Consider the following 113,764-nt stretch of genomic DNA (forward strand, 5'->3'; position numbering starts at 1 on the left):
CGCCGAGCGTTTCGATGACGAGAACGCCCGCCGTGGGTACTGCCTGTACCGCCTCGGCTGCAAGGGCCCCGCCACCTTCGCCCCCTGCGCCACGGTGGAGTGGAACCTGGGGCAGAGCTTCCCCATCAAGGCCGGGCATCCCTGCCTGGGCTGCACCGAGCGCGATTTCTACGACCGGATGACCCCTTTCTACCGCAGGCTCCCCGGCTTCGTGGTCCCGGGGCTCGGGGTCGAGGCGACCGCCAACACCGTCGGCGTCGCGGCCGTGGCCGCCTCGGTGGGTGGCGTGCTGGTGCACTCCGCCGCGACCGTGATCGCGAAGAAGAGAGCGAAAAAGGCGCAGCCGGAAACCCTGCCGCTGGCTGTTTTGGGGGACACGGAGAAGCCGGCGCGGGACGAGGACCAAAAGACCTAACGCAAAGACGCGGAGGCGCGAAGGCGCGAAGAGAGGCGTGTTTTAACGCAAAGACGCAAAGGCGCGGAGAAATCATCTTTTTCGGAAACGCTTCAAGTCGCTCTTCTTTGCGCCTTTGCGGCTTTGCGTTGGAATTCGGTTTACACCAATGCAAGAGCCAGAAGGGAGGGAGCAGTGGGGAGATGCCGCAGTCCGGTTTCTCCCGATGGGCTTTTCTTTGCGTCTCGGCGCCTTTGCGTCTTTGCGTTGAAGGTTTTACAAAAGGAGGTCGCGATGGCCAAGGAGCGAATCGTCATCGACCCGATCACCCGGATCGAGGGGCACCTGCGCATCGAGCTGGAGGCGGACGGGGGGAGAATCGGCAACGCCTGGGCCTGCGCCACCCAGTTCAGGGGGATCGAGAGGGTACTGCAGGGACGCGACCCGCGCGACGCCTGGGCCTTCGCGCAGCGCATCTGCGGGGTCTGCACCGGCGTGCACGCCATCGCCTCGGTGCGCACGGTCGAGGACGCCATCAAGTGCAAGATCCCCCCCTGCGCCGAGCTAATCCGCAGCCTGGTCTCCGGCATGGCCACCCTGCAGGACCACGTGATGCACTTCTACCACCTGCACGCCCTGGACTGGGTCGACGTGATGAGCGCGCTCAAGGCCGACCCCGCCGCCACCTCCCGCCTGGCCGCCTCGCTCTCCCCCTGGCCCAACAACTCCGCCACCTGGTACCGCGAGGTGCAAAAGCGGGTGGCCGATTCGGCGGGAGGGGGCTTGGGCATCTTCGCCGGCGGCTACTGGGGGCACCCCGCCTACCGGCTCCCCCCCGAGGCGAACCTGATGGCGCTCGCCCACTACCTGGAGGCACTTTCCTGGCAGCGCGAGGTCATCCGCCTGCACACCATCTTCGCCGGCAAGAACCCGCACCCGAACTACCTGGTGGGGGGGATGGCCTGCTCGATAAACCTCGACAACCAGATCGCCATCAACCAGGTGCGCCTGGACGAGATCGCCGGCATGATCGACCAGGCCAGGCGCTTCGTGCTGGAGGTCTACTACCCGGACATGCTCGCCATCGCCTCCTTCTACCCGGAGTACGCCGCCATCGGCGTCTCCTCCCCCACCCTGATCGCCACCGGGGAAAGCGCCTACTCCTGCTCGGGGGCCCCGGCGGGGGGCGTGTTCCCGGCCGGGGTGCTGCTGGACGGGAACTACGGCGCGGCGCACCCCTTCGAGCACAAGAGAATCGCCGAGTTCATCTCCTCGGCCTGGTACAGCCAACCCGAGGGAGACCGGCAGGGGCTCCATCCCTGGCAGGGGCGCACCGAGCCCCACTACACCGGCCCCACGCCCCCCTTCAAGGAGCTCTCCGACCACCCCAAGTACACCTGGTGCAAGGCGCCGCGCTACGACGGCCGCGCGGTGCAAGTGGGGCCCAACGCCCGCATCCTGCTCGCCCTGGCCCAGGGGCACGCCGAGACGGCCCAGCTCGCCGGTGAGGGGCTCGGCAAACTGAAGGCCGGGGTCGAGGCGCTCAACTCGACGCTTGGGCGCACCTACTGCCGGGCGCTCGAGTCGGTGCTCCTGGCCCGGCGCATGGACCAGTGGTTCGCCCAGTTGAACGACCGGATCCGCTCGGGAGACGTGGCCACCTTCAACCCGGAACTCTGGGAGCCGGCCAACTGGCCCCGCCAGGCCCAGGGGATGGGCTTCATGGAGGCGGCCCGGGGGACGCTGTCGCACTGGGTCGAGATCGAAAACGGGCGCATCTCGCGCTACCAGGCCGTGGTCCCCAGCACCTGGAACAGCTCCGGCCGGGACCCCGGCGGCCAGATGGGGCCCTTCGAGCAGGCCCTGGCCGGCGACGGCACGCATCCGCTCTCCGACCCAAAACGCCCCATCGAGGTGCTGCGCACCATCCACTCCTTCGACCCGTGCGAGTCCTGCGCCGTGCACATGGTGGTCCCCGGTGGCGGCGGGGTGGAGGTCAAGGTGCAATGAGCCTCTATCGGATACCGGAGTCGGAGATACGCATCGAGCTGGGGGACCCCGTTCCCTTCGCCAAAAGAAAGCGCCGCGACCTCCTCGTCGCCGCCGCCCTGGGCGCCCCCTTGGGCACCCGGGATCCCGTCGATCTCGCCCTTTTGAGCGCCGCCTCCGGGAAGGAGGACCTGCGCCACTACCAGCAGACGGGGTTCACCCCCCTGGAGCCGCGCCTGGCGCGCAGCGTGGCCCGGGTGCGGCGGCTCGATTCGGGGGAGGAGGCGCTTTTCGCCCGCGGCGAGGTCGATACCATCCTCTACCTCTGCCACCCCGACCAGGCGACCCGCTACCGCGCCGAGCTCCAGGCGGAGATGCAGATGACGCACGGGTTCCGGGCGCTGGGCATCGGCAGGGGCACGGTGTCCCCGGACGGGAGTGAATCGTGGGAATTCCTCGGTTACATCCCGGTGCGGGCCACCAGGCAAAAGAGCCGGCGCAGCGAGGAGCCGGGGGATTTCAACTACGTGCCGGTGTGGGACTGGCAGCTGCGCGCGCTGCACTGGCTGGCGGTGCTGTTGATCGTGGTGCTGTCGGTGACCGGGCTTTTGATGGGGAGCAGCCGCTTCATCTACGGGGTGACCGATGGCTACTCCAACTACCTGAGCTGGCTGCGACTCGCCCACTTCGTGGCGGGGTGGCTCCTGCTCTGCGCGGCCATCCTGCGTATCGCCGGGCTCTTCCTCGCTTCGAACCGGTTCCAGCGCTGGTACGCCCTGTTCCCGGTGCGGGTGCGCGACCTGAAGAACCTCATCCAGGTGGCGCAGAATTACCTGTTCTGCCGCTTCGACCGGCCGCCGCACTATATCGGCCACAACCCGCTGCAGCAGGTCGCCTATACCGCCATCTTCGCCGTCGGCCTGCTCGCCCTGGTCACCGGTTTCGCCCTGTACGCCCTCTACGATCCGCAAAACTGGTTTTTCGGTTACCTGGTCCGCTTCGACGAAGTGGTCGGGGTGCAGTACCTGCGCCTGGCCCACCAGTTGATCATGTGGATCTTCCTCGCCTTCATCCCGATCCACGTCTACCTCTCGGTCCGCGCCGACACCGTCGAGCGCGAGGGCGCCCTCTCGTCCATCGTGAGCGGCGGCCGCTGGTGCCGCAAGGGGACCAGGTTCGAGGACGGCGAGGCAATGGACCATTGACAGTAGCGCTGCACCTCCACCACGGTATCCATCTCCTCACCCAGAGCGAACACGGGGCGCCCGCCGCGCCCGGCAGCGAAGTAGCAGCTGAAGCACCCGCTCCCCCCCGGGAGAGGGGACTCAAAACGAAAAAGGCCGCGCCCGGGAGGGGTGCGGCCTTTTTTACGCGGTGCGTGCAGGGGTATCAGCGCCAGTGAATGCAGCTCACCGGGCAGACATCCACGGCGTTACGTTGGATCTCGTCCTCCGAAGCGCCGGCCGGATCATAGGCCTCCGCCTTGCCGTTGTCGGCGAAACGGAACACTTCCGGCACGTTGTCCGTGCAAAGACCGCAGCTGATGCAGACATCTTGATCGACCCAGGGTTCTTTTGCCATGGTAGTACCTCCAGTTTTTGATGGTGAAAGCGTCGAGCGCTACATGATGCTATCGGCAAGCCTTTTCCTTTGCTCTTCCAGTTTCTCCTGGGCCTTTTCCAGGGCGGCCAGCAACATCTTCTTGGACTCCTTGGTAAGCCCTTCCTTTTCCTTGAGGAAGTCGGAGGCGCGGTCGCTGGCGCGGTCCACGAAGTCGGACACGGTTTCCGCGAAGTCGCTCACGGCCTCGTTGGCCTTGCCGCTGACCTCATCAGCCAAGGACGCCAAGTACTTCCGTGTCTTTTTCCCGGCCTGGGGAGCCAGCAAAAGCGCAAGACCAGCTCCGATCAGTCCGCCCACTACCAGTTTCACCATGCACCCCCCTTCGCAGCACTCTTTATGTCCCATACCGTCTCCTCCGTCCCGCTGGTTTTGAACAACAGCGGTAATACTACCAATAAAATTAGGTTCGTCCAATTTTATGAAAAGCTCGTTTCTTGCCACTGACACAAAATGCAAAATCCCCCCTGTCACCCCTTCGCAAAGGGGGGGACCCTGGTTCATCTGCAACCCTTCGTGGGACGTAAAAGCCGTCTGGGAGCTCTTCAGAGGATGCCGAGGGAATTAAAGGCATGTTGGCCATCAAGTGCTGCATGTGACCTCGCGTTCCCCCGTTTGCGAAGGGGGACAGGGGGGATTTGCCTTGGCCAGACGAGACCAACAAAGCGCGGGCGTCCCCCTCCCCTTCTCGGGTCTCTCTCGGATTTTCTCCGTGGTCAATGATTTTAATTTTGTGTAAGATGGCGGATCGACACAGGTACACCGGCAAAGGAAGGACGCGACATGAACGTGGAACAGATGAAGATCGTGGTGAAGGAGATCCTCTCCAAGACTGACCTCACCCCCTGCGTGGTGGGACACCGCGGCGTGGGTAAGAGCGCCGGCATCCTGCAGGCCTGCCGCGAGCTGGACAGGCGCTACGTCTCGCTGCGTCTCGGGCAGATGGAGGTGGGCGACCTGGTCGGCATTCCGTTCAGAAACGGCGACGTTATGCAGTGGTCGCGCCCGTCGTGGCTCCCCGGCGACGAGGACGCCCCCACCGTGGTCCACTGCGACGAGCTGAACCGTGCCCAGCAGGAGGATACCCTGCAGGCGATCTTCCAGTTCGTGGAGCCCCCCGCCGAGGGGATGCTGCGCGCCATCCACACCCACACCCTGTCCCGCCGCCACAAGGTGGTGGTCAGCATCAACCCGCCCGACGGGAGCTACCAGGTGGCGACCCTTGACCGCGCCCTCGTCGACCGCATGGTGATGCTCTTCGTGGAGACCGATTACCAGTGCTGGGCCCGCTACGCGCAAAAGCGGGAGTTCGCCGGCGAGGTGCGCCAGTTCCTGGCCGGCAACCACGGCTTCCTCGCCAAGCAGGGGATGCCGATGGAGATGCAGGTGGAGCCGAGCGAGCGCGCCTGGGAGATGGTCAGCGTGCTCAAGAAGAACTGCCGCTTCCCGGCCGAACTAGAGATGGAGGTCTACTCCGGCATCGTCGGCAAGGAGGCCGCCATCGCCTTCATGCGCTGGCTCTCCGACCGCAAGGGAAGACCGGTGACGGCGGACGAGGTGCTGAACGACTGGTCGGCCGTGGCCGCCCGGGCCGAGGCGCAGCGCGACGACGTGCAGGCCGCCACCATCAACGACCTCTCCGCCCTGCTCCAGGTCTCCCCCGAACTCACCGGGGAGCAGGAGGACAACCTGGTCGCCTACATCGCCGTGCTGCCGCGCGATCTCCGTTTCGGCTTCGTGAAGTCGCTCCTCAAGATCCCCGCCGTGGCGCTGCTTCTCGTGAAGGACAAGCACGACGCGGTCATCTTCGACGCCATGCAGGCGATCAGCCAGCAGGCCGGGTAAGCCGTGTCGCCCGGCACGCTGCAAAACGCCGTGGTGCGGCTTTTAAAGGAGCGCCCCTTCTACGGCCACTTCCTGCTCAACCTGCGCCGCGAAGAGCGACCGCTCTCCGGAAAGCCTGCCGGCGTCACCATCCGTAACGGCACCCCGACCCTCGCCGTCGATCCCGCCTCGTTCTCGCTCCTCAGCTTGTCGGAACAGCAGGCGCTCCTCGAGCACCTGGTGAAGCACCTTTTGCACCTGCACATGCTGCGCGGCAAGGGGAAGAACAGCCACGACTGGGACCTCTGCTGCGATCTCGCCATCAATCCCGATACGCCGGGGCTCCCGGAAGGTGGCGTGTACCCGCCCCAGTTCGACCTCCCCGACGGCCTCGCCGCCGAGGAATACTACCGGCTGCTGGTACGCCCCTTCGACATCGGCAACCTGGCGGGAAGCGGCTTCGGCGACGAGGCGCAGGAGATCGAGGGCGCCTCGGGAGCGGGCCGGGATCCGGCCGGGGCCTCCACGCTGGACGATCACGCCATCTGGAGCGACGCGGACAGCACGCCCTTGCCGCTTGCCGAGGAGATGCTGCGCGCGGTGACCCGGGAGAGCCTGCGCGGCAGCGACGGCGAGGCGCCGGCCGAGGTACGCGCGGTGGTGGACGCCCTTTTACGCCCTTCCCCCATCCCGTGGCGCCAGGTGCTGCGCCAGTTCGTGGCCACCGCCGGCAGGATCGGCAGGAAGAGCACCTGGATGCGCGTGCACCGCCGCTTCGAACACGACACGCCGGGGTCGCGCAAGCGCCACCGCCTGACGCTGCTGGTAGGGATCGACGTGAGCGATTCCACCGACATCGTGGAGCTCAGGGAAGCCTTCGCGCGGGAACTCCTGCAGATCGCCCGGGGGCGCGACGCCGCCATCACCGTGCTCTACGCCAACAGCCGCATCCAGCACGTCGAGGCCTTCAAGGGAACCGCCTTCGTGCCGGAGCGCTACGACGGCGGCGGCTTCACCGACCTGCGCCCCGTTTTCGAGTACGCCAAGACCATGCATCCCCTCCCCGCCGCGGTCATCTATCTCACCGACGGCATCGGCCCGGTACCGGAGCAGATGGAGCTGCCGACCCTGTGGGTCCTGACCGCCGAAGGGGAAAAACCGGCCCCCTGGGGCATCGAACTGAGACTGGAGGTTTGAACGATATGGAAGAGACGACATCGGCGCCGATGACCGCCGAATCGGTGGGAGAGATATTGAGGGAGGCGGGCGCGCAGGTGATGGTGCGCTCCGGGCGCAGCGAGAACTACAGCGCCCCCAGGGAATTCTCCTTCGAGGTGAAGGCGATCTTCGACAACGGCATGGCCCTGCACGTGGTGGCGCGCCAGTTCAACTACCGCGACCCGTGGGAGGCCGAAGGTAGGATCAACGACCACGTGGACGTGATGCTGCTGCGCGACGGCGCGCTCACACCGCTCCCGAAGGGATACCCCTATTTCCAGGGGATCGACGAGGAGTGCGGCCTGGACGAGGCGATGCTGCGCGAGGTGATCGACTGCGTGCGCACGGTGAACCCGAAGTTGTACCTGTTGCAGGAGATGACCGGGGACCTGTAAGGCCTTGGGATTGAGTGGTAAAAACCAGCCACTCACATTGATTACTTAAGCTGTGCTGTTAAACTTCCGATAATGTGTATGAAGTTGCATACCTTCTGTCATAGCGGGAGCCGCATTCGCTATCGGAGCGACTCCGGATCTATCGCGGTAAGCTCCAGATTCAATAGAAGATCGCAGGAGGGACGTGATGAAAGGACTGGTAATCATTGCCGCCATGGTCTGCGCTCTTTTGGGTGCAGGTGTGACAGCGTCGGCAGCCGAGGAGTTGAAGTTCGGCGTCGCGGCCATGATCTCGCCGCAGGAAACGATCAAGTATTACCAGCAGATCATCGACTACGTCGGCAAGAAACTGGGGCGGCCGGTCGAAATGGTGCAAAAGCACAGCTACGACGAGACCGACAAGCTGCTGGAACGGGGTGAACTGAAAGTAGCCTTCGTCTGCTCCGGTCCTTACGTCGTCGACAAGGAGAAGTTCGGCGCCGAACTCCTGGTCGCCCCCCAGTCCTACGGCGAACCCTTTTACTACGCCTACATCATCGCCCACCGCGACAGCGGCATCACCGACCTCTCCCAACTCAAGGGGAAAAGCTTCGCCTTCACCGATCCCAAGTCCAACACCGGAAAGCTGGTGCCCGCGTACATGATCGGCAAAAGGTTCAACCTGACACCGGAGAAGTTCTTCGGCAAGATCATCTACACCAAGACCCACGACAAGGCCATCGAAGCGGTGGCCAAGAAGATCGTCGCCGGTGCCAGCGTCGACAGCCTGATCTACAACTACGCCGCCAGCAAGGATAACCGCTTCACCAGCCAGACCAAGATCATCGCCAAGTCCCCCCGTTACGGGATCCCCCCCATCGTCACCCGGAAGGACCTCGACCCGGCCTTGAAAGCGCGCCTGCGCGATATTTTCCTGAACATGCACAAGGACCCGCAGGGAAAGGCGATCCTTGCGGGGATCAAGGTGGATCGGTTCATCGTGCCCAAGGACTCCGACTACGACTCGGTGCGGGAGATGGAGAAGTGGCTCAGGATGAATATCAAGTAAGGAGCCGCCACTACGGGGAAGGCAGGTATCAATGGGCAGGTGGCAGATCCAAACGATGAGTCTGCAGCGAAGGTTTTTCCTCCTTTCCTTCAGCATCATCCTCATTTTTTCCGTCGCGGTGACGGCAACCCTGTTCGTCGCCCAGAAAAACAAACTGGAACGTTCCCTAGAGAACAAGGGCAAGGCCTTCGCCACGTACATAGCGTCGGTGTGCACGGATGCGTTGATCCTGCGGGACGCCCTGCAGTTGGACGCGCTGGTCGCGGAGGTGCATGACGACGAGGTGGTCTATACCGTCATCGAGGACGACAACGGAACCGCGCTCACGACGGCCACGGCCAGCCTGAAGGGTCATCACCCCCTGCTGGCAAGGCACCTGCAAAAGCTCCCCGCCGAAGCGCCCCTCGACACCATCCTCAAATCCCTGAGGCAGGACGAGAACATCATCGAGCTGTCCCAAGGGGTCAAGGTCGATTCGTCGCAGCTCGGCACCGTCCACATCGGGCTCAGCAAACACAATATCCATGCGCAACTGGTGCGCCAGGCATTCATCATCCTGATGGGGATGCTGTTCATGTCGGTCACGCTCGCCATAACCCTCAACGTTGCCGCGAACCGGTTGGTGCTGCGCCCGGTGAGCGAACTGGCCCAGGTAGCCAACCAGCTCTCCGCCGGCAACATGGCCGCCAGGGTCACCTCCACGTCGGTCGGCGAAATAGAGACCGTCTGCAAGAGTTTCAACGTCATGGCCGAGCGGCTGGAACGGGACATCGGTGAACTCCGGCAGGCCGAGGCCAGCGTGCGCCAGGCGCAGGAATCCCAGGAGGCCATCTTGAACTCGATGCCGGACCTCATGTTCCGGATCGACCGGGACGGGGTCATCATCGAATTTCACTCTTCGCAGATGGGCTTGCTTTACCTCCCGCCGGAGCAGTTCATGGGGAAGAGCATCCCCGACCTCCTGCCGGAAGAGCCGACCCGGATCATCATGGCGGCCCTGGAAGAAGCGGCAAGAACCGGCTCCCACCGGGGTGCGATTTACTCCCTCACCATGCCGCAAGGAGAGATGTGGTTCGAGCTTTCGGTGACCGCGATGGGCAACCCGTGCACGGGTTTCATCATGCTGGCCCGAGACGTCACAGAGCGCAAGCGGATGGAGGAAGAACAGCAGCAACTCGAAAAACAGCTGCTGCATGCCCAGAAACTGGAAAGCCTCGGCGTACTCGCCGGGGGCATCGCCCATGACTTCAACAACATCCTCATGGCCATCATGGGCAACGCAGAACTCGCGCTCATGCGCCTCGACAAGGAATCCCCCGCGATAGGGAACCTGCGCAGCATCGAACAGGCCTCCGCGCGCGCCGCGGACCTGGCGGCCCAGATGCTCGCCTATTCCGGCAAGGGGAAGTTCATCATCGAGCACCTGGACCTGAATCGCCTGCTGCAAGAGATGCTGCACATGCTCGAGGTCTCCATATCCAAGAAAGCACAGCTCAGCTTCGAACTCGCCGAGTCGCTCCCGCTCGTCGAGGCCGATGCGACCCAGATCCGCCAGGTCGTCATGAACCTCGTCATCAACGCCTCAGAAGCGATCGGGGACAACAACGGGACCATCTCGGTCAAAACCGGGAGCATAACGTGCGACCGCAACTACCTGAAAAACATGTGGCAGAACGAGGAACTGGCGGAGGGGAGCTATGTCTACCTGGAGATAGCGGATACCGGCTGCGGCATGGACAAGGACACCTTGGCGAGGATGTTCGATCCCTTTTTCACCACCAAGTTCACCGGGCGGGGCTTGGGGATGGCGGCGGTGCTGGGGATCATCAGGGGGCACAACGGGGCACTGGTCGTGGACAGCGAACCGGGCCGAGGGACCACCATCAGGATACTCATCCCGGCGGGCGAGCAGCAGACCGAGGTCCACCACCACCCCCCGCCAGAGGAGGAAGATTGGCAAGGCGCGGGATATGTTCTTCTTGTCGATGATGAGGAGACGGTGCGCAACATTGGCGCCGAGATGCTCAGGGAACTCGGCTTTTCCCCGATAAGCGCCAGCGAGGGTTGCGAAGCTATCGACCTCTACAAGGCGGTCGCGGGTATCCGGTTCGTGATCCTGGACCTGACCATGCCACACATGGACGGCGGACAGTGCCTGACCGAGCTGAAGAAGCTAGATCCCTCGGTACAGGTCATCATGTCCAGTGGCTACAGCGAGGTTGAGCTGCAGCGGAAATTTTACGGCCAGGAAGTCGCGGGGTTCATCCAGAAGCCTTATAGCCTTTCGGCGCTCAGGAAGGTTTTAAAAGCGATCAGTCCAGGCACCTGAACACCCCGGAGCTCCAAAGGCAGCTGCCGCAGGGCTCGGTGTTGACGTAGCAGTCCTGGTCGAAGCGCTCGGCCTGGACCAGGTCGCAGGGGGAGGTATTGCACTCGGCGCAGGAAGGGTAGTCGTGGCGCACCACGTTCTCCCGGTAGCCGCGGAACGCCGGGCTGTTCCAGATCTCCAGCACGCCGCGATCCTTCACGTTGCCGAACACCCAGGGAAGGACCGGGTGCTGCCAGCCGTTGGCGTAGGAACGGCAGCTGTGCCACAGGTGGTAGCAGGGATGCATGCCGCCGTCCCAGGAGACGAAGGCGCTCCCCTTCTCGACGAAGCTGCAGCCGCGCTTCTCGCGCCGGGCGATCTCCGGCAGCCTCAGGTCGATCCCGGTCCGGCGCGCCACCTGCGCCGCCTCCTCGAAGATCCCCTGGCTTTCATGGATCTGCACCATATCCATGGCGAAAAGCCGCTTCAGGTCCAGCGTGATGCCCCGCTGGTTCGCGTCCGCCTTCATCGCCGCCACGAAATCGATGACCCGCCTCTCCTGCTCGGACTTGCGGTAGCTCCACAGGATCTCGAAGTAACGGCTGATGTCGATCCCTTTAAGGTCGGCCTTGCTCTTCCAGCTCTGGTACAGGGTGATCGCCTCGTCGCTGCAGAGGTCGTAGCTGCACTGCTTGAGGTGCGGTTCGTCGAACGGGTGCAGGTGGGAGACCAGCGCGAAGCTGACCCCGAACTCGGCGGCCCAGGAGAGCGCCGCGGGGAGCTGCGCCAGGTTGTCGCGCATCACCACGAACTCGACGCCAATCTCCATATCCGGGCGGTGACAGGCTGCCTTGGCGGCGCCCAGGGCGTTCAGGGCGTGCTCGAGGTCCACCAGCTGGCTCCCTGAGCGGATGGAGCTGAAGGTGGTGGCGTCGACGCCATCCATGGAGAGGCAGACCCGGTCCACACCGGCATTGAGAAGCGACACGGCGCGCAGGTGCGAGAGGAGCAGGCCGTTACTCTGGAAACCGATCCAGCTACCCGCCGGCATCAGCTTCTTGGCCCGGCTGATGAAGTGCTCCAGGCGCGTGTTCAAGAGCGGTTCGCCGACGCCGTTCAGCACCAGCGCCTCCAGGTTGGGGAGCGCCGGTTCCAGCTCGCTGAAGGTGGCCAGATCGAGGTCTCCCTCCTTGGCCCGGCTGCCGTCACCGTTTTGCTTCATGCACATGACGCAGTTCAGGTTGCAGCGGCTGGTGGTTTCCACGAACAGTTTGGAAGGGTATTCCCGAAAGGCCGGCTCGTTGACCGGCATGAATTCAGACAGCGCCGCTGCGTTGCTTTGCATCCCGTTGATCCTCATTGCTGCTCCCCTCGCCCCCCGGGAAACGGCCGGACCGGGGAGGTGCCGCCCGCGTCAAGACGTCCCGTTCGGCCCTCCCGGGAGGCGAGAGTTCCGTGGAGCCGGTGATGGCTCCCTGTTCAGTATCCAGTAGTCCAGTAGTAGGGTTTGGCAGTTGCAGTTGCCAGCCCCTGCCCCTGCCTTACCTCAGCCCCTCGGCCACCAGTTCCGCGATGTCTTTCACGGTGGTGCCGCCGTTGGAGCGGTCCTTCAGCCCGTCTTCCATCATGGTCATGCAGTAAGGGCAGGTGGTGCAGATGGTGCCGGGATTCCCCTCCAGCGCCTCGCTGACCCGGTTCAGGTTGATCCTCTCGCCCAGGTGCTCCTCCATCCACATGCGCCCGCCGCCTGCGCCGCAGCAGAAGGAGTTCTCGCGGTTGCGCTCCATCTCGGCCGGCGCGCTGCCGGTCGCCTGCGCGATGACCGCGCGCGGCGCCTCGTAGACGCCGTTATGGCGCCCCAGGTAGCAGGAATCGTGGAAGACGATGTTGCCACCCTTCTTGGCGTGGTGATCGAGCTTCAGTTTCCCTTCCGCCAGGAGCGATTCGATGAACTCCGCGTGCGGGATCACCTCCAGTTCCAGGCCGTACTGGCGGTAGTCGTTCTTGAGCGTGGTGAAGCAGTGCGGGCACTGGGTGACCACCTTGGTCACGCCCTTCTCCTGGAACTGCGCCACGTTCTCCCGGGCCATCTTGTCGAAGAGGTACTCGTTGCCAAGCCGGCGCAGGCTGTCGCCGCAGCACTTCTCCTCCTTGCCGAGGATGCCGTAGGAGACGCCCGCCGCCTCCATGATCCGGGTCATGGCCAGGGTCACCTGTTTGCTGCGGGAGTCGAACGAGCCGGCGCAGCCAACGAAGTAGAGGTACTCGGTGGTGCCCGCCTCGAACTGCCGCACCTCGCGGCCGCCGGCCCACTTGCCGCGCTCGCCCGGCGCGATCCCCCACGGGTTGGAGCGCTGCTCCATGTTCTCGAAGAGGTTCAGGAGCTCTTCCGGGAAGTCGGCTTCCATCTGCACCAGGTGCCGGCGCATCTTGGTGATCTTGGGCATCTGCTCGATGAAGACCGGGCAGGCGGCGAGGCAGGCGCCGCAGCTGGTGCAGGACCAGAGGGCGTCGGGCTTGATGCTCCCTTCCGCGTCGCCGATTACCGGCACGGTCGGCTCGCCGCCGCGCTGCAGGAGACCACCGTTGGCCAAAAGGTTCACCTTGATGTCGTGCATCACCAGGCGCGGGTTGAGCGGCTTGCCGGTGCTGGCGGCCGGGCAGGATTTCTCGCAGCGGCCGCACTCGGTGCAGGAGAAGGAGTCGAAAAGATCCTTCCAGGTGAAGCGGTCAATGCTGCCGGCGCCGTACACGTTCCCCTCGACGAACTCCTCGCGCGGTTGCGTGTTGGGGGTATCGAGCCCCTTGAAGAAGCAGTTGGGGATCGCCGCCAGGATGTGCATGTGCTTGCTGTAGGGGAGGTAGTTCAGGAAGAACAGGAGCACGCCGGCATGCAGCCACCAGGAAACCTGGGCGACACTCTTCAGCGTCTCGGGCCCCTGCCCCGCCAGCAGCGAGGCGAGCGCCAGCGAGACCGGCATGGCCTGCGCCGCCTCCTCCGCGCCCAGGGCGATCTCCGCAGCGTGCAGGCCGAAGTAGGCCAGCATGAGGGTGCCGATCATGGAAAGGATGCCGAATGCTTCACCGGTGCGGGCTCCCTCGTAGGGAGGCGCCACCGCTCGACGCACCAGCGCGATCACCACCGCGGTGAGGGCACAGAGCGAAACGATGTCGAAGACGAAGACCAGCGGCTGGTAGAGCGCCGCCGGCAGTATGCGCGCCAGCTTCGCCGCCGGGAAGACGCCGGCGACCAGGAACTCGGTGTTGGCGACGGCCAGGATCAGGAACGACCAGAAGATGAAGAGGTGGTTGATGCCGAAGGGACGGCTGACCACGCGCTTTTGGAGGAAGGCGAACAGGAACATCCCCTGCAGCCGTTCCGCGAGACTGGAAAAACGGTCCTCGGAGGCTCCGACGCCGACCAGGCTGAAGCGGCGGTAGCAGCTCCAGGCGAAGATCAGACCGGCGGCCGCCAGAAGCGGTGTAAAGATGACAGGATCAGGTTGCATGAAAGAATCCCTCAATAAGTAATAAAAATTAGGCCGCCTTGACGTCCTTCACCTCGACGTTACCCTTGCTCGCCTTCATCTCGCGCAGGGCGGCGATGAGGGCGGGGACCACGTCGAACAGGTCACCCACGATACCGTAGTTGGCCACCTCGAAGATCGGGGCCTCCTTGTCGCGGTTGATGGCGACGATCAGGTCGGAGTCCTGCATCCCCACCAGGTGCTGGATCGCGCCGGAGATGCCGCAGGCGATATAGATCTTGGGACGCACCGTCTTGCCGGTCTGCCCCACCTGCCGGTCGCCCGGCATCCACCCCGCGTCGACCGCGCTGCGCGAGGCGCCCACCTCTCCGCCCAGTTCGTCGGCCAATTCCTGCAGTATGGCGAAGTTCTCCTTGGCCATCATGCCGCGCCCGCCCGAAACGATGAACTCGGCACCGGCGATGTCGACATCCCCCGCCTTCTTGTCGCGGATCACCTGGAGCACCTTGGTGAAGATATCCGCCTCGGAGATGGGGAGGCTGACCGGGACGATCTTGCCGGTCCGCCCCGGCATCTGCGCCGGCATCGGCATCACGTGGGAGCGTACCGTCGCCATCTGGGGGCGGAACCGGTCGCACATGATGGTCGCCATGATGTTGCCGCCGAAGGCCGGCCGGGTCTGCATCAGGTTACGCTTGCCGTCGATGTCGAGGCCGGTGCAGTCCGCGGTGAGGCCGGTCTTGACCCGGGTCGCCACGGCGCCGGCCAGGTCGCGTCCCATGCCGGTCGCACCCATGAGGACGATCTCCGGCTTGTACTTGTCGATCAGGTGGCACAGGGCGTCAAGGTACGGGTAGGTGCGGTAGTGCTTGAGTACCGGCTGGTCCATGAGGTAGGCCTTGTCCGCGCCGTAGCTGAAGGCCTCGTGGCACAGGTGCTCCACCTGGTCCCCCATGACCACCGCGCAGAGTTCAACGCCCAGCTTGGCGGCGAGTTCCTGCCCCTTGCCCATCAGTTCCCACGATACGCGGGCCGCCTCCCCTTCGGTCTGCTCCACGAAGACCCAGACGCCGCGGTAGGCCGCCACCAGTTCGCGGCGCGCCAGTTCCTCCGGGTCCGCATCCTCTTCGGAAAGGTCCTGCTGTCCGGCGAGCTGCGCCAGAATCTCCAGCTCCTCAGGCGTATAGAAGATCTCCAGGGCCGCCCCCGGGCAGGCCTTCACGCACTTGAGGCAGCCGATGCACTTGGAGAGTTCGATCTGCGGTTCGCCCGCGTCGCTCATCTGGATGCCGTCCACCGGGCAGCTGCTCTGGCAGCGCGCGCCGCAGGCGATGCACTTCCCCTCGATCAGCCTGACCTTCCCCCGCGGCTTTTTCGGTTTGTTTTTAAGCTCAGCCATCTTTATCCCACTCCTCGTCACGTCCATCAGGTCCACCGGCCACCGGTGTCCGCTCAGTCCACAAAGGTTTTGGTGACGCTACACCGCCAGCATGTCGCTGGCCACCAGCTTCTCCAGCAAAAGCCGGGCGGTGCCTGCCGGGTCGCCCATGCCGTCGCCGATGATCTCGCCCGCCGCGCGCTGCGGCGAGAAGATCCTGCTCACCCAGGTGGGCGAGCCCTTCAGGCCGACGCTGTTGGGGTCCAACTGAAGTTCCTTGTTGTCCCACACCTTGACCTCGGCCTTGGCCGCCTTGAGTCGCATGGGGACGGTCGGGTAGCGCGGGCGGTTCAGCTCGCGCACCACGGTGATCATGGCCGGCAGTTTCGCCTCCACGATCTCGTAGCGTCCTTCCAGCTTGCGCCGAACCCGGATCTTCTTGGCCAGGAAGTCGAGGTGTTCGATCCGGTCCACCAGGGTAAGTTGTGAGAAACCGAGGCGGATGGCGATGCCCGGGCCGACCTGGGCCGTGTCGCCGTCGATGGTCTGTTTGCCGCAGAACACGATGCCCACCTCGTCCTCCTGGGCCAGCTTCCTGATCGCCGCCGCCAGCACGTTGCTGGTGGAAAGCGTGTCCGCGCCGCCGAAGGCGCGGTCGGAGCAGAGGATCGCCTCGTCCACGCCGAGCGCCAGCGCCTTTCTCAGGGTCGCCTCCGTATTGGGCGGTCCCATCGAGAGCGCGGCCGCCTTGAAGCCGTAGCGGGCCTTCATGCGCAGGCTTTCCTCGAGCGCGTGGGTGTCGTAAGGGTTGACGATGAAGGGAATGCCATCGCGCACCAGCGTATTGGTCACCGGGTCGATCTGCACCTGTGTCGTATCCGGCACCTGTTTAATGCAAGCCACTACGTACATGCAAGTTCCTCTCTCACAAGCAAATTTCCAACTCTCAGCCAACTCTCCGTCAAGCCTTCACCCGCCTTCAGCCACAGTCCACTTATGTCCACCAGGTCCACCGTGTCCACCGGGTCCATCAGGGTTTTGGTGGCTTTGGTGACTAGTGGCTAACCCTGGTGAGTTCCCACTGCTCCCTGAACAGTGCGAACGCCTCGCGCATGATGAAGGAAGCCTTCTTCCCCCTCTTGTCCATCAGTTTCTGGATTGCGTCGCGCTCGTCGTCGCTCATACGGATCGAGATGATGTTCACTTTTTTCTGGCTTCTGTCCTTCATGACTTCTTCTCCCCTTCTATCTGACGTCCTGAAAATATGCTGCGCTTAGAGCAGCTCGATCTCATCGTCGGGGCGTACCACCCCGCCGCTAATCACCGTGGCAAAGACACCTTCCTTGGGCATGACGCAGTCGCCGGCCTGGTAGTAGATGGCGCAGCGGGTGTGGCAGACCTTCCCGATCTGGGAGATCTCCAACACGGCCGGGCCGATGCCGAGGCGCGTGCCGATGGGGAGGTGCATCAGGTCGATGCCCCGCGTGGTGATGTTCTCCGCGAAGTCCCCGGCGCCCACCGACAGTCCAAGTTGCACCATCTTGTCGATGCTCTCCTGGGCTAAGAGGCTCACCTGGCGATGCCAATCCCCCGCGTGCCCGTCACCGATGATGCCGAAGTTCTCCCGCAGGTGCACCTCCGGCGCCGCCTTCTTTCTCTCGCCCTTGTTGCGGCTTATGTTGACCGCCACTACCGATGCGCTCATAGCTTCCTCCATGTGGTCAAGGGGACTGGCACCTGCGGAGCCAGTCCCCTGTACCCCGTTTTTTCGCTAGCCCCTAGCCCCTAGCCCCTGCCTTTACCCACCGATCCTCGACATGTTGACCACCGCCTGCTCGGCGCCTTCCTCGGCGATATGGTGCCGTCCCGGCTTCTGGGTCACGATGCTCTTCAGGGTCTGCCGCAGCGCCTCCGGGTCATCCGATGCCAGTAGCGGCTTCAGGTCCGTCCCCTGTTCCGAGAAGAGGCAGCCGCGCACCCGGCCGGTCGCCGTGATCCTGATCCGGTTGCAGCTCTCGCAGAAGTGGCCGGAAACCGGGGTGATGATCCCGATGGCGCCCGCCGCCCCCTGTATCTTGTAGTTCCTGGCCGGTCCCGCCATCTCCGAGCTGACCAGCGGCAGCAGCGGGTAGCGCTCGCCGATTGCCGCCAGGATCTCGCTCCCCGGCATGCTCTGCGCGCCCCATTCCTCATCCTTGAGGGTCGGCATGTACTCTATGAAGCGGACCGTGAACGGCTTTTCCAGGGTCAAAGCGGCGAAGTCCAGGATCTCGTGATCGTTCACCCCGCGCATCACCACCATGTTGATCTTGAGGGGACCGAAGCCCGCTTTCTGCGCCGCCTCGATCCCGGCCAGCACCCGGCCCAGGTCCGCTCCGCGGGTGATCCTGGCGAAGGTTTCCGGCTGCAGGGAGTCGAGGCTTATGTTGAGCCTCGCCACCCCGGCATCCTTGAGCGGCTGGGCCAGCTCTTCCAGCAGCAGCCCGTTGGTGGTCAGCACCAGTTCCTTGAGCCCCGGCAGCGCCGAGAGGCGTCCCAGGAAATCGACCAGCCCCTTCCGCACCAGCGGCTCGCCGCCGGTGACCCGGATCTTCTCTATCCCCTGCTCCACGCAGGCGGCGGAGACCCGATAGAGCTCCTCGTAGCTCAGCATCTCTTTATGCTCGAGCTTCGCCACTCCCTGCGCCGGCATGCAGTAACAGCAGCGCATGTTGCAGCGGTCGGTGACCGAGAGTCTTAAGTAGTTGATCCGCCTGCCGTAGGTATCGATCAGTGCCATGTCTTACTCCCTTCGGAAACACGCCTCGCCGTATACAAAGGCAATATCGATACCAATTGTTCCGATTCGGAGCAAAAAGCCGGATCAGCCACTAATGAGGGAGGAACTAAGCTGGTGAATACATGGGAAACGAACCGATTTTTGCCTTTCTGAATTCAACAAACGCGCGGGGAGCGTGACGGCGGTTGGCGCAGCAAAACGGCCGTTCCACAAAAGAGCAAATGTTCCATTGTGGAACGTCGCAACTGTTCGATTTGAGGACGCAACTTTGCGAGGGACAGCACGGGCGGTAAACACAGCGCCGGTTAAGTATACGGTATCCTGTGAATATTATTCGATATCCCGAAAAATTGTGTTTACGGCAAATTCTGGTACGCACCTTGCGATAGCGTAGAAAACCGTTTTAGGAAAGTGTATGCAGCATGGCACCACTATCTTAAAAACAAAAAGAACCGGGTCCAGCCCGGAAAAACAACAGGGGGAAATGAAAATGGCATTAGGAGAGCAGACTTACGGTTTCTTCATTCCGACGGTATCGCTGATGGGCGTTGGTTCCGCTAAGGAAACCGGCGAGCAGGTCAAGGCACTGGGCGCATCCAAGGCGCTGATCGTCACCGACAAAGGCCTCTCGGCCATGGGCGTTGCCGACAAGATCAAGGAGCAGGTGGAAGCTGCCGGCGTTAAAGCTATCATCTTCGACGGCGCCGAGCCGAACCCGACCGACATCAACGTGCACGACGGCGTGAAGGTGTACCAGGAAAACGGTTGCGACGCGATCATCTCCCTGGGCGGCGGCTCCTCCCACGACTGTGGTAAGGGCATCGGCCTGGTCATCGGCAACGGCGGCCACATCCGCGACTTCGAAGGCGTGAACAAGTCCACCAAATCCATGCCGGCATTCGTCGCCATCAACACCACCGCCGGCACCGCTTCCGAAATGACCCGCTTCTGCATCATCACCAACACCGACACCCACGTGAAGATGGCCATCGTCGACTGGCGCTGCACTCCGAACATCGCCATCAACGACCCGCTGCTCATGGTCGGCAAGCCGGCAGCCCTGACCGCTGCCACCGGTATGGACGCCCTGACCCACGCGGTTGAGGCTTACGTCTCCACCATCGCCACCCCGATCACCGACGCATGCGCCATCAAGGCCATCGAGCTGATCGCCGAGTACCTCTCCAAGGCAGTCGCCAACGGCGAAGACCTCGAGGCACGCGACAAGATGGCTTACGCCGAGTACCTGGCCGGCATGGCGTTCAACAACGCATCCCTTGGCTACGTCCACTCCATGGCTCACCAGCTGGGCGGCTTCTACAACCTGCCGCACGGCGTCTGCAACGCCATCCTGCTGCCGGCAGTCAGCCAGTACAACCTGATCGCCTGCCCGAAGCGTTTCGCTGACATCGCGAAAGCCCTGGGCGAGAACGTCGACGGCCTGTCCGTGACCGAAGCCGGCCAGAAGGCCATCGACAGGATCCGCACCCTCTCCGCTTCCATCGGCATCCCGACCGGCCTCAAGGCCCTCAATGTCAAGGAAGAGGACCTGGCCATCATGGCAGAGAACGCGAAGAAGGACGCTTGCCAGTTCACCAACCCGCGCAAAGCGACCCTCGAGCAGGTCATCCAGATCTTCAAGGATGCAATGTAATAATTAAAGTCCCCGCCACCGGAGGGGGAGGGTCAGGGAGGGGGGCTTTTCACCGCTGTGCTTCCCCCCTCCCAACCTCCCCCCTCCGGGGGAAGGGGCAACGGCACGACCACCTGTAGGGGCGAATAATCATTCGCCCCCGCACTTCCCGCTCGATGCGGGCAATAGGCAACACCGCCTGCGGGCCCAACCGGCGCGCAGGCCCGAACACATGCAAGAGATGCGTAAGCGGTGTCGGGTCAGTCACGCATCAAAAAATCTCCGAGCCGTCGCAGCCTAAAAGGGACCTTCCCTCATGGCTCCAGGCCAACGGGTTTCGCTGGAAACGGTGGAGCCTCCCTCTTGGAAAGGAGTCCCGGCGGTCAGCGCTGCCGGTAGAACTAAACAAAAACAGGGAGCTTGAAAAGCATGGATAAGATTTTTCGCGTCAACATGACCGACCTCACCACCAAGATCGAAGAAGTACCGGCAGCATGGGCAGGCCTGGGTGGCCGTGGCCTCACCTCCACCATCGTGGCCGCCGAAGTACCGCCGACCTGCCACGCGCTTTCCGCCGACAACAAGCTGGTGTTCGCACCGGGCCTTCTGACCGGCACCCCGGCCGCCAACTCCGGCCGTCTCTCCGCAGGCGCCAAGAGCCCGCTCACCGGCGGCATCAAAGAGTCCAACGCCGGCGGCACCGCGGCGCAGATGCTGGCGAAACTCGGCATCAAGGCCCTCATCATCGAAGGCGCACCGAAAACCGGCGCCTGGTACAACCTGGCCGTGGGCGTGAACGGCGTCACCATCAACGAGGAGAAGGAACTGCTGGGCCTTGGTAACTTCGCCGTCATCGACGCGGTCGAGGCCCGCCTGGGCAAGAAGACCGGCGTCCTCACCATCGGCCCGGCCGGCGAACTGAAGATGACCGCCGCCAACATCTCCGTCAAGGACCCCGACAGCAAGATCCGCAGCCACGGCCGTGGCGGCCTGGGCGCAGTCATGGGCTCCAAGCAGATCAAGTTCATCTCCATCGACGGCGAAGGCGCACCGGGCGTGAAGATCGCCGATCCCGAGAAATTCAAGGGCGCAGCCAAGGTGTTCGCCAAGGCGCTTCTCGACCACCCCGTTTCCGGCGAGGGGCTGCCGACCTACGGCACCAACGTCCTGGTCAACATCCTCAACGAGGCCGGCGGCCTCCCCACCAAGAACTTCACCGTCGGCCAGTTCGAAGGCCACGACAAGATCTCCGGCGAGACCATGCACGACACCATCGCGGCCCGCGGCGGGAAGGTCAAGCACGGCTGCCACGCCGGCTGCATCATCCAGTGCTCGCAGGTCTACAACGATAAAGACGGCAAGTACGTCACCTCCGGCTTCGAGTACGAGACCATCTGGGGCCTGGGCGCCGACTGCTGCATCGACAACCTGGACGACATCGCCCGCGCCGACAACCTGATGGACGACATCGGGATCGACTCCATCGAGACCGCGGTCATGTTCGGCGTGGCCATGGAGGCCGGCATCCTTAACTGGGGCGACTCCAAGGAGATGCTCCGCCTGCTGACCGAGGAAATCGCCAAGGGGACCGCGCTGGGCCGCGTCCTGGGCGGCGGCGCAGGCTCCGTCGGCCGCACCTACGGCGTGACTCGCGTACCGGTCGTCAAGAACCAGGGCATCCCGGCCTACGACCCGCGCTCCGTCAAGGGGATCGGCATCACCTACGCCACCTCCACCATGGGCGCCGACCACACCTCCGGCTACACCATCGCCACCAACATCCTGAACGTCGGCGGCTACGTCGATCCGCTCAAGAAGGACGGCCAGGTCGAGCTCTCCCGTAACCTGCAGATCGCGACCGCCGCGGTCGACTCCACCGGTATGTGCATCTTCGTCGCCTTCCCGGCGCTGGACATCCCGGAGTGCCTGCCGGCCCTGATCGACATGATCAACGCCCGCTTCGGCATCGCCCTCACCGGCGACGACGTCACCAACCTGGGCAAGCACATCCTGAAACTGGAGCGTGACTTCAACCAGAAAGCCGGCCTCACCAGCGTCCACGACCGCCTGCCGGACTTCTTCAAGACCGAGCCGGTCGCGCCGCACAACGCGGTGTGGGACTTCACCGACGCGGAAATCGACGAGTTCTGGAACTTCTAGGAACCACCATTACCCGGCGTGACGGAAGTCACGCCGGGTTTTTCCGTTTGAGCCAAACAAGCAGGTGCCGCATGAAGATAACACTCAAGCTTTTCGCCACGTTCAGAAACGGCAGGTTCAAGATCGCCGAGCAGGAGCTCGCCGAGGGGACCGAGGTGCGCCAGGTGGTGCTGGGCCTTGGGCTTACCGAGGAGGAAATCGGCATCGTCATGCTCAATGGCCGGCACGGTGAACTGGACAGCAAGCTCGCCAACGGCGATACCCTTTCGCTCTTTCCCCTGGTCGGAGGAGGCTGATATGCGCAAGGTCATCACTTTCCTGAAAGAGCAGACCAAGGACGGCCTGCTTCCCTGGAGCGCCCAGGATGCCACCGCCCAGCGCTTCCACCTGAGCCATGCGGCGGTCGAGCTGCTCGCCCTGCAAAACGGCCTCTACCCGGCGCGCTACCAGCGCAACCGGAACATGATCCAGGTCGACGAGCAACTGCGCCTGTTCCAAAGCCGCGTCGCCGTGATCGGCTGCGGCGGCCTGGGGGGCTACGTCCTCGAGGAACTGGCGCGGCTGGGCGTCGGACAGATCATCGCCATCGACCCCGACATCTTCGAAGAGCACAACCTGAACCGGCAGATCCTCTCCACCCCCGCGTTGCTGGGACAGCCCAAGGCGGCGGTAGCGGCCGAGCGACTGGCGCAGGTGAATCCCGCCGTCACGGTCACCGCCATCCAGGACTACTTCTGCCTTGCCAACGGGCACGAGCTCTTAGCAGGGGCGCACATCGCGGTGGACGCGCTGGACAGCATCTCGTACCGGCTGCAGCTCGCCGAGTTCTGCACCCTGGCCGGCATCCCCATGGTGCACGGCGCCATCGGCGGCTGGTACGGCCACGTCGCCTCCCAGTTTCCCGGCGAGACCACGGTGCAGCAGATCTATCGCCACTGGGTCGCCGGCAAGGGGATCGAGCAGCAGCTCGGCAACCCGAGCTTCACCCCCGCCGTCGTGGCGAGCCTGGAAGTCGCCGAAGTCTGCAAGATCCTGCTCGGCAAGGGTGAACCACTCAGAAACCGCAAGCTGACGATTGACCTGCTGGAAATGGAGATGCAGGAGATCTCCTACGCTCCGGTCCCGGTCACCCTGGTGGACGCGGCCTGACCGTTGCGCCGCTCCCCCCTCGCCCTTTGGGAGAGGGCTGGGGTGAGGGAGAACCAAAGCGGCACCGCTGCCGCTACAAAAAACAAGCGACGCCGTCGACGACGCCGCTCAGAGCACCGAGGTGCATCATGCCAAGCTTTGAAGAAGCGCGCGGCATCATACTGGCCCACGTAGCCCCGTTGGGCGGGGAACAGGTCCTTCTCTCCGATGCCCTGGGTCGGGTGGTCAGCACGGACATCATGGCCCCCTGGGACCTGCCGCAGTACGACAACTCGGCCATGGACGGCTATGCCGTGCACGCCGCCGATTGCACCTCGGTCCCGGCCCGTCTCGACATCACCGGATTCCTTCCCGCCGGAGGCGAGGGTTGTCCCGCGGTAAGCGTCGGCTGTGCGGTACGGATCATGACCGGCGCCCCCATCCCGCCCGGATGCAACGCGGTGGTCCCCATCGAAGAAACAGAGCAGGAAGGCGACCAGGTCGTCATCAACCAGCGAGTGCTCCCCAAGCAGCATGTCCGGGTCAAAGGTAGCGACGTCGCCTGCGGCACCCAGGTCCTCCCCGCCGGCAGCCAGCTCCGCCCCGCCGAGATCGGCATGCTGGCCGCCATGGGACAGGCGCTGGTGCCGGTGTATCGCAAGGCGCGCGTGGCGATCCTTTCCACCGGCGACGAACTGATCGAGCTGGGCGAGAGCCCCAAGGCCGGCAAGGTCATCAACTCCAACGCACTCTCCCTGGCCGCCGCGGTGCGCGAGGCGGGAGCGGAACCGGTGCTGCTCGGCATAGCGCGGGACAACCTGGAGAGCCACCGGGACAAGATGCGGGAAGGGCTTTGCTGCGACGCCCTGATCACCTCGGCAGGCGTCTCCGCCGGAGACCGCGACCTGGTCCGGGAGGTTGCCGCGAGCCTCGGCGCCGAAGAGCTGTTCTGGAAGATCGGCATGAAGCCGGGCGGCCCCACCGCCTTCTCGGTCTGGCAGGGAAAGCCGATCTTCTCGCTCCCCGGCAACCCGGTATCCACCATGGTGACCTTCGAGCTGCTGGTGAAGCCCGCCCTCTTGAAGATGATGGGGCACCACCGGGTACTTCCTCCCTTCGTGAAAGGGATTCTCGCCGAAGACGCCCATAAAAAGCCGGGCAAGCTGCACTTCATCCGGGTCACGGTGAAAAAGCGCCACGGCAGGCACGTCGCCTACTGCGCCGGCGAGCAACACACCGCCATCCTGAGCACCATGACCAGGTGCGACGCCCTGGCCGCCCTCCCCTGCGACGCCACCTTCATCCCGGCCGGAAGCGAAGTCGACCTGGCGCTGATGAGGGAAGTGGAGCTTTTGAGCGAGGGGGAAGTCGGCATAAGGTGCTGCTCCTGAAGCAGAACCAAAACTGAACGTGTCATAATAATAATTAATTTGGTATATTTTCCTTCTCGAATATGCGATAAAGCAGATGGTAAGTTTCGGGAGGTGAACTATGCAAGAGATGTTGATTTTAGGTGGCATTGTGGTGGGCTGGATCGTGCTGCAGCGCTTCATCCTGCCCAGCATGGGGATCGAGACGTGAATGTCTCCCGCATGTTCCTCCGGTCGGGGGAAGAAGAAGAACGAAGAGAAAGAGCAGGAAGGATAAGAAAGGGCGCCGCTACAAGCAGGCGCCCTTTCTTTTTGTTGTGATGATATTTCCCCTCGCACCAACCGTAGGGGCGAATAATCATTCGCCCCCCTTACCGCACCTGCGTCTCTCTCGCCATCGGCAGAGGTCGGGGCACCAAAGGCTGGGCAAATAATTATTTGCCCCTACAGCGAGCAACGGACGAGGGGACGCCCCCTTCGTCCGTTGCCGTTGCCGTTAGTACCTGTAATGCTCCGACTTGTACGGCCCTTCCTTCTTGACGCCGATGTAGGCGGCCTGGGCGTCGGTCAGCTCGGTCAGCATGGCTCCCAGGGTCTTCAGCTGCAGGCGCGCCACCTTCTCGTCCAACTCCTTCGGGAGAATGTAGACGCCGACCGGATACTTGCCGGGGTTGCAGAAGATCTCCATCTGCGCCAGGGTCTGGTTGGCGAAGGAGGAGGACATGACGTAGGAGGGGTGGCCGGTGGCGCAGCCCAGGTTCACCAGGCGCCCTTCGGCGAGCAGGATGATGCGCTTGCCGTCCGGGAAGATGACGTGATCGACCTGCGGCTTGATGTTCTCCCACTTGTACTGCTTGAGTTTGGCCACCTCGATCTCGTTGTCGAAGTGCCCGATGTTGCAGACGATGGCGTTGTGTTTCATCGCCTTCATGTGGTCGTGGGTGATGACGTCGATGTTGCCGGTGGTGGTGACGAAGATGTCGGCCTTGTCGGCCGCCCACTCCATGGTGACCACCTTGTACCCTTCCATTGCCGCCTGCAGCGCGCAGATCGGGTCGACTTCGGTGACCCAGACCTGGGCCTGCAGCCCGCGCATCGCCTGCGCGCACCCCTTGCCCACGTCGCCGTAGCCGCAGATGACCGCCACCTTGCCGGCCACCATGACGTCGGTGGCGCGCTTGATGCCGTCCATCAGGGACTCGCGGCAGCCGTAGATGTTGTCGAATTTGGACTTGGTGACCGAGTCGTTGACGTTGATGGCGGGGAACTTCAGCGTCCCCTTCTCGTACATCTGGTACAGGCGGTGCACGCCGGTGGTGGTTTCCTCGGTGACGCCCTTGATGCAGGCCGCGGTCCTGGAGTACCAGTCCGGCTGCTCTGCCAGGCGCTTCTTGATGGCCGCGAACAGGAACTGCTCCTCCTCGCAGGTCGGGTTGGCGATCACGGAGGGATCTTTCTCCGCGTCGGAACCAAGGTGCAGCAGGAGGGTCGCGTCGCCGCCGTCATCGAGGATCATGTTCGGGGCGCCGCCGTCGTGCCACTCGAAGATCTTGTGGGTGTAGTCCCAGTACTCGGCCAGCGTCTCGCCCTTGTGCGCGAAGACCGGGATGCCCGCGGCGGCGATGGCCGCGGCGGCGTGATCCTGGGTGGAGAATATGTTGCAGGAGGCCCAGCGCACCTCGGCGCCGAGAGCGGTGAGGGTCTCGATGAGCATGGCGGTCTGGATGGTCATGTGCAGCGAACCGGCGATGCGCGCCCCCTTGAGCGGCTGGGCGGCGGCGTACTCCTCGCGGATCGCCATGAGCCCCGGCATCTCGGTCTCGGCGATGATCATCTCCTTACGGCCCCAATCTGCCAGCGACATATCCTTTACGATGTAATCCTTGGTCACGTTACTTCTCCTTTCGATGGGTTAACTTCTACGCTTTTTGTTGGTTTAAATCCCCTCGCCCCCCGGGAGAGGGGCAGGGGTGAGGGCGCCGGTATCTGCCGCGCCATCCTTTGAAAAGACCCCTCACCCGCCCTACGGGCATCCTCTCCCACAGGGAGAGGGATTACTCTTTCACCGCCTTGACCAGCAGCACACTCTCCTGGCCGGCCCCGGAGACAAGCCGCTGTACGAAGACGTCGGCAAGGCCTGCGCCCTTCAGCCATCCCTGCAGTTCATCCTCTTCAAAACCAAGCCACTGGTCCGCAAGTTGCTCCCGGGCCCACTCCCGCTCGTGGCGCGCCAGGTCGGCCAGCACCAGCGTCCCCTGCGGTTGCAGCACCCTGACGATTTCGGTGAGCACCGCCTGCGGATCGGGAGCATGGTGCAGCACCATGTTGGCCACGACGCATCCGGCACCGCCGTCGGCAATGGGAAGATGGGTCATCTCCCCGAGCCTCAACTCCGCCCCGGGGACCCCGTCCTCGATCAGGCGCCGCCGCGCCTCCACCAGCATCGCCGGGGAATGGTCCACGCCGATCACCTGCCGTGCCTTGCGCGCCAGTTGCGCCATCAAGGTCCCGGTGCCGACACCGATCTCCAGCAGCACGGGAACCTCGGGGACCAGCGCCAGCAGGTTCTCCTGGTACTCCGGCACCGGCAGCAGCGTGCGCGACAGTTCGTCCCACTGGGCCGCATGCTGATCGAAGAACTCGAGGCTCCGCTTGCGGCGGGCGTCCAACGCCTGCGCCACGGCGGCGAGATCGCTGCGCCGCTCGGGAAGCTGCCCCAGCGCGCGCTCGAACTCCGGACGAATGGCGCTGAAAAAAGGGTTCTCTCCCCCCGCGCGGTAGTAGCTCCAGGTCCCCTGGCGCTTGACCGAGAGCACGCCCGCCTCCGCCAGGATCTTCAAGTGCCGCGAGATGCGCGACTGCCCCATCCCCATGATCTGGGTCAGCTCCTGTACGGTGAGTTCGGAGTTGAGCAGCACCGCCACCAGCCGCAGTCGGCACGGATCGGCCAGCGCCTTGAAAAGTTCCAGCATCGTTATATCAACCTTGGTCGTTTAGTTAAATCAAGTTTTCTTGATATAACACGGTGCGCGGCCGCTGGCAAGGCAAAAACCATATTATTTACCGCTCATTGGACGAAAAATCCCCCTGCAGCGCGGGCCACAGGGGGATGTCAGATGTCATTTGTTGTTGGCTATCAGGCCGCCTGGTCCTCGGCGATGGCAGCTGCCTCGGCGAAGATCTCGTCGAAGATCTCCTGCACCGTCTCGATGCGGGTCGCCTTCCAGGCGTTGGTGCCGCAGAAGATGAGGCCGGAGTCGACCTCGCCGCGCTGGGCACGGTCCAGCGACTTCACGATGCAGAAACGCTCGCCGCTCTCCTTGTAGGAGCACTTCTTGAGGCAGCCGTAGGAGCAGACGGAACCGTGGTCGCGGTCGTAGGAGGCGATCCCTTCCTGGTTAGTGAGGATGGCGCGGCCGGGCAGACCGGCGGGGCTCATGATCAGGCCGATGTCCTCTTTCTTGCAGTCCAGGTAGGCCTGTTTGAAGGCGTCGTCGGCGTCGCACTCGACGGTGGTGACGAAACGGCTCGCCATCTGTACCGCATCGGCCCCTTCGGAGAGCGCGTGCAGCACGTCGGCGCGGTCCCAGATGCCGCCGGCGGCGATGATCGGGATATCAAGTCCGTACTCGCTGCGGAAGAACTCCTTCACGCCGCGCACCGTTTCGTACTGGTCATACTCACCGGTGCCGATATTCTCCATCTTCTCACCGAGGTGCCCCCCGGCGGTGTCCGGATCCTCGACCACGACCGCATCGGGCAAACGGTTGTAGGCCTTGTCCCACTTTTTGGCGATGAGCTGGGCGGCACGCACGGAAGAGACGATCGGTACCAGCGCCACGTCCGGTGCATGCGCGGTCAGCCCCGGGAGGGTCATGGGCAGGCCGGCGCCACAGACGAGCACCTTGGCTCCCGCCTCGACGGAGGCGACCACCAACTCCTCGAAATCGGACAGGGCGACCATGACGTTGACGCCGATGATGCCGTCCGGGGCGATCTCGTAGGCCTTCCTGATTTCATCTTTGAGCGCCACGGAGTTGCTTTTGAGATAGTTCTTGCCGTCGAAGAACTCGCTGTTCAGGGTGATGCCCGGGGATGCCACCAGCCCGACGCCGCCGCACTTGGCAACGTGCCCGGCCAACGATCCTGCGGAAATCCTCACTCCCATGCCGCCCTGGATCAGCGGGTAACGTGCCTCGTGTTTGCCAATGCGCAACGGTTTGAACATATGCTCCTCCTGACTGTCTGACTGCACCGTAAACACATTAACAGAGAAGCTGAAATTATTTTGTAATAGTAGTGTAAAACAAAGGAGCCTCTCCCCCACAGATACCCCTTGCAAAAACCCGGCAGCGATGCTACCAGTGGGGCATGAAAATGAACCGGAAACTATCCAACCCGTTGATTGCATTGATAGGGATCCAGCTGATCTGGGTGGTGATGGTCATCTCCTGGATCTACTGGTTCATCGGCAGGAGCAAGGAATTCCGTAACCTCGCCTTGCGCTACAAGCCGGAACTGTTGACCCAGGGGATGGAGTGGATCGTCCTGGTTGAGGGTCTGTTGATGGCCATCGCCATCCTGGCCGGTGTCTATGTCATCTTTCTCTACTGGCGCCGCCAGGCGAAGCTCTACCTGCAGCAGCGCAGCTACATATCCCAGTTGACCCACGAACTCAAGTCGCCGCTCGCCTCGATCCAGTTGCACCTGGAAACGGTGAAGATGCGGGACCTCCCCAAGGAGAAACTGGACGGCTTCATCGACACCATGCTCTCCGATACCGACCGGCTCAACATCCTGACCAGCAACCTGCTCATGGCCACCAGGATCGAGTTCGGCCAGTTGGGGGACAAGGCGAAGAAGATCGACTTCTCCGAGTTCGTCACCAGCTACCTGCAGGGGAAGATGAGCGATCTCCCCGAGGGGGGGAAACTGACCCTGGAGGTCGAGCCCAACATCAACGCGACCATCGACGTCGAGGGTATGGAGATGGCGCTCAGGAACCTCTTCGAGAACGCGCTGCTCTACTCGCCCGTTTCGCCCGAGATCAGGGTGACGCTCAAGCGCAGCGCAAGCGGCCGGCAATGCCAGCTCGACTTCCAGGACAACGGCAAGGGACTCAAGAAGAACGAACTGGAGAAGATCTTCGACATGTTCTACCGGGTGCGCACCCCGGGTGAGAACATCAGGGGAACCGGGCTGGGGCTTTACATCGTCAGGTCCGTGGTCAACGCCCACGACGGCAAGATCTCCGTCGAGAGCCCGGGACTCGGCAAAGGCTGCACCTTCCATATCACCCTGCCACTCCAGGGCAGGCAGCAGCGAGGTTAGGCATGTCCGGCGAGAAACCGCACATACTGCTCGTCGAGGACGAGATGCACCTGGCGCGCGGCATCACCTTCAACCTGGAACAGGAAGGTTACCTGGTGAGCCACGTCGAAAGCGGCGAAGAGGCGCTCGACAAGGTCACCATGGAGAAGTTCGACCTGATCATCCTGGACGTGATGCTCCCCGGCATCGGCGGCTTCGATGTTTGTCAAAAGATCCGTGGGCTCGATTCCAGGGTGCCGGTGCTGATGCTGACGGCGCGCTCCGCCGAGAGCGACCGGATCTCCGGGCTCGCCGCCGGGGCCGACGACTACCTGGTGAAACCCTTCAACCTGAAAGAGTTCCTGCTCAGGGTATCGGGGATGCTGCGCCGCAGCGCCTGGTACCGGCCGGAACCGGTGGAGGAAGGGTATCGCTTCGGCGACAACGAGGTGTTCCTGCTTTCCTACCGAGCCAGGACCAGGCAGGGTGAGATCGATCTCACCGACCTCGAGGTGCGCATGCTGTCGCTGTTCTTCCATCGCGAGGGGGAGGCGATACCGCGCGGCGAGATCCTGGAAAGCGTCTGGGGCTACGCCACCGACGCGGAGACCAGGACCCTGGACAACTTCATCGTGCGGCTCAGGAAGTACTTCGAGCCTGAGCCCTCGCGCCCCGTGTTCTTCCAGACCGTGCGCGGGGTCGGGTACCGGTTCAGCAGGAAGAGCTAGAACCGGTTCTGCGTTCTATGTTCTACGTTCTACGTTGAACAACCAACAACACCCCCTAAACAAAAAGGCCCTCCGGAATCCGGAAGGCCTTTTGCTTTTAACGTAGAACACAGAACGTAGAACGGGTTTCTTAGATGCCCGCCTTCTCCTTGATGAGTGCCGCCTTGTCGGTGCGCTCCCAGGTGAACTCGGGGAGCTCGCGGCCGAAGTGGCCGTAAGCCGCGGTCTTCCTGTAGATCGGACGCAAAAGGTCGAGCTGCTCGATGATGGCGCGCGGACGCAGGTCGAACACCTCGCGCACGATCTCGGAAATGCGCTTGGACGGGATCTTGCCGGTGCCGTTGCAGTCGACCATGACGGAGACCGGCTCCGCGACGCCGATGGCGTAGGCTACCTGTACTTCGCAACGCTCGCAGATCTCGGAAGCTACCAGGTTCTTGGCGACATAGCGCCCCATGTACGCCGCGGAACGGTCCACCTTGGAGGGGTCCTTGCCGGAGAACGCGCCGCCGCCGTGGGCGCCGTGCCCGCCGTAGCTGTCGACGATGATCTTGCGGCCGGTGAGACCGCAGTCTCCCATCGGGCCGCCGATGACGAAGCGCCCGGTCGGGTTGATCAGGAACTTGGTGTTGGCGTCCATCAGGTTGGCCGGGATGATCTTCTTGATGACTTCCTCGATGATCCCTTCCTTGATCATCTCGTAGGAGACCTCGGGGGAGTGCTGGGAGGAGATGACGATGGTATCGACGTGGACCGGCTTGTCATCGATGTACTGGATCGAAACCTGGGATTTGGAGTCGGGACGGAGGAAGTCGAGCACGCCGGTCTTTCTGACGTCGGCAAGCCTGGAAACCAGCTTGTGCGCCATGAGGATCGACATCGGCATCAGTTCGGGGGTCTCGTTGCAGGCGAAGCCGAACATGAGGCCCTGGTCGCCGGCACCCTGCTCCTTGAACATCCCCTCACCCTCGGTGACACCCTGGGCGATATCGGGGGACTGCTTGTCGATGGAGGTGAGCACCGCGCAGGTTTCCCAATCGAAGCCCATGGCGGAATCGTTGTAGCCGATCTCCTTGATGGTCTCACGGACGATCTTCGGGTAGTCGATGACGGCATTGGTGGTGATTTCACCAGCGATGACCGCCATGCCGGTGGTCACCAGGGTTTCACACGCCACGCGGGACTTGGGATCCTGGGTCAGGATCGCATCAAGGATCGCGTCGGATATTTGGTCGGCAACCTTGTCCGGATGCCCCTCAGAAACAGACTCGGACGTAAAGATGAAGTCCTTCATTTCCATAAGGTAAAACCCCCTAACGAAGTGTGGTTCAGGTAGCTGTAAAGCCTGCAGATTGTATAGTTGGCGATAACCTTTGTCAATAATTAAATGCAACCAATATCAACCAGTTCCGCCGCGTTACGGAGCGATACCAGAGTGACTGAATCATAATTAATTGCCTCCAACAATTTCCCCGATACAATCTTTTCCGTCGAGCAGTCCTTGTGTACCCCCATCAGTGCAAGAGCGGCGCGACGATGATCTTTTAGGCGAGACGATCTTAAAGGGGAGGATACAATGAGAGTCTTGTGGCTGGTAATACTGTGCCTGTTTCTGGGAGCCTGCGGTGGGGGATCCGGTTCGACCGGAAACTCGGGAGACGATGGCAACGTGCTCACTCCGGAACCGGTGCCCGGAACCGCCCGCCTCGGTATCGTCACCCTGGGACCTGCCGCGGATTCGGTTCTCTATGCCGCACAATTCACCCTGCGCCTCCCCCCCGGGGTCACCCTCCCCTCCACCAGCGCCAGTGTGCTTCCCGAAGGGGTGCTGGTACCGGCGGTGAGCGGCAGTTACACCGGCGCCAGCTTCCTGCAGGCCGCCGCCCCCGGACAGGTGCTGCTGGTGAACCTCGCCCATCCCGCCGGGCTCACCGTCGGCCCCCTGGCGACCCTCACCTGCCAGGTGGCTGCGGGGGTGGCGCCAACGGCCGACACCTTCACCCTGGAGAGTTTTTCAGCCCGCGACGCCAACGGCGCCGTCCTCCCGGGCATCACCGCGAGACTTACCCTGCAAACGCAATGAGCGGCTGGCGCATCCAGCGCCAGCCGCTCACCTGTTGCCTTCCCCTGCAGGGGAAACAGCGAATCCTTCCCTACTCGGCCAGCTTGATGGAGTTGATGAAGACCGGCTCCACCGGCACGTCCTGGTGGCCGCCCTTGCTCCCGGTTTTCACCTCGCGGATCGCGTCGACGACGTCCATCCCTTCGATGACCTGGCCGAACACGGCGTAGCCGAAGCGGTCCGGGGTCTTGCCGGCGTGGTCGAGGAACGCGTTGTCCACCACGTTGATGAAGAACTGGGAGGTGGCGCTGTCGACCACGGCGGTACGGGCCATGGCCAGGGTGCCGCGCACGTTCTTCAGGCCGTTGGTGGCCTCGTTCTTGATGGCGAACTTGGTCTTCTTCGGCTGCATGTTCTCATCCAGCCCGCCCCCCTGGACCATGAAGTTCTTGATCACGCGGTGGAAGATGGTGCCGTCGTAGTAAGCGTCCTTGACATAGGAGAGGAAGTTGCGCACGGAGATGGGCGCCTTGTCCTTGAAGAGCTCGATCTTAACGGTGCCCATCGAGGTCTCCATGACGACTACGGGATTCTTTTCATCAGTCATTATGTTGCTCCTTTATATTTGGTTTGATACACCATTCCGAGTTGCAGCGGTCTTCAATACCACACAAAGAAGTGTGTGTGAAGTTTTTACTGGTTGGAGCGATGTAGCTACGGTATCATGTACAGTCAGCGATTCTACCAGAACTGGCTTTGCAATGCAGCTATAGTATTAAAATATTCACAGGAGTATTCGAATGAACGTCTCAACCATCACCCTGTTGGCTGCACTGACACTCTCGATTTTCACCACGGCACTGCCGGTAGCGGCCGCATCGGACCTGCAGCAGGTCGCCAAGGTCGGTGAGCCAGCTCCGAACTTCAAGCTGGACGCCTGGGTCGGCACCACCGCCGGCAAGGAGTTCAAGCAGATCTCGCTGGACGATTATCGCGGCAAGTGGGTGCTGCTCTTCTTCTACCCGATGGACTTCACCTTCGTCTGCCCCACCGAGATCAAGGGGTTCAACCAGGCGCTTCCCGAATTCCAGAAGCTGAACACCGTCGTCCTCGGCGCCTCGACCGACAGCAAATACTCGCACCTGGCCTGGGTGCAGCGCGGCGACCTGGGCAACCTCCAGTACCCCCTGCTTTCCGACATCAAGAAGGAAGTGGCGGAGAAATACGGCGCCCTGGACGAGAAAGAAGGTGTGGCCCTGCGCGCGCTGTTCATCATCGACCCGGATGGCGTGCTGCAGTACCAGGTGGTGCACAACCTCGACGTGGGCAGGAGCGTCGATGAGACCATGCGCGTCCTCGAGGCGCTGCAGACCGGCTCGCTCTGCCCCCTGGGGTGGAAGCCGGGCCAGAAGACCCTCGGCAAACCCCAACCGTAGCCATCCCGACGGGGGCGGACATTCCGCCCCCTACCCCATCATCGCCTTCATCTTGGCGAAGAAATCCTCGGCGCTCTTCTCCGCTTCCTCCGGCGTCACTTCCTTTGCCACCCCGCTTTGCTGCACGTTCAGCACCGTCCCCGGGATTTCCTCCAGAAAACGAGACGGTACCCGCTCCTCGAGTTTGCCGTACTTCTTCCGGAACAGCGTCCGCGTCATCACCAGCTGCTGCCGCGCCCGCGTGATGCCTACGTAGCACAGGCGCCGCTCCTCGTCGATGCTGTCGTCCTCGTAGATGGCCCTTTTATGGGGCAGGATCTCGTCCTCCATCCCCACCAGGAACACGAAGGGGAACTCGAGCCCCTTGCTGGAGTGCAGCGACATGAGCGTCACCGCGTCCTTGCCGTGATCCTTCTTGTCCTTGCCGGAGAAGCGGTCCTCGTCCATGAGCGATACCTTCTCGATGAAGCCCCCGAGCGTCGCCTGCGGCACCCGCTCCTCGTAGGCCGCCATCGAGTTGATGATCTGCTCCACGTTCTCCACCTTGCGCCGCGCCGCCTTCTGGTCGTCGATGGTGCGGAAGATCTCCTCCTCGATCTTCAGTTTCTCGAAGAGCGCCTTCCCTTTCTCGGCCAGCCCCCCTTCCGCCCGGAAGTCGGCCGCGGCATCGAGCAGGGTATGGTGAAAGGCGAGCACCTTGTCCCTGATCGCCTCGGAGATCCCCTCGATCTCGCCCACCCGGCTGAACGCCTCGAACAGCGGGATCTCCTTTTCCAGCGACCACTGGTTGATGCGGATCACGGTGCTGTCGCCGATGCCGCGCCTGGGGAAGTTGACGATGCGCAGGAGCGCCACCTCGTCCAGCGGATTGGCGATCACCTTCAGGTAGGAGAGGGAATCCTTGACCTCCTTCCTTTCGAAGAACTGGGTGCCGCCGACCAGCACGTAGGGGATGTCCTCGAAGCGGAGCTGCTCCTCGAAGGAGCGGCTCTGGGCGTTGGTGCGGTACAGGATGGCGAAGTCGCTGTAGGGGGTGTCCTTCTTGAAACGTTCCAGCTGGATGCGCTCCACCACGGAAGTCGCCTCCTCCTCGTCGTCCTGGACGATGCAGAGATCGATGAGCGGCCCCTGCCCGGAGGCGGTCCACAAACGCTTCGCCTTTCTCACCTTGTTGTTGCCGATGACGCTGTTGGCGGCGTCCAGGATGTTCCCGGTCGAGCGATAGTTCTGCTCCAGCTTGATGGTGCGGCACCCCTTGAAATCCTTCTCGAAGTCGAGGATGTTGCCCACGTCCGCGCCGCGCCAGCCGTAGATGGACTGGTCGTCGTCCCCCACCACGCAGAGGTTCTTGCAGCCGGCGGCCAGGAGATTCACCAGGAGGTACTGTGACGAGTTGGTGTCCTGGTACTCGTCGACCATGATGTAGCTGAAGCGCTCCTGCCAGTGCTTCAAGACCGGCGGGTGGTGCTGCAAAAGTTCCGCGGTCAGCATGATGATGTCGTCGAAGTCGATGGCGTTGAACGCCTTCAGCGCGGACTGGTAACGCGGGTAAACCAACGCGGCCATCATGTCGATGTCGTCGAGCGGGTTGGGGGCGAAGCGGTCCGGCGGGATCAGCTTGTTCTTGGCGCCGGAGATGCGCCAGATGATGCTCTCCGCGTCGTACTTCTTGCTGTCGGTGTTGACCTCGCGCACGATCTGGCGCACGAGCCCGACCTGATCCGCGGTCGAATAGATCGAGAAGTTCTTCTTGTAGCCCAGGCGTTCGATGTCGCGTTTCAACACGCGCACGCCCAGAGAGTGGAAGGTGGAGAGCACGATCCCCTTGGAATCCCTGCGTCCCACCAGGTGCTCCACCCGCTCCTTCATCTCCTTGGCCGCCTTGTTGGTGAAGGTCACGGCGAGGATCCGGTCGGGCGGCACCTTCATGTTCAGGATCAGGTGCGCGATGCGGTAGGTGATCACCCCGGTCTTGCCCGACCCGGCGCCGGCCAGGACCAACAGGGGCCCCTCCGTGTGCTTCACGGCGGCGAGTTGTTCGGGATTGAGACGGGACAGATCGAGCATGATTTCCTCGTAAATCGGGCATTTGCGCCACGGCGGCGACGACGTCTTTCCGGCTGCGGGCCAAAAAAGAGCCGTCCCCGGAAAGGTGCGGCCGGTTATTGTTACCAGAAGCAAAAGGGCAATGCAAGCCGCTATATCCATGCCAGTTCCAAACTGCGGCGGGGTATGTTATAAAGCAGCGTTCAAGACAAACCGCCACGAGGTTCACCATGGAAGCACAAGCCGCCGCCCAGCGCATCGCCTTTCTCTCCAAAGAGATCGAGCGCCACAACCGCCTTTACTACGAACAGGACATGCCGGAGATCACGGACGCCGAGTACGACGCGCTGTTTTGCGAACTCCAGGGGCTGGAAAAGGAATTCCCGGAGCTTGCCCTCCCCGACTCTCCCACGGGCAGGGTCGGCGGCCGGCCGCTCGCGAAGTTCACCCAGGTGCGCCACAGCATGCCGATGCTCTCCCTAGAGAACGCCTTCACCGAGCAGGACATGATCGATTTCGACGACCGGGTCAAGCGCTTTCTGGGCCTTGCCGCCGACACCGGGATCTCCTACGTCTGTGAGCCGAAGATGGACGGCGTCGCCGTGGAACTGGTGTACCGCGAAGGGATCCTGGCCATCGGTTCCACTAGGGGGGACGGCGTCGTGGGCGAGGACGTGACCCAGAACCTGAAGACCATCAAGGACGTACCGCTGCGCCTGGAAACGCAGGAGCCGCCGGAACTCGTGACCGTGCGCGGCGAGGTTTATCTCCCGTTGGCCCCCTTTCGCAAGTTCAACCGCGAGCGCGAGGAGGCAGGCGAGCCCCCCTTCGCCAACCCGCGCAACGCCGCGGCCGGATCCCTGCGCCAGCTCGATTCGAAGATCACCGCCAAGCGCCCCTTGAGCATCTTCTGCTACGCGCCCGGGGAACTGGGCGGGGTCGAGTTCACCGCGCAGAGCCACTTCCTGGAGACGATCCCCACGTGGCGCCTGCCGGTCAACCCGCTCACCCGCGTGGTGCACGGCATCCAGGAGATGCTCGCCTACTACCAGGAGATGATGGAAAAACGCGACGACCTCCCCTACGAGATCGACGGCGTCGTGGTCAAGGTCGATTCGTTCCGGATGCAGAGGGAGCTGGGAGAGAAAAGCCGCTCGCCGCGCTGGGCCATCGCCTGGAAGTTCCCGCCCCGGCAGGCGACCACCGTCGTCGAGCAGATCTTCCATTCCGTTGGCCGCACCGGGGTGATCACGCCGGTCGCCTTCCTGAAACCGGTCAACGTATCGGGCGTCATGGTATCGCGCGCCACCCTGCACAACTGGGAGGAACTGGAGCGAAAAGACATCCGCGAGGGGGATACCGTTATTGTCGAGCGTGCCGGCGACGTCATCCCGGCCGTGGTGCAGGTCATTCTCGACCAGCGGCCGGAAGGTGCGGTTAAGCCCCAGGTGCCGGAAAACTGTCCGGTGTGCGGCGGTGAGGTGGTCCGGCTTCCCGACGAGGTGGCGGTGCGTTGCGTGGCACTTAGCTGCCCGGCGCAGCTTCTGGAGCGGGTGAAGCATTTCGCGTCCCGACGAGCCATGGACATCGAGGGGCTGGGCGACAAGTTCATCGAGCAGCTTTTGAGCCTGAAGCTGATCCAGGATGTCGCCGACATCTACTCGTTAAAGGAAGAAGACTTCATGCAGTTCGAGCGCATGGGGAAAAAGCTCGCCGAGAACCTGTTGGGCGCCATCGAGGCGAGCAAGGAGCGCGACCTGTCGCGGCTCATCTTCGCGCTTGGCATCAGGCACGTCGGCGAACACACCGCCAAGCTCTTGGCCAGGGCTTTCGGCAGCATCGAGAACCTGGCCAAGGCGAGCGAGGAGGAACTGGTCAGCGTTCGCGAGGTAGGGCCGCAGGTCGCCACCAGCATAGCCGACTTCTTCCGCAGCGAAGAGAACCTGAGGGTGCTGGAGCGGCTCAAGGAGGCCGGCGTCAGTCCGAAGGTCGAGGAGAAGCGGGTCGGCGGCAGGTTCACCGGTAAGACCTTCGTTTTCACCGGTGCGCTGGAGAAGTTCACCAGGGACGATGCCAAGAAGATGGTGGAGCAGGAAGGGGCCCATGCCGCCGGGAGCGTCTCCAAGAAGACCGACTACGTCGTCGCCGGCGCCGACGCCGGCAGCAAGCTGGAGAAGGCACGGCAGTTAGGCGTGCGCGTGCTGACTGAAGAGGAGTTTCTGGAGTTGCTGCGGTAGGAGTCGCCGGAAACATTTGGCAAACGGCGCGGCAAACGGACGGTTGCCGCGCCGTTGTTGGTTAAGCTCCGCGTCTTGCGGGGGTCACTTGGCAAGTTTTGCCGTCAGCGCCGGTACGAACTGCATCACGTCGGCCACCACCAGCACATCCGCCACCTCGCCTATGGGGGCATCCTTGTCCTTGTTGATCGCCACGATGAACCCGGACTTCTTCATCCCCGCCAGGTGCTGAATGGCGCCGCTGATGCCGCAGGCAACATAGAGCTTGGGACTCACGGTCTGCCCGGTCACCCCCACCTGCGCCCCCGCCTCCATCCAACCGCTGTCGACGACCGGACGGCTCGCCCCGACCTCGCCTCCCAACACCTTGGCAAGTTCGGCGATCACCGGCAGGTTCTCTTTCTTGCCGACACCGCGCCCGGCACTGACAATGATCTCCGCCCTGGTCAGGTCGACTCCCTTGCGGACAGCCGCCTCGTACCCCAGGAACTCGGTCCTCCCCTCTCCCGCAACCTCCAGGGTCTGCTTTAGGGGCGCGCCCCCCGGCACCAGCGCCGGGAACGCTCCTCCCTGCAGGGTGAGTACCACGGGGCCGCCGACCGGCCGTACCACCTGCCGCATCTTTTGACTGCAGCAGGGACGCTCGAAACCTCCCTCGGCCAAGGCGACCACCTCGGAAACCTGCGGCGCCTTGAGCAAGGCCGCCACACGCGGCGCCAGATCCCAGCCGTAGGAGGTGTGCATGAACACCACGTAGTCCGGCTTTTCCCGTTCCACCGCAGCCTGCACCAACCGCTTGTGCAGATCGGGGTTGTACTCCCCGTACTTGCCGGCATCGGCCAGGTAGACGGTCCCCCCGTAGCTCGGCAAGGCCGCGTCGTTGCCGATCAGCACCATGGCGGTCTCGGCTCCCAGTTGCGATGCGAAGCCGAACAGTTCGTAGCTGTACTCCAAGAGTTTTCCATCACGGCTTTCGCCGACGAGTAAAACTTTCATGGTTCCCCCCCTAGCGCAAAACCGCCGTCTTGTCCTTGAGTATCCCGATTAGCCGGTCGACCTGGTCCGCAACCTCACCCTCCAGGACCACCCCACCCCCCTTCTTGGCCGGCGCGCTGAACTGCGCCAGCACCAGCCTGGCTTCCTCCTGCAGCAACTGCTCAACCGGGATGACGGCCACCTCTTTCTTCTTCGCCTTCATGATGTTGGGCAGCGTCGGGTAGCGCGGTTGGTTCAGGCCAAGTTGGCAGGTAACCAGGGCCGGGGTCTTCAGCCGCACCGTCCCTTTCACCCCTCCTTCGAGCTCCCGCTTCACGGTCACGGTGCCGTCGGCGTACTCGAAAGCGACCACGGTCGTGGCGCAGGGGTAACCGAGCGCCTCGGCGACGGCCACCCCCACCTGGGTTGATCCCCGGTCGAGCGACTGCATTCCGGTGAAGATGACGTCGAAGCCCTCCCCCTTGGCATATGCCGCTATGATCGAGGCGATCTGGAAGGGATCCTTCAGGTGGGCAGCCGGGTCGCGCACGTGCACGGCACGGTCCGCCCCCATGGCAAGCCCCTTCTTGATGGCCTCCACGACACGATCCGGACCCACCGAGAGGAGCGTTATCTCCGGTTCCCCCCCCAACTGCTCCTTGAGCAACACCGCCTGCTCGATGGCGTATTCGTCGTACTCGTTGACCCGAAAGGCGAGATCGGTCTCCGCATACCAGACGCCCGCGGCATCCGGCCGGAAACGAGACTCCATGTCAGGCACCTGCTTGACGCATACCAGGATCTTCATAATGAACCTCCTCCGGCGTTACGGACAGTTGGCCGACACCTGCACCTTACTTCCGTTCGCCGGGAATGATATCGCTTACTTAGAGAATATAGGAGGAAGCTGATGTGTCAAACTTTTTCATGAGCTGGCGAGGCCGCCCGGGGAGGCGTACCGGCTCCCGCCGGGGAGTACGGGAAGATTACAGGTGGGAAACGGGGGAGCTAGAGCCAGTAGGCCGACTCCTCACGGCGGCCGCCCGATGTCGCCTTGTGCTTCAACCCCTGCTCCAGGTCGCACAACAGCTGGGCGAGTTGGCGAAAGAGCTGGTTTTTCGCGGCGATATCGTCGGTCTTGTCAAGATTGGCCAGGAGTTTCAGGTAGTTGGCATAAGCCTCGTCAAAGGTATCCATAGCAGGCTCCTCCAGTGTCGGCGCTTCGGGGCGCAAAGCAGGAGGTAACCTTTACCTTCAAATTAGATTTTTTTCAAGTGTTTTCTTAAAAAAAATTAACCAGAGCAGATGGGCGTCAGGTCGCCATCGTTTCCACCCTGTTGCGGCCGTTCTGCTTGGCGCGGTAGAGCGCCTCGTCAGCCTGGCGGAACAGGGAGTCGATGTTGTCGACCTGCGGGGATGGATAGGTGGCGACCCCGGCGCTGACGGTCACGGCCAGGTCCTGCAGGGGGGGCGGGAAGGTGAAATCAAGCACGGCCTGCCGCAGGCGCTCCGCGGCGACCACCCCACCCTCCAGCGAAGTGCCGGGGTAGAGCACGACGAACTCCTCGCCGCCGTAGCGCGCCGCGCTGTCATAGGCGCGCATCTGCTGCTGTACCACGCTGGCTACCGAGGCGAGCACGACGTCGCCGTTTTGGTGACCGTAGGTGTCGTTGACCTGCTTGAAGAAATCGATGTCGATGATGACCAGGGAGAGGCTCTCGCGGTTGCGCCTGGCCCTGAAGAACTCGGCCTCCAGCACCTCGGCGAGGTAGCGCCGGTTGAAGAGCCCGGTGAGGTGGTCGATGTTGGTGAGTCGCTTGAGTTGCTCGTTGGCTTTTTTCAGCTCGTCCTGCAGGGACTTGATCTTGAGCTGCACCTTGACGCGGGCCACCAGTTCGCCGGCGTCGAAGGGCTTGGTGAGGTAGTCGCTCGCCCCCTGCTCCAGTCCCCTGACCTTGGAGTTGAAGTCCTGCTTGCCGGTCAGCATGATGATCGGGAGCCCCTGCAGGTCGGGACGCGAGGCGACCAGTTGCAGGAACTTGTAGCCGTCCATGCGCGGCATCTCGACATCACAGATCACCAGGTCGGCCTTGCAGTCGATGAGGGTCTTGAATCCCTCCATCCCGTCCTTCGCTTCCCGGTACTGCTCGAACAGCCCAACATCCTGCAGGGTCCGTATCACCTGCTCCCGGATGGCAGCCGAATCGTCGATCACGAGTGCACAACTGGACATGATGTCTCCCACCGGCATGGCTCACAACAGCAGCGGCAGCGCCCGACGCCCCCCCCGGCGCCGCGGACGAGGACGCGGCCTGGAAAGCATCACGAGGTGCCAGAAGCCGCACGGCACCCTACCTTATGAATTTCGGAATGGCTTGATAAAAAAGTAGATAATCAGCAGGAACGGAAAGGAAGAAAAAGCCGCCTCGAGGTTCCCTTTGAAGAGCTGCCACGTGCCGAACGTTATTACGGCGACGGTGAATAAAATAATCAATACAGCGGCGAGTTTGTTCATAGCGGGATAGTAACTAAAGTTTCAGGAAGTTGTCCAGATATTTTAGATCTGAAGTGACAGAAGCGGGCGCGGGGATGACTGCTGGTCAGGGTGTGTTCCAGTCCCAGCAGAACTTCAGTTCATCCTCGGTGACGAAGAGCTCGCAGCAGGTCTTCTTGAAGGAGGCTTGGTTGGCGGCGTTGTCGACCTCCTCTTGCACCTTCGTCTCGATGACTGAATCTGGAAGGTCGAGGTTCTTCTCGAAGGCCCCTTCCACGAGCCCCGGGCGCCACCCCGCCTCTTTGAGCTGGATCTTGAACAGCCCTATATGGATGCTGTTGTTGACGCCGTAATCGACCAGCAGGAGCACATTCTTGGCCATGTCACACCTCCCTATCAGCTATGAGCCAGCCGCCATGCCACAGGCTGCGCGAACCGTTCTAGATTACCACAAAAGTGCCCTTTCAGACTGGAACTCGAGCCAATTGCCGGAGATGGGATCCTTGAAGCGCAGCCGCCGTGCCAGAAGCTGCAGCGGCTTGTCGAAATCGTCCGGCCGGCTTGGCTGCAGGCGCGGGTAAAGCCTGTCGTTGAGGATCGGCACTCCCAGCGAACTCAAGTGCACCCGGAGCTGGTGCGTCTTGCCGGTGAGCGGGCTGAGCGAGAACAGGGAGTCTCCCCCCCGCTCTGCGAGCAGGCGGATGTCGGAGCGGGCGTTGGGCACTCCGGGCTCGGTCGCCATGACGAACCAGGGCTCCCCCGGCACCAGCCTGCTCTCCACGAGCCAGCGGTCCCTGCCGTCCGGCACCCGCCCCGCGCCGACCGCACGATACTCCTTCTCGATGCAGCCGTCCCTGAACAGCCCGCAGTAACGACCGCGCGTTTTCGGGTTCGTCGAGAAAAGGACCAGCCCCGCGGTCTCCCGGTCGATCCGGTGCAGCGGCACCAGGTGGTGGATCCCGGTCCGCTCCCGGAGCCGGTGCAAGAGGCTTTGATTGAGGTAGGCGCCGCCGGGGGTCACCGGCAGGAAATGGGGCTTGCACGCCACCAGCAGCTCCTCGTTTTGAAACAGGATCTCTTCCTCGAAAGGGATCTCCCGTTCCGCCTCAATCTCCCTGAAATAGAAGACCCGCTTCTGGGGAGCGTACGGCGTGGCGAGGCCGACCGGCGCGCCGTCCTCACCGAGCACCTTGCCCTGCGCGATGCGGCTCTCCCACACCTCGCGCGGTATCCTCGGAAAACGCTCCAGCAGGAAGGCGAACACCGTCGGATAAGGGTGCTCGAGCCTGGGCATGGTCACCTTGGCGGGATATTGGGAGATCGACATGGCGGGCCTTTGACAAAAGTTCGGCAGGCGTGGGGATGCGGTGCGACGCCCTGCCGGCTGACAACCGGGAACGTCGGCAGGATAGCACGGACCGCCCGCGCAGGCAATCACGCCGCAGGCCCGGCGCCCGAGCGACGGGCGCGACGCGGGACGAAAAAAGAGGGGCAACCCGTCGATTGCCCCTAGTGTTGGACGGCCGGCAGAAAGGGCCGATCACAAACTGGTAGGCGCCCCGGCGCCCGTAGCTACAGGTACGGGACGCCCCATTTCTCGTTGAAGGCGACCTGCGCCAGTTCCTTGCGCGGGCGCGGGTTGGGCGACTGGTCCGGATACCCAAGCGGCGTCATCCCCACGACCCGGATCCCCTCGGGGATGTCCAGCGCGCGCTTGATCTCCCGCTCGTCGAACCACCCCATCCAGCAGGTGCCCAGGCCGAGGCCATGGGCGGCGAGGCAGAGGTGGTCAAAGGCCAGGGCCGTGTCGGCCACGAAGTACTCGATGCCGTTTTCGACCCCGCTCTCGGCCGGATCTGCGCAGACCACGATGACGCAAGGCGCCGAAGCTATTGCCTTTTTGCCCGGATTGTCATCGGGAAAGGCATCGGCCAGGGCGGCTCGCGCCCCGGGCTCGGTCAGCACCAGGAAGCGCCAGCACTGCAGGTTCTTCCAGGATGGCGCCAGCCGCGCCATATTGAGCACTTGTTTTATTTTGGCTGGCTCCACAGGTGCAGGCTTGAACTTTCTGATGCTGCGACGGCCGGTGATGGCCTGAAAAATGTCCATGAACCAAACTCTCCTGATGTATCGTTGCCTCAATTGATACCGCAAAAACACTGTTTTGTAAACGATCATTTTTGGATAGCCCGCTTTTCGAGTTGGCGGGTGTCACCGCGGGAAAGCGATTGACACTCAGAACGCCATGTTCTAGATTAGCTGGGTATTTATTTCCACCGTGAGGTTTTTCATGGACATCATCAACGACGGCGAAGAGATAACCTCGATCGGGGAGGTCGCCGCAGCGCTCGGACTCACCACCAGGACCATCCGCTACTGGGAGGAAGTCGGCATCATCGAGAGCGTCCCCAGAAGCGATGGCGCCACGCGCGGCTTCACCCCGTATTACGTGCGCCGCATCAAGTTCATCATCAAGCTCAAGGAGTTGGGGCTCACCATCAAGGAGATGCAGGACCTCTACGCCGCGTACGGCGAAGCGAAGCAGACCGAGCGAATGGTGCCGCGCCTGGTGGAAATCCTGGACGAGCACATCGAGAAGATCGACGACAAGATGGCGCGGCTGGCGTCGCTGCGCAGCGACATCGTCAGCTACCGGCAGCACATGCTCAACAAGTTCGGCACCTCCACGGCCAGCGGCGCCTGACGCGCCGCCCCTTCGCCCCTGCCCGCCCTCCCCTCACCGACGGCGCAAGGCGCCGCGAAACGGCACCCCACATGAGATTCACAGCAGACCTGCACATCCACTCCCGCTTTTCCAGGGCGACCAGCCGCGACCTCGACCTCCAGCGACTCTGGCGCTGGGCCCAGTTGAAGGGGATCCGGGTGGTCGGCACCGGCGACTGCACCCATCCCGGGTGGCTCACTGAACTGGAGCGGGAGCTGGTCCCCGCCGAGACGGGGCTTTTGCGCCTGCGCCGGGAACCTTCCCCCGACCAGGTGCCGAAAAGCTGCCGCGCCCCGGTCTCCTTCCTGATCAGCGGCGAAATAAGCTGCATCTACCGCAAGGGGGGACGCACCCGGAAGGTGCACTGCCTGGTACTGCTCCCCGACTTCGCGGCCGCCCGCCGGCTGAACCTCCAGCTTGCCCGCATCGGGAACCTCGCCTCCGACGGCAGGCCGATCCTGAAGCTGGACGCCAAGGACCTGCTGGCCATGGTGCTTCACTCCTCCCCGTGCGCGCTCCTCATCCCCGCCCATGCCTGGACCCCGCACTTCTCCATCTTCGGCGCCTGTTCCGGGTTCGAGTCGCTGCAAGAGTGCTTCGAGGATCTCGCCCCCGAGGTGCACGCCATCGAGACCGGCCTCTCCTCCGACCCGGCCATGAACTGGCGCCTGTCGGTCCTGGACGGCGTCACGCTCATCTCCAACTCCGACGCCCACTCCGCCAACAAGCTCGGGCGGGAGGCGACCATCTTCGACACCGAACTCTCCTACGACGGCGTCCACCAGGCGATAGCCGGCGGCAAGGGCGTGGCGGGGACCATCGAATTCTTTCCGGAACAGGGGAAATACCATGCCGACGGCCACAGGTGCTGCGGCGTCAGGTTCTCGCCCGAGGAGACCATCGCCCACGGCTACCGCTGCCCCGCCTGCGGCGGCAAGCTGACGGTGGGGGTGCTGCACCGGGTGGAACTCCTGGCGGACCGGGCGGCAGGGGCGAGACCCGAGCAGGCGCCCCCTTTCTGGTCCTTGATACCGCTCATCGATCTGATCGGGGGGGCTCTGCGGGTCGGCAGTTCCAGCAAGAAGGCCGAGGCGCTCTACTTCGAGCTTTTGAGCGGCCTGGGGAACGAGTTCCACATCCTGTTAGAGGCGCCGCTGCACGAAATAGCCGCCAGGTCGACGGCGACACTGGCGGCTGGAATCGGCAGGATGCGTGCGGGCGAGGTGGAGATCGAGCCGGGCTACGACGGCAAGTTCGGCACCGTCTCGGTCTCCGCTTCGGAAGAGGATGCTACTTGAGCAGTTCGTCGAGCCGGTTCACGTCGGCGCCCACCACCATCTGCCCGTTGATGAAGAAGGTGGGAGTCCCGGTCACGCCGGCCTTCCTGGCCAGCTCCATGTGCTCCTGGGCCAACCGCTTGATCTCCGGGGAGGCGGGCTTCGCGCCCGCGGGGATATCCTGCCCCAGCATCATGGCGTCGTAGGCCTGCGCCTTGTTCTCGGCGGAGAGGATGTACTCGATCTTGGTGATCGCCCCCGGGTGGGCCAGCGGCGCGAAGAACACGTACTGGGTCACGTCGGTCCTCTTGGTGAAGTACTCGGCGCCCCTGCGGCAGAACGGGCAGTCCGGATCCGTGAACTCGATCACCACCTTCTTGCCGTCGCCGATCTTGAGCGCCTTGTCCAGCGGCAGGTCCTTGGCCACCTTGGCCATCATGGCTCCCTTGCGCTCGGCGGTGCGGCTCTTCAGGTCCTTGCCCACAATCTCGCCGGTCAGTACCAGTTCCTTGTCGGGGTAGTAATAGAAGATGCGCTGTCCGGTGATGACCTCGTAGAGCCCGGGGATCTCGGTCGGCGTCATGCTGTCGAAGGGCACCTGCGGGAAGGCGCTGCGGAAGGACTCCTCGGCTTTGACCGGGGCGGCGGCGAACGAGGTGGCCACCAGGGCGAGCAGAACGCACGCGGAGAAAAGGGCTGTGAAAATTCTTCTAAACGACATGGGCGCCTCCAGATAGCAATATGAAGCCCCGCCCTGCGGGACAGCGGTAACTATAGCATAGGTTCGCCGCGAACGGCGCCTGAATAATGAGAGTTTTTTTCTAAAGAGCGGTCCCGAAGGCGGCGACGGCGGCGCCCAGCACCCCGGCGTCATCACCCAGCACCCCCGGTTCGACGCGCACCCGCCCCCCGGATATGGCGAAGGTCCGGGAAACCAGTTCCCGACGCAGGGACGGGGCCAGGAGGTCGAAGCTCCGCGCCACGCCGCCGCACAGGATCACCGCCTCCAGGTTCAGCAGGTTCACGACACCCGCCGCCGCGATGCCGAGATAGCGCCCCGCCTCGGCGAAGACGGCGATCGCCGCTGCGTCTCCCTGTCGTGCCCGGCGAGCGACGGCGGCGGCGTCATCCCCGCCCCGCGCGATGGCGCCGGCCGAGGCGTACTGCTCCAGGCAGCCCCGGCTGCCGCACCCGCAGGGACGCCCCTCCGGCTCCACCGGGATGTGGCCGAACTCACCCGCCGCGCCGTCGACCCCGGTCCAGAGCTTCCCGTCCAAAATCAGTCCCGACCCGACCCCGGTCCCCAGGGTGAGCGCGATCAGGGAGCGGTAGCCGCGCCCGGCGCCGTAGCGCTTCTCGCCCAGCGCGCAGGCGTTGGCATCGTTGAGCGTCGCCACCGGCATCCCGGTCGCCACGGAGAGCTCCCGGGCCAGCGGCACCCCCTCGAGCACGGGGACGTTGACGCTGGCGCGCACCACCCCGTCGCTGCAGACAAGCCCCGGGACCCCGACCGCGAGCGCCGCCGTGCCAAAGCCCATGCCGGCGGCCTCCCGCCGCAAGCGCTCGACCCCGCAGAGGAGCCGGGAGAGCAGGGAGGCAAGCCCCGCCGCCGGCAGGGTCGGCTCAGCGCTGCGCGCCAGCACCCTCCCCTGCCGGTCCACCAGGGCGAACCTCAGGTTGCTCCCCCCAAGGTCGATGCCGATGCACAACTCCCGCCTCACGCCCCCTCCGCTGTCGGGAAGAAGGGGAGCAGCCGGTCGTAGGTCGCCAGCAGGGCCTCGGGGAGCACCCGGATATCAGCCACCACGGACATGAAGTTGCTGTCGCCGTTCCAGCGCGGCACCACGTGCAGGTGGAGGTGGTCCTCGACGCCGGCTCCGGCGGCCTTGCCGAGGTTCATGCCGATGTTGAAGCCGTCGGGGCTGCTGGAGCGGGCCAGCACGTCCTTGCAGAGCGCCGCGACGCGGAAGAGTTCCCGCATCTCGTCTCCGGCGAGCTCGCCCAGTTCGGCCGTGTGACGGTGCAGCGAGATCAGCAGGTGGCCGTTACTGTACGGGTAGCGGTTCAGCATGACGCGGGCAAGCGGGGTGCGATGGATGATCAGGAGCTCCCGGTCGTTCCCCTCAGCACAGAAGATGCAGCCCGGAGTCGGCGGCTGCGTCAGGTATTCCACCCTCCAAGGCGCCCAAAGCCTGTCCATGACATCCTCCCCTTCGTTTCCTGTTATAGCCGCGAAGATTATCAACCAGATTGTCTCAATTTTCAACCACGACCTGACTTTGCATCACGACAGAGAAGATTCGGGCTATACACCAGATCGATCTGCCGCCCAGGCCGGAGATTGTACCGGTGCGGCGACATGCTATAATTTCGCATCCCATCCCAGCTTCCCTTATTCAGACGCACCTCGCTGTGGCAGCACCGTTTCCTTCTTTAGCACGCGAACGTCGCTTCAACCGTTTTTCCAGTCCGGATAACTCACCGTCACCACCTGTTACGAGGAGGATGTCATGACGAAGAAGATAGACGCGCTCGAATATCACGCCAGCGGCCGCAAGGGAAAGATCGAAGTGGTCTCCTCCAAGCCCTGCCTGACCTCCCTCGACCTCTCCCTCGCCTACACCCCGGGCGTCGCCGAGCCCTGCCTCGCCATCGAGCAGAGGCCCTCGGACGCCTACCTCTATACCGCCAAGGGGAACCTGGTCGCGGTGGTCTCCAACGGCACCGCGGTGCTGGGCCTTGGCAACATCGGGGCGCTCGCCGGCAAGCCGGTCATGGAGGGGAAGGGCGTCCTCTTCAAGCGCTTCGCCGACGTCGACGTCTTCGACCTCGAGGTGAAGTCGGAGGACCCGGACGACGTGATCAAGGTCGTGCAGCTCTTGGAGCCGACCTTCGGCGGCATCAACCTCGAGGACATCAAGGCGCCGGAGTGTTTCTACATCGAGGAAGAACTGAAGAAGACCATGAACATCCCGGTGTTCCACGACGACCAGCACGGCACGGCCATCATCTGCTCCGCCGCGCTCATCAACGCCCTGCAGCTGGTGGGGAAGAAGATCGAGAAGGTGCGCATCGTGGTGAACGGCGCCGGGGCCGCCGGTGTCGCCTGCGCGAACCTGGTCATCTCGCTGGGCGCCAAGCCGGAGAACCTCTGCATGTGCGACACCAAGGGGGTGATCTACACGGGAAGGACCGAGGGGATGAACCCGTACAAGGAGCGGCTCGCGATCAACACCGAGCTGCGCACCCTGGAGGAGGCCATGCGCGGCGCGGACGTCTTCATCGGCGTCTCGGCCAAGGGTGCGGTGACCCCGCAGATGGTGCGGGACATGGCCAAGGACCCCATCATCATGGCGATGGCCAACCCGGACCCGGAGATCACGCCGGAGGAGGCGCTCTCGGTCCGCTCCGACGTGATCATGGCCACCGGCAGGAGCGACTACCCGAACCAGGTGAACAACGTGCTCGGTTTCCCCTTCATCTTCAGGGGTGCCCTCGACGTCCGGGCCAGCACCATCAACGAGGAGATGAAGAAGGCGGCGGTGTTCGCCCTGGCGCAGCTCGCGCAGGAGGAGTGTCCCGACTCCGTCTGCCGCGCCTACGGCAACGAGAGTTTCTCCTTCGGGCGCAACTACATCATCCCCAAGCCGTTCGATCCGCGGGCGCTGTTGCGGGTCGCACCGGCCGTGGCCCGGGCGGCGATGGAGAGCGGCGTGGCGCGGACCCCCATCGAGGACATGGACCGCTACGTGGAGTGGCTGGAAACGCTGCAGGGGCGTGCCAAGGAGACCATGCGCGCCATCATAAACAAGGCCAAGTGCGATCCCAAGAAGATCGTGTTCCCCGAAGGGGACAACGAGAAGATCCTCAAGGCGGCCTACCACCTGGTGGAGGAGGGAATCGCCCAGCCGATCCTGATCGGCAACCGCGCCAAGGTGCTGGCAAGAATGGCGGAACTGGGGATGGAGCTGAACGTGACCATCGTCGACCCGGAGGATTCGGAGCTGACCGAACCCTACGCGCAGGAACTCTACCGCATGAGGCAGCGCAAGGGGATCACGCTCACCGAGGCGCAGCGCATCGTGCGCCGCAAGTCGCGCAACCACTTCGGCGCCATGATGGTGCACATGGGGGACGCCGACGCGCTCCTGGGGGGGATCGACACCCACTACCCCGACACCATCAGGCCGGCGCTGGAAGTGATCGGCAGGCAGCCGCAGCTGGCCGGCGTGCACGGCATGTACATGATGGTCTTCAAGAAGGGGATCTACTTCATGGCCGACACCACGGTGGAGATCGAGCCGACCGCCGAGGAGCTGGCGGAGACCGCGCTCCTTGCGGCGGAAAAGGTGCAGTTACTGGACATCGTGCCGCGCATCGCCATGCTCTCCTTCGCCAACTTCGGTTCGGTGAACCACGCCCTGACCCAGAAGGTGAAACGCGCGGTGGAGATCGTGAAGGAACGGGCGCCCGGACTGGAGATCGACGGCGAGATGCAGGCGGACACGGCGGTGACGCCGGAGCTTTTGGCGAACTACACCTTCTCCACCCTGACCGGCCCCGCCAACATCCTGATCTTCCCGGACCTCAACTCGGGAAACATCTGCTACAAGCTGTTGCACCGCCTGGGGGGGGCTGAGGCGATCGGGCCGCTGCTGATGGGGATGAAAAAACCGGTGCACGTGCTGCAAAGAGGCGACGACGTCGCCACCATCGTCAACATGGCCGCCATCGCCGTGGTGGACGCACAGAGCATGTAGGAGGAGCTACGCTGGAACGTCAGGCGGCCGAAGCCCCCACCCCAGCCCCTCCCGCAGAAGGTGGGGGGCGGTCCGCCGTTGCCGGCATTACCCAAACACAAAAGGGACCCCCTGCGGGGTCCCTTCGCATTTTCCGTAAACGTCTTTCTTTGGTTGCCAGATCCGCCGCGAATTTGCTATACATGACGGACACTAACCACGCCTGACGCCCGCTTTGGGATGGCGGGAGAAGGACACAACCAGCCATGCAAGACGCGATAGATCCGCTCGACCCGCTCGACCCGCTCGAGGAAGAGCAGTACCCGACCAGCCTCAACAAGCAGTTGCTCACCGGGCTCGCGGTCTCGCTGGTTTTGCACCTGGTCTGCGCCGTGGTCCTGCTCGGCATCCCCGGCGGCGGTGAACCCGCGCGCCCCGCGGTAACCTACGTCGACCTCAACACCGTCCCGGCGCCCGTGCCGGCCGCCCCCGCGGTACAGCCCCAGCCCCAGCCGGAACCCGAACCGGAACTCCCCCAGGAGGAGGCGGAGCCGCTGCCGCCGACACCTCCCCCGCAACCGGTGCAGGCCGCGCAGCCCGCGGCACCGCCGCCGCAAGCAGCCCAGCCCCAAACCGCCGTGGAGGAACAATCGCGCACCACCTTCGGCATGGGGCTCACCAAGGGGTACTTCAAGCCTCTGAGCGACGGCGAGACGCTGCGTCCCGAGATCAAGGAGTACTACATCAGGCTACTGCAGGGAGTGAACGAGAAGTGGTGGCTGGAACAAAAGGATCAGAAGGTGGCGCCGATCGTGGTGAACATCACCGTCACCCGCAGCGGCGAGATCATTGGCAGCACCATCCTGCAAAGTTCAGGGAACATCGTCTACGACCGGGCCGTGCAGAAGATGCTGGAGTCGGCCGGCCCGCTGCCTCCGGTACCTCCCAACTACATCGGGGACTTTTTCCAGGCGCCGGTTCGCCTGGTCCCGCCGCTCAACCTGCTTTCCTGGTAAGGATCAGGTTCCCTCTTCCAACTCGAGGTCGATGATATCCGGGATCTCCTCACCCGAAAGGGCGGAAAGCCTGCTGGAAGCATCCTGGTAGGCGGGATTGGCCCGCATCACTTCCCGGTACAGGTCGATCGCCTCCTCCACCGCTCCGCGTCCCTGCGCGAGCACCGCCAGCTCGTAGTTCAGGCAGGTCCGCTCGTCCTTCGAGATCACGCCAAGGTCGAGGCCGCGCCTCAACAACTCCTCGGCCTTGTCCGGCTCACCCTTGTCGCGGTAGCAGATCGCCTGCAGGGTCAGGCAGTCGAAACGGCGCTGCGGGTTCCCGGCGGCGATGTCGAACTCCTTGATGGCACCGGCGTACATCCCCATCTCCTTGTAGCCGATCCCCAGGTCGTAATGGGACTCCAATTCCTCGATGTCGAGGTCGGTGCCGCTGGCAGCTTGCGGGAAGATCTCCTCCCAGCCGCGTGCCTGCGCCGGTTCCGGGGCGGCGGACGCTTCCGGCTCGCCGAAAGGCTCCTCCTCCACCGGTTCGAGTTCCAGCTCGGCCTCCTCGAACTCCGTCAGTTCAGCCGCCAGCTCCGGTTCATCGGGCTCTTGCGGCAGGTCCCCGGCCTCTTCCTCGCCCCAGGAAAAATCGCCGAAAGGCGTTTCCTGCTCGGGCAGGGCCAACTCCAGCTCAGTTCCCTGGTCGAGGTCCAGTTCGACCACCGGGGCGGCGGGCTCTTCCGGCTCGGCCTCCTCCAGTTCCTCCTCGACCTCGTCGAAGTTCAGGTCCAGCGAGAAATCGAGCGGGAGATCCACCCCGTGCGCGGGAGAAGCCGCTGGCTCGGGGGACGCCACGGGGGCCTCGGCAACGGGGGCCTCGGCAACGGGGGCCTCGGCAACGGGGGCCTCGACAACTGAGGCCGGTTCGGGAGTCGGCACCGCCTGGAACATGTCGTCATCCAGGTCGAGCTCGATCTCCTCTTCCCAGGCGATGGTACCCTGCGGCTCTTCTTCGTTTTGTTCGGTGTCCCAGGGCGCCGGCGCCTCGTACGAGGCCGGGGCTGCAGCCTGGGCAACGGGCGCGGCTTCGGGCTGCGCCGTCGCGGCGGGCGACGCGAAGGGGTCGGGGAGCTCGGCCTCGGGGGCGTCCCAATCCGGAAGGAGCTGCTCCTCGACCGGAGCCTCCCAGGGGGCCGCCGCCGGCACGCCCGGCACCTCCTCCTCGGCATCGAACCCCGTCGCCGACAGTCCCTCGTCGGCAAATGAAGGGGCGAGCTGGGGCGCGTCCTGCTCCGGGAAGAGTTCCTGGACGCGCGCGGCGACCGAGACGACCTCACTATCGAGACCGCGGTTACGCAGGGCCGTCACCAGCGCGGCGAACGCCTCCCGGGACTGCTCAACGGCTCCGGTCGCATAAAGCAGTTCCGCGTACTTGAGCTTGGTGGCGGAGTGCTCGGCGTCGACGCCAAGCATCGTTTCCACGACCTTAAGCGCCTCCCTGAGTGCCCCTTCCTTCTCGTACAGCGCCGCTACCTGCCCGTATTCGGCCATCGCATTGCCAATCAGCCCCTGCTGTTGGTTCAGATGCGCGATGGTGAGCGCGGTGGCGAGATTGCTGGGGTTGAGACGCTGGATCTGCTTGTAGGTGGCGATCGCCTTGAGGAAGTAGCCGTTGTCGGCGTAGTGCTTGCCGATATCCTCGTACTGCTGGATGGCCTCTTCCTTACGGTTGTCACGCACCAGGAGCTCGGCCAGGCGCTGGCGGTACCTGATGTCGCCAGGCTCCATGGCCACTACCTGCTGGTAGTCCTTGATCGCCTTGTCGATCTGCCCCTTCAGCACGAACCGCTGGGCACTTTCGAGAATTTTTTCTTTTTTGGAAGCCAAGTTGACGCCTCATACCCCTGAAATTACGGAGAGCTAAAACTAAATCAAAGCCGGTCCCGTGTCAAGGACGATCCTGGGCTGCCGCACGAAGGATTTCCTCGAGCTGCGCCACCTCGGCACGGGTCAGAGGGCGGTCGTGATAGAGCGCGGGACCGTACACGGTGACGAACCGGGTCAGGTGCCGGTCGTTTAGGCGAGCGGAGAGCTCGAAGAGCCCCTCGTCCCCTTTTATCTCGCCGGGATGGCGCTTGGCGAGCAGGCGGAGCATGCGCCGCAACAGGCGCGCCTCGACGGTGGGGGGACGCTGCTTGCGCCAGAAAACCAGAAGCAGCAGCGCCGCGAGCCCCGGCAGGGCCAGGAGCATCGCCGTGCCGAACCAGGGTGGCAGCCGCAGGTCCCGGGCCTTGTTGCCGGCATTTCGCACCAAAGACAGCTGTTTGTCAAGGTCATAGGTGACCACGGCCTTGTCCCAGTAAAATCCCGTCATGTCGAGGTACATGGCAAGGGTGCCGGGCGGTTTGCTGCGCACGCTCCCGAGCGCCCAGGCGCTCGGGTCCACCGTCCGCCACCCCACCCCGTCCGTATAGGCCTCCACCCAGACATGCGCCATGTCCTCGGTTACCAGGTAGTACCCGCCGACGTCGTTGTAGGTCCCACCGCGGTACCCCCCGACCAGGCGCGAGGGGACCCCCGCCAGCCGCAGCAGTATCGCGTAACAGGAGGCGAAGTACTCGCAGTTGCCGCGCTTCTTGTCGAAGAGGAAGGAGTCGAGCGGATCGCCCCCCACCGGAAGGCCGGTGTTGGCGTAGGTGAGGCGCTGGCCGCGGAAAAACGCCTCCAGGGCCGCCATCTTCTGGTCGCTGTCGCGGCCGGCGCGGGACAATGCGCGCCCTTCGGCCCGCATCCGGTCCGAAACCCGTTCCGGTAGCCGCAGGTAAAAGTCCCGATCGATGCGCTTGGTCGGGACATTCTCCGCCAGTACCGACTCGGCCAGGTAGCGCACCTTCTTGTCCAGGGGACGCCGCGACACGAACACGCCGTCGCCGGCGGAATCGTTGCGCAGGCTCGAGATGGAGCGGGTCACGTTGAGCGCGGGGAGATAGGGGGTGGCAGAGCGCTCCGGATAGATCTCCTGGAGGACGGCGGCGCCCCTCATTACCGATGGCGCATCGCCTGGCACCGGTTCCCTCACCCAGGCGTCGTTTTTGAACGCGTTCAGCACCACCGCGCGCCAGTACAGTTTCTGTTCCGGCACCTTCGGGGTGATGGCACGCAGCACCACCCCCTTTACTTCCGAGACGGCGGGGGCGCTGCCGGGCTGCACCGTGTCCGACAAGCCGGTCTTTTTCCCTGCCGGGGCGTTCAGGAAGTTCCAGATCGGGTACTGCGTCCTGGGGAGGAAGAAGAAGAGAAAGAGGAGCAGCGGCAGCGAGGCGACCGGAATCAGCGCGGCGACCGTCAACACCTTCTTCGCCTCTCTCCCCGGCAGGACCGCGGTGGGATCCTGGACGTGGAAGGTCAAAAGCACCAGCGCCACGGCCACCAGGAGCAGCAGGGAGAAGAGGTAGACCAGGAAAATGGCTGAAATCTCGTAGAGCGACGAGGCGGCCAGACAGAACAGGGATAGGGCGAAGGCTTGCAGGTAGTTGCGCCCGACCCGCTCGCCCAGGAGCCTTACCCCGAGAAAGACCACCAGCAGGTCGGAGGCCACCGGCACCAGCTGGCTCAGGGAGAACTGAGCGGCGAGGTAGAAAAAGAGCAGTATCGAGGCCGGTGTCAGCACCCGGGGCGGCAGGGCCCGACCCTTTACCTGCAGGTAGACCGCCAGCGAGAGCGCCGCCGGGAAGAAGAAACGGGCGAAGGGATCGAGGTAGCCCTGCAGGGGCAGGTAACCGATCAATGCGATGCAGGCGGTTAGCCCGCTCAAAAGGAGGTCAATTCTTACCATAACTCGCAAGTTCCGTGAGCAGCATGAGCCGATGACTCCTGGTGCTGCCGGGGGCGATGACGCGCTCCCCGAGCTTCAGACCGACCGGCCGTCCCCCCTTGACCAGCCGGTTCACCAGGAACGTGCAGAAGGAAAGACGCTGTTCCAGGTCTCGCCCCGGGAGCAGGTCCAGGTCGAGCAGCAGCGGTTCGGCCGCGCTCGCCGACAACTCCTTCACCTTGAGCTCCTCGTGCTTGGCTGAGAGGCGCCAGTGGATCAACTTGAGAGGCTCGCCCCCCCGGTAATCGGAGATCTTGGCCAACTCGCCATCGTAACCGGCGGCAGCGACGGCAGTCGCCTCACCCGCATCGGGCTTTCCGCCCGGCGCCGGCACCGGCAGCGGGCGCGGTGCAGGGAAGACGGTGCATGCCTGGTGCACCGGCAGCGAGGCGGCCCGGATGAAGAAGTTGACGGGAAAGGGAGAACTGATCGAGGCGTCGGGAAGCTGCAGGGGACCGCGCGCCGCAAAGGAAACCAGGAGCGATCCCGTCTGCGGCCGTTTCCTGTCGACCAGGAGAAACGAGGTGGTGCCCCCCGCGACGGAGACCCGGATCAGGAAGGACGGCAGGTACCTCTTGCGGTTGTGCAGCTTCACGGAAAGGAAGGTATCGGTGCCGGCATAAACCTCGTCGGGCAGATGCACGCTGAGGGCGATCCCGCGGATGTTCAGCCACCCCAGCACACCGGTGGTGGCCATGAAAGCGAGCATGGCGGCAACGATGAGAAAGAGGAGGTTGTTGCCGGTATTGACCGCGGATACGCCCAGCAGCAGGGTGAAGGCGACGTACAGCCCGCCCCCCTTGGTGAGCTTTATGTGAGCGGGAGAGGGATCTCCTTTAAGATCGCGTTTAATACGTGCTCCTTGTCCACCCCCTCGTGCTCGGGGCGGAAGATGAGGCGGTGCGGACAGACGGCATGGACCACGTCCCTGACGTCCTCGGGCGCCACGAAGTCGCGGCCGTGCAGGAAGGCGGCCGCCTTGGCGGCGTCGACCAGGCCGATGCCGCCGCGGGTCGAGAGGCCGGCCTGGATCAGCGGGTGGTTCCGGGTCGCCCTGATGATGGCGTAGACGTAGTCGGTCACCTTCTCGCCGACATAAACCGCCTTAACCGAGGCGATGGCCGTGACCAGGTCATCGATACGCACCAGCGCCGGGATGTGCATGATCTCGTCCCTGATGCTCCCCTGCCTCAGGATCCCCTTCTCGATCTCCTCGGGGGGATAGCCGATGCCGGTGCGGATCAGGAAGCGGTCCATCTGCGACTCCGGTAAGGGATAGGTCCCCACCTGTTCCACCGGGTTCTGCGTCGCCAGCACCAGGAACGGCTCGGGGAGCCGATAGGTGACCCCCTCGACGGTGACGCGCCGCTCCTCCATGGCCTCCAGGAGCGCGCTCTGGGTCTTGGGCATGGCGCGGTTGATCTCGTCGATGAGGACGATGTTGTTGAAAATCGGCCCCTTGATGAAGTTGAAGCGCCCTTCGGTCCGGTCGAAGACGGAGAGGCCGGTGATGTCGGAGGGGAGCAGGTCGCTGGTGCACTGGACCCGGCCGAAGGAGAGCCCCAGGGCGCTGGCGAAGGCGAGGGCCATGGTGGTCTTGCCCAGTCCGGGGATGTCCTCCAGGAGGATGTGACCACCGGTCAAAAGGGACATAAGGCTCAGGCGCAGGGCTCTCACCTTCCCCTTCAGGTGCTGGCTGGAGAGCTCCTCCAGCACCGCGTTCATCTCGTCTACCTTGGCTAGTTTCTGCACGTGGAAAACCTCCCGGGGTGAAGCCACAGCCACTCATTATAACGGCCGTCCCACGAAAAGGAAAGGGCGCCCGGAATGGACGCCCTTCGCTGCCATCTGTCTGCTCTATACCCCTCTCTCTTGCAGGAGCTGATCGTACCCTCTCCCGAAGGGAGAGGGAGGTGGACAGACGACGCCCTCTTTTACAGCTGCCCCATGAACTTGTGGGTCTGCGGGATGACCCGCACCTCCCGAAGCGAGGAACAGAGTTCCTGGAGCTCGAGGGTGCGCAGGGCGTCGATGCCGATACCGCCGTCGTCGCGGGTCACCGGCTGCAGGATGAGCGGGATGGCCGGGTCCACCGAGGCGATCATGGCGCAGGAGCGCTGGATCTCCCAGTCCTCGGTCTCCTGCCCCACCACGATCTTCACGAAGACCTCCTTCATGGCGGCCAGTTCCAGGAAGGCATGGTGCTGGTCCCACAGTTCCGGGCAGCCGGTGGAAGAGGGAAGCTTGATGTCCATGCCGATGCTGTTCAGGTGCGGGATGAGCGGCGCCAGCGCCTCGGGAAGCGTGCCGTTGGTCTCCAGGTAAATGGGGAGGAGCTTCTTCAGCACCGGCAGCCACTCTTCGAGCAGCGTGCCGAAGAGGAGCGGCTCCCCACCGGTGATGCTGATGGAATGGTGGATGCCGGGCCACGCAGCGGTCCAGCTCTCGATCAGCGTCGCCACGCGCTCCAGCGGCACAGGGTTCGGCACCTTGAAGAAGTCGCGCCGGCCGGGGGTCAGCTCCAGCAGGCAGTCGTCGGGAACCGCGCTCATGCCGGGGGTATCGCAGAACTTGCAGCTCAGGTTGCACCCGGAGAAGCGCAGGAACACCTGGCGCAGCCCGACCAGCACCCCCTCCCCCTGGATGGAGGAGAAACATTCGACCAGGGGCGCCTGCAGTTTACTCATAGTAGCTCGCCGCCGCGAAATCCGATTCCCAGACCGTGACCATCTCCACCTTGACCTTGTCCGAGCCGAAGATCTTGGTCAGCTCATGGTACAGGTACCGGGCGATGTTTTCCGATGACGGGGAAACCTCCGCAAACGGTGCCAGTTCGTTCAAATACTTGTGGTCCAGCGTCTTCAAAAGATCGTTGGTCTCCCGCTTGAGGATCTTGAAGTCGATCCCTAGCCCCGCCTTGTCCAGTTCGTTGGTGGTGATGGAGACCTCGACTTTCCAGTTGTGGCCGTGCAGGTTTTCGCAGTCGCCCTGGTAGTTGATCAGATTGTGGGCCGCGGCAAACGCAGTGTGAATGGTGAGACGAAACATGCCACCCTCCCTTTTCATTATTTTGAGTCCGGTCAATATATCATGAATGTGCAGGAAAAAAACAGCAGAACCAAACGGGAGATGAGGCCCGACCGCAACCGGCGTGGCCTAGATGTTGATGCTCTCTCCCGGTGCGAGGACCGGCGCGGGGGGGGAGGTGATCCAGGTGTAGGTGAGCACGAAGAAGAGGACGACCAGCGAGAACAGCAGCAGGATGGTGGGGAAAAGGCGCACGGGCGGCTCCCCTTGCCCGTTTTGCAGGAGCCCGAAGGCGGCCACCAGCACCCCGAAGCCCCCCAGCATCCCGGCCAGGAAGAAGCCCAGGAAGGTAAGGCGCGCCTCGCCCGCGAGGCCGAGCATCAGGAGGGTCGAGATCTCGCCATGGAAGAAGGTGGCGACGATCAGGGCGATGATGCCGGCGCAGATGGATCTGATGCCGCGACGCACGGTGGATTTACGCATGGCTGAAAACCTCGGACCGCAACGGCCCTATTCGCACCAACTCACGTCCCCGACACCCTTTCTGAGTATCTCGGGGCGGTCGCCGATCAGGCTGACCACGGAGCTGACGTCGGCGGAAAGATCGCCGCCGTCCACCACCAGGTCCAGTTGCTTGCCCAGTTCGTGCTCCACCGCCCAGGGGTTGCCGATGGGGTCTTCCCCGGAGAGGTTGGCGCTGGTGGTGACGATGGGAGCACCGAGCTCCTTCACGATGGCGAGGCAGATCTTGTTGTCGGGAATGCGGATGCCGACCGTTTTCTGCTTGGTCTGCAAGAGGTCCGGGACCACGGTGGCCGCCTCCAGGACGAAGGTGTACGCTCCCGGGAGCAGGCGGCGCAGCAGCTTGAAGGCGTAGTTGGACACCCGCGCGTAGCGGGCGATCTCGGACATGTCGGTGCAGATGAAGGAAAACGGCTTCTTCCGGTCACGCTGCTTGATCTGGTAGATCCGCTCGATCCCCTTCTTGCTGAAGATGGAGCAGCCGATGCCGTAAGTGGTGTCGGTGGGATAGGCCACGACGCCGCCGTTTTTAAGGACCTCGACCACCTTGGCGATCAGGCGCGGTTGCGGATTGTCGGGATTGATTTCAAGCAGCATGGCTAGTCACCGGGATTGAGCCCCAGAAGCGGCTCGTGCACGAAGCGGCCGTCCTTCTGGATCAGGATGTCGTCGAACCACAGTTCGCCGTCGCCGGCCAGGATCTTCACCATGTCCCAGTGCACGGCGGAGCGGTTGCCGTTGTCGCACTCGTCGTAGGCCTGACCGGGGGTGAAGTGGATGGAACCGAAGATCTTCTCGTCGAAGAGGATGTTGCGCATGGGCACCCGGATCTTGGGGTTCACGCCGATGGCGAACTCGCCCACGTAGCGCGCCCCCTCGTCGGTGTCCAGGATGCGGTTCAGCTCCGCGTCCATGCCCGGCGCGGTGGCCTTGACGATGCGCCCGTTCTCGAACTCCAGGCGGATGTTGTTGAATTCCTTACCCTGGTACACGGTCGGGCAGTTGTAGGTGATGTACCCTTGCACCGAGTCCCGCACCGGAGCGGTGAAGACCTCGCCGTCGGGGATGTTCAGGCGCCCGTCGCACTTGATGCCGGGGAGCCCCTTGATGCTGAAGGTGAGGTCCGTGTCGGAGGCCTTGATGCGCACCCGGTCGGCGGCGTCGACGCAGGCCTTGAGCGCGTCCTGTTTCTTCGACTCCTCCTCCCAGTCCATGCAGCAGGCGGCGAAGAGGTAGTCCTCGTACTCGTCAAGGCTCATGCGCGCTTCCTGCGCGGCGCCGTGGGTCGGGTAGCGGGTCACCACCCAGCGGGTCCCCTTGACGCGCTGGTCGATGATGGGGCGCACCACCTTGGACCAGGCGATCATGCTCTTCTGGTTGGCCTGGGCCATCACCATGGAGTTGTCGGCGGCGGAGAGGCCGAAGTAGACGTCCACCTGCTTCATGAAATCGAGCTTGTGCTGCGGGAAGTAGGCGAGTTGATCGGCGCTGGCGAGGTTGTAGAAGTAGCGGCCGATGTCGGGGATGCTGAACTCGTACTCGACGTACTTGGCCCCCTTCTCGAGGCACAGGGCGTAGAGCTCCTTGACCAGCGGCGCCCCTTCCAGGCCGGCGCAGGAGATGAGCACCACGTCGCCCGGCTGCACGCGGGCCGAGTAGTTGACCAGGACTTCGGCGAATTGTCTGACGCGAGGATCTTTCATATGCGTGCCCCCGTAAGGTGTTTTAAGAATGGGTGACGCGGCTGTCCGGCGGAGCGCCGACAAGCAGGTTGCATTTGTAGGGGCGAATAATCATTCGCCCATCGTCCACGCCCCCTCGCCCTCCGGAAGAGGGTCGGGGTGAGGGCGCCTTGGCGGTCGGGGCGAATACTTATTCGACCCTACAGTGGACATCTTACCTGCCGGTATGCCCGAACCCGCCGGCGCCGCGGGCGGTATCGCCGAGTTCGTCCACCTCGATGAACTCGGCGCGCTCGCAGCGGGCGAACACCATCTGGGCGATGCGCTCGCCGTCTTTGATGGTGAAGGGCTCGTTGCCGTGGTTGATCACGATCACCCCGATTTCGCCGCGGTAGTCGGCGTCGATGGTGCCGGGAGAGTTGACCAGCGCGATGCCGTGCCTGAGGGCGAGCCCGCTCCGCGGCCGCACCTGCGCCTCGAAACCGGAAGGTATCTCGACGGCGATACCGGTCGGGACCAGGGCCCGCTCGCCGGGATGCAGCACGAACTCCTCCTCGAGCGCGGCATGCAGGTCGACACCGGCCGCCTGCTCGGTCATGTAGCAGGGAAGTGGGGTTGACCGCAGGCGTTTTATCCGTATCGGGATCGTTTTCATCAGACGTTGATGTCGGAGTTGGCGAAGGCAGGTGTGCCGATCCGGCCCAGCATGACCAAGGTCAGCGCATCGTTGTCCAGGATCTCGTTGGCGAGTTCCAGGATGCTCTCGGAGGTGACACGGTCGAACCCTTCCATGATCTCGGAAAGCGGCAGCGGGGTGCCGAAGTAGATCTCGTTCTTGGCGAGGCGGGACATCCTGTTGTCGCTGGATTCAAGCGACAGAAGCAGGTTCCCCTTCAGCTGCTCGCGCGCCCCCTCGAGCTGGTCGGCGGGGACGGGCTCGTTCTTGAAGCGCCCGATCTCGCGCAGCATGATCTCGAGGAGTTCCTTGGCGTTTTCGGGGCTTGCACCCGCGTAGACCACCAGGGAGCCGGCGTCGGCATGGGATGCGATGTAGGAGTAGACCGAGTAGGCGAGACCGCTCTTCTCGCGCACCTCCTGGAACAGGCGCGAACTCATCGAGCCCCCCAGGATGGCGTTCATGATGAAGGCGTCGTAGCGCTGCGGGTGGCTCTGCTGCACCCCCTTGAGCCCCAGGCAGACGTGGATCTGCTCCAGGTCCTTCTCGACCAGCTCGATGCGGCGCTCGTACACCGGCGGGATCGATTCGCTCCTGCCGTGTCCCGGGGCCACGCCCTGCAGGAACTCCTCCAAAAGCGCGGTGAGTTTTTCGTGAGTGACGTTGCCGGCGGCGGTGACGATGATGTCGTCGGCGCGGTACATCTGGTCCTTGTAGGCGATTATGGCGTCGCGGGAGAGACCGGTGACGCTCTCGGCGTCCCCGAGGATGGACATCCCCAGCGGGTGCCCCTTCCAGAAGTGCTGGTGGAACAGGTCGTGGATCAGGTCGTCCGGGGTGTCCTCCATCATGTTGATCTCCTGGAGCACCACGCGGCGTTCCTTTTCGATCTCTTCGCTGTCGAAGGTGGAATGGAGGAAGATGTCGGTCAGAAGGTCGACCGCCCGGGGGAGGAACTTGTCCAGCACCTTGGCGTAGTAGCAGACGTACTCGCGGCTGGTGAAGGCGTTCAGAACGCCGCCCACGGAATCGATTTCGCGGGCGATATCCAATGAAGAGCGGCGCTGCGTGCCTTTAAAGAGGAGGTGTTCGATGAAATGGGCGACGCCGTTCGACTCCCGCCGTTCATGGCGGGAGCCGTTGGCGACCCAAATTCCGATGGAAACCGAGCTGGCATACGGTATCCGCTCGGTGATGACGCGGATACCGTTATTTAGGGTGGTCTTTTTAATCATGGCTAGAACTATACCGGGAAACCCATGAATTGCCAGTTTTCACATGAGAGAAATTATTCGGTGAAGGTCTGGCCCAGGGCCTCTTTGCGGGACAGCTTGATCTTGCCCTGCTTGTCGATGCCGATGCACTTCACCAGGACCTTGTCCCCTTCCTTGAGGATGTCGCTCACGTTCTTCACGCGCTCGGTGTCGAGCTCGGAAACGTGCACCAAGCCGTCGGTGCCCGGGAAGATCTCGACGAACGCGCCGAATTCCATGATCTTCTTGACGGTGCCCATGTAGAGCTTGCCTTCCTCGGCCTCGGCGGTGAGGTTGCGGATCATCTTGATGGCGAGGTCGCAGGCTTCCTTGTTGTTGGAAGCGATGTTGATCTTGCCGGTGTCCTCGATGTCGATGGCGACGCCGGTTGCCTCGGTGACGCTCCTGATGTTCTTGCCGCCGGAACCGATGACGTCGCGGATCTTGTCGACCTTGACCCAGATGGTGGTGATGCGCGGTGCGAAGGAGGAGAGGTCGCCGCGCGGGGTGGCGAGGGTTTTTGCCATCTCGCCCAGGATGTGGACGCGGCCCGCCTTGGCCTGCGCCAGGGCGGCAGCCATGATCTCGCGGGTCACGCCGCCGATCTTGATATCCATCTGGAGCGCGGTGACGCCTTCGGCGGTACCGGCAACCTTGAAGTCCATGTCGCCCAGGTGGTCTTCGTCGCCGAGGATGTCGGAGAGGATGGCGTACTCGTCGCCTTCCTTGATGAGGCCCATGGCGATACCTGCGACCGGAGCCTTGATCGGGATGCCGGCGTCCATCATGGACATGGAGCCGCCGCAAACGGTGGCCATCGAGGAGGAACCGTTACTCTCGGTGATGTCGGAGACGATGCGGATGGTGTAGGGGAAGTCGTCGTGCTTCGGCAGCACCTGCTGCAGCGCGCGCTCGGCGAGCATGCCGTGGCCGATTTCGCGGCGCCCCGGGGCGAGGCGGAAGCTGGTCTCGCCGACGGAGTACGGCGGGAAGTTGTAGTGCAGGAGGAACTTCTTCCTGGAATCACCGTAGAGCGAGTCGATGCGCTGCTCGTCGACCGAGGTGCCCAGGGTGGCGGCCACGATGGACTGGGTTTCGCCGCGGGTGAACAGGGCGGAGCCGTGGGCGCGCGGCAGGAAGCCGACTTCGGTGGAGATGTTACGGATGGTCTTGGTGTCGCGGCCGTCGATCCTGGAGCCGTCCTTGATGATGTGCTCGCGCACCAGGTTGTACTCGAGGTCTTCGATGAACGCCTTGACCTCTTTCTCGGAACCTTCGAACTCCTCGGCCAGCGCCGCCACGGTCTTCTCGGTGATGGCGTCGATGGCGTCGTGACGCTCGCCCTTCGCCTTGATGCGTACCGCCGCTTTCATCTCTTCCTTGGCGAGCGCGTCGACGCGGGCCCTGAGCGCCTCGTTGGCCACCGGGGCCGGGATGTCGCGCTTGACCGGCTGCACCTTGGCGACCAGTTCTTCCTGGGCCGCCAGGATCCCCTGTACGGCTTCCTTGCCGAAGAAGATCGCTTCGAGGAGGTCATTCTCGGAGACCTCGGAGGCGCTCCCTTCAACCATCAGGATGGCGTCCTTGGAAGCGGCGATCACGATCTCCATGTCGCTCTTCTCTTCCTGCTCGGCGGTCGGGTTGGCGATGAACTGGCCGTCAACGCGGCCAACCTTCACACCCGCGATCGGGCCGGCGAAGGGAACGTCGGAAACCATGAGGGCTGCGGAAGCGCCGATCATGGCGAGGATGCCCGGATCGTGGTCCTTGTCAGCGGAGACCACGGTGGCCATGACCTGGGTGTCGTTCAGGAACCCTTCCGGGAACAGCGGACGGATCGGGCGGTCGATGAGACGGGAGGTGAGGGTTTCGTTGTCGGAGGGACGACCTTCGCGCTTGAAGAAGGAGCCGGGGATGCGGCCGCCTGCGTAGGCTTTCTCCTGGTAGTTGACGGTAAGCGGGAAGAAGCCCTGCCCTTCCTTGGCCGATTTCATGGCGACGGCGGTGACGAGCACCATGGTGTCGCCGCTTTTGATCATGACCGCGCCGCTTGCCTGCTTGGCGATCTTGCCTGTTTCGATAGTGATAGTTTTGCCACAGCACTCTGCTTGTACAGTGTGTACCATTGTTACGGCCTCCATTTGGCTTTTGTTCCGGTTGGTGTTGGGGCCGCCGAGAAAAGCGCCATGCGGGCGTAACTGTACGCCGCAGGGCAGTTTTATCCACGCCCCCAACAAGAAAAAGGGCACGAGGCCCTTACATGATGAAAAAGAGGAAAGGCAATATACCCGGGGAGGTATACTGCCTTTTCTTACCTTCTGATGCCGAGTTTAGCGATGATCGCTTTGTACCTTTCGACGTCTTTCTTCTTCAGGTAGTCAAGCAGACCCCTTCTCTGACCGACGATCTTCAGCAGACCGCGACGGCTGTGATGATCCTTCTTGTGAGTCTTGAAGTGCTCAGTCAGATAAGTGATACGCTCCGAAAGAATTGCAATCTGCACTTCCGGCGAACCCGTGTCGGAATCGTGCAGCTTATGAGCTGTGATGATTTCCTGCTTCTTTTCCGTTTGCAGCATGTGGTTACACCCCCTTCCGCTTCCTAGTTATTTTGCTTATTTATGCCTGCCCGCAGAGACTCACTCCACGGTTTAGATCAAGACCTTTAACTCTTATCACAAAAGCAAGTACGTGTAAAGAAGGAATACTAATTGAATACGCGTGCCAGCCGAAGCCCTTTGAGCTTGTCGTACTCCGCTACTGCCGCGAACCGTTCTCCCAGATAGAGTCGCACCTGTTCCCCCTGGGAAAATGCGCCGGGAGGATCCACGAAATCATGAGACTGCGGCACCACGCCGTTCAACACCTTCTTCCCTCCCGCCTCGGTGAGGGAAAGCGCCTTGAGATGGCCGAGTGCCCGGTCCAGCGGCATGAGCAGCTCCTGCTGGTCGGCGGCCCCGGCGAGCGTCTCGATGCTGATGGCGTCAGCCTCGCGGAAGAGCCCGCTCCTGGTGCGCCGCAGTTCCAAAAGGTGCGCCCCGCAGCCGAGCGCCTCGCCGATATCGCAGGCAAGGGTCCTGACGTAGGTGCCGCGCGAGCAGCGCACCGTGAAACAGGCCTCGGGGAGCCGGATCCATTCGAAGGTCAGCGCGTGGATTTCCACCTCGCGCGCCTCGCGCTCCACCTCGATCCCCTTGCGGGCCAGCTTGTAGAGCGGCACCCCGCCCTGCTTGATGGCGGAGAACATGGGGGGAAGCTGCTTCTGGAGCCCGAGGAACTGCGGCACCAGCTGCTCCAGGTCGGCCGGGGTGATGTGCGACCACTCCCGCTCCGAGATCACCGCGCCGGTCAGGTCCTGGGTGTCGGTGGCAACGCCCAGCCGCAAGACGGCCCGGTACTCCTTCTCCGACTCGTCCAGGAACTGGATCGCCTTGGTCCCCTCCCCCACCGCTACCGGCAGGACGCCCGTGGCGAAGGGATCGAGAGTCCCGGTATGGCCGACCTTCTTCTGATTGATGGCGCGACGGACCTTGGACACGATGTCATGCGAGGTGACACCGGCCGGCTTGTCGATCACGAAAAAGCCGTTCAGCATCAGCGCATCTGCTCCAGCCGGTCGAAGACCTGCGCCTTGACCTCGGCGAGCGTGCCGCGCACCATGCAGCCGGCGGCGTTGTGGTGCCCGCCGCCGCCGAAGGAGGCGGAGACGGCCGAGACGTCGACCTTACCCTTGGACCTGAAACCGACCTTGAAGAGCCCCTCATCGACCTGGCGGAAGAAGAGCGCCACCTGCACCCCCTTGATGGATCGGGGGTAGTTGATGAAGCGGTCGGTGTCCTGGGCGGTGGCGCCGGTCTTCTGGTACATGTCCAGGGTCACGGTGACCGAGGCGTACTCGCCCGAGGGGGAGACGGTCAGGTCGGAGAGCGCCAGCGCGAGGAGCGCGATCCTCTGCAGCGGCTCGCTCTCGTAGAGGTTCTCGTTCACGGTCCAGGCGTTCACCCCCTTGCCGATCATCTCGCCGGCGATGGCGAAGGACTCGGGGTCGGAGTTGGAGTAGTGGAAGCTCCCGGTGTCGGAAAGGATCGCGGTGTAGATGCAGAGCGCGGTCGGGTAGTCGACCTCGTCGCCGGCCGCCCTGATGATCCGGTAGATGAGGGCGGCGGTCGCGCTCGCCTTGGGGTCGATCAGGTTGCAGACGCCGAAGTTCTCGCACCCAAGATGATGGTCGACGTTGATGAAGCGGCCGATCCTCTTGTTCTCGGTGACCGCCTTGCCGGCACGGCGGAACTCCCCCACGTCGAGCACGAAGCAGACGTCGAAGTCGCGCTCCGGCATCTCGCCGTAGACCTGCTCCGCCATCGGGAGAAAGGAGCAGTTGTCGGGCACCGGATCGGAGAGGTAGACGGTGACGTCCTTGCCGCGCGCGGTCAGGTAGTTGGCCAAAGCCAGGGAGGAACCGACCGCGTCGGGGTCGGGGCTCTCGTGGCTGGTGATCAGGAAGCTCCGCGCCTGCTCGATCTCCGCCACTATCCGCTTAATCTCAGCTGTCGTCGCCGTCATCCGTAGCCCCAATCTCCTTCAGAATCGATTCGATATGCTGGCCGTAATCTAACGAGGTGTCGTACTTGAAGATCACCTCGGGGGTGAAACGCAACTTGAGGGCCTGGCCGATTTCTTTGCGGATGTAGCCCTTGGCGGAGTTGAGGCCCGCCTCGCTGTTCTTCTTGGCGGCATCGTCACCATGCACCGTGAAGTAGACGGTGGCGTGTCTCAGGTCGGGTGTGATCTTCACTCCGGTAATGGTGAGGAAGCCTATGCGGGGGTCCTTGAGACCCTTTATCAGGAGTTCCGAGATGATCTTGTGGATCTCTTCGGCAACCTTGTCGGAACGCTTTACCATGATTGTTTCTCTCTTGTCATAAAACGATAAGGGGAGAGCGGCCTCCGCCGCCGGGATGCCGGACGCGGGACGCCGCTCTCCCCGTGTGCTTCACTGTTACAGCTTGCCGGCAACCTTCTCCATCTCGAAGCACTCGAAGATGTCGCCGATCTTGATGTCGTTGTAGTTCTCAAGCGACATGCCGCACTCGTAGCCGGTGGCCACTTCCTTGACGTCGTCCTTGAAGCGGCGCAGGCTGCCGAGCTTCCCTTCGAAGACCACCACGTTGTCGCGCAAAAGGCGGACCTGTGCGTTCCTGATGATCTTGCCGTCGGTGACGTAGGAACCGGCGACCATGCCCGCCTTGGGCACCGAGAACACTTCCCTGATCTCGGCGCGGCCCAGGTACTTCTCCTTGAAGGTCGGCTCCAGAAGGCCTTCCATCGCCTTCTTGATGTCGTCCACCGCGTCGTAGATGATGTTGTACAGCCTGACGTCGACCCCTTCCTTTTCGGCGAGCGCCGCCGCCTTGACTTCGGGACGGACGTTGAAGCCCAGGATGATGGCGTTGGAGGCGCTGGCCAGGTTGACGTCGGTCTCGGTGATGGCGCCGACGGAGGCGTGCAGCACGTTGAGACGGATGGCGTCGGTGGTGAGCTTCCTGAGGGACTCGGCCACGGCCTCGACGGAACCCTGCACGTCGCCCTTGACGATGGTGTTGAGGTCCTTGACCTCGCCCTTCTGGATCTTCTCGTAGAGCTGCTCCAGGGAGAGCTTGCTGTGCTTGGCCAGTTCGGACTCGCGCAGCTTCATCTGGCGGTGGTTGGCGATCTCTTTGGCCTGCTTTTCGTCGGTCATGGCCACGAAGATGTCACCCGCGTCGGGGACCCCGTTGAAGCCGATGACCTCGACCGGCATGGCCGGCCCGGCCGCGATGACCTTCTCGCCGCGATCGTTCTGCATGGCGCGCACGCGGCCGAAGTGGATGCCGGCGACGAAGTAGTCGCCCGCCCTCAGGGTACCTTCCTGGACCAGGACCGTGGCCACCGGGCCGCGCCCCTTGTCCAGCTTGGCCTCGACCACGGTACCGCGGGCGGTCTTGTCCGGGTTGGCCTTCAGCTCCAGGACGTCGGCCTGCAGAAGGACCATTTCCAGCAGCGATTCGAGGTTGATGTGCTTCTTCGCGGAGACCTCGACGAAGATGGTCTCGCCGCCCCACTCCTCGGAAACCAGGCCGAATTCCATCAGCTCCTGTTTCACCTTGCTCGGGTTCGCCTCGGGCTTGTCGATCTTGTTGATGGCGACGATGATCGGTACGCCCGCCGCCTTGGAGTGGTTCACCGCCTCGCGGGTCTGCGGCATGACGCCGTCGTCGGCCGCGACCACCAGGATGACGATGTCGGTGACCTTGGCACCCCTGGCGCGCATCGCGGTAAAGGCCTCGTGACCCGGGGTGTCGAGGAAGGTGATCTTCTGCCCCTTCAACTCCACGTCATAGGCGCCGATGTGCTGGGTGATCCCCCCCGCCTCGCCGGCGATGACGTTGGCCTGGCGGATGGCGTCCAAGAGCGAGGTCTTGCCGTGGTCGACGTGACCCATGATGGTGACGACCGGCGGGCGCTTCTGCATCGCCTCGGGCGCATCCGGCTCGGCCTCGAGCAGTTCGTCCACGTCCAGCGCCACGTTCTCGATCTCGTAGCCGAAATCGGTGGCCAACAGGGTCGCGGTGTCGAAGTCGAGCGGGTGGTTGATGGTCGCCATGACCCCGAGCTTCATGAGGGCGCGGATCAGGTCGGTTGCCTTGATACCCATGCGCTTGGCCAATTCGCCCACGGTGATGGACTCGCTGATCTTGATGATCCTCTTGATGGCCTTGGGCACCGTGATCTCGGTCTTCTTGCCGATCTGGACCTTCTCGACGTACTTGCCCTTCTTACCCTTGCGGGGACCGGGCTCGAAGATCCGCTCGCGCTTGTCGAGCATGTCCTTGAAGGTGTCCTTCTTACCCTTGCCTGCGGGGGCTCCACCCTTCTTGCCGTTCTTGCCGAAGTCGGTGGCGCCGCCGGGGGCGGGCTTGCGCCCTTTGCGACTGCGGTCATCCAGAAGCGGCGGCGGCTCGATCGGGGTCAGCGGTGCCGGACGGTCCGGGCGCGGACCGGTGGGGCGCTCGCCGGGACGGCCTGCACCCGGGCGGGGTGCGGGACGCTCGGTGCCCGGACGCTCGACGCCACGCGGCATACCCGGACGCGCTGCCGGACGCTCACCCTGTGCGGGACGCTGGTATTCGCGGCGCTCGGTCGGACGCTGGGTCGGGATGGGAATCTCGACGCGGCCGAGGATCCTGGCGCGGGTCGCGGTCGGCTTGTCAAGCTCGGGCTCGACCTTCGCGGCTGCGGCCTCCGGAGCCTTCACCGGAGCTGCTTCGGCGGCAGGCTGTTCGACCGGCTTGGCTGCCTCCGGCGCGGGGGCCGGCGCTGCGGGAGCGGCTTCTGCCTTCGGGGCCTCGACGGCGGGTTTCTCGGCCGCAACCGGCGCCGCCGGGGCGGGCTTCTCCGCTACCGCGGGCGTTTCTTCCTTCACGGGCGGGGCCTGGGGAGCCTGTGCCTCGGGCTTCGCCACCGGCTTGGGAGCGGGAGCCGCCTCGATGATCCTGGCGCGGACCGGCTCCGGACGCTTAGGAGCCTCCTCCACCGGGGCCTTCTCGACCGGCGCGGGCTGCGGCGCCTCGACCTGCTCCGGCTCGGCCGGTGCAGCCTCGGCTGCCGGCGCTTCCGGCTCGACCGCCTTGGCGCGACGGCGGATCAGGGTCGGTTTCACCCTTACTTCTTCCTGGGACACTTCTTTGTGGGGGGTCTGCGCAGGGGCGGATACCGCCTTGATATCCGAATCCTCAAGGACAGCCATATGGTTCTTGACCTGCACGCCTGCCTCGGCCAACCTTGCCATAAGCTCCTTATTGTCGATCCCCATCTGCTGCGCCAGCTCATATACGCGGGTTTTGCTCATCTACTCACGCTCCTCCTCAAAGAAGTTCCTGTACTTTTCCATTTCCAATCCAATCGATCCCACGAAGCCGCTTTCCATAACAATCAGGACGCTTCTGAGTTCCTTTCCCAACAGTTCCCCAAGGCGCTCCTTGGTGAACAGGGAGATGCAGGGGACCTGCTTGAGCTGCGCCAGCCCCCTGAACTTTTCGCCGATGTCCGGCGAGATGTCGGTGGCGACGAACAAAAGGCCGGCGCCCCCTTTTTTCAACTTTTCCTGGACCTGGTCCGAGCCCGACACCACCTTGCCCGCCTTGTTGGCCAGGCTGACGTAGGAGGCGATGCGCTCCTCGAGCTTGTGCAGCACCTGCTGGACCAGCCCCTCTGGGTCGGCGCCCAGCACCTCCCCCTTGAAGCCGCGGGAGAACTGCTTTTTCTGGGCCGCCTGTCTGAGGCAGGAGGCCTTCAGGCAGGTGTACGCCCCGCGTCCCGGGAGCTTGCTCTGCAGGTCGGGGACCAGGGTGCGGTCCGGTGCCAGCACGAAGCGAAGCAGCTCGCCCTTGTCCCTGGTCTCACGGCAGGCAAGACAGCTTCTCTGTGGTGTGGCCTTCGGCATCTTAATCCTCTTCGGTCGCCTCTACCTCTACCGCTGCCGGCTCGGTGGCCTCGGCCGGCTCTTCGGCCTCCTCGACCTCGGTGCCGTCATAGGAGGCGAACTGCTGCAGCTCGGCCTCCGCCATGCGGGTCTCGCTCTTGATGTCGATCTTCCAGCCGGTCAGCTTGGCCGCCAGGCGCACGTTCTGGCCGCGCTTGCCGATGGCCAGCGAGAGCTGGTCGTCCGCCACGATCACTTCCATGGCGTAATCTTCCTCGTCGACGTACACCTTGGTCACCACGGCCGGGGCCAGGGCGTTGCAGGCGAAGCGTGCGATGTCCTCGCTCCAGGGGATGATGTCGATCTTCTCGCCGCGCAGCTCGGAGACCACGTTCTGGACGCGGGAACCGCGCATGCCGACGCAGGCGCCGACCGGGTCGACGTCGCCGTCATGCGAGTAGACGGCGATCTTCGCGCGCCCGCCCGGCTCGCGCACGACGCTCTTGATCTCGACGATCCCTTCCGCGATCTCCGGCACCTCGGCCTCGAACAGCTTGGCCAGCATGGTGGGATGGGTGCGGGAGAGCATGATCTGGGGACCCTTAGTGGTCATGCGGATTTCGGTAATGAGGGCCTTGACGCGGTCGCCCTGGCGGTACACCTCGCGCGGGGCCTGCTCCTTGTGCGGCAAGAGCGCCTCGGCGCGCCCCAGGTCGACGATCAGGTCGCCCTTCTCGAAACGGCGCACCACGCCGTTGACGATCTCGCCCTGGCGCTCCTGGAACTCGTTGAAGATGGTCTCGCGCTCCGCCTCGCGCACGCGCTGGATGATCACCTGCTTGGCGGTCTGCGCGGCGATCCTGGAGAAGCCGGAAGCGTCCATCTTCATGCCGATGGAGTCGCCGATCTCGACCTCAGGGTCTTCCTCGCGCGCCTCGTCCAACTCGATCTCGCGGTAGGAATCCTGCACCTCGTCTACGACGGTAACGAACTCGAACAGCTCAACCTCACCGATCTCGGGATTATAGTGCGCCTCGAGATCGCGGGTATTGCGAAATTTCTTGTTGGCGGCGGTAAGAACTGCCTGTTCCAGCGCCTCTACCACAATACTCTTATCGATGCCCTTCTCTTTTACGATCTGGTCGATCGTGTGTTTGAGGTTAAAGCTCGTTTCCACGTCACTGTCTCCTTCTGCTTGCTGATAATTGCAAAGTAAAGTTTAGAATTCGAATTCGAGGTTGGCCTTGGCCACCTTGTCCAGCGGGATCGAGGCGTGCTGTCCCTCGGTGAGATCGATGCTGACCACCCCGTCCTGAACCCCGAGCAGTTTCCCGGTGAAGGTCTTGCGCTTGTTCCCCGCGTCGTCGGTGAGCGTGTCAAAGGTCTTCACCTTGACCAGGTGCCCCTGGAAGCGCTCGTAGTCGGCGAGCTTCTTGAGGGGGCGGCAAATCCCGGGGGAGGAAACCTCCAGGTTGTAGTGGTCCGGCATGAAGTCCTCGACGTCGAGGATGTCGGAGAGCTGCCGGCTCACGTCGGCGCAGTCGTCGAGGGTGACGCCACCGTCCTTCTCCAGGAAGATGCGCAGCACCATGTCGCGCCCTTCGCGCTTGTACTCCAGGTCCACCAGGCCGATCCCGAGCGGTCCCCCGATCTCGGCGACAATTTCTGTGACTCTTTCTACTACATCAACCTTGGCCATCTCTAGATTTTCCCATAAAAAAAAGCGAGCCGGAGGAGCTCACTTTTGAGTGAACATTAACATGTGACCCATTATTTAACATGGAAGGCTTCTTTATGCAAGCGCTTTTTTTGCCAAAGTAAGCTGTTTTTCAAGCTTTCGCGCCTGATTTGCAGCTGATTCTGGTGCGGAAATTTTCCTGTCCCTGATAGCCAAAAACGCCTCCGCTTGGCCCTGTCATTGGCCAAAATTAACACTGTGATGCAATTTCTCCTGTTCACATTCGATTTCTTGCTGCCAATGCACCGCACGCCTCGCCTGACAACGGTGAGGTTCCAAGCAATCTCTTCACTTTTGCGGGATTAACTGCTATATATTGGCGTTGCCGCGACGGCACAAAAACCAGCACCAGGAAAGAGAATTGACATGAAATACATAAGCACCAGGGGAAACATCGCCCCCATCGGCTTCAAGGAAGCAGTGATGATGGGACTTGCCACCGACGGCGGCCTGATCCTGCCGGAGAGCATCCCGCAGATCGCGCCTGAAACACTTGCCGCCTGGGCCAAGCTTCCCTACCGCGAGCTCGCCTTCAATATCATCTCCCTCTTCGCCACCGACATCCCGGCGGCCGATCTCAAAGCGCTCATCGACCGTTCCTACGGCAGCTTCGAGCACCAGGAGACCACGCCGCTGGTGAAGAAGGACGGCGTCTACATCCTGGAACTCTTCCACGGCCCCACCCTCGCCTTCAAGGACGTGGCGCTGCAGCTTTTGGGGAACCTGTTCGAGTACCTCCTGAAGGAGCGCGGCGAGAAGATGAACATCCTGGGCGCCACCTCCGGCGACACCGGCAGCGCCGCCATCGCCGGCGTGCGCGGCAAGGAAAACATCAACATCTTCATCCTGCACCCGCACCTGAAGACCTCGCCCATCCAGGCGCTTCAGATGACCAGCGTGCTCGACGCCAACGTGCACAACGTCGCCGTCAAGGGGACCTTCGACGACTGCCAGAACATCGTCAAGACCCTGTTCAACGATCTGGAATTCAAGAAGGAATACGCACTGGGTGCGGTCAACTCGATCAACTGGGCGCGCGTACTGGCGCAGGTGGTCTACTACTTCTACGCGTGGGGCAGGCTCCCCGAGCAGGGAAAGGTGGTCTTCTCCGTACCGACCGGCAACTTCGGCGACATCTTCGCAGGGTATCTCGCCAAGAGGATGGGCCTCCCGGTCGAGAAGCTGCTTTTGGCAACCAACGAGAACAACATCCTTGCGCGCTTCGTGCAAAGCGGCGACTACTCGCTGGGACAGGTTGTGCAGACCGTATCGCCGTCCATGGATATCCAGCTCGCCTCCAACCTGGAGCGCTACCTGTACTACCTCTTCAACGAAAGCGCGGAGCGGGTGAGAAGCGCCTTCGCCGAGTTGCAACAGACCGGGAAGATCGTCTTCACTCCCGAAGAGGTGCAGCGCGTGCAGAGCGAGTTCCTGAGCTGCACCGTCAATGAAGAGATGACCCTGGAGACCATCGCCTCCTTCAACAAGGAGACCGGCTACCTGCTCGACCCGCACACCGCGGTCGGCGTGCGCGGCGCCCTCGAGTGCGTTAAGGGGCACCCCGCCGTGGTCTGCCTGGCCACCGCCCACCCCGCCAAGTTCGGCGAGGCGGTCGAGCGCGCCATCGGCACGCCGGCACCGCTGCCGCCGCAGCTGGCCGCCCTCCAGGGCAAGGAAACCCGCTGCGAGATCATGGCCGCGGACAAGGAGCTGGTGAAGCAGTTCGTGAAAGCCAAGGCGTAGTCCGACGTCGGACCTGTCGGACTAGTCAGACTAGTCGGACAGGTCCGACAAAAGAAGAGACCCCATGCCCCTCCCCCCCCTAAAAGTAGACTGGAACCTCATCGACACCGTCCACCTCGACATGGACGGCACCCTGCTGGACCGGCACTTCGACGACCATTTCTGGCTGGAGCACGTCCCCAAGCGCTACGCGGAAAAGAACGGCATCAGCGAGCACGCGGCACAGGAGAAACTGCACCGCATGTTCCGCTCCCAGGAACAGACCCTCAACTGGACCGACCTCGACTACTGGTCGGCGCAGCTTGGTCTCGACATCCCGGTGCTCAAGGAAGAGGTGAACCACCTGATCGCGGTGCACCCCTTCGTGATCGAGTTCATCCTCTTCCTGCGCCAGCACGGCAAGAAGATCTTCCTGGTCACCAACGCCCACAGTAAGACCCTGAACATCAAACTGCGCCTGACCAGGATCGGGAGCTATTTCGACGGCATCATCTCAGCCCACGATCTCGGGCTGCCCAAGGAAGATCCTCTTTTCTGGGGGAAGTTGCAGCGGAAGGTGCCTTACGATCCGGAGCGGACCATGCTGGGGGAGGACAGCGAGACCAACCTGGAGACCGCGCGCCGCTTCGGCATCCGCTACCTGATCCATGTCGGGCGCTTCAGCTCGACCATGACGCCGGTCCAATCTGAGAGTTTTCACTCCATTCATTACTTCAGTGAACTGATCCCGCGTGACGGCGGCATGTGCGTGGAACTTGCCCCTAGCCGCGGGGTTTGACCCGGCACAAGCCGTACTTCTTGGCCAGGTCGTAGAGGGCGGGACGGCTGACGCCGAGCACCTCGGCCGCCCTGCTCATGTTCCCTCCAGAGGCCTGAATGGCATCATGCACCATGTAGCGCTCAACCCTGTCCCGGGCTTCCCTGAGCGTCATCTGCCCGGAAGCGAAGCCCCCCATGCCGCAGGCGGTCTCGCCGTTAGGGACGATTTGCGCGGCTGAAAAGGTCATGTCGTCCCGGCACGAGAATAACCGTTGCAGTACCACGCATTGAGCGCCCATCCACCCGGCGGGGTGTGACTCGCTGCCGTTCCCCGAAGGGGGCCGGCAAGCCGCATCTTCCACTACCTGACGCTTTTTCATGACGTCCATCCTCGCCTGCTAGCGGTTGACAGAGGAACCACTTGCGGAAGCGGAGGCATCCGCTTCCCACCCGGAAGAACAGTCGGCGGCTAACCCTTTACATAATTATAGTTTTTTAACATTTGCTAGTTCTATCGCACCCCCTCTGGTTGTCAAGGCGAGCTGAGAAGGCGAACTTATCCCTCATGCGAGCATTCAGGGTGCCCCCCTTCCTTGACACCATGCACCCCATGCATTACTATCGGTTCCATTCATTCGAAATCATTGAACAATCTACCGCCTGCCAGGAGGAACGATGAGCAGCGATCTCAATTGGGATACCACACCACTTTACCCTTCGCCTTCCGCTCCCGAACTGACCAAATCCTTCGAAGACGCCACCGCGCAGGTTGCAGGCTTCAGGGAGCGCTACCGCGGCAAGGTCGCCGGTCTTTCCGCCGAAGAGCTGCTCGAGGCGCTGAAAAGCTACGAGAAGTTGCAGGAGGAGCTCGCCGTGCCGCAACTCTACTCCCACCTGCTCTTCGCCGCCGACAGCGAAAGCGACCTGCACAAACGTCTCTCCCAGAAGTCCCAGGAGTTCGGCAACGCCATGGGGCGGGAACTGCTCTTCTTCGATCTCGAGATCATCCAGATGGAGGAGAAACCCTTCCAGCAGCTCCTGCAGGATCCCCGGCTCGACAATTACCGGCACTTCCTGGCGGTGCTGCGCAAGTTCAAGAAGCACACGCTGTCCGAGCGCGAGGAGAGCCTGCTCACCCAGAAGAGCCTCACCGGTGTGCAGGCCTTCTGCCGGCTGTTCGACGAGGTATCCGCGTCGCTGCGCTATACCCTGGAGATGGACGGCGAAACCCGTGAGATGACCGGAGAGGAACTGCTGGCGCTGTTGCATCACCCCGATGCCGGGCTGCGGGAGCGCGCCTTCGGCACCTTTTTGAAAAAGCACGAGGAGCACAGCATCCTCTACTCGGCGGTGTTCAACAACGTGGCGCTGGACCATTCCCAGGAGATGGAGCTCAGAAACTACAGCCATCCGATGGAGCCCACCAACCTCGGCAACGAGATCCCCAACGAGGTCGTGGAAAGCCTGATGCTGGTTTCCGAAAAGAACTACCCGCTGGCGCAGGAATACTTCCGCCTCAAGGCAAAGCTGCTTGGCATCCCCAAGCTGAAGAACACCGACGTCTACGCGCCGATCACCGAGAGCGACCGCAAGTACAGCTTCGAAGAGGCGCGCATCATGACCGTCGAGGCCTACCGGGGCTTTTCCGAGGAATTCGCCGAGTTGGCCGATTCCTTCTTCACCCGGAGGCGGGTGGACGTGCTGCCGCGGCCGGGGAAGAGCGGCGGCGCCTTCTGCATGGGGATGACCCCTGAGCTTCCCCCGTATCTCCTTTTGAACTTCACCGGCAACCTGCGCGACGTGGCCACCATCGCCCACGAGGTCGGCCACGGCATCCACTACCTGCTCGCCCAGCGCCAGACCATGCTGAACTACCACCCGCCGCTGCCGCTGGCCGAGACCGCCTCGGTGTTCGGTGAGATGCTGTTGACCCGCCAGCTCCTGGAGCGGGAGACCGACGTCGAGGTGAAAAAGTCGCTTCTGTGCGCCAAGATCGAGGACATCATCGCCACCACCTTCCGCCAGAACGTGCTGACCAGGTTCGAGGAACGCATGCACCTGGAGCGGGCAAAGGGCCTTCTGACCGCCGGCGAACTGGCCGACCTGTGGTGGGAGGAGAACGCGAAGCTGTACGGGGACGCGGTGGAAATGATCGAGCCGTATCGCTACGGCTGGAGCTACATCTCGCACTTCATCCACGCGCGTTTCTACTGCTACTCCTACACCTGCGCGGAGCTGGTGGTGCTGTCGCTGTTCCAACGCTACCTGAAGGAGCGGGACAGCTTCGTACCCATCTACCGCGACATCCTCGCCGACGGAGGCTCCAAGTCCCCCGGCGACACGCTGGCACCGGCTGGCATCGTCTTCAGCGACCCGAGCTTCTGGCAGGGTGGGTATGACCTGTTGGCAGACCTCATCGCGGAGTTGAAGGCGCTGGTCTAAGCCAGTCGGACCAGTCGGACAGATAAAAAAGCGAAAGGCCCGCCGGTTTCCCGGCGGGCCTTTCTTATTGTGCTGCTGCCAGCTCTGATTACATCTCGTCGAACTGGAGGTACTTGTACACGCTGTCCTTGTTCGGCTCGACCTTCTCCTTGTACACGGCCAGGTACTCGGCCGGGGTCGGGAGCTTGCCCATGTTGACAGTGACGGCACCGAGCTCGGCGGAACCCAGGAATACCTTGGCGCCATTGCCGATCCTGTCATCGAAGTTACGGGTCGAGGTGGAGAACATGTTGACCCCATCGGGCACGCGTGCCTGGTTACCCATGCAGAGCGAGCAGCCGGCGATCTCGACACGGGCGCCCATGGCGCTGTAGACGGAGAAGTATGCCTCGTCTTTCAGCTTGGCCTGATCCATGCGGGTCGGCGGGCAGATCCAGGTGCGGACGTTGGGGTTGAACTTCTGGCCCCTCCAGATCTCACCAGCGGCACGGAAGTGGCCGATGTTGGTCATGCAGGACCCGAGGAACACGTCCTGGATCGGGGTGCCGGCAACCTCGGAGAGGAGCTTGACGTCGTCCGGATCGTTCGGGCAGGCAAGGATCGGCTCGGTGATCTCGGCGAGATCGATCTCGATGACCGCGGCGTACTCGGCGTTGGCGTCGGCTTCGAGAAGCTTGGGAGCCTTCAGCCACTCGTTGACCGCGTCGATGCGGTTCTGCAGGGTCTGGGCATCCTGGTAGCCGTCGGCGATCATCTGCTTCATGAGGGCCACGTTGGAACGGAGGTAGGTGGCTACCGACTGCTCGGAGAGCTTGATGCAACCGGCGGCGGCGCTACGCTCGGCGGCGGCGTCGGTCAGTTCGAAGGCCTGCTCGACGGAGAGCTCCGGAAGACCTTCCATCTCGAGGATACGGCCGTTGAAGATGTTGATTTTGTTCTTCTTGGGCACGGTGAGCAGGCCCTGCTTGATCGCCCAGTACGGGATTGCGTTGACCGCGTCGCGCAGGGTGATGCCCGGGTTGAACTTGCCCTTGAAGCGGACCAGTACCGACTCCGGCATGTCCAGCGGCATGAAGCCGAGGGCGCCGGCGAAGGCCACCAGGCCGGAACCGGCCGGGAAGGAGATCCCGATCGGGAAACGGGTGTGGGAGTCGCCGCCGGTACCGACGGTGTCCGGAACCAGCAGACGGTTCAGCCAGGAGTGGATGACGCCGTCGCCCGGCTTCAGGGGCACGCCGCCACGCTCGATGATGAACTGCGGCAGGGTCTTGTGCATCTTGACGTCGGCCGGCTTCGGGTAGGCAGCGGTGTGGCAGAAGGACTGCATGAACATCGGTGCCAGGAACTTGAGGCAGGCGAGTTCCTTCAGTTCGTCGGCGGTCATCGGGCCGGTGGTGTCCTGGGAACCGACCGTGGTCATCTTCGGCTCGCACGCGGTGCCCGGCAGTACGCCGGCGACGCCGCAGGCCTGGCCGACCATCTTCTGTGCCAGCGAGTAGCCCTGGCCCGGTTTCGGCTGCGGGTTGACCGGCAGGGTGAAGACGTCGGTCGGCGCGAGGCCGAGGGCCTTGCGGGCGCGGTCGGTGAGGGCGCGGCCGATGATCAGCGGGATGCGGCCGCCGGCGCGGAACTCGTCGAACAGGGTGTTCGGGGCCACGGTGAAGGTGGAGAGTACTTCGCCGGCCTCGGTGGTGATCTCACCCTTCTTGGAGTTGATCACGATGACGTCGCCGGTCTTCATCTTGGTCACGTCGGTCTTGATCGGGAACGCGCCGGAGTCCTGCGCGGTGTTGAAGAAGATCGGGGCGATGACGCCGCCGATGATGATGCCGTCGCGACGCTTGTTCGGAACCGCCGGGATGTCCTGGCCGATGTGCCACAGGACGCTGTTGCAGGCGGACTTACGGGAGGAACCGGTACCGACGACGTCGCCCACGAAGGCAACCTGGAACCCTTCGGCCCTGAACTTGGCGATGGTTGCGTTGCCGTCCGGGAAGCGGGTCTTGCCCATGGCGAGCGCGTGCAGCGGGATGTCCGGACGGCTCCAGGCGTCGCCCGCCGGGGAGAAGTCGTCGGTGTTGATCTCGCCTTCGACCTTGTAGACCTTCACCTTCACGGTCTCCGGCAGGCCCGGCTTGGAGGTGAACCACTCGGCGTTGGCCCAGGACTCGAGCACCTTCTTGGCGCCGGCGTTGGACTTGGAGAGTTCGAGGACGTCATCGAAGGCGTCGTAGACGAGGGTGGTGCCGCAGAGAGCCTTGACGGCCTCATCGGCAACTTCGGCGTCCTTCAGTGCAGCGACCAGCGGGGCCACGTTGTAGCCACCCAGCATGGTGCCCAGGATCTGGACCGCGTCCTTCTTGGAAAGAAGCGGGGACTTCTTGGAGCCGGCCAGGATGGCAGCCAGGAAACCGGCTTTCACCTCGGCAGCCGGGTCGACGCCCGGGGAAACCCTTTCCTTCAGGAGGTGGAGCAGGAACTCCTCCTTCCCTGCCGGGGGTGCTTCCAACAGTTTGCAAAGTTCCGCGGTCTGCTCAGGGTCGAGCGGCTTCGCAGGGATACCGAGTGCCTTTCTTTCTGCCTCTTGCTTCAGATACGCTTCGATCATGATTCCTCCTAGATAATGTGCAGCTATTTACGGAAGTTATCAAAAGTCTTCTGTCAGCTGATGCTTCATTTGAACGGATACTGTATACAATTTTTACCCTGTTTTGTCAAATATTGAAAGCGCCTGTAAAATAACGCCGATCGGGCTCGAAAGAGTTGTTACTGTGGCGTTTTATCTGGAATCAGTGCAGCTGGATCACGGTGAGGGGAGGAAAAGCATTAAGGAAATAAAATGTACTCCTGGTGAGTGTAGGCGGTGAACCTGGTGCCGCGCAGGTAGCCGATGAGGGTGATACCGGCCTCCTCGCAGATGCGGATGGCCATGTCGGTGGGAGAGGTGCGGGACACGATGACGGCGATGCCCAGAAGCGCCGCCTTGGCGGCCAGCTCGGCCGAGACGCGGCCGGAGGTGGCCAGTATCGTGCCGGACAGGGGTATCCCCTTCAGCAACGCCTCCCCCGCCAGGCGGTCGACGGTGTTGTGCCGGCCCAAATCCTCGGCGTGCAGGATCAGTGTCCCGTCCACTGTGCCGACGGCGGCGGAGTGGACGCCGCCGTGGCTCTTATAGCTGCTGGAGTGCAGCGCCAGTTGCTGCATCAACTCGAAGATGGCCGCGACCGGGACTTGCGCCCTGGCGCCAGTTCCCCTCGCGTCGGCCGTTTGCGGCAGCGAAAAGGTGATGCCGGTGCCGCACCCGGAGGTCAGCACCGGCTTCAGCTCGGCCGGGATCTCGCCCTTGATGCGGACGTTGGCGATGCCGTAATCGTTGCACACGCTCAACACCAGGAAGTCGTCCACCTGCGAGACGAATCCCTGCAGGCGCAGGAAGCCCGCCACCAGGAAGCGCAGGTCGTGGGGCGAGGCGATCAGGGTGACGATCTCCCGGTCGTTGACCCGCAGCACCAGCGGGAATTCCCGGACCACGTCGACCTCGCCGCGCAGCACCTTCCCGTAGTCATATTGATGTACTTTCACCATGATTACGTCCGATTCCCTCCCCTCGCGGGATGGGGATGGGGGTGAGGGTAGGTGCCATCAGGCAATCTTCGCCCGGGCCGACTTCACCCATCTCCCTGCCCCATCCCGTCAAAGGAGGGGGAGCCTGTTGGAGTAAAGGCCACTATTACCTAGCGGCCTGCCCTCGGGTCGCAGGATCATTCGTCCTACCGGATCCCGCCGATGCAGAGGTATTTGGTCTCGAGAAATTCATCGATGCCGTACTTGGAGCCCTCCCGGCCGATGCCGGACTCCTTGATGCCGCCAAAGGGAGCGACCACGGTGGAGATAAGGCCGGTATTGATGCCGACGATGCCGCTCTCGATCGCCTCGGCCACCCTCCAGACCCGCGCCATGTCCCGGCTGTAGAAGTAGGCGCACAGGCCGAACTCGGTGTCGTTTGCCAACCGGATCGCCTCCTCCTCGCTCAGGAAACGGAACAGGGGCGCCACCGGCCCGAAGGTCTCTTCCCGGGCGACGTGCATCTCGGGCGTCACGTCGGCAAGGACGGTCGGCTCGAAGAAGCATCCTCCCAAGGGATGGCGGTTGCCGCCGGTGACGACGCGGGCTCCCTTGGCGAGGGCGTCGCCGATGTGCTCCTCGACCTTCTCCACCGCAGCCATGTCGATCAGCGGCCCCTGCTGGGTCTCCCCCTGCAGGCCATCCCCCACCTTCAGTTGTGCGACCGCCTGGGCCAGCTTCTCCGCGAAACGGTCGTAGATCCCATCCTGCACCAGGAACCGGTTCGTGCAGACGCAGGTCTGTCCGGTGTTGCGGTACTTGGAGATCAGCGCCCCTTCCACCGCGGCATCGAGATCGGCGTCGTCGAAGACGATGAAGGGGGCATTGCCACCAAGTTCCAGGGAAACCTTCTCGACCGTCCCGGCGCACTGGGCCATCAGCTTCTTGCCCACCTCGGTGGAACCGGTGAAGGTGAGCTTGCGTACCAGCGGGTTAGCCGTCATCTCCCCCCCGATGGCGGACGCTGAGCCCGTGATGACGGAAAAGACACCCTCCGGGATCCCGGCGCGCTGCGCCAACACCGCCAGGGCCAGGGCCGAGTACGGGGTCGCCGTGGCCGGCTTGACCACGATGGTGCATCCTGCGGCCAGTGCAGGCCCAACCTTTCTCGTGATCATGGCGGAGGGAAAGTTCCAGGGGGTGATGGCGGCGCATACCCCGACCGGTTCCTTGAGCACCACGATCCGCTTGCCGGCCTGGTCCGACGGGATCACGTCCCCGTAGATCCTTTTCCCCTCTTCGGCAAACCACTCAAGGAACGAGGCGGCATAGACCGTCTCGCCGCGCGCCTCGGCCAAAGGTTTGCCCTGTTCCGCCGTCATCAGCACGGCCAAGTCGTCCTGATGCTGCAAAAGCAGGTCGGCCCAGCGCCTGAGGATTACCGACCGCTCCTGGGCAGCCTTGGCGCGCCACGAGGGCAAGGCGGCATGAGCCGCTTCGATGGCGCGGCGGGTCTCGGCGCCTCCCATCTTGGGGACGGTACCTAGTTTTGCTCCGGTGGCCGGGTTGATGACGTCGATGCTTTCGCCGCTGTCAGCCCCGGTCCAGGCGCCGTTGATGAAGCAAAGCTGGTGGAACAGACTTTTGTCCTTGAGCTTAAGCATAGGCTCCTCCGTCAAAAGTACTCTCATCAGCGGCAGACATCGTGTATACCCGATCGCCGCCTTTGCGGCAACAGAAACGTCGTCGCCCCCCCTGCCCTCCCCCGGTATGATAATGCCCCCCTCGACAGTCGGTCGAAGGGGGCACGTACCCCGCCGTTTGGCTACCCCTCCCGAAACGGCGTCTATGGCGCCTGCAGCCCGGTGCGCACCAGGTAGTTGGCGGCATAGATGTAGTCATCCACGTAATCGCGACGGCCGTCCTTGTTGAGATCGTAGCGCGGGCGGGTCGGAGTCCCCCGCTCTTTCAGAAAGCGCTCGAAATCGCTCTCCTTCACCGGCCGCGACTTCCCCGGCACCAGTGCGACCTTGGGCGCCACCGTCAGCGGGAACTCTTGGCGCAAACCGTTGTAGAGCATGGTGACCGCGGCCTGCACCACATCCCGCTTCGGCCTGGCTTGGATTTCCCACCCCGCTTCCGTACGCCGGTGCGAGACGTAGGTGCACCCGCTGAAAGTGAAGCTGGGAGTGACATCGCCCGTCGCCATGCCGATCACCAAGGTCACCGTGGACTTGCCGTCGGCGATGGCCACCGGTGGGAGCTGGCTGTAGGAAACGGGGGCGTCCTGGCGAAATAGGGCGACCAGGTTGGCCGGGGTCCGCTCCCCCTGGAACGCCTTGAAGCGGTCCAGCACGCTGGTCAGTGCCACCGGCTGGGTCACCTGGGGCCGGGGCTTACCGCTCTCAGGTGCCGGCGGCGCCTCCTGCTCGGGGGGGGGCGGGTTCTCTTCCCGGTCCAGCGGCGGCTCCTCGCCTTCCAGCTGCGCCTTCTTGGTACGTAGCCGCTTCTTGACCGCCGGCGCGGTCAACCGGGGCGAAGGGCTCTCCGCCGAGGTCGCGCTCTCTTGGACCGGTGTCACCTCCTGCACCGTGGCGGTTTCCTGGCCCGGCATGGTCACCGTCCCTCCAACCATCACCGGGCGTGGCACGACGGGGGTGGCGCCTCCCGGAACGGTGTCGCTTTTCGCCTCCTGCCCGGCCTGCTCCGTCCCGGTGCCGCTGCCGTCCGCGGTCACGACGGCTGTGGGATTGACGATGGTCGGCTGAGCCATGGCAACCTTCTTGCCGCTGGCGTCGATCAGCGTCCCGGTGACCAACGTCACGACGCCGGGCGAGCTGCCGGTCCGGTCAAAGGCGATGCTGGCGACGATGCCGCTGCCGGTGAGGGCGCGCGTGCCGACGACGGCGATCCGGACCGGGTTGCCGGGGTTGGCGGCGCTCATCATCCCCTGCACCAGCTTCCCCATGGTCACCCGCGGGTTGCCCAGGGTGGCGGAATCGTAGCCGATGCTGATGTCGAGCCCCGCGACACCGTCCATCTGGTCGCCGCGCAACACGAAGACGCCGTCGGATCCGGGCGAGGATATGGTGAGTGTCGGCAAGGCGAAGGCGGGGGTAGCGGTGAGGATGAGTAAGAGGAAAAGAAGCAGCCAGTGGGTCTGCCTGGTCATGGTCACCTCGGTGCCTTGGGGGATGGGAAACAACTGCCGGAGCTGACTGGCTGTTTACTTTACTGACCCCCGGGTGGGCTGTCAAGCGAGCCCCCCGGACAGGCGGGAGGGGCGACCGCAAAAAAGAAGGGGTGGCCGTCTGGCCACCCCTTCCTGTCATCGTACCCTGGTGACCCCCGCCTGCCTTAGGAGGGGAGTTTTCCCATGCTCTTCAGGATGTCCCACCCCTTGAGGAGGTCGAGGGCGCGCAGCACCTGGGAGTCGTTCTTGAACATCTCGTCGGTCTTGTAGGGAGCCGGTTTCACCTTCTTGTCGTCCTGCTCGTCCTTCTTGTCCCCTTCGAAATGGTTCTCGAGGTCCTTCTCGCGGATGTGCATCCCTTCCTTCTTCTCGCTGGTTGCGGCCATCTCCACGCGCTCGGCGACGATGTCCGGGGTGATCCCCTTGGCCTGGATGGAGCGGCCGCTCGGGGTGAAGTAGCGGGCGGTGGTGAGCCTGAGGCCCGAGTTGTCCGACAGCGGGATGATGGTCTGCACGCTACCCTTGCCGAAGCTCTGGGTGCCCATGATGACCGCGCGCTTGTGGTCCTGCAGGCAGCCGGCCACGATCTCGGAGGCGGAGGCCGAACCGCTGTTGATCAGCACCACGATGGGGTACTCGCCCTGCTTGTGGCTCTTCCTCGAGGTGAAGCGCATCTGGGAGTCCTTCTCGCGCCCCTCGGTGTACACGATCAGCTTCCCTTCGGGAACGAAGTGCTCGCAGACGCGGACCGCCTGGTCGAGGAGCCCGCCGGGATCGTTCCTGAGGTCGAGCACCAGGCCCCTCAACTGTTTCTTGTCGGCCTGCAGCGCCTGCAGCGCCTTTTCCAGGTCGTCGTCGGTCTTCTCCTGGAACTGCGAAACCCTGATGTAGCCGTAGCCGTCGTCGAGGACCTTGTACTTCACGCTCTTGACCTGGATGATGTCGCGCTCCAGGACGAATTCCTTTGTCTTGTCGAACCCTTCGCGCATGATGGTCAGGGTGACCTTGGTCCCCTTGATGCCGCGCATCCGCTTCACCGCGTCGGTTATGGTGAGGTCCTTGGTGAACTTGTCATCGATCTTGAGGATCTGGTCGCCCGCCTTGATACCCGCCCTGAAGGCCGGGGTGTCCTCGATCGGGGAGATGACGGTCAGGATCCCCTCCTTCACGGTGATCTCGATGCCCAGGCCGCCGAAGGCGCCCTTGGTGTCGATCTTCATCTCCTTGTAGGTCTCGGGAGGCATGAAGGAACTGTGCGGGTCGAGCGAGGAGAGCATGCCGTTGATGGCGCCGTAGACCAGCTTCTTGGTGTCGACTTCCTCGACGTAGCTCTTCTTGACGATGGCGAGTACATCGGTGAACAGCTCGATGGACTGGTAGTCGTTGCCGCCGCCCTGGGCGGCACATCTGCGTTGCACGCCGAACGCGATGACGAGCGTCAGCACTGCAACGGTAGTGACAAACAGGGTTGTCTTTTTGAAATTGCTGCCCTTGAACATTTTGCCTCCCTGGAGTTTTCTTGCGATACCCTGCTTATCTGAACCAGGGGGACGGATCCACCGGCTTCCCCTGGTATCTGATCTCGAAATAGAGCATGGGCCCCTTGGTTGAGTCAAGATCGCCCACGCTGGCTAGTACGTCGTTTTTCGACACCTTGGCGCCGACCCTCTTGGCAATGGAAGAGGCGTGGGCATAGAGACTGAAGAACCCGTCGCCATGATCGACGATGATCATATTACCATAGCCTTTGAAATAGTCGGCAAAAATCACTTCGCCGTCATATATCGCGTGGATGGCACTGCCGGCGGGGGCTGCCACTGAGATCCCGTTACTGACAGTAAAGGAATCGAACTCGGGGTGTTTATGCCTTCCGAAACGGTCCACGATGGTGCCGCGCACCGGCAGCGAGAGCCGCCCTTTCTGGGCGCCCAGCCCCTGGTTGGGAACCGGGGTGGCCTTGGCGGTCACACCGGGACGGGCCGGTTCGCTCCCCTTGGCGGGACGACCTTTGGAACTATACGCTTTTCTACTTTTGGCTTCAAGCCTTTGAATCATGCTCTGCAGGCGGCTCGCGTTGGCCTGCAGCTCCTTGAGCGAGGCGAGGTAGCTCTGCTTGTCCTGGCGCACCTTGACCAGGTAGGTCGCCTTGCGGCTCTTTTCCTGCTCGATCTCCCGTTTCTTCGCCTCGATGGAACGGCGCAGCCCCTCTTTCTTGACCGCCTCCTGCTCCAGGCGTTCCTTGAGCTTGTTCAGCCGCTCCAGGTTCTCGTTGTACTGCTGGAAAAGCTTCTTGTCGTTCTCCAGGATGCCGCGCATGTAGCGCAGGTTCTCGCTCATCTGCGGGAATGATTCCGAGGAGAAGAAGACGCGCAGGTTGCCGGTATCGCCCCCCTTGTAGAGCGCCGCCATGCGACGGTTGATCTGCGCCTTCTTGCGCTCGGCTTCCTGGCGCTCCCGCTCGATCTCCTCGTGGGTCCTGTCGATCCCCTTCTCGACACCGGCCAGGTCGCGCCCCAGGGCGGTCAGGCTGGACTGCTTCTCGGCGAGCGATTTCTGGATCTGCACCAGTTCCCCCGAGACCTTGGTCTCCACCTTCTGGGTCTTGGTGATGAGGCGGTTCTTCTCCTTGATCTGCTTCTTGATGTTCTGCAGCTCCTCGTTGGCCCCGGCGCGGCAAAGCGCGGGAGAGAGGAGGGCGAGGACAAGCAGTACTTTGGCGGTAAAGTGACCCATGCTAGACGTTTATGAACCTCTTGAGCGAGGTCGCGCTGCCGATGAACCCAAGCAGCACCCCTCCCAGGACCACCCCGGCCAGGTGGGTGGCGGGGAGGAAGGAGAGCCCCGCCGAAGCCGGGTTGATGCCGAGGAAGTCGCCGGCGTTTTTCAGGAACGCGAAGTAGCACCCCGAAAGGGCGACCAGGGAGATGACCGCACCCGCAGCCCCCTGCAGGATCCCCTCGATCAGGAAGGGGGCCTTGATGAAGAAGCGGGTCGCCCCGACCAGCCCCAACAGCTCCAGTTCGTCCTTCCTGGCGTAGATGGTCAGCTTGATGGTGTTGGAAACGATGAAGAGCACGGTGACGGTCAGAAAGCTCCCCAAAAGCGCCCCCATGAGCCGGAACAGGTTCATGAACGAGTTGAAGCGCTTCACCCACTCCTCGCCGTACTGCACCTCTTTGATCCCCTGGACCTGCTTGAGCTTTCTCACGTAGGCGGCCACCGCTTCGGTGTCGCGGTGGTCATGGTCCAGCCTGATCTCCAAAGACGCCGGGAGCACGTCGGGCGTGATCCCCTCCAGGAGCGATTCCTGCCCTTTCAGGCGGCTTCTCAGCCTCTTCTCGGCCTCCGCCTGGCTCACGAAAACGACCTTGGAGGTGCCGGCGATGGCCTGCACCCTCCCCTTCATCGCGGCGACCGCGAGCGGCGCCGGTTCCTGGTCGAAGTAGGCGGTCACCTGCACCTTGTCGCTCCACCCCTCCGCCATCCCCTCCAGGTTCACGTAGACCAGGAGAAAGAGCGAGGCGATCAAAAGCGCCAGCGCGATGGTGCCGACGGTGACGGCGCTGACGAAGACGTTCTGGCGCAGGTTGGCGAAGGCGCGGCTGGTGAAATAGGAAAACCTGCCGAAGAAACCTTCCTGCTCGAGCTTGGGGCGCACCCCCCCCTTGTTAGCCTTGGACATCGGGCACCTCCAGCAGGGAGGCCGCCGGGGCCGCCTGTCCCGCGAAGAGATCGGGCGTCTCCACGATGCTTCCCTTCTCCAGCCTGATCACCCTGCGGTGGGAGTTCTCGATGACGCGGCGGTCGTGGGTCGCCACCACCACCGTGGTGCCGCGGTTGTTGGCCTCCTTGAAGATGGAGAGGATCGCCTCCTTGTTCTCGTCGTCGAGGTTGCCGGTAGGCTCGTCCGCCACCAGGATCTTCGGGTCGTTGACCAGGGCGCGCGCCAGCGCCACGCGCTGCTGCTCGCCGCCGGAGAGCCTCAGCGGCGTGGCGTTGACCTTGTCCTCGATCCCCATCCTTTTCAGGATGTGGTAGACCTTCTTGCCGATGTCGCGCTTGCCCCAGCCGAGCACCTCCAGAGTGATGGCCACGTTCTCCAGCACGGTCCGGTTGGGGAGCAGCTTGTAGTCCTGGAACACCACCCCGATGGAGCGCCGCAACAGGGGAACCTGGGAGCGGGAGAGCCTGGTCAGGTTGACCCCGTCGATCAGCACCTGTCCCCGGGTGGGGGTGAGGTCGGCGTAGATCAGTTTCAAGAGCGTCGACTTGCCCGCCCCGGACTGCCCGGTCAAAAAAACAAAATCCCCTTTGGGGATTTTGAGATTTATATCGGCCAGCGCGCTCGATTCGGGCTGGTACGACATGAAAACGTTGTGCATTTGGATCATCGTTGTGTGAGCCTCGTGACTACCATTCGTTGTACGGCTTGCCGTCGCTGCCGACCAGGGGGGAACCGCTGTGCACGTCGTAGACCCCGCCACTCCCCCCCTCGGTGGGGGTGTCCGTCGCGGGGGGCGCGGTGACCACCCAGGTGTCCTTGGACTTGGTGAAGGGGTCCTTGGGTATCTCCCTGAGGTACTTGTTCTTGTTGTCGACCAGTTCCTGCAGCGTCTCGGGGTATTTCCCCTGGTCGGCGTAGTACTGGTCGATGGTGGAGCGCATGGTGTACAGGTCTTCCCGCAGCACCGCCTCGCGGGCCCTGATGATGCCCCACTGGTAGTTGGGCGCGCTTATGGCCGCGAGAATGCCGACGATGGTGACGACAATCATCAGCTCTATCAGGGTAAATCCTCGCTGACTTTTCAGTATCCTCTTCAACATGAGGTTCACCAATCCTTGTATTTCGTGCCGTCGATGGCGACGCCGTCGCTTAGGGAATAGACGTCGAAAACATCCTCGCCCCCCCAGGTGGTGCTGTCATGCTCGTCGGCATGAGAGCGCATCCCCCATTTGGGCTCCCCCTCCTGTGCCTTGTGGAAGGGATCGGTGGGAATGCGGCGCAGGAACTTCTTCTTCTCCTTGACCAGCCCGCCGAAATCATCACCCTCCACCAGCAGGTCTAGCGTCTTGGGATAGCCGGTGGCGTTCACCACCTGCACCGTTTTCTGGTCCGACTGCGCCTTGTCGTAGTTTTTCTTGTACTCGTCTATGGCGGACCTGATCTCGCGCAGGTTCCTTCTGAGCTCGATCTCCTTGGTCCGCTTTGAGGCCATCTGGGCCGAGGGGACGATCAGCGAGGCGAGCATGGTGAGGATGACCATGGTCACCACCATCTCGATCAGGCTGAGCCCCCTTTTGTCTTTAAGGATGTTCCACATCGCGGCGAGAGCCCGAGGGCTACTTTACCTCCACTACTGACTTGAACGGGGTCACGGCGATCTGCGCGCCCCCTTTCTGGGTGAAACTGGTGTTCGAGAAGGAAAGCGGCGTGCTCCCCTGGCCGATCGCCTTGAAAGTGACCTGGGCCAGCACACCGTTGCCGCTGCCCCCCTCCCCCTTGCTGCCGGACATCCACACCTCGCCCTTCTTCTTGTCGGCGAAGGCCTGGAAGTTCGAGGGCTTCCCGGTCTCCTTGAGCATCGCCCCTTCGGTCTGTGCCACCGCCTCGAGAATCTTGGGATCGTAGCTCAGCACGAACACCGCCTTCTCCAGGTCCTTCATGCCGGAGACGTTGACCTGAACGGAGAACTGGTCGTTCAGCTTTACCGAGGATGGAAGGCTCAGGGCGAGCAGGGCCTTCTCGAGCGGGACCGGCGAGGCGGCCGGTTTGGGCGGGGCCTTGGCGGCAGCCGCGGCGGCCGCGGCGGCCGCGTTCGCGGCGGCGCCAGCCTCGGCCGGGCTTGGCGCCTGGGCCGGGACAGTGGCCGCGGCGGGAGCCTCGGCACCCGGCTCGGCCGGCACCTCGACTGCAGTCTCGCCCTCGACGGCGGTCACCGCAGCCTCGGCACCCGGTGCGGTCGCGGTCTCGGCACCCGGAACGGCGGCGGCCGGAGCACCCGGGACAACGGGAGCACCCGGGACAGCGGGAGCGCCCGGAGCGGCAGGAACACCAGGAGCGGCCGGAGCCGGAACGGCCTTTTTGGCCGGAGCCCCCTTGGCCGGAGCCCCCTTGGCGGGAGCGGCCTTGACCGCGGCGGTGTCGGCAAACTCGGGCTCGACGAAGGACTGGTAGGGCTTGTTGGTGGACGGTTCGTCCTCGCGCCCGGACCAGAAGGCAGCCACGTCGTTGTCGGGCACGGTCACGCCACGCACGATGCGCGGGGTGATGGCGAGCAGCAGTTCACTCTTGTCGTTGGCGTCGGTGGTGTTGGAGAACAGCGAGCCCAGAATAGGGATGTCCCCCAGGAGGAACACCTTATCCTTACTGTCGGTCTTGTTTTTCTGGATCAGTCCTCCGATGATGCTGGTTTCACCGTCCTTGAGGGAAAGAACGGTATCGAGGTTCCTGGTACCAATGGTGACGACGGTGGTCGCCTTGTCCGTACCGACGGCTTCCTTCTGCAGGATCGAGCTCACCTCGAGGCCCAGCTTGATGGACACCTCGTTGTTCAGCTGGATAGTCGGCTCGGCGTTCACCTTGACCCCGACGTCGACGTACTGGACGTTGACGCTGGTGCCGGTGGAGGTGGAAGAGGTCGTGGTGATCGGCACGCGGGTACCGACGTTGAACTTCGCCTTCTCGCGGTTCTTCACCCTGATCTTCGGGTTGGAGAGCGTCTCGCCGTTGGAGAGGGTCTTGCCGAAGTTGAAGGTCGCGCTCGGCACCGTCAGCCATCCGTTGTAGCCTCTCACCTTGAACGTGTTCAGCAGGTTGCTGATGTTGGTCGGAGTCGAGGCCGGCGTGCCGGTAGTCGTCGAGGATGTCGTCGTGGTCGAACTCAGGCTGTCAGCGAGAAACGTCGTCGTGCCGGGGGCGGTCACCCCGAGCGAGGTCGCGTACCGGGACAGGAGCATCCCGAAAGTCTCCGAATCCTTCTTGGAAAGCTCGAACACCTCGACCTCGAGAAGCACCTCGGCGTCGGGAACGTCGTTGGCCTCGAGGATCTTGCGCGCAACCTCCACCACTTCGGGGGTGTCGCGGATCACGAGGGCGTTGGCCTCCTCGTTCACGTAGATCTTCTTCACCTGGAGCATGGTGCGCACCAGGTTCACCGCCTTCTTCGCGTCGAGCTTGTTCAGGTAGAAGGTCTGGACGAAGAGTTCCTCGTACTGCTTGATCTTGTCAGGAGTCTTGGGATAGATGATGATGGTGCTCTCGTTGAGCACCTTCTTGTCCAGTTTCTGCATCCCGGTGAGGAGCTCCATGGCCTGCTGGAAGCTGCCGTTTTCCAGGTGCAGCGATACGTTCACGTCCTTCACCCCCTCGTCGAAGACGAAGTTGATCCCGGAGAGCTGGGTGAGGATGTTGAAGATGTCCTTGAGCTTGGCGTCCTTGAACTTCAAGGTGATCGGTTTGGTGGACTTCAGGTTCAACTCGAAGCCGTCCAGCTTCTGCTTCTTGCCGGCCAGGATGCGGTCGAGCCCCTCCCTGGCGGCCTTGTTGTCCGGCTGGAACTGGAGTACGTGCTGGTAGGAAGTCATCGCCTCGCGCAGCTTGTGATCCCGCTCGAAGTCCGCCCCCTCCTGGAGGTAGGTCAGGGCGTTTCTCATCTTGAGCGCCTGATCACCGCGGGCCTTCGCCTCGACGTAGGTCGGGTCCATGGCGTAGGCGCTCTGGAACTCCCTGAGGGCCTCGTCGTAGTTCTTCTTCTCGAAGAACGCCTCCCCCCTCTTGAAGTGCACCTTGGCGGCCGCCTCGGTTACGTTGATCAGCTTCACCCGGTATTCACCGACATCGGGGTGCTTGGAGGCCACCTCGGCATACTTGACCAACGCGGCGTCCAGGTTCCCCTCGCGTTCGAGCTGCTCCGCCTTGCTGAAGGCGGTGCGTCCCGACGCACAGCCGGAAAGGGCCAGGGTCAGCAGCATCAAGGTTGAGATCGATCTTAGTCTATGCATGAAGTTGCTCCTTAAGGCCTTGGACTGATACCGGGGCGGCGCGTGCTGAGCGACCTGTTTTCTACCAGCGGAATCACCAGCTGCCGGTCGGTCTGGATCGACTTGATGGTGATGGCTTCATCGGTGACGTTGGAGACCTGGAACCTCGGCCCCACCTGCCCTCCCTTCTTGGCGAGGAAGATTTCGCCACCCTTGGAGAGGAATACCGTTCTCTCCCCGCCCTTTTTGAGGAAGCCGATGAACACGAACTTGCCCAGTTCGGCATCGTCCAACTGCTCCGCGGTGGGGGGAGGCGGGGGGGGAGGCGGAGCTTCCACCGGCGTCGGCATCGTCGCGGGGAGCGTCGGCAGCTTTTTGGGCGGCGGGGGAGGCGGCGGCAGCTTGAGACCGGACAGCTTCTCTTCCTCCCGGAAGATGGGGGAGAAGATGTTGCGCCGGAAACCGCTGAAGCCGGGCTGCTCGCGCCGCAACAGATCAAGGTGCAGCGCGCCGCCGGCGTTGGCGGCCGCTTTGGGCGCGGCGCCGGGCTGCTTCCTGAGCACGGTGGCCTTGGCGCCCGGCTGGTTCTTGAGCGTGGTCACCTGCTGCTGCCGTGGCGTCCGCACGACGGCGTAGACGATGGCCCCGGCCAGGACGAGGAGCAGCAGGAAAAGCGCTAGTTTCTGGCGATTCATGCCCCCTCCGTCAGGTAGACCGTGGTCTGGATCTTGAGATCGACCTTCTCCTCGGTCGGGCTGGAGTTGCTCAGGGAGACGGCGTCCACGACCAGCATCTCCGGGTAGCGCACCAAGTCGGCCAGAAAGCTCTTCACGGAGCCGTACTTGCCCACCACGTTGAAGGAGATGCCGTAGGTCACGATCTGGCTGCCCTTGCCTTTCACCTTGCCCGGCTTGTAGGTGATGCCCGACAGCGTCAGCGAATTGCTTTTGGCCGTGCCGTAAAGCTTGCTCATCAGCGCGGCAAAGTCCTTTTTGGGGACGAGATGCTTGCGAAACTCCTCCAAATCACGCATCCCCTGCTGGTACCTGGTGGCGTCCGCCTGGGTCTCGCCGCGGGCCAAGGCGTCACGCTTGGCGAACCACGCCTGCTGAACCCTCTCCAGTTCCGGGCGCTGGTAGGTCGAGACATACGCCTCCAGCCCCAAGACGAGTAGCGCCAGGAAGGCGATGAACGCGAAGGCGGTGCGCCGGGCGGCGATCATGTCGAGTAGCATCTGGTAGTTCATCGGTTACCGACCTTGCAGGAGAGTGAGAAGCCGAAACCTTGCTGAGTCTTCCCCATCTTGCGTTCGCTCTGGCCCAAAAGGTATACCTCGGAAAAATTGGGGGACCGCTCCATGTTTTCCAAAAGGGCGCGCAGGTTGTCGAACGTCAGAGCCATGCCGGTCAGCTTCAGGGTCTGGTCCTGCACCGACGGCTCCACCTGGGTGAGCGCGACCCCGGCGGGAACCACCAGCTCCAGCTTGTCCAAAAGCTCGAGCCAGTTCATGGCCTTGCGATCGATGAGGGTGTTGGCGAAGGCGATCTTCGTCTCCAGGTCCTTCATCTGCTCGGCCGGAACCGGAGCGACCCCGACGGGACCGCTGCTCGCGGCGGCGCTCTGGCTCTTGATCTTGTTGATCTCGACCTGGTTGTTGGCAACCTCGCGCACCAGGTACACCAGAAGCAGGACCAAGATGACGAAAGAGGCGGCCAGGATCGCGTTGAGCTGGCGCAGGTTGACGTAACGCCTGGTGGCCAGGTTGATGGTCAGTTTCATGTCACAGGCTCCTCAAGGCGGCCCCGATGGCACCGGCCAGCGCATGCAACCCGGGCCGGTCCACCCCCAGGGCGGGTGCCTGCAGTACCAGGCGCTCCAGGTCGAGCAGCACCGGTTCCAGCCCGCTCGCCTCAGCCACAAGGGCACGGAACGACTCGGCATCGCCAGGGGCGGCGGCGCAGAATACCTCGCTCACGCTATGGCTGGGGTACTGGTCCTTGTAGACCAGGAAGGAGCTGTTCACCTCGCGGAACAGGTTCTGCACCTCCCCCACCCCCTCCTTGGTCCGGTAGAAGCTCAGCACGCCGCCGTTGAAGATCAACACCGTCATCGCCCCCTGGTAGAAGGTGACGAGGGCGCCGTCCTCGGAGAGGTCGAGCCTGGGCTGGAAAAGCCGGTACAGGTTGAACGAGGTGAAATCGATCAGCTTGGGCTCAAGCCCCGCCTCGACGAGGAGCGCCTCGTACTGCTGCACCACCGGGCGCGAGATCAGCGAGACCAAAAGCGAAACCGCCCCGTTTTCCTTCTCCTCCAGGGTCTGGTAATCCAGGTGCACGGCCCCGATGTCGAAGGGGAGGCTCTTCTTGAGCTTCCAGCGGATGACGTCCGCTCCCTCCTCGCGGTTTTTGAAGCGCGCCTCGAGGTCGAGGAGCACCACGCGTCCCACGGCATCCGGCAGCGACACGCTCACGCTGCGCTCCTTGGTCAAAAGACGCAGGTGCGCCTCCTTGAGCGCGGCGACGAAGGCCTTGCCGTCGGTAACGTTGGGGTCGCGACGCGACAGGGTCAGCAGTCCCGGCGCGAACGGCAGCGTGAGCCCCGCCTCGACCGTGGGGGTCTTGCCGCCACTGGCCAGCGCGAAACTGAACCCGGCGGCGGAGAGCTCCAGCCCAAGACTTTTCCCGAACATCAGCATGTCTGGCACCTATTCCACGAAGGTGACACGGTTGATCTCCTTAATCGTCGTCTCGCCGGCCAGCACCTTGGCCACGGCCGATTCCCTGAGGAACATGGTGCCAGCCGCCTTGGCTGCCTTTTTCAGGGCGGCGATGGGGGCCTTGGAGATGATCAGCTCGCGGATCTCGTCGTTGAGATCGAGGAGCTCCACGATGGCGGAACGCCCCCGGTAACCGGTGCCGTTGCAGTCGTCGCAGCCGCGCGCCTCGTACAGGGTGACGCCGCGGGCACGCTCCGGGTCGATGGCCGACTCGCGCAGTTCCTCGTCGGAGACCGTGACCGCCTTCTTGCAGGAGGGGCATATCTTTCGGACCAGGCGCTGCGCCATGACACAGTTGAGGCAGGCGACGAAGTTGTACGGGTCGATCCCCATGTGGGTGAAGCGCCCGATCACGTCGAAGACGTTGTTGGCGTGCACGGTGGTGAACACCAGGTGGCCGGTGAGCGCCGACTGCACCGCGATCTGCGCGGTCTCGGAGTCGCGGATCTCGCCGACCATGATCTTGTCCGGGTCGTGGCGCAGCACCGAACGCAGGCCGCGGGCGAAGGTGAGCCCCTTCTTCTCGTTGACCGGGATCTGGGTGATGCCGGAGAGGACGTATTCGACCGGGTCCTCGATGGTGATGATCTTCTCGAGGCCGGTGTGGATCTCGGTGAGGGCACCGTAGAGCGTGGTGGTCTTGCCGGAACCGGTGGGGCCGGTGACCAGGACCATGCCGTAGGGCTCCTTGATCATCTTCCGGAAGCGCTTGATCTCGTGGGACGCCATGCCGAGCGTCTCGAGGGTGAGCCCCCGCAGGTCGCTGGCGATGCTTTCCTTGTCCAGGATACGGATGACCGCGTCCTCACCGAAGGCGCTGGGCATGATCGAGACGCGGAAGTCGATGGACTTGGCGCCGATCCTGACCTTGAACCTGCCGTCCTGCGGGATGCGCCGCTCGGAGATGTCGAGTTCGCTCATGACCTTGAGCCTGGAGATGAGCGGCCCCTGGAAATGGTTGTCAATGGGGTCGGTGGCCTTGTAGAGCACCCCGTCGATACGGTACTTGATGATGACCCCTTCCTGGGCGGTCTCGATGTGGATATCGGAGGCGCGCCGGGTGAGGGCGTCCAGGATGGTGGAGTTGACCAGCTTGATGATGGGACTGGTGTCGGCGGAGACGTTCTCGACGGAGAGGATTTCCTCCCCCTTCTCGGTCTCGGTCACCAGCTGCAGCATGAAGTCCTCGGAGACTTCCTTCAGGACGCGGCTGGTCCCCTCGCCCCGCTTCAGGAGATGGGCGATCTCCGATTCCGCAGCCACCTTGAAGGTGAGCGGGCGTTCCAGAAGCAGGGAAATCTCGTCCAGTTGCAGCACCGCCGTGGGGTCGGAGATAGCCACCACCAGGAGGTCCCCCTGCAGTTCCAGGGGCACGAAATGGTAGCGGAACATCACGTCGGGGGGGACGATGTTGAACAGCGATTCGTCGGGACGCAGGCCGGTGAGGTCGATGAACTCCATGGCGAACTGGTGCGCCAGGGCCTGGGCCAGCACCACATCGGTGATCAGCCCGTCGGCGATGCAGATGACCCCGAGGCGTTCCTTGGTGCTCTGCTGCTTGTCCAGCGCGTAGGCGAGTTGATCGTTGGTGAGTTCGCCCCGCTCCAGGAGGATGTCGCCCAGCCTTTGTCTTTTGAACGGCTTCAGCATGTTCCCTCTAGCTGACGGTGCTGGCGATCTTGAAGATCGGCAGGTACATGGTGATGATGATGGTACCGATGACCACCCCCATGACGATCATGATGGCGGGCTCGATGGCGGTCGTTAGCACCTGAAGGCTCCTCTCGATCTCGTCCTCGAAGTAGTCCGAGATGTCCCCGAGCATCTCCTCCAGGGCACCGGTGGTCTCGCCGACCGACAGCATGCGCAGCGCCAGGGGGGGGAGCATTTTCATGTTATCGAGGGCGGTGGAGAGCTTGCTCCCCTCCTCCACCCGGTGTACGGCCATGAGCAGACCGCGTTCCAGCACCTTGTTGTTCAAGGTCCCCACCGCCATCCGCATGGCTTCGACAAGCGGGATACCGGAGCCAAGGACCGTGGCCAGGGTCCGGGTGAACCCCGACAGCGCGTAACGGATCACCACGGCTCCCACCAACGGGGTCTTGATCTTCATGCCGTCCACGGCGTAGCGCCCCGACTCGGTCTCCTTCCAGCGCCGAAAGAGGGTCGCGGCCACGAAGACGAGCGCCACGAAGACGAGCAGGTAGTGCCGCAGGAACCCGGTGAGATTGATCAGCATCTGGGTCGGCACCGGCAGCGCGTTGCCTGAGTCGGCGTAGATGGTGCTGAAGGTCGGCACCACGTAGATCAGGAGCACGGCGATGGCCAGGAAGGCGACGGCGATCAGAATGGCCGGGTAGAACAGGGCCCCGATGATCTTGCCGCGGAACCCCTCGGTCCTCTTCAAAAAGGCGATGTAGCGCCTGATGGTCTGAGGCAGGTCGCCGGTCCGCTCGCCGGCACGGATCGAGGCGATGTACAGCTGCGGAAAGACCCTGGGGTACTTCTCGAAGGCGGCCGAGAGCGAAAGCCCCCCCTTGATGTCCTCCCTGACCGTGTTCAGGATCTCGCTCAACTTCCCGGTGCCGGACTCGAGGATGGTGTCCAGCGCCTGGATGATGGGAAGCCCCGCCTTCAGGAGCACCAGCAGTTCCTGGTTGAAGAGCAGCAGGTCCTTGTTGCCGATCTTCTTGCGGCCGAGGCCGGAGTCCAGCAGGAACTGGAACGGCTTCTTGCGCACCTCGAATACGACATACCCCTGTTCCTCCAGACTCTGACGCAGCAGAGCCTCATTGACAGAGTCGAATTCCTTGATGAGGATTCGGCCGTCGGAGGACCCTATTTTACAGGTATAAACGGGCATAAGAACTTATGAGTACCACAAATGTGAGAGAATTAAAACAGCAAAAGGGGACCAGATCCTGTCTACAACGGCGTCAGGCCTGCATCATGCCGAGAACCCAGACGACGAAGAACAGCAGCACCCCCGCCCCCCACCTGAGGGCGGCTCTCCCCTCGAAACGGTCCCGGGCGGGAAAGGCGCGCAGGATGAAGAAGATGGTGCAGATCACGAAGCCCCACACCCCGGCCACGCAGACGATCGACCACAGCGTCGAGGCCATTACCCCCTCCTCTTGGGGAGCACCGCGCGCAGCAGCGACCCCAGCTTGAGTTTCCAGACCATGAGCACCGCCTCGCGGACGATCTTTTTCGACATCTTCGAGGTGCCGGCATGACGGTCGATGAAAATGATGGGGACCTCGCTGATGCGGAACCCCTTCTCCTTGCAGCGGTAGTTCATCTCGATCTGGAACGAATAGCCGTCCGAGCGGATGCTGGAGAGGTCGATGGCCCGCAGCGCCTCGGCGCGGAAGCACTTGAACCCGCTGGTGCAGTCGGAGATGGTGAGGCCGGTGATGACCCTGGTGTAGACGCTGGCGAAGTAGCTCAGCATGAGCCGGCGCAGCGGCCAGTTCACCACGCTCACCCCGTTCAGGTAGCGCGACCCGATCACCAGGTCCGCCTGGCGGGTCTCCTCGAAGAAGTAGGGGATCATGGCGGGGTCGTGCGAGAAGTCCGCGTCCATCTGCACCACCAGGTCGGCGCCCATGTCGAGCGCCCTGGCGAACCCCTCGCGGTAGGCGGAGCCCAGCCCGAGTTTGCCGCTTCTGTGCAGCACCGAGACCCGCCCCGTCTCCGCAGCCAGACTCTCGGCGAGATCGCCGGTGCCGTCGGGGGAATTGTCGTCCACCACCAACAGTTCCAGAGCGGGGTTCAGGGACAGGACCTGCCTGACGAGTTTTTCCAGGTTGTCTCTTTCGTTGTAGGTGGGGATCACCACGATAGGCTTGATGGGTTTCAAGGGGGGCTCTCTTTCCGTTTGCATTGAACGGCTAAAACCGCAAAATCAGGAGCGCTTCGGGCACTTCACCGCCCGACGACGAACCTCGCAGAGGATAAACGATTTTGATCGGGCAAGTCAAGCTAAAGGGATTGCGGCAAAGGCGCCGGGGCTGGAGGTGTCTCGGCGGGGCGGTCGCCGCAACGAAAAAAAGGAAAGGCCGCCTGGATGGGCGGCCTTTCCTTGTAATGGCGGGGTTGACGGGGCTCGAACCCGCGACTTCCAGCGTGACAGGCTGGCACTCTAACCGACTGAGCTACAACCCCAACTTGTTAATCCGTTACCGGGCGAGAGGAACCGGTGTCACCACCTGTCGCCTCTGAAGTTGGAACGTTGAACGTAGAACGTTGAACGATGTTTCTTGTGGTGGGTGAAGAGGGGATCGAACCCCCGACATCCAGCTTGTAAGGCTGGCGCTCTCCCAGCTGAGCTATTCACCCAAAATGATTTAATATGGCGGGGTTGACGGGGCTCGAACCCGCGACTTCCAGCGTGACAGGCTGGCACTCTAACCGACTGAGCTACAACCCCGCATCTACTACATCCCGTAAACCGGGATCGTGTTAACCGTTGATCAGTTCTTTCAAGGTGTTGCCCGGCTTGAATTTCGGAGCGGTGGAAGCCGCGATCTCGATCTTCTTACCGGTCTGCGGATTCTGACCGGTGCGGGCGGCGCGCTCGGCGACGCTGAAGGTGCCGAAGCCGACCAGGGTTACCTTGTCGCCGGCAGCGAGGCAGTTGGTCAGTGCGTCAAGAATCCCAGTGAGAGCCTTGTCAGCATCAACCTTGGTCAACTGTGCTTCGTCGGCAATGGCGCTTACCAGTTCTGCCTTATTCATTAGCTCCTCCTAGGTATGCATCGCAAAAGTGAAGACACTATATACCAGAGCTTCGTTCTGAGTGTCAACCTTTTTTCTAATTTTTTTTCTAGTGCGGTACCACCGGGGTGTCACCGGCCGTTTGGGCTGCATCCGCGTACAGAGCGGCTGCAGGGAGCCCCACCGGCGCCAGCAGCGCGTGGCCGAGCACCTCGTCCATGTGCGCCACCGGGTGCACGGTGAGCCCGGCCAGGATCTCCTTGGGCACCTCGGCCAGGTCCTTCTCGTTCTCCCTGGGGATCAAGACGGTGCGGATGCCGCCGCGCCCCGCGGCGAGAAGTTTCTCCTTCAAGCCGCCGATGGGGAGCACGGTGCCGCGCAGGGTCACCTCGCCGGTCATGGCGATGTCGCGCCGCACCGGCCTCCTGGTGAGCGCCGAGGTAAGCGCGCACGCCATGGCGATACCGGCCGAGGGGCCGTCCTTCGGGATCGCCCCTTCCGGGACGTGGATATGGATGTCGAGGTGCTGGTAGAAGTCCTTGGCGAAGCCGAGAAGTTCCCCGCGCGAGCGGACGTAGGTCATGGCCGCCTGGGCCGACTCCTGCATCACCTCGCCCAGCTTCCCGGTCACGGTCAGCTTCCCCTTGCCGGGCAGCGAGACCACCTCGATGTTGAGGAGCTCCCCTCCCACCTCGGTCCAGGCCAGGCCGGTCACCAGGCCGATGGCGTCCTCCTGCCCTATCTCCCCATACTTGTAGCGTGGCGGGCCGAGGTAGCCGGCGACCTGCTTTGGCTGCACCGTGCGGCGCAGCTTCCCCCCTTCCGCAAGGGAGAAGGCTATCTTGCGGCAAATCGAGCCGATCTCGCGCTCCAGGTTCCTCACCCCCGCCTCGCGGGTGTAACGGCGCACCAGTTCCAAGAGGGCCCCATCGCTGAAGCTGACCCCCTTGCCGGCGAGCCCGTTGGTCTCGGCCTGCTTCGGGATCAGGTATTCGCGGGCTATGGCGAGCTTCTCGTGCTCGGTGTAACCGTCCAGCCGCACCACCTCCATACGGTCCAGAAGCGGCCGCGGGATGGAGTGGCTCGAGTTGGCCGTGGTGATGAACATCACCTTGGAGAGGTCGTAGTCCAGGTCCAGGAAGTGGTCGTTGAAGCAGGCGTTTTGCTCCGGGTCGAGCACTTCGAGTAGGGCCGAGGCCGGATCGCCGCGGAAGTCCGAGGTCATCTTGTCGATCTCGTCCAGCAGGAACACGGGGTTGGACGAGCCGCACTTCTTGAGCGACTGGATGATGCGCCCCGGCATGGCTCCCACGTAGGTGCGCCGGTGCCCGCGGATCTCGGCCTCGTCGCGCACCCCGCCCAGCGACATCTTCACGAAGTCGCGGCCGGTGGCCTTGGCCACGGAGCGCGCCAGCGAGGTCTTGCCCACGCCGGGGGGACCCACCAGGCAAAGGATCGGCCCCTTCATTCCCGGGGCGAGCGCGCTCACCGCCAGGAACTCGAGGATTCTCAGCTTCACCTTCTCCAGCCCGTAGTGGTCGCCGTCGAGACGGGCGCGCGCGACCTGGATGTCCCGGTTCTCCTCGGCGTAGGCGCCCCAGGGAAGCGCGAGCAGCCAGTCCACGTAGTTTCTCACCACGGCCGCCTCGGCGGACATGGGGGACATGACCTTCAGCTTCTTGATCTCGGCCTGCACCTTCTGCTTGGCCTCGGCCGAGAGCGGCAGCTTGGCGGCCTTCGCCTCCAGGGTCCTCAGCTCCTGCTTGAACTCGTCCTTGCCCCCCAACTCCTTCTGGATGGCGCGGATCTGCTCGTTTAGGTAGTAATCCTTCTGGGTCTTCTCCATCTGCTTCTTGACCCGGGCGTGGATCTTCTTCTCGATCTGCAGGATCTCTATCTCGGCGCCCATGAGCGACAAGAGGCGCTCCATGCGCCGGGCCGGCTGCACCGCGGCCAAAAGCTCCTGCTTCTGGGCGACCTTGAGGTTTAGGTGTGGCGCGATGGTATCGGCCATGCGGGAGGCATCCGCGATCCCCTGCACCGACTGCAGGATCTCGGCCGGCACCGAGCTATTCAGCTCGACGTAGCTCTCGAAGGAGGCGAGCACGCCGCGCTTCAAGGCCTCCACCTCGGTCAGGTTGGAACTCTTCTCGGCGAGGGTCTCCACCTCGACCTCGAAGTAATCGGTCCGCTCGCTGAAGGAGACGATGGAGCCGCGCCGTTTCCCTTCCACGAGCACCTTGACCGTGCCGTCGGGGAGCTTGAGGAGCTGGATCACCTGGCAGAGCGTGCCGACCGTGTAGATGTCCGCCGGCTCAGGGTCCTCGGTCTTCGCGTTCTTCTGGGTGGCGAGCAGGATCAGCTTGTCGTTCTGGGCCATGGCGGCCTCGAGGGCGAGCACCGACTTCTCGCGACCCACGAACAGGGGGATCACCATGTGCGGGAAGATCACTATGTCCCGTAAAGGAAAGAGAGGGAACCGTTCCGGATTCCCTCTCTTCTTGCGTCTGCTGCTGGTTTCTTCGGTCATATGTACCTGTTAGGCGCTTTCGGCCACGTTCTCGTAGACGATGATCGGTTTTTCCTTGCTGTAGATCACCTCTTCGCTGATCACCACCTCTTTGACCATGCTCTGGGACGGGATCTCGTACATGATGTCGAGCATCGCGTTCTCCAGGATGGAACGCAGGCCGCGCGCGCCGGTCTTTCTCTTCAGCGCCTCGCGGGCGATGGCGATCATGGAGCCGTCGGTGAACTTGAGCTTCACGTGCTCCATCTCGAACAGCTTCTGGTACTGCTTGATCAGCGCGTTCTTGGGCTCCTTGAGGATCTGCACCATGGCCTCCTCGTCCAGTTCGGACAGCGAGGCGAGCATGGGGAGGCGCCCGACGAACTCGGGGATGAAGCCGAACTTCAACAGGTCCTCCGGCGTCACCCCGGCCAGCAGTTCCCCGGCCTTCTTCTCCACCTTCTTCTTGACGTCGGCCCCGAAGCCCAGGGTCTTCACGCCGATCCTCTGCTGGATGATGTTGTCCAGACCCGGGAAGGCGCCGCCGCAGATGAAGAGGATGTTGGTGGTGTCCACCTTGAGGAACTCCTGCTGCGGGTGCTTGCGGCCACCCTTGGGCGGGACGCTGGCGATGGTCCCCTCGATGATCTTCAAGAGCGCCTGCTGCACCCCTTCACCGGAAACGTCCCGGGTGATGGAGGGGGAATCGGACTTCCTGGCGATCTTGTCGATCTCGTCGATGTAGATGATCCCCTTCTGGGCCTTCTCCACGTCGTAGTCGGCGGCCTGCAGGAGGGTCAGGATGATGTTCTCGACGTCCTCGCCGACGTAGCCCGCCTCGGTGAGGTTGGTGGCGTCCGCCATGGCGAACGGCACCTTGAGGATGCGGGCCAGGGTCTGGGCCAGGAGCGTCTTGCCCGAACCGGTGGGGCCCAGAAGCAGGATGTTGCTCTTCTGCATCTCGACGTCGCCCGGCTTGGTGGGCGCCTCGACGCGCTTGTAGTGGTTGTACACCGCGACGGCCAGCACCTTCTTGGCGCGGGACTGCCCGATGACGTACTCGTCCAGGACTTCCTTGATCTCCTGCGGCTTGGGGAGCTTGCGGACGTCCGGCCCGGAGGTGTCCTCAAGCTTGGACTCCTCCGCGATGATGTCGTTGCAAAGTTCGATGCACTCGTCGCAGATGTAGACCGTAGGCCCCGCAATAAGCTTCTTCACCTCTTCCTGGCTCTTCCCGCAAAAGGAACAGATCAGCGTATCGGAACGGTCATCTCTTCTGCTCAATTGGCACCTCCGGTGACGACGTTTCTAGTCACAATGGCATCTATAATACCATATGTCTTAGCCTCTTCGCCCGACATAAAATAGTCGCGCTCGGTATCGGCGGCCACTTTTTCCACGTTCTGACCGGTATGCTCGGCCAGAAGTTCATTCAGCTGGTCCTTCATGCGCAGGATCTCCTTGGCGTGGATATGGATATCCGTCGCCTGCCCCTGGAACCCTCCCAGCGGCTGGTGGATCATGATGCGCGAGTTGGCCAAGGAGAACCGTTTCCCCTTCTCCCCGCCCGACAGCAGGAAGGCGCCCATGGAGGCCGCCTGCCCGATGCAGATGGTCGACACCGGAGCCTTGATGTAGCGCATGGTGTCGTAAATCGCCATCCCGGCGGTGACCACACCGCCGGGGGAGTTGATGTAGAGATGGATGTCCTTGTCGGGATCCTCGGCCTCCAGGAAGAGGAGCTGCGCGATCACCAGGTTGGCGACGTTGTCGTCGATGCCGCCACCCAGGAAGATGATCCTGTCCTTCAGAAGGCGCGAATAGATGTCGTACGACCTCTCGCCCCGGCCAGTCTGCTCCACTACTATCGGTACCAGCATGGAATCTCCTATTTGCTTTCCGCCTTGGCGACCTCGGTAACCTTGGCGCGATCGATGATGAACTGCACCGCCTTGTCTTCCCTCATCTGGGCCATCAGGCTGTCCTTGGCCCGCTCGTTGGTCTTGTACAGCTGAGCCACCTTCTCAAGCGGCTGACCGGTCTGGCCGGAGATCTGCGCGATCTGCGCCTGGAACTCCTCCTCGGTCACCTCGACGGATTCCTTCTCGGCCACCGCGTCGACGATGACGGAACCCTTGACCTGGTCGCGGGCCGCGTCGCGGAACTGGGCCTTGTAGCTGTCGTCGGTCATCCCCATCATTTCCAGGGACATCCTCTGCGAGGCGAGGCGCTGCTTGGTGTTCTCCAGCATCATGGTGACCTGGCGGTCGACCAGTGCCTCGGGGACCTCGACCGGGTTCTTCTCGATCAGCACCCTGAAGACGTTCTCGCGCAGGTCGTGGTTGATGCGGGACTCTTCCTGGACCTGGTTGATCTCGGCCAGCTTGGCCTTCAGGAGGTCCAGGGTCTCGAACTCCTCGCCGAACTCCTTCGCGAACTCGTCGTTCAGCTCGGGGAGCTCCTTGATCTTGATCTCCTTGACGGTGATCTCGAAGTCAGCCGGTTTGCCAGCCAGTTCCGCGGAGCCGTAGCTCTCGGGGAAGGTGACCTTGATGGTGGCGTTGGTCCCGACGGTCAGGCCGACCATCTGGTCCTCGAAGCCCGGGATGAAGCGGCCGGAGCCGAGTTCGAGCTGGAAGTCCTCGGCGGCACCACCCTCGAAGGGAACGCCGTCGATGGAACCCTTGAAGTCGAAGGTAACGAAATCGCCCAGGGCGGCGGCATGCCCTTCCGGAGCCGGTGCGAGCTGCGCCATGCGCTCCTGCATCTCCTTCAGGCGGGCGTCGACCGCAGCCGGGTCGAGCACCAGCTGCTCCTTCTCAACCTCGAGACCGAGGTATTCCTTGAGCTCGACTTCCGGGAAGACTTCGATGGTCGCGGAATACTTGAACGGCTCGCCCTTCTTGAGCAGCTCGCTCTCGATGACCGGGTAGGATACCGGGTTGAGCCCCTTTTCGGTGACAGCCTTGAAGTAGGTATCGTTAACGAGATTCTTGACGACGTCCTCTGCCATCTTCTCGCCGTAGTGTTTCTCGATCAGGCTCATCGGGACCTTGCCCTTGCGGAACCCTTTAACGGCGGCATGCTTTCTTATTTCGGCATACGCCTTGTCAACTTCAGCGGAAACTTTGTCGGCCGGAATTTCGAAGTTCAACTTCTTCTTGATGCTGTTGACCGATTCAACACTAATCTGCATGGAAAGTCCTCTCTTTGTTCACTTTATATGGCAGGCTCTCTGCCGTAATGCCTCGTGCATGAATGTCTGGGCGGGGGTTGTGGTGACGGGTCTGTCGGGGCATCCGCTGGAAAAGCTGCCTCCCGGGAAGGGCTATGGCACCGGCGCTGTTCGCTTAGCGCGCGCGACAAGAGGGTAAAGTAGCAAAGAGGAAGGGAACTTGTCAATATAGAATTGGTTTCGCTTTAATCGCTTACGGCCGCGGCGCCCCGTCCGGAGCGGGCCCGGAAAGAGAAAAGCCGCCCCCCGGAGTGGGGGGCGGCGGCTGGCGAAAGGGTGGTTAGTAGGCCTCGTGGTCGGCGGCCACCGCCTCGGCGGTCACCTTCCCCCTGAAGACCCGGTACACCCAGATCTTGTACAGGATCACCACCGGCACGAACATGAAGGCGACCGCCGTCATGATCCGCAGGGTGTACTCCGAGGAGGAGCTGTTATAGATGGTGAGGCTGGACAAGGTATCCAGGCTGGACGGGATCAGGTTGGGAAAGAGCCCGATCACTCCGGTCGCCACCACACCCAGGATGGTGACACAGGAGGCGGCGAACGCGGCGAGGGTATTGCCCATCCCCAGCAGCATGCGCACGCCGATCAGGGCCGCCACCGCCAGAAGCGGCGCCACCATGAAGACCGGTGCCTTGAGATAGTTGTCGTAGAGCTTGGTGGCGAAGTTGGTGTACCCCAGGAAGGCGACCGCCACGACCAGCAGCGGGACCCACAAGGTGCGGGCCAGGGACTCGGCGCGCCGGCTCAGGTCGCCCGTGCTCTTCACCGCCACGTAGAGAGCGCCGTGCACCAGGAAGAGCATCACGAAGAGCAGGCCGCTCACGATGCCGTAGGGGTTCAAGAGGGCGACGAGGGAGCCGTGGTACCCGGCTTGGTCCATAGGGAGGCCGGAGAAGATGTTGCCGAAGGCGACCCCGAAGAGCAGCGCCGGCACGAAGCTCGACAGCACGATGGCCCAGTCCCAGCAGCCGCGCCACGCGGCCCCCTCCTCCTTGCTGCGGAACTCGAAGGAGACCCCGCGCACGATGAGGCCGAAGAGCAGCAGCAGAAGCGGCGTGTACAGGTAGCTGAACATGAGGGCGTAGGTGGTCGGGAAGGCTGCGAACGTGGCGCCCCCCGCGGTGATCAGCCAGACCTCGTTACCATCCCACACCGGACCAAAGCTGTTGATGACGACGCGCCGGTCCAGGTCGGTCTTGCCCAGCACGCGGTGCAGCATCCCCGCACCAAGGACGAAACCATCCAGCATGAAATAGACCGCCCAGAGAACTCCCCAAAGCACAAACCATACGATATGCAGATCCATTGTCCCCCCCTAGTTTCTGAAGGCGTTGGTAGCGCCGACGTGAGATTCTTCAGGCCCTTTGCGGGCGAATTTGGCCAACAGGTAGATATCCACGAAGCCCAGCAGGCCGTAGAGAAGCGTGAAGCCGAGCAGCGACCCGATCACCTGGGACAGCTCCAGTGACTTGGAGACCGCATCCGAGGTCTTCATGATGCCGTAGACGATCCAGGGCTGCCTCCCCACTTCGGACACCAGCCAGCCGAGCTGGTTGGCGATGTAGGGGAGCGGAATGCAGAGCACCAGCAGTTTCAGGAACAGGGGGTACTTCTCCAGCAGGCCGTTCTTGGAGAGAAAGAGTGCCGCGGCCGAAAGGAGGATGAACAGGGTGCCCAGCCCGACCATCAGGCGGAAGCTCAGGAAGACCGGGAGTACCGGCGGGCGCTCGTCCTTCGGGAACGAGGTGATGCCGCGGATCTGGGCGTTGGTGTCGTGGAAGGCAAGGAAGCTCAACAGGCCCGGCACCGGGAGCGCGGTGACCAGGTTGCACTCGTTCTTCTCGTCCGGGAAGGCGATGAGGTGCATGGGAGCGTTGCTGCAGGAATTCCAGACCGCCTCCATGGCGGCAAACTTGGCGGGCTGGGTCTTGGCGACATCGGCCGCGTGGAAGTCGCCGATAACGCCGACCATGATGGATGCGGCCAGGGCGAAGACGGCGGCCATGCCGAAGGACGCCTTGAAGAATTCGCGGTTGCGCGCCTTGAGCAGGTGGTACGCGGAGATCCCCATCACGAAGAAGCCGGCAACCGTGTACCCGGAGACGATCTGGTGCCCGAATTTCAGAAGCCCGAAGGGGTTGGTGATGAGCGCCATGAAGTCCACCATCTCGGCGCGGCCGTTTCTGAGCACGTAGCCTACCGGGTGCTGCATCCAGCCGTTGGCCAACAGGATCCAAAGCCCGGAGAGGTTGGTCGCCAGAGCCACCAGCCAGATGGAAACCGCGTGGAACCTCTTGCCCACCTTGTCCCAGCCAAAAGCCCAGACCCCGATGAACACGCTCTCCATGAAGAAGGCCACGGTCGCCTCGATGGCGAGGGGCGCGCCGAAGATGTCGCCGACGTAGCGCGAGTACTCGGCCCAGTTCATGCCGAACTGGAACTCCATGGTGATGCCGGTCACCACGCCGAGGGCGAAGTTGATCAGGAACAGCTTGCCCCAGAACTTCGCCATCCGCTTGTACATCTCGTTGCCGCTCAGCACGTAGCGGGTCTCCATCATGGCCACCAGGACCGACAGCCCCAGGGTGAGGGGGACGAAAATGAAGTGGAACATGCTGGTGATGGCGAACTGCAGCCTGCTCAGGGTTAGTACATCCATGATTCGCTCCTTAGATAAAATTGAACAGTTTGGCCCTTGGGGCCGCTTCTCAGCCGTACTTGATATTAATGGTCACAAAAGACAAACAGGACCTTCTTTATCCTAATTATAGACAAAAAATTTTTGTCGCGACGACTCAGTGCTCGGGGTTACGGGCCAGGGTATCGATGGTGACCCCGTCGAGGATATGAACCACCTCGGTCTGCACCTGTTTCCAAACGGCGTGCACGCGGCAGGGGCCTCCCCTGTCGCAGGCGCTGCCCAGGAGGCAGCGGTTCGGGAGAATCGGCCCCTCGACCGCCTCGACCACTTCACGCAGCGTGATGGCGGACGCCGGACGCGCCAGGACGAAGCCACCGCCGGTACCGCGCGAGGAAGTGACCAGGCCGAGTTTGGCGAAGCTCTGGAAGATTTTGGCAAGGAAGGTCTGCGGCACCTCGGCGGCGGCGGCGATCTCGCTGATCAGCGAGACCCGCCCCGGCGGCTGTTGCGCCAGGTAGATGATGCCACGGATTGCGTATTCGCCCTTGCGGGTCAGTTCCATCATAAAAACACCTTTAGGACCAATTTGATCCCTTTTATAACCGACCCCCCTGCTCCTGTCAAGATAAAATCATGGTCGAAACCACTTTATCTATGACAGCCGCAGGTTGCCGGCTACAGTCAGGGTGGCGTATGAGGACGGACGATCCCGGAGATCGGCTCACAGCGGAGCGAGCAGGCACAGCCAGTCCGCGCGCAACGAGACCGCTCGGGGTCCGGCGGGCGCGGGGCAACGACTGACAAGCAGGGGAATAAAAAGAGGGGGCGCCGGAGACGTCCCCCCTGTGATGTCGTATTTAGATTTGAGGATCAGCCGAGGAGGCTGTTGAAGTTCCTGGCTCTGTTGGCGAGGATGGTGGGATCGAGCACCTCACCACAGCAGGTGCATTTCCAGGCATCGAACGATCTCACGAAGTCGTAATATTTTTCGGCAAACATCCTACCTTTGCATTTAGGGCATTTCATAAGCCATACCTCCCAACAAAAAGTTGATTAAAGAACTTCATGTGGGAACGTATAATTCACACGACATGCCAACATCGGAAATCTGAACAAGTTGTAATCTAAACCGTACTCCTTTTCGAACGAACCATCGCAAAAATGCTCCCTTAGCGACCATTAGAAATACTTTCGAATTGCCGCCAGTTTCCCCTCCCCGATCCCCGGCACCCGCAGCAGTCCCTCTACCGAACCAAAAGCGCCATTTTTCTGACGATCGGCCATGATGCGCCGGGAAAGTGCCGGTCCGATGCCGGGGAGCAGGTTCCATTCCTCTTCCGCGAGCAGGTCGGGATGCAGGGGGACCCGGAGGAGCATCCTCTCCTTGGCACCCATTTTAGATAATATTATAGAGGTGTTACCCGCTCCATCCTTATCCAGGATGACCACGTCCCCGCTGGCGAGTACGCGAGTGACGGGTCCTCTGACGCTTGTCGTGGCGCCCTCGTCGGCAAGCGTCATTTTTATGGCGGCACCAGCCGATATCCCGAGCGGCAGGCGGTAAATGCCAGGATGTCGCACCGTTCCTGCCACCCGCACGGTGATCCCCTGCCCCGTATAACGGGAAAAGGCCGCGCCCTCACCCCTGGGGGTGGGAACGCGGCCTTTAAGATACAGCGAGACAGAGAGGAGCAGGGCGAGGCACCAAAGGGCGAGTCGCTGGCTCCTGGGCATCACTTCTTCGGTGCCGCCGTCTCCTCGTCCTTGTGCAGCTTGAACTCGATGGCGTCCACGAGGGCCTGGTAGGAGGCCTCGATGACGTTGCTGGAGACGCCTACGGTGCCCCAGCGCCCTTCCTTGTCGCCGCTCTCGATGAGCACGCGGATGGAGGAAGCGGTCCCCTGCCCTGCCGGAAGCACGCGGACCTTGTAGTCGTGCAGCTTCACGTCCTTGAGTTTCGGGTAGAACTTCTCCAGCGCCTTCCTGAGGGCGTTATCCAGGGCGTTGACCGGGCCGTGCCCCTCGGAGGCGGTGTGCTCGATCTTCCCTCCCACCTTGACCTTGATGGTCGCCTCGGAGATGGGCTGATCGTCCTCGGTGCGCTTCTCGTCGATGACCCGGAAGCCGATCACGGAGAAGAACTTGCGGTGCGTGCCGAGCGCACGCTTCATCAGCAGCTCAAAGGAAGCCTCCGCCCCCTCGAACTGGTAGCCCCGGTTCTCCATGGACTTGATGTCTTCCAGGATCTCGAGGGTCACCGGGTCCTTGCTGTCCAGGTTGATGTTGAACTCGGTCGCCTTGGCGAGGATGTTGGCGCGCCCGGAGAGGTCGGATACCAGGACGCGGGTGGTGTTGCCCACCAGTTCCGGCCGCATGTGCTCGTAGGTTTCCGGGTGGCGCTGGATCGCCGAGACGTGCACGCCCCCCTTGTGGGCGAAGGCGGAGTTGCCGACGTAGGGCTGGTGCTTGTTGGGGGCCAGGTTGGCGAGCTCGTAGACGTAGCGGGACAGCTCCCGCAGCGTCTTCATCTGGGCGTCGGAGATGCAGTCGCGCTGCATCTTCACCTTGAGCGCCGGGATGATGGAACAGAGGTTCGCGTTGCCGCAGCGCTCGCCGAAGCCGTTGATGGTCCCCTGCACGTGCACGATCCCCTGCTGCACGGAGATGATGGAGTTGGCCACGGCGCACTCGCCGTCGTTGTGGGCGTGGATGCCGAGCGGGGTGGAGATGGACTTCTTCACCTCGTCCACGATCGCCGCGATCTCGTAGGGCATGGAGCCGCCGTTGGTATCGCACAGGATGATGCAGTCCGCGCCCGCCTGCTGGGCCGCCTGCAGCGTCTTGATGGCGTATTCGGGATTGGACTTGTAGCCGTCGAAGAAGTGCTCGGCGTCGTAGAACACCTCGGGCATGTTCTTCTTGAGGAATTCCAGCGAGTCGAAGATCAGCTCCAGGTTCTCCTCGAGCGGGATCCTGAGCGCCTCGTGCACGTGGAAGTCCCAGGTCTTGCCGAAGATGGTGGCGGCGTCGGCCTTGGAGTCCACCAGGGTGCGCAGGTTCTGGTCCTTGTCCGGGGTGACCTTGGCGCGGCGGGTCGAGCCGAAGGCGGCGATCTTCGCCTGGGAGAGCTTCTCCTTCTTGATGTCCTTGAAGAAGGCGACATCCTTGGGGTTGGAACCGGGCCATCCCCCCTCGATGTAGTGAATGCCGCACTCGTCCAGCTTGTGCGCGATGCGGATCTTGTCCTCGACCAGGAAAGAGATGTCCTCCGCCTGCGTTCCGTCCCTAAGCGTCGTATCGTAAAGTTTGACCAGGCTCATATCACCACCCTTGAAAGGCTGTTCTACGTTCTGTGTTCTAGGTTCTACGTTAACTGCAAGCCAACGTCTCCTGCTGGCAGCCAACATGCCAGTCGCCCCGTTCCACGTTCCATGCCCCACGCCACCCAAAGGTTTCAACGTAGAACATAGAACGTAGAACTTAGAACGGGTTCTTTACTTTCCCGCCAGGCCGAAGGCGTCGTGCAGCACGCGGACGGCGAGTTCGGTGTACTTGGCGTCGACCACGACGGAGATCTTGATTTCGGAGGTGGAGATCATCTGGATGTTGATCCCCTCCTTGGCGAGCGCCTGGAACATGGTGGTGGCCACGCCGGCGTGGCTCCTCATGCCCAGACCGACGATGGAAACCTTGGTGACGTTCTCGTCGGAGAGCACTTCCTTGGCGTGGATGGCCTCGGCGGTTTCCTTGGTGATGGAGAGCGCCTTCTTGAAATCGGCCTGGGGCACGGTGAAGGTGAAGTCGGTGGAACCGGCCTCGCTCACGTTCTGGACGATCATGTCGACGGAGATGTTGGCGTCGGAAAGCGGAGAGAGGATCTGGGCGGCGATCCCCGGCTTGTCCGGCACCTGCATGACGGCGATTTTGACTTCATCCTTGGCGTAGGCGATACCCGAGACGAGCACTGCTTCCATTTCTTTATCCTCCTTGGTAACCATGGTTCCGAGATTTTCGTTGAAACTCGAGCGGACGTGGACGTCGACGTTGTACTTGCTGGCGAATTCCACGGAGCGGATCTGCAGCACCTTCGCGCCGAGGCTGGCCAACTCCAGCATCTCCTCGTAGGAGATGCGCTCGATCTTTTTGGCGTCCTTGCAGATGTTGGGATCGGTGGTGTAGACGCCGTCCACATCGGTGAAGATCTCGCAGACGTCGGCTTTGAGGGCCGCGGCGAGGGCTACCGCCGAGGTGTCGGAGCCGCCGCGCCCCAAGGTGGTGACGCTGCCAAACTCGTCGACGCCCTGGAAACCGGCCACGATCAGGATGGTCCCTTCCTTCAGGTCGGCGCGCATCTTCTTGTCGTCGATGCTCTCGATCCTGGCCTTGCTGTAGGAGGTATCGGTGAGGATGGGCACCTGGAAGCCGAGGTAGGACTTGGCCTTGTACCCCATGGCTTTCAGGCACATGGCCAGCAGTGCGATGGAGACCTGCTCCCCAGCCGCAACAAGCACGTCATATTCACGGTTGTCCGGGAACTCGCACACCTCGTTGGCAAGCGCGACCAGCTTGTTGGTTTCGCCTGCCATGGCGGAGACAACCACCACCATGTCGTTGCCGGCGTCATAGGTTTTTGCCACCCTCTTGGCGACGTTGCGAATTCGTTCGACGGACCCCATCGAGGTGCCGCCGTACTTTTGGACCACCAAAGCCATGTCAGTCCTCCTTGTACTCTACTGATTGATCCACCCGGACCGTAATCCCGGCGGTAGGAACCACTTTATTAGCACATTAGCGTGTACGGTCAAAACATTTTTTTAAGTAATCGCGGCCAAGATAGCCTATTTCTTCATTTTTCCGGGTCGTCCTGTTTACAGTATAAAAAAACGCCCCTCCTCGTTGAGAGAGAGGGGCGTTTGGTGCATCAAGCCAACCGGATTGGAGCGGCCGGGCAACCCGCTGTTTGAATCCCGAACGGCGCTGTGCCAGTCGCTATGCCAGAACCGCTTCGGCAAGGAGCCGCGCCCGCGGCCCGGAGGCGTCGAAACAGACGGAGCGCTCGTCGACTCCGGCGTGATGCAGGGTGACGGTGAGGAGGTCGGCGGGGAGATCCTCCTCCAGCCGCTCGGCCCACTCCACGACGCAGGCGCCGTCTCCGGAGAAGTATTCCTCGAAGCCCAGGGCCTCCACGTCGTGCGCCCCTTCGAGC

At 63.0% G+C, this 113,764-nt stretch carries 103 protein-coding genes, 3 tRNA genes and 1 riboswitch (2 of these 107 only partly in view); of the genes, 25 read left to right on the plus strand and 81 right to left on the minus strand.

Features of this window, described 5'->3' with window-relative positions:
- From KOL99_RS17770 to KOL99_RS17780, 3 genes are all read left to right on the plus strand, one after another.
- Positions 1–415, plus strand: the final stretch of a protein-coding gene (locus KOL99_RS17770; RefSeq protein WP_216511817.1) for a hydrogenase small subunit. 773 nt of this gene lie to the left of the window's left edge; only the last 415 of its 1,188 coding nucleotides appear in the window; its start codon lies off the left edge, out of view; it ends in the stop codon at positions 413–415.
- 273 nt (positions 416–688) lie between these two features.
- Positions 689–2,404, plus strand: coding sequence for a nickel-dependent hydrogenase large subunit (locus KOL99_RS17775; protein ID WP_216511818.1), 1,716 nt, complete (start codon positions 689–691; stop codon positions 2,402–2,404).
- On the plus strand, positions 2,401–3,588 hold the full coding sequence (locus tag KOL99_RS17780; protein ID WP_216511819.1) for a cytochrome b/b6 domain-containing protein: 1,188 nt from the start codon (positions 2,401–2,403) through the stop codon (positions 3,586–3,588). Before KOL99_RS17775 ends, KOL99_RS17780 begins: the two co-directional genes overlap by 4 nt.
- A 184-nt stretch (positions 3,589–3,772) precedes the next feature.
- On the opposite strand, the gene KOL99_RS17785 is transcribed toward KOL99_RS17780, so the two are convergent.
- Complete coding sequence (locus KOL99_RS17785; protein WP_199387935.1) at positions 3,773–3,964, minus strand: ferredoxin; 192 nt, start codon at positions 3,962–3,964, stop codon at positions 3,773–3,775.
- A gap of 39 nt (positions 3,965–4,003) precedes the next feature.
- On the minus strand, positions 4,004–4,351 hold the full coding sequence (locus KOL99_RS17790; RefSeq protein ID WP_216511820.1) for a YtxH domain-containing protein: 348 nt from the start codon (positions 4,349–4,351) through the stop codon (positions 4,004–4,006).
- A gap of 435 nt (positions 4,352–4,786) precedes the next feature.
- Here KOL99_RS17790 and KOL99_RS17795 point away from each other — a divergent pair, with 435 nt between their 5' ends.
- From KOL99_RS17795 to KOL99_RS17815, 5 genes are all read left to right on the plus strand, one after another.
- Entirely contained in the window at positions 4,787–5,848 is a 1,062-nt protein-coding gene (locus KOL99_RS17795; RefSeq protein ID WP_216511821.1) for a hypothetical protein, read from the plus strand.
- Between the two features lie 3 nt (positions 5,849–5,851).
- A complete protein-coding gene (locus tag KOL99_RS17800; RefSeq protein ID WP_216511822.1) occupies positions 5,852–7,024 on the plus strand; it encodes a vWA domain-containing protein in 1,173 nt (390 codons plus the stop codon).
- Positions 7,025–7,029: 5 nt separating this feature from the next.
- Entirely contained in the window at positions 7,030–7,440 is a 411-nt protein-coding gene (locus tag KOL99_RS17805) for a hypothetical protein (RefSeq protein ID WP_216511823.1), read from the plus strand.
- A 187-nt stretch (positions 7,441–7,627) separates the two neighbouring features.
- Positions 7,628–8,488 (plus strand): substrate-binding domain-containing protein, encoded by an 861-nt coding sequence (locus KOL99_RS17810; protein WP_216511824.1) that lies wholly within the window; start codon positions 7,628–7,630, stop codon positions 8,486–8,488.
- A gap of 55 nt (positions 8,489–8,543) precedes the next feature.
- A complete protein-coding gene (locus KOL99_RS17815; protein ID WP_216511825.1) occupies positions 8,544–10,817 on the plus strand; it encodes an ATP-binding protein in 2,274 nt (757 codons plus the stop codon).
- On the opposite strand, the gene KOL99_RS17820 is transcribed toward KOL99_RS17815, so the two are convergent.
- The 7 genes from KOL99_RS17820 to moaA all read right to left on the minus strand — a co-directional run bounded on the left by KOL99_RS17820 (position 10,801) and on the right by moaA (position 18,441).
- Positions 10,801–12,156, minus strand: a complete 1,356-nt coding sequence (locus tag KOL99_RS17820) for a radical SAM/SPASM family putative metalloenzyme maturase (RefSeq protein WP_236026398.1) — start codon at positions 12,154–12,156, stop codon at positions 10,801–10,803. The genes KOL99_RS17815 and KOL99_RS17820 overlap by 17 nt on opposite strands.
- A 181-nt stretch (positions 12,157–12,337) precedes the next feature.
- Positions 12,338–14,305 (minus strand): heterodisulfide reductase-related iron-sulfur binding cluster, encoded by a 1,968-nt coding sequence (locus KOL99_RS17825; protein ID WP_216511826.1) that lies wholly within the window; start codon positions 14,303–14,305, stop codon positions 12,338–12,340.
- Between the two features lie 28 nt (positions 14,306–14,333).
- Positions 14,334–15,683 (minus strand): FAD-binding protein, encoded by a 1,350-nt coding sequence (locus KOL99_RS17830; protein ID WP_216511827.1) that lies wholly within the window; start codon positions 15,681–15,683, stop codon positions 14,334–14,336.
- Between the two features lie 78 nt (positions 15,684–15,761).
- Positions 15,762–16,574 carry an electron transfer flavoprotein subunit beta/FixA family protein gene (locus tag KOL99_RS17835; RefSeq protein WP_216511828.1) on the minus strand — a complete coding sequence of 271 codons (813 nt, stop codon included), beginning with the start codon at positions 16,572–16,574 and terminating at the stop codon, positions 15,762–15,764.
- Positions 16,575–16,716: 142 nt separating this feature from the next.
- A complete protein-coding gene (locus KOL99_RS17840; RefSeq protein ID WP_199395240.1) occupies positions 16,717–16,890 on the minus strand; it encodes a hypothetical protein in 174 nt (57 codons plus the stop codon).
- Positions 16,891–16,935: 45 nt separating this feature from the next.
- Positions 16,936–17,367 (minus strand): MOSC domain-containing protein, encoded by a 432-nt coding sequence (locus tag KOL99_RS17845; protein ID WP_216511829.1) that lies wholly within the window; start codon positions 17,365–17,367, stop codon positions 16,936–16,938.
- A 93-nt stretch (positions 17,368–17,460) separates the two neighbouring features.
- Positions 17,461–18,441 (minus strand): GTP 3',8-cyclase MoaA, encoded by a 981-nt coding sequence (gene moaA / locus KOL99_RS17850; RefSeq protein WP_216511830.1) that lies wholly within the window; start codon positions 18,439–18,441, stop codon positions 17,461–17,463.
- Between the two features lie 490 nt (positions 18,442–18,931).
- Between moaA and KOL99_RS17855 the strand changes: the two genes are divergently transcribed.
- The 5 genes from KOL99_RS17855 to KOL99_RS17875 all read left to right on the plus strand — a co-directional run bounded on the left by KOL99_RS17855 (position 18,932) and on the right by KOL99_RS17875 (position 24,753).
- A complete protein-coding gene (locus KOL99_RS17855; RefSeq protein ID WP_216511831.1) occupies positions 18,932–20,095 on the plus strand; it encodes an iron-containing alcohol dehydrogenase in 1,164 nt (387 codons plus the stop codon).
- A gap of 247 nt (positions 20,096–20,342) precedes the next feature.
- A riboswitch (molybdenum cofactor riboswitch) is annotated at positions 20,343–20,464 on the plus strand.
- Positions 20,465–20,503: 39 nt separating this feature from the next.
- Entirely contained in the window at positions 20,504–22,234 is a 1,731-nt protein-coding gene (locus KOL99_RS17860) for an aldehyde ferredoxin oxidoreductase family protein (protein WP_216511832.1), read from the plus strand.
- Positions 22,235–22,305: 71 nt separating this feature from the next.
- Complete coding sequence (locus KOL99_RS17865) at positions 22,306–22,530, plus strand: MoaD/ThiS family protein (RefSeq protein ID WP_216511833.1); 225 nt, start codon at positions 22,306–22,308, stop codon at positions 22,528–22,530.
- A gap of 1 nt (position 22,531) precedes the next feature.
- Positions 22,532–23,383 (plus strand): HesA/MoeB/ThiF family protein, encoded by an 852-nt coding sequence (locus tag KOL99_RS17870; RefSeq protein WP_216511834.1) that lies wholly within the window; start codon positions 22,532–22,534, stop codon positions 23,381–23,383.
- Positions 23,384–23,511: 128 nt separating this feature from the next.
- Positions 23,512–24,753, plus strand: coding sequence for a molybdopterin molybdotransferase MoeA (locus KOL99_RS17875; protein ID WP_216511835.1), 1,242 nt, complete (start codon positions 23,512–23,514; stop codon positions 24,751–24,753).
- Between the two features lie 475 nt (positions 24,754–25,228).
- On the opposite strand, the gene ahcY is transcribed toward KOL99_RS17875, so the two are convergent.
- The 3 genes from ahcY to KOL99_RS17890 form a co-directional block, all read right to left on the minus strand.
- Positions 25,229–26,623, minus strand: coding sequence for an adenosylhomocysteinase (ahcY, locus tag KOL99_RS17880; protein WP_216511836.1), 1,395 nt, complete (start codon positions 26,621–26,623; stop codon positions 25,229–25,231).
- 163 nt (positions 26,624–26,786) lie between these two features.
- Positions 26,787–27,704 carry an ArsR/SmtB family transcription factor gene (locus KOL99_RS17885; protein WP_216511837.1) on the minus strand — a complete coding sequence of 306 codons (918 nt, stop codon included), beginning with the start codon at positions 27,702–27,704 and terminating at the stop codon, positions 26,787–26,789.
- Positions 27,705–27,868: 164 nt separating this feature from the next.
- Positions 27,869–28,960: an NAD(P)H-dependent flavin oxidoreductase gene (locus KOL99_RS17890; protein ID WP_216511838.1), complete on the minus strand. Its 1,092-nt coding sequence runs from the start codon at positions 28,958–28,960 to the stop codon at positions 27,869–27,871.
- Between the two features lie 143 nt (positions 28,961–29,103).
- Here KOL99_RS17890 and KOL99_RS17895 point away from each other — a divergent pair, with 143 nt between their 5' ends.
- Positions 29,104–30,063 (plus strand): sensor histidine kinase, encoded by a 960-nt coding sequence (locus KOL99_RS17895; protein WP_216511839.1) that lies wholly within the window; start codon positions 29,104–29,106, stop codon positions 30,061–30,063.
- A gap of 2 nt (positions 30,064–30,065) precedes the next feature.
- Positions 30,066–30,770, plus strand: a complete 705-nt coding sequence (locus KOL99_RS17900) for a response regulator transcription factor (RefSeq protein WP_216511840.1) — start codon at positions 30,066–30,068, stop codon at positions 30,768–30,770.
- A gap of 130 nt (positions 30,771–30,900) precedes the next feature.
- On the opposite strand, the gene metK is transcribed toward KOL99_RS17900, so the two are convergent.
- Entirely contained in the window at positions 30,901–32,070 is a 1,170-nt protein-coding gene (metK, locus tag KOL99_RS17905; protein WP_216511841.1) for a methionine adenosyltransferase, read from the minus strand.
- Positions 32,071–32,346: 276 nt separating this feature from the next.
- On the opposite strand from metK, the gene KOL99_RS17910 reads away from it, so the two are divergent.
- Complete coding sequence (locus tag KOL99_RS17910) at positions 32,347–32,853, plus strand: hypothetical protein (protein ID WP_216511842.1); 507 nt, start codon at positions 32,347–32,349, stop codon at positions 32,851–32,853.
- Positions 32,854–32,923: 70 nt separating this feature from the next.
- On the opposite strand, the gene KOL99_RS17915 is transcribed toward KOL99_RS17910, so the two are convergent.
- Complete coding sequence (locus tag KOL99_RS17915) at positions 32,924–33,439, minus strand: peptidylprolyl isomerase (protein WP_216511843.1); 516 nt, start codon at positions 33,437–33,439, stop codon at positions 32,924–32,926.
- Between the two features lie 193 nt (positions 33,440–33,632).
- On the opposite strand from KOL99_RS17915, the gene KOL99_RS17920 reads away from it, so the two are divergent.
- Entirely contained in the window at positions 33,633–34,268 is a 636-nt protein-coding gene (locus tag KOL99_RS17920; RefSeq protein ID WP_236026400.1) for a peroxiredoxin, read from the plus strand.
- Between the two features lie 30 nt (positions 34,269–34,298).
- Here KOL99_RS17920 and KOL99_RS17925 read toward each other — a convergent pair whose 3' ends face one another.
- Positions 34,299–36,335 (minus strand): ATP-dependent helicase, encoded by a 2,037-nt coding sequence (locus KOL99_RS17925; protein WP_216511844.1) that lies wholly within the window; start codon positions 36,333–36,335, stop codon positions 34,299–34,301.
- A gap of 209 nt (positions 36,336–36,544) precedes the next feature.
- Between KOL99_RS17925 and ligA the strand changes: the two genes are divergently transcribed.
- Positions 36,545–38,551, plus strand: coding sequence for an NAD-dependent DNA ligase LigA (gene ligA, locus KOL99_RS17930; RefSeq protein ID WP_216511845.1), 2,007 nt, complete (start codon positions 36,545–36,547; stop codon positions 38,549–38,551).
- Between the two features lie 84 nt (positions 38,552–38,635).
- Here the strand turns inward: ligA and KOL99_RS17935 are convergent, their stop codons facing one another.
- The 7 genes from KOL99_RS17935 to KOL99_RS17965 form a co-directional block, all read right to left on the minus strand.
- A complete protein-coding gene (locus KOL99_RS17935) occupies positions 38,636–39,547 on the minus strand; it encodes an electron transfer flavoprotein subunit alpha/FixB family protein (RefSeq protein ID WP_216511846.1) in 912 nt (303 codons plus the stop codon).
- A gap of 10 nt (positions 39,548–39,557) precedes the next feature.
- Positions 39,558–40,334: an electron transfer flavoprotein subunit beta/FixA family protein gene (locus tag KOL99_RS17940; RefSeq protein ID WP_216511847.1), complete on the minus strand. Its 777-nt coding sequence runs from the start codon at positions 40,332–40,334 to the stop codon at positions 39,558–39,560.
- Between the two features lie 200 nt (positions 40,335–40,534).
- The gene (locus KOL99_RS17945) at positions 40,535–40,723 is read right to left on the minus strand and encodes a hypothetical protein (protein WP_216511848.1); all 189 of its coding nucleotides are present in this window, start codon (positions 40,721–40,723) and stop codon (positions 40,535–40,537) included.
- A 115-nt stretch (positions 40,724–40,838) separates the two neighbouring features.
- Positions 40,839–41,759, minus strand: a complete 921-nt coding sequence (locus tag KOL99_RS17950; protein WP_216511849.1) for a diguanylate cyclase — start codon at positions 41,757–41,759, stop codon at positions 40,839–40,841.
- 367 nt (positions 41,760–42,126) lie between these two features.
- Entirely contained in the window at positions 42,127–42,402 is a 276-nt protein-coding gene (locus KOL99_RS17955) for a hypothetical protein (RefSeq protein ID WP_216511850.1), read from the minus strand.
- Positions 42,403–42,465: 63 nt separating this feature from the next.
- Positions 42,466–43,347: a pseudouridine synthase gene (locus tag KOL99_RS17960; RefSeq protein ID WP_216511851.1), complete on the minus strand. Its 882-nt coding sequence runs from the start codon at positions 43,345–43,347 to the stop codon at positions 42,466–42,468.
- 245 nt (positions 43,348–43,592) lie between these two features.
- Positions 43,593–44,129, minus strand: a complete 537-nt coding sequence (locus tag KOL99_RS17965; RefSeq protein WP_216511852.1) for a nitroreductase family protein — start codon at positions 44,127–44,129, stop codon at positions 43,593–43,595.
- Positions 44,130–44,310: 181 nt separating this feature from the next.
- On the opposite strand from KOL99_RS17965, the gene KOL99_RS17970 reads away from it, so the two are divergent.
- Both KOL99_RS17970 and KOL99_RS17975 read left to right on the plus strand, forming a co-directional pair.
- Positions 44,311–44,724, plus strand: a complete 414-nt coding sequence (locus KOL99_RS17970) for a MerR family transcriptional regulator (protein WP_216511853.1) — start codon at positions 44,311–44,313, stop codon at positions 44,722–44,724.
- A 71-nt stretch (positions 44,725–44,795) separates the two neighbouring features.
- Positions 44,796–46,043: an endonuclease Q family protein gene (locus tag KOL99_RS17975; protein ID WP_216511854.1), complete on the plus strand. Its 1,248-nt coding sequence runs from the start codon at positions 44,796–44,798 to the stop codon at positions 46,041–46,043.
- On the opposite strand, the gene KOL99_RS17980 is transcribed toward KOL99_RS17975, so the two are convergent.
- From KOL99_RS17980 to KOL99_RS17990, 3 genes are all read right to left on the minus strand, one after another.
- Positions 46,036–46,743, minus strand: a complete 708-nt coding sequence (locus KOL99_RS17980) for a DsbC family protein (protein WP_216511855.1) — start codon at positions 46,741–46,743, stop codon at positions 46,036–46,038. The two genes, KOL99_RS17975 and KOL99_RS17980, sit on opposite strands and share 8 nt — an antisense overlap.
- 100 nt (positions 46,744–46,843) lie before the next feature.
- Entirely contained in the window at positions 46,844–47,743 is a 900-nt protein-coding gene (locus KOL99_RS17985; RefSeq protein WP_216511856.1) for an ROK family protein, read from the minus strand.
- Entirely contained in the window at positions 47,740–48,222 is a 483-nt protein-coding gene (locus tag KOL99_RS17990; protein ID WP_216511857.1) for an HIT family protein, read from the minus strand. The genes KOL99_RS17985 and KOL99_RS17990 overlap by 4 nt, the downstream gene beginning before the upstream one ends.
- 310 nt (positions 48,223–48,532) lie before the next feature.
- Between KOL99_RS17990 and KOL99_RS17995 the strand changes: the two genes are divergently transcribed.
- Entirely contained in the window at positions 48,533–50,782 is a 2,250-nt protein-coding gene (locus tag KOL99_RS17995; protein ID WP_216511858.1) for an NADP-dependent malic enzyme, read from the plus strand.
- Between the two features lie 245 nt (positions 50,783–51,027).
- A complete protein-coding gene (locus KOL99_RS18000) occupies positions 51,028–51,777 on the plus strand; it encodes an energy transducer TonB (RefSeq protein ID WP_216511859.1) in 750 nt (249 codons plus the stop codon).
- 3 nt (positions 51,778–51,780) lie between these two features.
- Here the strand turns inward: KOL99_RS18000 and KOL99_RS18005 are convergent, their stop codons facing one another.
- The 20 genes from KOL99_RS18005 to rimP form a co-directional block, all read right to left on the minus strand.
- Positions 51,781–53,649 (minus strand): tetratricopeptide repeat protein, encoded by a 1,869-nt coding sequence (locus KOL99_RS18005; protein ID WP_216511860.1) that lies wholly within the window; start codon positions 53,647–53,649, stop codon positions 51,781–51,783.
- Between the two features lie 61 nt (positions 53,650–53,710).
- The gene (locus KOL99_RS18010) at positions 53,711–55,597 is read right to left on the minus strand and encodes a transglutaminase family protein (RefSeq protein WP_216511861.1); all 1,887 of its coding nucleotides are present in this window, start codon (positions 55,595–55,597) and stop codon (positions 53,711–53,713) included.
- Positions 55,584–56,345 carry a DUF58 domain-containing protein gene (locus KOL99_RS18015; RefSeq protein WP_236026402.1) on the minus strand — a complete coding sequence of 254 codons (762 nt, stop codon included), beginning with the start codon at positions 56,343–56,345 and terminating at the stop codon, positions 55,584–55,586. Before KOL99_RS18015 ends, KOL99_RS18010 begins: the two co-directional genes overlap by 14 nt.
- 101 nt (positions 56,346–56,446) lie before the next feature.
- Positions 56,447–57,361, minus strand: a complete 915-nt coding sequence (locus tag KOL99_RS18020; protein ID WP_216511927.1) for an AAA family ATPase — start codon at positions 57,359–57,361, stop codon at positions 56,447–56,449.
- Positions 57,362–57,570: 209 nt separating this feature from the next.
- Positions 57,571–58,323: a 7-carboxy-7-deazaguanine synthase QueE gene (locus KOL99_RS18025; RefSeq protein ID WP_216511862.1), complete on the minus strand. Its 753-nt coding sequence runs from the start codon at positions 58,321–58,323 to the stop codon at positions 57,571–57,573.
- Entirely contained in the window at positions 58,316–58,684 is a 369-nt protein-coding gene (gene queD / locus KOL99_RS18030) for a 6-carboxytetrahydropterin synthase QueD (protein WP_216511863.1), read from the minus strand. The genes KOL99_RS18025 and queD overlap by 8 nt, the downstream gene beginning before the upstream one ends.
- A 108-nt stretch (positions 58,685–58,792) precedes the next feature.
- A complete protein-coding gene (locus KOL99_RS18035) occupies positions 58,793–59,146 on the minus strand; it encodes a hypothetical protein (RefSeq protein ID WP_216511864.1) in 354 nt (117 codons plus the stop codon).
- Between the two features lie 27 nt (positions 59,147–59,173).
- Positions 59,174–59,782: an L-threonylcarbamoyladenylate synthase gene (locus tag KOL99_RS18040; RefSeq protein WP_216511865.1), complete on the minus strand. Its 609-nt coding sequence runs from the start codon at positions 59,780–59,782 to the stop codon at positions 59,174–59,176.
- Between the two features lie 2 nt (positions 59,783–59,784).
- Positions 59,785–60,888 (minus strand): aminopeptidase, encoded by a 1,104-nt coding sequence (locus tag KOL99_RS18045; protein ID WP_216511866.1) that lies wholly within the window; start codon positions 60,886–60,888, stop codon positions 59,785–59,787.
- 193 nt (positions 60,889–61,081) lie between these two features.
- The gene (gene dut, locus KOL99_RS18050) at positions 61,082–61,522 is read right to left on the minus strand and encodes a dUTP diphosphatase (RefSeq protein WP_216511867.1); all 441 of its coding nucleotides are present in this window, start codon (positions 61,520–61,522) and stop codon (positions 61,082–61,084) included.
- Positions 61,522–62,778: a M16 family metallopeptidase gene (locus tag KOL99_RS18055; protein ID WP_216511868.1), complete on the minus strand. Its 1,257-nt coding sequence runs from the start codon at positions 62,776–62,778 to the stop codon at positions 61,522–61,524. The genes dut and KOL99_RS18055 overlap by 1 nt, the downstream gene beginning before the upstream one ends.
- A gap of 53 nt (positions 62,779–62,831) precedes the next feature.
- On the minus strand, positions 62,832–64,922 hold the full coding sequence (gene pnp / locus KOL99_RS18060) for a polyribonucleotide nucleotidyltransferase (protein WP_216511869.1): 2,091 nt from the start codon (positions 64,920–64,922) through the stop codon (positions 62,832–62,834).
- A 185-nt stretch (positions 64,923–65,107) separates the two neighbouring features.
- Positions 65,108–65,374 (minus strand): 30S ribosomal protein S15, encoded by a 267-nt coding sequence (gene rpsO, locus KOL99_RS18065; protein WP_129127510.1) that lies wholly within the window; start codon positions 65,372–65,374, stop codon positions 65,108–65,110.
- 128 nt (positions 65,375–65,502) lie between these two features.
- Positions 65,503–66,387 carry a tRNA pseudouridine(55) synthase TruB gene (truB, locus tag KOL99_RS18070; protein WP_216511928.1) on the minus strand — a complete coding sequence of 295 codons (885 nt, stop codon included), beginning with the start codon at positions 66,385–66,387 and terminating at the stop codon, positions 65,503–65,505.
- Between the two features lie 2 nt (positions 66,388–66,389).
- Complete coding sequence (locus KOL99_RS18075) at positions 66,390–67,358, minus strand: DHH family phosphoesterase (protein WP_216511870.1); 969 nt, start codon at positions 67,356–67,358, stop codon at positions 66,390–66,392.
- A complete protein-coding gene (locus KOL99_RS18080) occupies positions 67,339–67,698 on the minus strand; it encodes a ribosome-binding factor A (protein ID WP_216511871.1) in 360 nt (119 codons plus the stop codon). The genes KOL99_RS18075 and KOL99_RS18080 overlap by 20 nt, the downstream gene beginning before the upstream one ends.
- 96 nt (positions 67,699–67,794) lie before the next feature.
- Complete coding sequence (gene infB / locus KOL99_RS18085; RefSeq protein WP_216511872.1) at positions 67,795–70,683, minus strand: translation initiation factor IF-2; 2,889 nt, start codon at positions 70,681–70,683, stop codon at positions 67,795–67,797.
- Complete coding sequence (locus KOL99_RS18090) at positions 70,684–71,277, minus strand: DUF448 domain-containing protein (RefSeq protein WP_216511873.1); 594 nt, start codon at positions 71,275–71,277, stop codon at positions 70,684–70,686.
- Between the two features lies 1 nt (position 71,278).
- The gene (gene nusA / locus KOL99_RS18095; protein ID WP_216511874.1) at positions 71,279–72,433 is read right to left on the minus strand and encodes a transcription termination factor NusA; all 1,155 of its coding nucleotides are present in this window, start codon (positions 72,431–72,433) and stop codon (positions 71,279–71,281) included.
- A gap of 42 nt (positions 72,434–72,475) precedes the next feature.
- Entirely contained in the window at positions 72,476–72,955 is a 480-nt protein-coding gene (gene rimP, locus KOL99_RS18100; protein WP_216511875.1) for a ribosome maturation factor RimP, read from the minus strand.
- Between the two features lie 405 nt (positions 72,956–73,360).
- Here rimP and thrC point away from each other — a divergent pair, with 405 nt between their 5' ends.
- Together thrC and yrfG are read left to right on the plus strand one after the other, a co-directional pair.
- Positions 73,361–74,737 carry a threonine synthase gene (gene thrC, locus KOL99_RS18105; RefSeq protein WP_216511876.1) on the plus strand — a complete coding sequence of 459 codons (1,377 nt, stop codon included), beginning with the start codon at positions 73,361–73,363 and terminating at the stop codon, positions 74,735–74,737.
- Between the two features lie 64 nt (positions 74,738–74,801).
- Positions 74,802–75,515: a GMP/IMP nucleotidase gene (yrfG, locus tag KOL99_RS18110; RefSeq protein WP_216511877.1), complete on the plus strand. Its 714-nt coding sequence runs from the start codon at positions 74,802–74,804 to the stop codon at positions 75,513–75,515.
- Here yrfG and KOL99_RS18115 read toward each other — a convergent pair.
- Positions 75,499–75,876 carry a helix-turn-helix domain-containing protein gene (locus tag KOL99_RS18115; protein ID WP_236026403.1) on the minus strand — a complete coding sequence of 126 codons (378 nt, stop codon included), beginning with the start codon at positions 75,874–75,876 and terminating at the stop codon, positions 75,499–75,501. The two genes, yrfG and KOL99_RS18115, sit on opposite strands and share 17 nt — an antisense overlap.
- Before the next feature lie 295 nt (positions 75,877–76,171).
- Here KOL99_RS18115 and KOL99_RS18120 point away from each other — a divergent pair, with 295 nt between their 5' ends.
- Complete coding sequence (locus KOL99_RS18120; protein ID WP_216511879.1) at positions 76,172–77,938, plus strand: M3 family oligoendopeptidase; 1,767 nt, start codon at positions 76,172–76,174, stop codon at positions 77,936–77,938.
- Positions 77,939–78,026: 88 nt separating this feature from the next.
- Here the strand turns inward: KOL99_RS18120 and acnB are convergent, their stop codons facing one another.
- The 35 genes from acnB to tsaE form a co-directional block, all read right to left on the minus strand.
- Positions 78,027–80,546: a bifunctional aconitate hydratase 2/2-methylisocitrate dehydratase gene (gene acnB / locus KOL99_RS18125; protein WP_216511880.1), complete on the minus strand. Its 2,520-nt coding sequence runs from the start codon at positions 80,544–80,546 to the stop codon at positions 78,027–78,029.
- Positions 80,547–80,764: 218 nt separating this feature from the next.
- A complete protein-coding gene (gene fdhD / locus KOL99_RS18130; RefSeq protein ID WP_216511881.1) occupies positions 80,765–81,523 on the minus strand; it encodes a formate dehydrogenase accessory sulfurtransferase FdhD in 759 nt (252 codons plus the stop codon).
- 185 nt (positions 81,524–81,708) lie between these two features.
- Positions 81,709–83,166, minus strand: a complete 1,458-nt coding sequence (gene gabD, locus KOL99_RS18135) for an NADP-dependent succinate-semialdehyde dehydrogenase (protein ID WP_216511882.1) — start codon at positions 83,164–83,166, stop codon at positions 81,709–81,711.
- A 182-nt stretch (positions 83,167–83,348) separates the two neighbouring features.
- Positions 83,349–84,674, minus strand: a complete 1,326-nt coding sequence (locus KOL99_RS18140) for a cohesin domain-containing protein (RefSeq protein ID WP_216511883.1) — start codon at positions 84,672–84,674, stop codon at positions 83,349–83,351.
- Between the two features lie 185 nt (positions 84,675–84,859).
- The gene (locus KOL99_RS18145) at positions 84,860–86,194 is read right to left on the minus strand and encodes a S41 family peptidase (RefSeq protein ID WP_216511884.1); all 1,335 of its coding nucleotides are present in this window, start codon (positions 86,192–86,194) and stop codon (positions 84,860–84,862) included.
- A 34-nt stretch (positions 86,195–86,228) separates the two neighbouring features.
- Entirely contained in the window at positions 86,229–87,428 is a 1,200-nt protein-coding gene (locus tag KOL99_RS18150) for a murein hydrolase activator EnvC family protein (protein ID WP_216511885.1), read from the minus strand.
- 1 nt (position 87,429) lies between these two features.
- Positions 87,430–88,377, minus strand: a complete 948-nt coding sequence (ftsX, locus tag KOL99_RS18155; RefSeq protein WP_216511886.1) for a permease-like cell division protein FtsX — start codon at positions 88,375–88,377, stop codon at positions 87,430–87,432.
- Positions 88,364–89,086 carry a cell division ATP-binding protein FtsE gene (gene ftsE, locus KOL99_RS18160; RefSeq protein WP_216511887.1) on the minus strand — a complete coding sequence of 241 codons (723 nt, stop codon included), beginning with the start codon at positions 89,084–89,086 and terminating at the stop codon, positions 88,364–88,366. Before ftsE ends, ftsX begins: the two co-directional genes overlap by 14 nt.
- 19 nt (positions 89,087–89,105) lie before the next feature.
- Positions 89,106–89,519, minus strand: a complete 414-nt coding sequence (locus KOL99_RS18165) for a type IV pilin protein (protein ID WP_216511888.1) — start codon at positions 89,517–89,519, stop codon at positions 89,106–89,108.
- A 5-nt stretch (positions 89,520–89,524) separates the two neighbouring features.
- Positions 89,525–90,016: a type II secretion system protein gene (locus KOL99_RS18170; RefSeq protein ID WP_216511889.1), complete on the minus strand. Its 492-nt coding sequence runs from the start codon at positions 90,014–90,016 to the stop codon at positions 89,525–89,527.
- A gap of 19 nt (positions 90,017–90,035) precedes the next feature.
- Positions 90,036–92,696: a secretin N-terminal domain-containing protein gene (locus KOL99_RS18175; RefSeq protein ID WP_216511890.1), complete on the minus strand. Its 2,661-nt coding sequence runs from the start codon at positions 92,694–92,696 to the stop codon at positions 90,036–90,038.
- Between the two features lie 11 nt (positions 92,697–92,707).
- A complete protein-coding gene (locus KOL99_RS18180; RefSeq protein WP_216511891.1) occupies positions 92,708–93,370 on the minus strand; it encodes a type II secretion system protein PulP in 663 nt (220 codons plus the stop codon).
- Positions 93,367–93,921 (minus strand): type 4a pilus biogenesis protein PilO, encoded by a 555-nt coding sequence (gene pilO / locus KOL99_RS18185; protein ID WP_216511892.1) that lies wholly within the window; start codon positions 93,919–93,921, stop codon positions 93,367–93,369. The genes KOL99_RS18180 and pilO overlap by 4 nt, the downstream gene beginning before the upstream one ends.
- Positions 93,918–94,454, minus strand: a complete 537-nt coding sequence (locus KOL99_RS18190; RefSeq protein ID WP_216511893.1) for a PilN domain-containing protein — start codon at positions 94,452–94,454, stop codon at positions 93,918–93,920. The genes pilO and KOL99_RS18190 overlap by 4 nt, the downstream gene beginning before the upstream one ends.
- Position 94,455: 1 nt before the next feature.
- Positions 94,456–95,370: a type IV pilus biogenesis protein PilM gene (gene pilM / locus KOL99_RS18195; RefSeq protein ID WP_216511894.1), complete on the minus strand. Its 915-nt coding sequence runs from the start codon at positions 95,368–95,370 to the stop codon at positions 94,456–94,458.
- Between the two features lie 9 nt (positions 95,371–95,379).
- Positions 95,380–97,101 carry a GspE/PulE family protein gene (locus tag KOL99_RS18200; RefSeq protein WP_216511895.1) on the minus strand — a complete coding sequence of 574 codons (1,722 nt, stop codon included), beginning with the start codon at positions 97,099–97,101 and terminating at the stop codon, positions 95,380–95,382.
- Between the two features lie 7 nt (positions 97,102–97,108).
- A complete protein-coding gene (locus KOL99_RS18205; protein WP_216511896.1) occupies positions 97,109–98,314 on the minus strand; it encodes a type II secretion system F family protein in 1,206 nt (401 codons plus the stop codon).
- Positions 98,315–98,387: 73 nt separating this feature from the next.
- Positions 98,388–98,573, minus strand: coding sequence for a hypothetical protein (locus tag KOL99_RS18210; protein ID WP_216511897.1), 186 nt, complete (start codon positions 98,571–98,573; stop codon positions 98,388–98,390).
- Positions 98,573–99,313, minus strand: coding sequence for a polyprenol monophosphomannose synthase (locus tag KOL99_RS18215; RefSeq protein ID WP_236026405.1), 741 nt, complete (start codon positions 99,311–99,313; stop codon positions 98,573–98,575). Before KOL99_RS18215 ends, KOL99_RS18210 begins: the two co-directional genes overlap by 1 nt.
- Positions 99,314–99,541: 228 nt before the next feature.
- Positions 99,542–99,618 (minus strand) — tRNA-Asp (locus KOL99_RS18220).
- Between the two features lie 98 nt (positions 99,619–99,716).
- A tRNA-Val gene (locus tag KOL99_RS18225) sits at positions 99,717–99,792 on the minus strand.
- A gap of 14 nt (positions 99,793–99,806) precedes the next feature.
- Positions 99,807–99,883 (minus strand) — tRNA-Asp (locus tag KOL99_RS18230).
- Between the two features lie 32 nt (positions 99,884–99,915).
- Positions 99,916–100,191 carry an HU family DNA-binding protein gene (locus KOL99_RS18235; RefSeq protein WP_216511898.1) on the minus strand — a complete coding sequence of 92 codons (276 nt, stop codon included), beginning with the start codon at positions 100,189–100,191 and terminating at the stop codon, positions 99,916–99,918.
- Between the two features lie 88 nt (positions 100,192–100,279).
- A complete protein-coding gene (gene lon, locus KOL99_RS18240; protein WP_216511899.1) occupies positions 100,280–102,700 on the minus strand; it encodes an endopeptidase La in 2,421 nt (806 codons plus the stop codon).
- 9 nt (positions 102,701–102,709) lie between these two features.
- On the minus strand, positions 102,710–103,963 hold the full coding sequence (gene clpX / locus KOL99_RS18245; RefSeq protein WP_216511900.1) for an ATP-dependent Clp protease ATP-binding subunit ClpX: 1,254 nt from the start codon (positions 103,961–103,963) through the stop codon (positions 102,710–102,712).
- The gene (clpP, locus tag KOL99_RS18250) at positions 103,960–104,559 is read right to left on the minus strand and encodes an ATP-dependent Clp endopeptidase proteolytic subunit ClpP (protein ID WP_199387858.1); all 600 of its coding nucleotides are present in this window, start codon (positions 104,557–104,559) and stop codon (positions 103,960–103,962) included. The genes clpX and clpP overlap by 4 nt, the downstream gene beginning before the upstream one ends.
- 8 nt (positions 104,560–104,567) lie before the next feature.
- The gene (gene tig, locus KOL99_RS18255; protein ID WP_216511901.1) at positions 104,568–105,875 is read right to left on the minus strand and encodes a trigger factor; all 1,308 of its coding nucleotides are present in this window, start codon (positions 105,873–105,875) and stop codon (positions 104,568–104,570) included.
- 319 nt (positions 105,876–106,194) lie between these two features.
- Positions 106,195–107,223 carry a cytochrome d ubiquinol oxidase subunit II gene (gene cydB / locus KOL99_RS18260; RefSeq protein ID WP_216511902.1) on the minus strand — a complete coding sequence of 343 codons (1,029 nt, stop codon included), beginning with the start codon at positions 107,221–107,223 and terminating at the stop codon, positions 106,195–106,197.
- Between the two features lie 9 nt (positions 107,224–107,232).
- Positions 107,233–108,576 carry a cytochrome ubiquinol oxidase subunit I gene (locus KOL99_RS18265; protein WP_236026407.1) on the minus strand — a complete coding sequence of 448 codons (1,344 nt, stop codon included), beginning with the start codon at positions 108,574–108,576 and terminating at the stop codon, positions 107,233–107,235.
- 136 nt (positions 108,577–108,712) lie between these two features.
- A complete protein-coding gene (locus KOL99_RS18270; RefSeq protein ID WP_216511903.1) occupies positions 108,713–109,123 on the minus strand; it encodes an RrF2 family transcriptional regulator in 411 nt (136 codons plus the stop codon).
- Positions 109,124–109,428: 305 nt separating this feature from the next.
- Positions 109,429–109,584, minus strand: coding sequence for a hypothetical protein (locus KOL99_RS18275; protein WP_012529698.1), 156 nt, complete (start codon positions 109,582–109,584; stop codon positions 109,429–109,431).
- Between the two features lie 153 nt (positions 109,585–109,737).
- Positions 109,738–110,292, minus strand: coding sequence for a ComEA family DNA-binding protein (locus KOL99_RS18280; RefSeq protein WP_216511904.1), 555 nt, complete (start codon positions 110,290–110,292; stop codon positions 109,738–109,740).
- Complete coding sequence (gene cimA / locus KOL99_RS18285; RefSeq protein ID WP_216511905.1) at positions 110,292–111,878, minus strand: citramalate synthase; 1,587 nt, start codon at positions 111,876–111,878, stop codon at positions 110,292–110,294. The genes KOL99_RS18280 and cimA overlap by 1 nt, the downstream gene beginning before the upstream one ends.
- A gap of 174 nt (positions 111,879–112,052) precedes the next feature.
- Positions 112,053–113,270, minus strand: a complete 1,218-nt coding sequence (locus KOL99_RS18290) for an aspartate kinase (protein WP_216499469.1) — start codon at positions 113,268–113,270, stop codon at positions 112,053–112,055.
- 277 nt (positions 113,271–113,547) lie between these two features.
- Positions 113,548–113,764: the final stretch of a tRNA (adenosine(37)-N6)-threonylcarbamoyltransferase complex ATPase subunit type 1 TsaE gene (gene tsaE / locus KOL99_RS18295; protein WP_216511906.1), read on the minus strand. Its footprint extends 245 nt past the window's final position; 217 of the gene's 462 nt are visible here — the last part of the coding sequence; the start codon falls outside the window, past its right edge; its stop codon occupies positions 113,548–113,550.

This window comes from Geomonas azotofigens (genome assembly GCF_018919395.1).
Lineage (GTDB): Bacteria > Desulfobacterota > Desulfuromonadia > Geobacterales > Geobacteraceae > Geomonas > Geomonas azotofigens.

Coding starts and splice junctions, on each gene's coding strand:
- KOL99_RS17775 (WP_216511818.1), top strand. CDS start 689: ATGGCCAAGGAGCGAATCGTCATCGACCCGATCACCCGGATCGAGGGG.
- KOL99_RS17780 (WP_216511819.1), top strand. CDS start 2,401: ATGAGCCTCTATCGGATACCGGAGTCGGAGATACGCATCGAGCTGGGG.
- KOL99_RS17785 (WP_199387935.1), bottom strand. CDS start 3,964: ATGGCAAAAGAACCCTGGGTCGATCAAGATGTCTGCATCAGCTGCGGT.
- KOL99_RS17790 (WP_216511820.1), bottom strand. CDS start 4,351: ATGGGACATAAAGAGTGCTGCGAAGGGGGGTGCATGGTGAAACTGGTA.
- KOL99_RS17795 (WP_216511821.1), top strand. CDS start 4,787: ATGAACGTGGAACAGATGAAGATCGTGGTGAAGGAGATCCTCTCCAAG.
- KOL99_RS17805 (WP_216511823.1), top strand. CDS start 7,030: ATGGAAGAGACGACATCGGCGCCGATGACCGCCGAATCGGTGGGAGAG.
- KOL99_RS17810 (WP_216511824.1), top strand. CDS start 7,628: ATGAAAGGACTGGTAATCATTGCCGCCATGGTCTGCGCTCTTTTGGGT.
- KOL99_RS17815 (WP_216511825.1), top strand. CDS start 8,544: ATGAGTCTGCAGCGAAGGTTTTTCCTCCTTTCCTTCAGCATCATCCTC.
- KOL99_RS17820 (WP_236026398.1), bottom strand. CDS start 12,156: ATGAGGATCAACGGGATGCAAAGCAACGCAGCGGCGCTGTCTGAATTC.
- KOL99_RS17825 (WP_216511826.1), bottom strand. CDS start 14,305: ATGCAACCTGATCCTGTCATCTTTACACCGCTTCTGGCGGCCGCCGGT.
- KOL99_RS17830 (WP_216511827.1), bottom strand. CDS start 15,683: ATGGCTGAGCTTAAAAACAAACCGAAAAAGCCGCGGGGGAAGGTCAGG.
- KOL99_RS17835 (WP_216511828.1), bottom strand. CDS start 16,574: ATGTACGTAGTGGCTTGCATTAAACAGGTGCCGGATACGACACAGGTG.
- KOL99_RS17840 (WP_199395240.1), bottom strand. CDS start 16,890: ATGAAGGACAGAAGCCAGAAAAAAGTGAACATCATCTCGATCCGTATG.
- KOL99_RS17845 (WP_216511829.1), bottom strand. CDS start 17,367: ATGAGCGCATCGGTAGTGGCGGTCAACATAAGCCGCAACAAGGGCGAG.
- moaA (WP_216511830.1), bottom strand. CDS start 18,441: ATGGCACTGATCGATACCTACGGCAGGCGGATCAACTACTTAAGACTC.
- KOL99_RS17855 (WP_216511831.1), top strand. CDS start 18,932: ATGGCATTAGGAGAGCAGACTTACGGTTTCTTCATTCCGACGGTATCG.
- KOL99_RS17860 (WP_216511832.1), top strand. CDS start 20,504: ATGGATAAGATTTTTCGCGTCAACATGACCGACCTCACCACCAAGATC.
- KOL99_RS17865 (WP_216511833.1), top strand. CDS start 22,306: ATGAAGATAACACTCAAGCTTTTCGCCACGTTCAGAAACGGCAGGTTC.
- KOL99_RS17870 (WP_216511834.1), top strand. CDS start 22,532: ATGCGCAAGGTCATCACTTTCCTGAAAGAGCAGACCAAGGACGGCCTG.
- KOL99_RS17875 (WP_216511835.1), top strand. CDS start 23,512: ATGCCAAGCTTTGAAGAAGCGCGCGGCATCATACTGGCCCACGTAGCC.
- KOL99_RS17885 (WP_216511837.1), bottom strand. CDS start 27,704: ATGCTGGAACTTTTCAAGGCGCTGGCCGATCCGTGCCGACTGCGGCTG.
- KOL99_RS17890 (WP_216511838.1), bottom strand. CDS start 28,960: ATGTTCAAACCGTTGCGCATTGGCAAACACGAGGCACGTTACCCGCTG.
- KOL99_RS17895 (WP_216511839.1), top strand. CDS start 29,104: ATGAAAATGAACCGGAAACTATCCAACCCGTTGATTGCATTGATAGGG.
- KOL99_RS17900 (WP_216511840.1), top strand. CDS start 30,066: ATGTCCGGCGAGAAACCGCACATACTGCTCGTCGAGGACGAGATGCAC.
- metK (WP_216511841.1), bottom strand. CDS start 32,070: ATGGAAATGAAGGACTTCATCTTTACGTCCGAGTCTGTTTCTGAGGGG.
- KOL99_RS17910 (WP_216511842.1), top strand. CDS start 32,347: ATGAGAGTCTTGTGGCTGGTAATACTGTGCCTGTTTCTGGGAGCCTGC.
- KOL99_RS17915 (WP_216511843.1), bottom strand. CDS start 33,439: ATGACTGATGAAAAGAATCCCGTAGTCGTCATGGAGACCTCGATGGGC.
- KOL99_RS17920 (WP_236026400.1), top strand. CDS start 33,633: ATGAACGTCTCAACCATCACCCTGTTGGCTGCACTGACACTCTCGATT.
- KOL99_RS17925 (WP_216511844.1), bottom strand. CDS start 36,335: ATGCTCGATCTGTCCCGTCTCAATCCCGAACAACTCGCCGCCGTGAAG.
- ligA (WP_216511845.1), top strand. CDS start 36,545: ATGGAAGCACAAGCCGCCGCCCAGCGCATCGCCTTTCTCTCCAAAGAG.
- KOL99_RS17935 (WP_216511846.1), bottom strand. CDS start 39,547: ATGAAAGTTTTACTCGTCGGCGAAAGCCGTGATGGAAAACTCTTGGAG.
- KOL99_RS17940 (WP_216511847.1), bottom strand. CDS start 40,334: ATGAAGATCCTGGTATGCGTCAAGCAGGTGCCTGACATGGAGTCTCGT.
- KOL99_RS17945 (WP_216511848.1), bottom strand. CDS start 40,723: ATGGATACCTTTGACGAGGCTTATGCCAACTACCTGAAACTCCTGGCC.
- KOL99_RS17950 (WP_216511849.1), bottom strand. CDS start 41,759: ATGTCCAGTTGTGCACTCGTGATCGACGATTCGGCTGCCATCCGGGAG.
- KOL99_RS17955 (WP_216511850.1), bottom strand. CDS start 42,402: ATGGCCAAGAATGTGCTCCTGCTGGTCGATTACGGCGTCAACAACAGC.
- KOL99_RS17960 (WP_216511851.1), bottom strand. CDS start 43,347: ATGTCGATCTCCCAATATCCCGCCAAGGTGACCATGCCCAGGCTCGAG.
- KOL99_RS17965 (WP_216511852.1), bottom strand. CDS start 44,129: ATGGACATTTTTCAGGCCATCACCGGCCGTCGCAGCATCAGAAAGTTC.
- KOL99_RS17970 (WP_216511853.1), top strand. CDS start 44,311: ATGGACATCATCAACGACGGCGAAGAGATAACCTCGATCGGGGAGGTC.
- KOL99_RS17975 (WP_216511854.1), top strand. CDS start 44,796: ATGAGATTCACAGCAGACCTGCACATCCACTCCCGCTTTTCCAGGGCG.
- KOL99_RS17980 (WP_216511855.1), bottom strand. CDS start 46,743: ATGTCGTTTAGAAGAATTTTCACAGCCCTTTTCTCCGCGTGCGTTCTG.
- KOL99_RS17990 (WP_216511857.1), bottom strand. CDS start 48,222: ATGGACAGGCTTTGGGCGCCTTGGAGGGTGGAATACCTGACGCAGCCG.
- KOL99_RS17995 (WP_216511858.1), top strand. CDS start 48,533: ATGACGAAGAAGATAGACGCGCTCGAATATCACGCCAGCGGCCGCAAG.
- KOL99_RS18000 (WP_216511859.1), top strand. CDS start 51,028: ATGCAAGACGCGATAGATCCGCTCGACCCGCTCGACCCGCTCGAGGAA.
- KOL99_RS18010 (WP_216511861.1), bottom strand. CDS start 55,597: ATGGTAAGAATTGACCTCCTTTTGAGCGGGCTAACCGCCTGCATCGCA.
- KOL99_RS18015 (WP_236026402.1), bottom strand. CDS start 56,345: ATGCTCGCTTTCATGGCCACCACCGGTGTGCTGGGGTGGCTGAACATC.
- KOL99_RS18020 (WP_216511927.1), bottom strand. CDS start 57,361: ATGAACGCGGTGCTGGAGGAGCTCTCCAGCCAGCACCTGAAGGGGAAG.
- KOL99_RS18025 (WP_216511862.1), bottom strand. CDS start 58,323: ATGAGTAAACTGCAGGCGCCCCTGGTCGAATGTTTCTCCTCCATCCAG.
- queD (WP_216511863.1), bottom strand. CDS start 58,684: ATGTTTCGTCTCACCATTCACACTGCGTTTGCCGCGGCCCACAATCTG.
- KOL99_RS18035 (WP_216511864.1), bottom strand. CDS start 59,146: ATGCGTAAATCCACCGTGCGTCGCGGCATCAGATCCATCTGCGCCGGC.
- KOL99_RS18040 (WP_216511865.1), bottom strand. CDS start 59,782: ATGCTGCTTGAAATCAATCCCGACAATCCGCAACCGCGCCTGATCGCC.
- KOL99_RS18045 (WP_216511866.1), bottom strand. CDS start 60,888: ATGAAAGATCCTCGCGTCAGACAATTCGCCGAAGTCCTGGTCAACTAC.
- dut (WP_216511867.1), bottom strand. CDS start 61,522: ATGAAAACGATCCCGATACGGATAAAACGCCTGCGGTCAACCCCACTT.
- KOL99_RS18055 (WP_216511868.1), bottom strand. CDS start 62,778: ATGATTAAAAAGACCACCCTAAATAACGGTATCCGCGTCATCACCGAG.
- pnp (WP_216511869.1), bottom strand. CDS start 64,922: ATGGTACACACTGTACAAGCAGAGTGCTGTGGCAAAACTATCACTATC.
- rpsO (WP_129127510.1), bottom strand. CDS start 65,374: ATGCTGCAAACGGAAAAGAAGCAGGAAATCATCACAGCTCATAAGCTG.
- KOL99_RS18075 (WP_216511870.1), bottom strand. CDS start 67,358: ATGACGGCGACGACAGCTGAGATTAAGCGGATAGTGGCGGAGATCGAG.
- KOL99_RS18080 (WP_216511871.1), bottom strand. CDS start 67,698: ATGGTAAAGCGTTCCGACAAGGTTGCCGAAGAGATCCACAAGATCATC.
- infB (WP_216511872.1), bottom strand. CDS start 70,683: ATGAGCAAAACCCGCGTATATGAGCTGGCGCAGCAGATGGGGATCGAC.
- KOL99_RS18090 (WP_216511873.1), bottom strand. CDS start 71,277: ATGCCGAAGGCCACACCACAGAGAAGCTGTCTTGCCTGCCGTGAGACC.
- rimP (WP_216511875.1), bottom strand. CDS start 72,955: ATGGCCAAGGTTGATGTAGTAGAAAGAGTCACAGAAATTGTCGCCGAG.
- thrC (WP_216511876.1), top strand. CDS start 73,361: ATGAAATACATAAGCACCAGGGGAAACATCGCCCCCATCGGCTTCAAG.
- yrfG (WP_216511877.1), top strand. CDS start 74,802: ATGCCCCTCCCCCCCCTAAAAGTAGACTGGAACCTCATCGACACCGTC.
- KOL99_RS18115 (WP_236026403.1), bottom strand. CDS start 75,876: ATGAAAAAGCGTCAGGTAGTGGAAGATGCGGCTTGCCGGCCCCCTTCG.
- KOL99_RS18120 (WP_216511879.1), top strand. CDS start 76,172: ATGAGCAGCGATCTCAATTGGGATACCACACCACTTTACCCTTCGCCT.
- acnB (WP_216511880.1), bottom strand. CDS start 80,546: ATGATCGAAGCGTATCTGAAGCAAGAGGCAGAAAGAAAGGCACTCGGT.
- fdhD (WP_216511881.1), bottom strand. CDS start 81,523: ATGGTGAAAGTACATCAATATGACTACGGGAAGGTGCTGCGCGGCGAG.
- gabD (WP_216511882.1), bottom strand. CDS start 83,166: ATGCTTAAGCTCAAGGACAAAAGTCTGTTCCACCAGCTTTGCTTCATC.
- KOL99_RS18140 (WP_216511883.1), bottom strand. CDS start 84,674: ATGACCAGGCAGACCCACTGGCTGCTTCTTTTCCTCTTACTCATCCTC.
- KOL99_RS18145 (WP_216511884.1), bottom strand. CDS start 86,194: ATGTTCAAGGGCAGCAATTTCAAAAAGACAACCCTGTTTGTCACTACC.
- KOL99_RS18150 (WP_216511885.1), bottom strand. CDS start 87,428: ATGGGTCACTTTACCGCCAAAGTACTGCTTGTCCTCGCCCTCCTCTCT.
- ftsX (WP_216511886.1), bottom strand. CDS start 88,377: ATGTCCAAGGCTAACAAGGGGGGGGTGCGCCCCAAGCTCGAGCAGGAA.
- ftsE (WP_216511887.1), bottom strand. CDS start 89,086: ATGATCCAAATGCACAACGTTTTCATGTCGTACCAGCCCGAATCGAGC.
- KOL99_RS18165 (WP_216511888.1), bottom strand. CDS start 89,519: ATGTTGAAGAGGATACTGAAAAGTCAGCGAGGATTTACCCTGATAGAG.
- KOL99_RS18170 (WP_216511889.1), bottom strand. CDS start 90,016: ATGTGGAACATCCTTAAAGACAAAAGGGGGCTCAGCCTGATCGAGATG.
- KOL99_RS18175 (WP_216511890.1), bottom strand. CDS start 92,696: ATGCATAGACTAAGATCGATCTCAACCTTGATGCTGCTGACCCTGGCC.
- KOL99_RS18180 (WP_216511891.1), bottom strand. CDS start 93,370: ATGAATCGCCAGAAACTAGCGCTTTTCCTGCTGCTCCTCGTCCTGGCC.
- pilO (WP_216511892.1), bottom strand. CDS start 93,921: ATGAACTACCAGATGCTACTCGACATGATCGCCGCCCGGCGCACCGCC.
- KOL99_RS18190 (WP_216511893.1), bottom strand. CDS start 94,454: ATGAAACTGACCATCAACCTGGCCACCAGGCGTTACGTCAACCTGCGC.
- pilM (WP_216511894.1), bottom strand. CDS start 95,370: ATGCTGATGTTCGGGAAAAGTCTTGGGCTGGAGCTCTCCGCCGCCGGG.
- KOL99_RS18200 (WP_216511895.1), bottom strand. CDS start 97,101: ATGCTGAAGCCGTTCAAAAGACAAAGGCTGGGCGACATCCTCCTGGAG.
- KOL99_RS18205 (WP_216511896.1), bottom strand. CDS start 98,314: ATGCCCGTTTATACCTGTAAAATAGGGTCCTCCGACGGCCGAATCCTC.
- KOL99_RS18210 (WP_216511897.1), bottom strand. CDS start 98,573: ATGGCCTCGACGCTGTGGTCGATCGTCTGCGTGGCCGGGGTGTGGGGC.
- KOL99_RS18235 (WP_216511898.1), bottom strand. CDS start 100,191: ATGAATAAGGCAGAACTGGTAAGCGCCATTGCCGACGAAGCACAGTTG.
- lon (WP_216511899.1), bottom strand. CDS start 102,700: ATGACCGAAGAAACCAGCAGCAGACGCAAGAAGAGAGGGAATCCGGAA.
- clpP (WP_199387858.1), bottom strand. CDS start 104,559: ATGCTGGTACCGATAGTAGTGGAGCAGACTGGCCGGGGCGAGAGGTCG.
- tig (WP_216511901.1), bottom strand. CDS start 105,875: ATGCAGATTAGTGTTGAATCGGTCAACAGCATCAAGAAGAAGTTGAAC.
- cydB (WP_216511902.1), bottom strand. CDS start 107,223: ATGGATCTGCATATCGTATGGTTTGTGCTTTGGGGAGTTCTCTGGGCG.
- KOL99_RS18265 (WP_236026407.1), bottom strand. CDS start 108,576: ATGGATGTACTAACCCTGAGCAGGCTGCAGTTCGCCATCACCAGCATG.
- KOL99_RS18270 (WP_216511903.1), bottom strand. CDS start 109,123: ATGATGGAACTGACCCGCAAGGGCGAATACGCAATCCGTGGCATCATC.
- KOL99_RS18275 (WP_012529698.1), bottom strand. CDS start 109,584: ATGAAATGCCCTAAATGCAAAGGTAGGATGTTTGCCGAAAAATATTAC.
- KOL99_RS18280 (WP_216511904.1), bottom strand. CDS start 110,292: ATGCCCAGGAGCCAGCGACTCGCCCTTTGGTGCCTCGCCCTGCTCCTC.
- cimA (WP_216511905.1), bottom strand. CDS start 111,878: ATGAGCCTGGTCAAACTTTACGATACGACGCTTAGGGACGGAACGCAG.
- KOL99_RS18290 (WP_216499469.1), bottom strand. CDS start 113,270: ATGGCTTTGGTGGTCCAAAAGTACGGCGGCACCTCGATGGGGTCCGTC.